Origin of the sequence: Amycolatopsis benzoatilytica AK 16/65 (genome assembly GCF_000383915.1) — a bacterium.
Classification (GTDB): Bacteria; Actinomycetota; Actinomycetes; order Mycobacteriales; family Pseudonocardiaceae; genus Amycolatopsis; species Amycolatopsis benzoatilytica.
Genome location: NZ_KB912942.1, coordinates 3,655,795 through 3,769,726 on the forward strand (window position 1 = coordinate 3,655,795; position 113,932 = coordinate 3,769,726).

The 113,932-nt window shown below is 70.8% G+C and carries 100 protein-coding genes, 1 riboswitch and 1 other annotated feature (2 of these 102 running past the window's edge); of the genes, 40 read left to right on the forward strand and 60 right to left on the reverse strand.

Annotated elements, in window-relative coordinates:
- Window positions 1-787, reverse strand: a sequence feature (16S ribosomal RNA rRNA prediction is too short); it reaches 138 nt to the left of the window's first position.
- A 766-nt stretch (window positions 788-1,553) separates the two neighbouring features.
- The 4 genes from AMYBE_RS0116670 to AMYBE_RS0116685 are packed head-to-tail and all read right to left on the reverse strand — an operon-like array spanning window position 1,554 to window position 5,281.
- A complete protein-coding gene (locus AMYBE_RS0116670) occupies window positions 1,554-3,794 on the reverse strand; it encodes a heavy metal translocating P-type ATPase (protein WP_020660524.1) in 2,241 nt (746 codons plus the stop codon).
- The gene (locus AMYBE_RS0116675) at window positions 3,791-4,687 is read right to left on the reverse strand and encodes a hypothetical protein (protein WP_020660525.1); all 897 of its coding nucleotides are present in this window, start codon (window positions 4,685-4,687) and stop codon (window positions 3,791-3,793) included. Before AMYBE_RS0116675 ends, AMYBE_RS0116670 begins: the two co-directional genes overlap by 4 nt.
- A gap of 49 nt (window positions 4,688-4,736) precedes the next feature.
- Window positions 4,737-4,943: a heavy-metal-associated domain-containing protein gene (locus AMYBE_RS0116680; RefSeq protein ID WP_020660526.1), complete on the reverse strand. Its 207-nt coding sequence runs from the start codon at window positions 4,941-4,943 to the stop codon at window positions 4,737-4,739.
- Between the two features lie 29 nt (window positions 4,944-4,972).
- Window positions 4,973-5,281 (reverse strand): metal-sensitive transcriptional regulator, encoded by a 309-nt coding sequence (locus AMYBE_RS0116685; protein WP_020660527.1) that lies wholly within the window; start codon window positions 5,279-5,281, stop codon window positions 4,973-4,975.
- Window positions 5,282-5,340: 59 nt separating this feature from the next.
- Here AMYBE_RS0116685 and AMYBE_RS0116690 point away from each other — a divergent pair, with 59 nt between their 5' ends.
- Window positions 5,341-5,850, forward strand: coding sequence for a carboxymuconolactone decarboxylase family protein (locus AMYBE_RS0116690; protein ID WP_020660528.1), 510 nt, complete (start codon window positions 5,341-5,343; stop codon window positions 5,848-5,850).
- Between the two features lie 431 nt (window positions 5,851-6,281).
- On the opposite strand, the gene AMYBE_RS0116695 is transcribed toward AMYBE_RS0116690, so the two are convergent.
- The 8 genes from AMYBE_RS0116695 to AMYBE_RS0116730 form a co-directional block, all read right to left on the reverse strand.
- Complete coding sequence (locus tag AMYBE_RS0116695; RefSeq protein WP_034288702.1) at window positions 6,282-7,070, reverse strand: LLM class flavin-dependent oxidoreductase; 789 nt, start codon at window positions 7,068-7,070, stop codon at window positions 6,282-6,284.
- 225 nt (window positions 7,071-7,295) lie between these two features.
- Window positions 7,296-7,985 (reverse strand): LysM peptidoglycan-binding domain-containing protein, encoded by a 690-nt coding sequence (locus AMYBE_RS0116700; protein ID WP_020660530.1) that lies wholly within the window; start codon window positions 7,983-7,985, stop codon window positions 7,296-7,298.
- A gap of 513 nt (window positions 7,986-8,498) precedes the next feature.
- Window positions 8,499-10,505 carry a glycosyltransferase gene (locus AMYBE_RS43675; RefSeq protein WP_020660531.1) on the reverse strand — a complete coding sequence of 669 codons (2,007 nt, stop codon included), beginning with the start codon at window positions 10,503-10,505 and terminating at the stop codon, window positions 8,499-8,501.
- On the reverse strand, window positions 10,502-11,131 hold the full coding sequence (locus AMYBE_RS0116710) for a DUF998 domain-containing protein (RefSeq protein WP_020660532.1): 630 nt from the start codon (window positions 11,129-11,131) through the stop codon (window positions 10,502-10,504). The genes AMYBE_RS43675 and AMYBE_RS0116710 overlap by 4 nt, the downstream gene beginning before the upstream one ends.
- A 55-nt stretch (window positions 11,132-11,186) precedes the next feature.
- Complete coding sequence (locus AMYBE_RS0116715; protein ID WP_020660533.1) at window positions 11,187-12,617, reverse strand: sensor histidine kinase; 1,431 nt, start codon at window positions 12,615-12,617, stop codon at window positions 11,187-11,189.
- Complete coding sequence (locus AMYBE_RS0116720) at window positions 12,614-13,306, reverse strand: response regulator transcription factor (RefSeq protein ID WP_027927729.1); 693 nt, start codon at window positions 13,304-13,306, stop codon at window positions 12,614-12,616. Before AMYBE_RS0116720 ends, AMYBE_RS0116715 begins: the two co-directional genes overlap by 4 nt.
- A 233-nt stretch (window positions 13,307-13,539) precedes the next feature.
- Complete coding sequence (pntB, locus tag AMYBE_RS0116725) at window positions 13,540-14,958, reverse strand: Re/Si-specific NAD(P)(+) transhydrogenase subunit beta (protein ID WP_020660535.1); 1,419 nt, start codon at window positions 14,956-14,958, stop codon at window positions 13,540-13,542.
- 19 nt (window positions 14,959-14,977) lie between these two features.
- A complete protein-coding gene (locus tag AMYBE_RS0116730) occupies window positions 14,978-16,504 on the reverse strand; it encodes a Re/Si-specific NAD(P)(+) transhydrogenase subunit alpha (RefSeq protein WP_020660536.1) in 1,527 nt (508 codons plus the stop codon).
- Between the two features lie 957 nt (window positions 16,505-17,461).
- On the opposite strand from AMYBE_RS0116730, the gene AMYBE_RS0116735 reads away from it, so the two are divergent.
- From AMYBE_RS0116735 to AMYBE_RS41830, 3 genes are all read left to right on the forward strand, one after another.
- On the forward strand, window positions 17,462-17,794 hold the full coding sequence (locus tag AMYBE_RS0116735; RefSeq protein WP_020660537.1) for a VOC family protein: 333 nt from the start codon (window positions 17,462-17,464) through the stop codon (window positions 17,792-17,794).
- A 90-nt stretch (window positions 17,795-17,884) separates the two neighbouring features.
- Entirely contained in the window at window positions 17,885-18,754 is an 870-nt protein-coding gene (locus AMYBE_RS0116740; RefSeq protein ID WP_020660538.1) for an alpha/beta fold hydrolase, read from the forward strand.
- An 85-nt stretch (window positions 18,755-18,839) separates the two neighbouring features.
- On the forward strand, window positions 18,840-19,478 hold the full coding sequence (locus AMYBE_RS41830) for a TetR/AcrR family transcriptional regulator (RefSeq protein ID WP_034287057.1): 639 nt from the start codon (window positions 18,840-18,842) through the stop codon (window positions 19,476-19,478).
- Between the two features lie 7 nt (window positions 19,479-19,485).
- Here the strand turns inward: AMYBE_RS41830 and AMYBE_RS0116750 are convergent, their stop codons facing one another.
- The 3 genes from AMYBE_RS0116750 to AMYBE_RS0116760 are packed head-to-tail and all read right to left on the reverse strand — an operon-like array spanning window position 19,486 to window position 22,414.
- Window positions 19,486-21,096 (reverse strand): class I adenylate-forming enzyme family protein, encoded by a 1,611-nt coding sequence (locus AMYBE_RS0116750; protein WP_020660540.1) that lies wholly within the window; start codon window positions 21,094-21,096, stop codon window positions 19,486-19,488.
- Complete coding sequence (locus AMYBE_RS0116755; RefSeq protein ID WP_020660541.1) at window positions 21,096-21,509, reverse strand: hypothetical protein; 414 nt, start codon at window positions 21,507-21,509, stop codon at window positions 21,096-21,098. Before AMYBE_RS0116755 ends, AMYBE_RS0116750 begins: the two co-directional genes overlap by 1 nt.
- Window positions 21,506-22,414, reverse strand: coding sequence for an SDR family oxidoreductase (locus AMYBE_RS0116760; protein WP_020660542.1), 909 nt, complete (start codon window positions 22,412-22,414; stop codon window positions 21,506-21,508). The genes AMYBE_RS0116755 and AMYBE_RS0116760 overlap by 4 nt, the downstream gene beginning before the upstream one ends.
- A 91-nt stretch (window positions 22,415-22,505) precedes the next feature.
- Between AMYBE_RS0116760 and AMYBE_RS0116765 the strand changes: the two genes are divergently transcribed.
- Window positions 22,506-23,246: an enoyl-CoA hydratase family protein gene (locus tag AMYBE_RS0116765; protein WP_020660543.1), complete on the forward strand. Its 741-nt coding sequence runs from the start codon at window positions 22,506-22,508 to the stop codon at window positions 23,244-23,246.
- A gap of 19 nt (window positions 23,247-23,265) precedes the next feature.
- Entirely contained in the window at window positions 23,266-24,312 is a 1,047-nt protein-coding gene (locus AMYBE_RS0116770) for an NAD(P)H-dependent flavin oxidoreductase (protein ID WP_027927730.1), read from the forward strand.
- A gap of 321 nt (window positions 24,313-24,633) precedes the next feature.
- Here AMYBE_RS0116770 and AMYBE_RS0116775 read toward each other — a convergent pair whose 3' ends face one another.
- From AMYBE_RS0116775 to AMYBE_RS0116785, 3 genes are read right to left on the reverse strand one after another with little or no spacing between them, the layout of a single operon-like run.
- A complete protein-coding gene (locus AMYBE_RS0116775; protein WP_027927731.1) occupies window positions 24,634-25,785 on the reverse strand; it encodes an acetyl-CoA C-acetyltransferase in 1,152 nt (383 codons plus the stop codon).
- A gap of 18 nt (window positions 25,786-25,803) precedes the next feature.
- Window positions 25,804-26,604 carry an SDR family oxidoreductase gene (locus AMYBE_RS0116780; protein WP_020660546.1) on the reverse strand — a complete coding sequence of 267 codons (801 nt, stop codon included), beginning with the start codon at window positions 26,602-26,604 and terminating at the stop codon, window positions 25,804-25,806.
- The gene (locus AMYBE_RS0116785; protein ID WP_020660547.1) at window positions 26,601-27,779 is read right to left on the reverse strand and encodes an acyl-CoA dehydrogenase family protein; all 1,179 of its coding nucleotides are present in this window, start codon (window positions 27,777-27,779) and stop codon (window positions 26,601-26,603) included. Before AMYBE_RS0116785 ends, AMYBE_RS0116780 begins: the two co-directional genes overlap by 4 nt.
- 96 nt (window positions 27,780-27,875) lie before the next feature.
- Between AMYBE_RS0116785 and AMYBE_RS0116790 the strand changes: the two genes are divergently transcribed.
- The 6 genes from AMYBE_RS0116790 to AMYBE_RS0116815 are packed head-to-tail and all read left to right on the forward strand — an operon-like array spanning window position 27,876 to window position 33,556.
- Entirely contained in the window at window positions 27,876-28,748 is an 873-nt protein-coding gene (locus AMYBE_RS0116790) for an enoyl-CoA hydratase (protein ID WP_020660548.1), read from the forward strand.
- A complete protein-coding gene (locus AMYBE_RS0116795; protein ID WP_020660549.1) occupies window positions 28,745-29,893 on the forward strand; it encodes an acyl-CoA dehydrogenase family protein in 1,149 nt (382 codons plus the stop codon). Before AMYBE_RS0116790 ends, AMYBE_RS0116795 begins: the two co-directional genes overlap by 4 nt.
- A gap of 2 nt (window positions 29,894-29,895) precedes the next feature.
- Entirely contained in the window at window positions 29,896-30,849 is a 954-nt protein-coding gene (locus AMYBE_RS0116800; RefSeq protein WP_020660550.1) for an acyl-CoA dehydrogenase family protein, read from the forward strand.
- Window positions 30,849-31,925: an acyl-CoA dehydrogenase family protein gene (locus AMYBE_RS0116805; protein ID WP_020660551.1), complete on the forward strand. Its 1,077-nt coding sequence runs from the start codon at window positions 30,849-30,851 to the stop codon at window positions 31,923-31,925. The genes AMYBE_RS0116800 and AMYBE_RS0116805 overlap by 1 nt, the downstream gene beginning before the upstream one ends.
- Window positions 31,926-32,798, forward strand: coding sequence for a CoA transferase subunit A (locus AMYBE_RS0116810; protein ID WP_020660552.1), 873 nt, complete (start codon window positions 31,926-31,928; stop codon window positions 32,796-32,798).
- Window positions 32,795-33,556, forward strand: a complete 762-nt coding sequence (locus AMYBE_RS0116815) for a CoA-transferase subunit beta (RefSeq protein WP_020660553.1) — start codon at window positions 32,795-32,797, stop codon at window positions 33,554-33,556. Before AMYBE_RS0116810 ends, AMYBE_RS0116815 begins: the two co-directional genes overlap by 4 nt.
- A 5-nt stretch (window positions 33,557-33,561) precedes the next feature.
- Here the strand turns inward: AMYBE_RS0116815 and AMYBE_RS0116820 are convergent, their stop codons facing one another.
- On the reverse strand, window positions 33,562-34,176 hold the full coding sequence (locus AMYBE_RS0116820; protein WP_020660554.1) for a TetR/AcrR family transcriptional regulator: 615 nt from the start codon (window positions 34,174-34,176) through the stop codon (window positions 33,562-33,564).
- Between the two features lie 91 nt (window positions 34,177-34,267).
- On the opposite strand from AMYBE_RS0116820, the gene AMYBE_RS0116825 reads away from it, so the two are divergent.
- A complete protein-coding gene (locus AMYBE_RS0116825; protein ID WP_020660555.1) occupies window positions 34,268-35,809 on the forward strand; it encodes an AMP-binding protein in 1,542 nt (513 codons plus the stop codon).
- 88 nt (window positions 35,810-35,897) lie between these two features.
- Here the strand turns inward: AMYBE_RS0116825 and AMYBE_RS0116830 are convergent, their stop codons facing one another.
- A complete protein-coding gene (locus AMYBE_RS0116830) occupies window positions 35,898-36,668 on the reverse strand; it encodes an SDR family oxidoreductase (RefSeq protein WP_020660556.1) in 771 nt (256 codons plus the stop codon).
- Between the two features lie 68 nt (window positions 36,669-36,736).
- On the opposite strand from AMYBE_RS0116830, the gene AMYBE_RS44915 reads away from it, so the two are divergent.
- On the forward strand, window positions 36,737-36,934 hold the full coding sequence (locus AMYBE_RS44915; RefSeq protein ID WP_154676230.1) for a hypothetical protein: 198 nt from the start codon (window positions 36,737-36,739) through the stop codon (window positions 36,932-36,934).
- Window positions 36,935-36,982: 48 nt separating this feature from the next.
- On the opposite strand, the gene AMYBE_RS0116835 is transcribed toward AMYBE_RS44915, so the two are convergent.
- The 5 genes from AMYBE_RS0116835 to AMYBE_RS0116855 form a co-directional block, all read right to left on the reverse strand.
- Window positions 36,983-38,221 carry an NADH:flavin oxidoreductase gene (locus tag AMYBE_RS0116835; RefSeq protein ID WP_020660557.1) on the reverse strand — a complete coding sequence of 413 codons (1,239 nt, stop codon included), beginning with the start codon at window positions 38,219-38,221 and terminating at the stop codon, window positions 36,983-36,985.
- 90 nt (window positions 38,222-38,311) lie between these two features.
- Window positions 38,312-38,518, reverse strand: coding sequence for a hypothetical protein (locus tag AMYBE_RS46170; RefSeq protein WP_020660558.1), 207 nt, complete (start codon window positions 38,516-38,518; stop codon window positions 38,312-38,314).
- Window positions 38,515-39,138, reverse strand: a complete 624-nt coding sequence (locus tag AMYBE_RS0116845) for a PaaI family thioesterase (RefSeq protein WP_245573209.1) — start codon at window positions 39,136-39,138, stop codon at window positions 38,515-38,517. Before AMYBE_RS0116845 ends, AMYBE_RS46170 begins: the two co-directional genes overlap by 4 nt.
- A gap of 26 nt (window positions 39,139-39,164) precedes the next feature.
- Window positions 39,165-39,938, reverse strand: a complete 774-nt coding sequence (locus AMYBE_RS0116850) for an SDR family oxidoreductase (protein WP_020660560.1) — start codon at window positions 39,936-39,938, stop codon at window positions 39,165-39,167.
- Window positions 39,939-40,049: 111 nt separating this feature from the next.
- Window positions 40,050-40,661, reverse strand: a complete 612-nt coding sequence (locus tag AMYBE_RS0116855) for a TetR/AcrR family transcriptional regulator (RefSeq protein ID WP_020660561.1) — start codon at window positions 40,659-40,661, stop codon at window positions 40,050-40,052.
- A gap of 333 nt (window positions 40,662-40,994) precedes the next feature.
- Here AMYBE_RS0116855 and AMYBE_RS41835 point away from each other — a divergent pair, with 333 nt between their 5' ends.
- Window positions 40,995-41,813 carry an IclR family transcriptional regulator gene (locus tag AMYBE_RS41835; protein ID WP_020660562.1) on the forward strand — a complete coding sequence of 273 codons (819 nt, stop codon included), beginning with the start codon at window positions 40,995-40,997 and terminating at the stop codon, window positions 41,811-41,813.
- Window positions 41,814-42,022: 209 nt separating this feature from the next.
- Here AMYBE_RS41835 and AMYBE_RS0116865 read toward each other — a convergent pair whose 3' ends face one another.
- Window positions 42,023-42,886, reverse strand: a complete 864-nt coding sequence (locus tag AMYBE_RS0116865; protein ID WP_084470047.1) for a GH25 family lysozyme — start codon at window positions 42,884-42,886, stop codon at window positions 42,023-42,025.
- Window positions 42,887-43,099: 213 nt separating this feature from the next.
- Between AMYBE_RS0116865 and AMYBE_RS0116870 the strand changes: the two genes are divergently transcribed.
- The gene (locus AMYBE_RS0116870; RefSeq protein ID WP_020660564.1) at window positions 43,100-44,038 is read left to right on the forward strand and encodes a DUF5829 family protein; all 939 of its coding nucleotides are present in this window, start codon (window positions 43,100-43,102) and stop codon (window positions 44,036-44,038) included.
- 4 nt (window positions 44,039-44,042) lie between these two features.
- Here AMYBE_RS0116870 and AMYBE_RS0116875 read toward each other — a convergent pair whose 3' ends face one another.
- From AMYBE_RS0116875 to benA, 4 genes are read right to left on the reverse strand one after another with little or no spacing between them, the layout of a single operon-like run.
- The gene (locus AMYBE_RS0116875) at window positions 44,043-46,682 is read right to left on the reverse strand and encodes a helix-turn-helix transcriptional regulator (protein ID WP_020660565.1); all 2,640 of its coding nucleotides are present in this window, start codon (window positions 46,680-46,682) and stop codon (window positions 44,043-44,045) included.
- 19 nt (window positions 46,683-46,701) lie between these two features.
- Window positions 46,702-49,203 (reverse strand): benzoate 1,2-dioxygenase electron transfer component BenC, encoded by a 2,502-nt coding sequence (gene benC / locus AMYBE_RS46645; protein WP_020660566.1) that lies wholly within the window; start codon window positions 49,201-49,203, stop codon window positions 46,702-46,704.
- A 12-nt stretch (window positions 49,204-49,215) separates the two neighbouring features.
- Window positions 49,216-49,725: a benzoate 1,2-dioxygenase small subunit gene (gene benB, locus AMYBE_RS0116885; RefSeq protein WP_020660567.1), complete on the reverse strand. Its 510-nt coding sequence runs from the start codon at window positions 49,723-49,725 to the stop codon at window positions 49,216-49,218.
- Window positions 49,722-51,092: a benzoate 1,2-dioxygenase large subunit gene (gene benA, locus AMYBE_RS0116890; protein ID WP_020660568.1), complete on the reverse strand. Its 1,371-nt coding sequence runs from the start codon at window positions 51,090-51,092 to the stop codon at window positions 49,722-49,724. Before benA ends, benB begins: the two co-directional genes overlap by 4 nt.
- Before the next feature lie 229 nt (window positions 51,093-51,321).
- On the opposite strand from benA, the gene AMYBE_RS0116895 reads away from it, so the two are divergent.
- The 4 genes from AMYBE_RS0116895 to catC are packed head-to-tail and all read left to right on the forward strand — an operon-like array spanning window position 51,322 to window position 54,518.
- Window positions 51,322-52,230 (forward strand): LysR substrate-binding domain-containing protein, encoded by a 909-nt coding sequence (locus AMYBE_RS0116895; protein WP_020660569.1) that lies wholly within the window; start codon window positions 51,322-51,324, stop codon window positions 52,228-52,230.
- Window positions 52,227-53,330 (forward strand): mandelate racemase/muconate lactonizing enzyme family protein, encoded by a 1,104-nt coding sequence (locus AMYBE_RS0116900; protein ID WP_020660570.1) that lies wholly within the window; start codon window positions 52,227-52,229, stop codon window positions 53,328-53,330. Before AMYBE_RS0116895 ends, AMYBE_RS0116900 begins: the two co-directional genes overlap by 4 nt.
- A 31-nt stretch (window positions 53,331-53,361) precedes the next feature.
- Window positions 53,362-54,210: a catechol 1,2-dioxygenase gene (gene catA / locus AMYBE_RS0116905; RefSeq protein ID WP_020660571.1), complete on the forward strand. Its 849-nt coding sequence runs from the start codon at window positions 53,362-53,364 to the stop codon at window positions 54,208-54,210.
- 29 nt (window positions 54,211-54,239) lie between these two features.
- The gene (gene catC, locus AMYBE_RS0116910) at window positions 54,240-54,518 is read left to right on the forward strand and encodes a muconolactone Delta-isomerase (protein WP_020660572.1); all 279 of its coding nucleotides are present in this window, start codon (window positions 54,240-54,242) and stop codon (window positions 54,516-54,518) included.
- Between the two features lie 224 nt (window positions 54,519-54,742).
- On the opposite strand, the gene AMYBE_RS0116915 is transcribed toward catC, so the two are convergent.
- From AMYBE_RS0116915 to AMYBE_RS0116940, 6 genes are all read right to left on the reverse strand, one after another.
- On the reverse strand, window positions 54,743-55,363 hold the full coding sequence (locus tag AMYBE_RS0116915) for an ABC transporter ATP-binding protein (protein ID WP_020660573.1): 621 nt from the start codon (window positions 55,361-55,363) through the stop codon (window positions 54,743-54,745).
- On the reverse strand, window positions 55,360-56,031 hold the full coding sequence (locus AMYBE_RS0116920) for an ABC transporter ATP-binding protein (RefSeq protein WP_027927735.1): 672 nt from the start codon (window positions 56,029-56,031) through the stop codon (window positions 55,360-55,362). The genes AMYBE_RS0116915 and AMYBE_RS0116920 overlap by 4 nt, the downstream gene beginning before the upstream one ends.
- Entirely contained in the window at window positions 56,018-58,678 is a 2,661-nt protein-coding gene (locus tag AMYBE_RS0116925; protein ID WP_084470049.1) for an ABC transporter permease family protein, read from the reverse strand. Before AMYBE_RS0116925 ends, AMYBE_RS0116920 begins: the two co-directional genes overlap by 14 nt.
- Window positions 58,679-58,887: 209 nt before the next feature.
- On the reverse strand, window positions 58,888-60,072 hold the full coding sequence (locus AMYBE_RS0116930; RefSeq protein WP_034287064.1) for a CaiB/BaiF CoA transferase family protein: 1,185 nt from the start codon (window positions 60,070-60,072) through the stop codon (window positions 58,888-58,890).
- Between the two features lie 42 nt (window positions 60,073-60,114).
- A complete protein-coding gene (locus tag AMYBE_RS0116935) occupies window positions 60,115-60,873 on the reverse strand; it encodes an NPP1 family protein (RefSeq protein ID WP_020660577.1) in 759 nt (252 codons plus the stop codon).
- 73 nt (window positions 60,874-60,946) lie between these two features.
- Complete coding sequence (locus AMYBE_RS0116940; protein ID WP_020660578.1) at window positions 60,947-62,779, reverse strand: FUSC family protein; 1,833 nt, start codon at window positions 62,777-62,779, stop codon at window positions 60,947-60,949.
- 341 nt (window positions 62,780-63,120) lie between these two features.
- Here AMYBE_RS0116940 and AMYBE_RS0116945 point away from each other — a divergent pair, with 341 nt between their 5' ends.
- Complete coding sequence (locus tag AMYBE_RS0116945; RefSeq protein ID WP_020660579.1) at window positions 63,121-63,588, forward strand: MarR family winged helix-turn-helix transcriptional regulator; 468 nt, start codon at window positions 63,121-63,123, stop codon at window positions 63,586-63,588.
- Between the two features lie 3 nt (window positions 63,589-63,591).
- Here AMYBE_RS0116945 and AMYBE_RS0116950 read toward each other — a convergent pair whose 3' ends face one another.
- Complete coding sequence (locus tag AMYBE_RS0116950; protein ID WP_020660580.1) at window positions 63,592-64,500, reverse strand: hypothetical protein; 909 nt, start codon at window positions 64,498-64,500, stop codon at window positions 63,592-63,594.
- 96 nt (window positions 64,501-64,596) lie between these two features.
- Here AMYBE_RS0116950 and AMYBE_RS0116955 point away from each other — a divergent pair, with 96 nt between their 5' ends.
- The 3 genes from AMYBE_RS0116955 to AMYBE_RS0116965 all read left to right on the forward strand — a co-directional run bounded on the left by AMYBE_RS0116955 (window position 64,597) and on the right by AMYBE_RS0116965 (window position 67,551).
- Entirely contained in the window at window positions 64,597-65,652 is a 1,056-nt protein-coding gene (locus AMYBE_RS0116955) for a zinc-binding metallopeptidase family protein (protein ID WP_020660581.1), read from the forward strand.
- A gap of 11 nt (window positions 65,653-65,663) precedes the next feature.
- Window positions 65,664-66,494: an alpha/beta fold hydrolase gene (locus AMYBE_RS0116960; RefSeq protein ID WP_020660582.1), complete on the forward strand. Its 831-nt coding sequence runs from the start codon at window positions 65,664-65,666 to the stop codon at window positions 66,492-66,494.
- An 82-nt stretch (window positions 66,495-66,576) separates the two neighbouring features.
- A complete protein-coding gene (locus AMYBE_RS0116965; RefSeq protein WP_020660583.1) occupies window positions 66,577-67,551 on the forward strand; it encodes a pirin family protein in 975 nt (324 codons plus the stop codon).
- Window positions 67,552-67,617: 66 nt separating this feature from the next.
- On the opposite strand, the gene AMYBE_RS0116970 is transcribed toward AMYBE_RS0116965, so the two are convergent.
- A complete protein-coding gene (locus AMYBE_RS0116970) occupies window positions 67,618-68,532 on the reverse strand; it encodes a phosphatase PAP2 family protein (RefSeq protein WP_020660584.1) in 915 nt (304 codons plus the stop codon).
- A gap of 111 nt (window positions 68,533-68,643) precedes the next feature.
- Between AMYBE_RS0116970 and AMYBE_RS0116975 the strand changes: the two genes are divergently transcribed.
- Genes AMYBE_RS0116975 through AMYBE_RS0116985 form a run of 3 tightly spaced genes read left to right on the forward strand, consistent with a single transcriptional unit; the run spans window position 68,644 to window position 71,221 of the window.
- Entirely contained in the window at window positions 68,644-69,324 is a 681-nt protein-coding gene (locus tag AMYBE_RS0116975; protein WP_027927736.1) for a response regulator transcription factor, read from the forward strand.
- Window positions 69,321-70,748 carry an ATP-binding protein gene (locus AMYBE_RS0116980; protein WP_020660586.1) on the forward strand — a complete coding sequence of 476 codons (1,428 nt, stop codon included), beginning with the start codon at window positions 69,321-69,323 and terminating at the stop codon, window positions 70,746-70,748. The genes AMYBE_RS0116975 and AMYBE_RS0116980 overlap by 4 nt, the downstream gene beginning before the upstream one ends.
- Window positions 70,745-71,221 carry a hypothetical protein gene (locus tag AMYBE_RS0116985; RefSeq protein ID WP_020660587.1) on the forward strand — a complete coding sequence of 159 codons (477 nt, stop codon included), beginning with the start codon at window positions 70,745-70,747 and terminating at the stop codon, window positions 71,219-71,221. The genes AMYBE_RS0116980 and AMYBE_RS0116985 overlap by 4 nt, the downstream gene beginning before the upstream one ends.
- Before the next feature lie 6 nt (window positions 71,222-71,227).
- Here AMYBE_RS0116985 and AMYBE_RS0116990 read toward each other — a convergent pair whose 3' ends face one another.
- Entirely contained in the window at window positions 71,228-71,818 is a 591-nt protein-coding gene (locus AMYBE_RS0116990; RefSeq protein WP_020660588.1) for a TetR family transcriptional regulator, read from the reverse strand.
- A 55-nt stretch (window positions 71,819-71,873) separates the two neighbouring features.
- Between AMYBE_RS0116990 and AMYBE_RS0116995 the strand changes: the two genes are divergently transcribed.
- Entirely contained in the window at window positions 71,874-73,109 is a 1,236-nt protein-coding gene (locus AMYBE_RS0116995) for an FAD-dependent oxidoreductase (RefSeq protein ID WP_027927738.1), read from the forward strand.
- 46 nt (window positions 73,110-73,155) lie between these two features.
- Here AMYBE_RS0116995 and AMYBE_RS0117000 read toward each other — a convergent pair whose 3' ends face one another.
- A complete protein-coding gene (locus AMYBE_RS0117000) occupies window positions 73,156-73,716 on the reverse strand; it encodes an NADPH-dependent FMN reductase (protein WP_020660590.1) in 561 nt (186 codons plus the stop codon).
- A 94-nt stretch (window positions 73,717-73,810) separates the two neighbouring features.
- Between AMYBE_RS0117000 and soxR the strand changes: the two genes are divergently transcribed.
- A complete protein-coding gene (soxR, locus tag AMYBE_RS0117005) occupies window positions 73,811-74,278 on the forward strand; it encodes a redox-sensitive transcriptional activator SoxR (protein WP_020660591.1) in 468 nt (155 codons plus the stop codon).
- 60 nt (window positions 74,279-74,338) lie between these two features.
- On the opposite strand, the gene AMYBE_RS0117010 is transcribed toward soxR, so the two are convergent.
- Complete coding sequence (locus tag AMYBE_RS0117010; RefSeq protein ID WP_020660592.1) at window positions 74,339-74,845, reverse strand: mycothiol transferase; 507 nt, start codon at window positions 74,843-74,845, stop codon at window positions 74,339-74,341.
- 245 nt (window positions 74,846-75,090) lie between these two features.
- On the opposite strand from AMYBE_RS0117010, the gene AMYBE_RS44925 reads away from it, so the two are divergent.
- Entirely contained in the window at window positions 75,091-75,240 is a 150-nt protein-coding gene (locus tag AMYBE_RS44925) for a hypothetical protein (protein ID WP_020660593.1), read from the forward strand.
- 168 nt (window positions 75,241-75,408) lie between these two features.
- Here the strand turns inward: AMYBE_RS44925 and AMYBE_RS0117020 are convergent, their stop codons facing one another.
- The gene (locus AMYBE_RS0117020; RefSeq protein WP_020660594.1) at window positions 75,409-75,843 is read right to left on the reverse strand and encodes a DUF6314 family protein; all 435 of its coding nucleotides are present in this window, start codon (window positions 75,841-75,843) and stop codon (window positions 75,409-75,411) included.
- Window positions 75,844-76,084: 241 nt separating this feature from the next.
- On the opposite strand from AMYBE_RS0117020, the gene recQ reads away from it, so the two are divergent.
- The gene (gene recQ, locus AMYBE_RS0117025) at window positions 76,085-77,923 is read left to right on the forward strand and encodes a DNA helicase RecQ (protein WP_020660595.1); all 1,839 of its coding nucleotides are present in this window, start codon (window positions 76,085-76,087) and stop codon (window positions 77,921-77,923) included.
- Between the two features lie 154 nt (window positions 77,924-78,077).
- Here recQ and AMYBE_RS0117030 read toward each other — a convergent pair whose 3' ends face one another.
- The gene (locus AMYBE_RS0117030; RefSeq protein ID WP_020660596.1) at window positions 78,078-78,281 is read right to left on the reverse strand and encodes an antitoxin; all 204 of its coding nucleotides are present in this window, start codon (window positions 78,279-78,281) and stop codon (window positions 78,078-78,080) included.
- Window positions 78,282-78,409: 128 nt separating this feature from the next.
- Between AMYBE_RS0117030 and add the strand changes: the two genes are divergently transcribed.
- Entirely contained in the window at window positions 78,410-79,393 is a 984-nt protein-coding gene (gene add / locus AMYBE_RS0117035) for an adenosine deaminase (protein WP_020660597.1), read from the forward strand.
- On the opposite strand, the gene AMYBE_RS0117040 is transcribed toward add, so the two are convergent.
- On the reverse strand, window positions 79,371-80,744 hold the full coding sequence (locus AMYBE_RS0117040) for a vWA domain-containing protein (protein WP_020660598.1): 1,374 nt from the start codon (window positions 80,742-80,744) through the stop codon (window positions 79,371-79,373). The genes add and AMYBE_RS0117040 overlap by 23 nt on opposite strands.
- Window positions 80,741-81,622 (reverse strand): AAA family ATPase, encoded by an 882-nt coding sequence (locus AMYBE_RS0117045; protein WP_020660599.1) that lies wholly within the window; start codon window positions 81,620-81,622, stop codon window positions 80,741-80,743. The genes AMYBE_RS0117040 and AMYBE_RS0117045 overlap by 4 nt, the downstream gene beginning before the upstream one ends.
- Window positions 81,623-81,851: 229 nt before the next feature.
- Here AMYBE_RS0117045 and AMYBE_RS43400 point away from each other — a divergent pair, with 229 nt between their 5' ends.
- The gene (locus AMYBE_RS43400) at window positions 81,852-84,791 is read left to right on the forward strand and encodes a S53 family peptidase (protein ID WP_020660600.1); all 2,940 of its coding nucleotides are present in this window, start codon (window positions 81,852-81,854) and stop codon (window positions 84,789-84,791) included.
- Window positions 84,792-84,851: 60 nt separating this feature from the next.
- Here AMYBE_RS43400 and AMYBE_RS0117055 read toward each other — a convergent pair whose 3' ends face one another.
- Window positions 84,852-85,352 carry a hypothetical protein gene (locus tag AMYBE_RS0117055; protein ID WP_154676231.1) on the reverse strand — a complete coding sequence of 167 codons (501 nt, stop codon included), beginning with the start codon at window positions 85,350-85,352 and terminating at the stop codon, window positions 84,852-84,854.
- A 204-nt stretch (window positions 85,353-85,556) separates the two neighbouring features.
- Between AMYBE_RS0117055 and mgrA the strand changes: the two genes are divergently transcribed.
- Window positions 85,557-86,585, forward strand: coding sequence for an L-glyceraldehyde 3-phosphate reductase (gene mgrA / locus AMYBE_RS0117060; RefSeq protein WP_027927739.1), 1,029 nt, complete (start codon window positions 85,557-85,559; stop codon window positions 86,583-86,585).
- A gap of 274 nt (window positions 86,586-86,859) precedes the next feature.
- Here the strand turns inward: mgrA and AMYBE_RS0117065 are convergent, their stop codons facing one another.
- Entirely contained in the window at window positions 86,860-87,384 is a 525-nt protein-coding gene (locus tag AMYBE_RS0117065) for a PadR family transcriptional regulator (protein WP_020660603.1), read from the reverse strand.
- Between the two features lie 85 nt (window positions 87,385-87,469).
- Here AMYBE_RS0117065 and AMYBE_RS0117070 point away from each other — a divergent pair, with 85 nt between their 5' ends.
- The 4 genes from AMYBE_RS0117070 to AMYBE_RS0117085 all read left to right on the forward strand — a co-directional run bounded on the left by AMYBE_RS0117070 (window position 87,470) and on the right by AMYBE_RS0117085 (window position 92,786).
- A complete protein-coding gene (locus AMYBE_RS0117070; protein WP_020660604.1) occupies window positions 87,470-88,030 on the forward strand; it encodes a hypothetical protein in 561 nt (186 codons plus the stop codon).
- 355 nt (window positions 88,031-88,385) lie between these two features.
- Window positions 88,386-89,585: an ROK family transcriptional regulator gene (locus AMYBE_RS0117075; protein WP_027927740.1), complete on the forward strand. Its 1,200-nt coding sequence runs from the start codon at window positions 88,386-88,388 to the stop codon at window positions 89,583-89,585.
- Between the two features lie 103 nt (window positions 89,586-89,688).
- Window positions 89,689-90,420, forward strand: coding sequence for an HAD family hydrolase (locus AMYBE_RS0117080; RefSeq protein ID WP_020660606.1), 732 nt, complete (start codon window positions 89,689-89,691; stop codon window positions 90,418-90,420).
- On the forward strand, window positions 90,417-92,786 hold the full coding sequence (locus AMYBE_RS0117085) for a glycoside hydrolase family 65 protein (RefSeq protein ID WP_020660607.1): 2,370 nt from the start codon (window positions 90,417-90,419) through the stop codon (window positions 92,784-92,786). Before AMYBE_RS0117080 ends, AMYBE_RS0117085 begins: the two co-directional genes overlap by 4 nt.
- A gap of 50 nt (window positions 92,787-92,836) precedes the next feature.
- Here the strand turns inward: AMYBE_RS0117085 and AMYBE_RS0117090 are convergent, their stop codons facing one another.
- The 5 genes from AMYBE_RS0117090 to AMYBE_RS0117110 form a co-directional block, all read right to left on the reverse strand.
- Complete coding sequence (locus AMYBE_RS0117090) at window positions 92,837-93,016, reverse strand: hypothetical protein (RefSeq protein WP_020660608.1); 180 nt, start codon at window positions 93,014-93,016, stop codon at window positions 92,837-92,839.
- Window positions 93,017-93,109: 93 nt separating this feature from the next.
- Window positions 93,110-93,313, reverse strand: coding sequence for a hypothetical protein (locus tag AMYBE_RS0117095; protein WP_154676232.1), 204 nt, complete (start codon window positions 93,311-93,313; stop codon window positions 93,110-93,112).
- A 41-nt stretch (window positions 93,314-93,354) separates the two neighbouring features.
- A complete protein-coding gene (locus AMYBE_RS0117100; RefSeq protein WP_020660610.1) occupies window positions 93,355-94,317 on the reverse strand; it encodes a Ppx/GppA phosphatase family protein in 963 nt (320 codons plus the stop codon).
- A 244-nt stretch (window positions 94,318-94,561) separates the two neighbouring features.
- On the reverse strand, window positions 94,562-95,602 hold the full coding sequence (locus AMYBE_RS0117105; protein ID WP_020660611.1) for an LLM class F420-dependent oxidoreductase: 1,041 nt from the start codon (window positions 95,600-95,602) through the stop codon (window positions 94,562-94,564).
- 177 nt (window positions 95,603-95,779) lie between these two features.
- Window positions 95,780-99,103 (reverse strand): DUF885 domain-containing protein, encoded by a 3,324-nt coding sequence (locus AMYBE_RS0117110; RefSeq protein ID WP_020660612.1) that lies wholly within the window; start codon window positions 99,101-99,103, stop codon window positions 95,780-95,782.
- A gap of 258 nt (window positions 99,104-99,361) precedes the next feature.
- Here AMYBE_RS0117110 and AMYBE_RS0117115 point away from each other — a divergent pair, with 258 nt between their 5' ends.
- Window positions 99,362-100,639 carry an AsnC family protein gene (locus tag AMYBE_RS0117115; RefSeq protein WP_020660613.1) on the forward strand — a complete coding sequence of 426 codons (1,278 nt, stop codon included), beginning with the start codon at window positions 99,362-99,364 and terminating at the stop codon, window positions 100,637-100,639.
- 93 nt (window positions 100,640-100,732) lie between these two features.
- Here AMYBE_RS0117115 and AMYBE_RS0117120 read toward each other — a convergent pair whose 3' ends face one another.
- From AMYBE_RS0117120 to AMYBE_RS0117155, 8 genes are all read right to left on the reverse strand, one after another.
- Window positions 100,733-101,659 (reverse strand): RluA family pseudouridine synthase, encoded by a 927-nt coding sequence (locus AMYBE_RS0117120; protein ID WP_020660614.1) that lies wholly within the window; start codon window positions 101,657-101,659, stop codon window positions 100,733-100,735.
- On the reverse strand, window positions 101,656-102,288 hold the full coding sequence (gene lspA, locus AMYBE_RS0117125; RefSeq protein ID WP_020660615.1) for a signal peptidase II: 633 nt from the start codon (window positions 102,286-102,288) through the stop codon (window positions 101,656-101,658). The genes AMYBE_RS0117120 and lspA overlap by 4 nt, the downstream gene beginning before the upstream one ends.
- Before the next feature lie 139 nt (window positions 102,289-102,427).
- Complete coding sequence (locus tag AMYBE_RS0117130) at window positions 102,428-103,765, reverse strand: aminotransferase class V-fold PLP-dependent enzyme (RefSeq protein ID WP_020660616.1); 1,338 nt, start codon at window positions 103,763-103,765, stop codon at window positions 102,428-102,430.
- A 40-nt stretch (window positions 103,766-103,805) separates the two neighbouring features.
- Window positions 103,806-103,920, reverse strand: a riboswitch (SAM riboswitch).
- Window positions 103,921-104,017: 97 nt separating this feature from the next.
- On the reverse strand, window positions 104,018-105,496 hold the full coding sequence (locus AMYBE_RS0117135; protein ID WP_027927742.1) for a potassium/proton antiporter: 1,479 nt from the start codon (window positions 105,494-105,496) through the stop codon (window positions 104,018-104,020).
- Window positions 105,497-105,595: 99 nt separating this feature from the next.
- The gene (locus AMYBE_RS0117140) at window positions 105,596-106,291 is read right to left on the reverse strand and encodes an ArsR/SmtB family transcription factor (protein WP_020660618.1); all 696 of its coding nucleotides are present in this window, start codon (window positions 106,289-106,291) and stop codon (window positions 105,596-105,598) included.
- A 47-nt stretch (window positions 106,292-106,338) separates the two neighbouring features.
- The gene (locus AMYBE_RS0117145) at window positions 106,339-107,922 is read right to left on the reverse strand and encodes a penicillin-binding transpeptidase domain-containing protein (RefSeq protein WP_020660619.1); all 1,584 of its coding nucleotides are present in this window, start codon (window positions 107,920-107,922) and stop codon (window positions 106,339-106,341) included.
- Between the two features lie 323 nt (window positions 107,923-108,245).
- Window positions 108,246-111,407 (reverse strand): isoleucine--tRNA ligase, encoded by a 3,162-nt coding sequence (ileS, locus tag AMYBE_RS0117150; RefSeq protein ID WP_020660620.1) that lies wholly within the window; start codon window positions 111,405-111,407, stop codon window positions 108,246-108,248.
- Between the two features lie 774 nt (window positions 111,408-112,181).
- Window positions 112,182-113,525, reverse strand: coding sequence for an MFS transporter (locus AMYBE_RS0117155; RefSeq protein WP_020660621.1), 1,344 nt, complete (start codon window positions 113,523-113,525; stop codon window positions 112,182-112,184).
- Between the two features lie 64 nt (window positions 113,526-113,589).
- Between AMYBE_RS0117155 and AMYBE_RS0117160 the strand changes: the two genes are divergently transcribed.
- Window positions 113,590-113,932, forward strand: the start of a protein-coding gene (locus AMYBE_RS0117160; protein WP_020660622.1) for an ArsR/SmtB family transcription factor. It continues 398 nt past the right edge of the window; only the first 343 of its 741 coding nucleotides appear in the window; it begins with the start codon at window positions 113,590-113,592; the stop codon falls past the right edge of the window.

Genomic DNA, 113,932 nt, shown 5'->3' on the forward strand with positions numbered 1-113,932 from the left:
ACAGCGTGGACTACCAGGGTATCTAATCCTGTTCGCTCCCCACGCTTTCGCTCCTCAGCGTCAGTATCGGCCCAGAGACCCGCCTTCGCCACCGGTGTTCCTCCTGATATCTGCGCATTTCACCGCTACACCAGGAATTCCAGTCTCCCCTGCCGAACTCAAGTCTGCCCGTATCGACCGCACGCTCCACGTTAAGCGTGGAGATTTCACGGCCGACGCGACAAACCGCCTACGAGCTCTTTACGCCCAATAATTCCGGACAACGCTCGCACCCTACGTATTACCGCGGCTGCTGGCACGTAGTTAGCCGGTGCTTCTTATCCAGGTACCGTCACTTGCGCTTCGTCCCTGGCGAAAGAGGTTTACAACCCGAAGGCCGTCATCCCTCACGCGGCGTCGCTGCATCAGGCTTGCGCCCATTGTGCAATATTCCCCACTGCTGCCTCCCGTAGGAGTCTGGGCCGTGTCTCAGTCCCAGTGTGGCCGGTCACCCTCTCAGGCCGGCTACCCGTCGTCGCCTTGGTAGGCCATTACCCCACCAACAAGCTGATAGGCCGCGGGTTCATCCTGCACCGCCGGAACTTTCCACCACCAAAGATGCCTCCAGTGGTCATATCCGGTATTAGACCCAGTTTCCCAGGCTTATCCCAGAGTGCAGGGCAGATTACCCACGTGTTACTCACCCGTTCGCCACTCATCCCCGGCCGAAACCGGTTCAGCGTTCGACTTGCATGTGTTAAGCACGCCGCCAGCGTTCGTCCTGAGCCAGGATCAAACTCTCCAACAATGCTGTAAAGTTCGATCGAGACTATTCTCAACCATATCTTCTCAAAGGAAACCCCGACGAGGGGGTTTCATAAAAAGCTCTACTGGCTTAGTTCACTAGCACACTGTTGAGTTCTCAAGCAACACACCCCGACACCAACCGCCCCCTCAAGGACGACCGACACCGAAGCATCATTCCTAGCAGTTTTTGGTGGGACACCCACTCAATCGCCTTCCCGGCGAGAGCTTGGTTCGTGCCCCGGCGGCCACCCGGTCTCCCTGGCGACTCGGAGAAGATTACACGCCCCGAAACCCCCCTCGAACAGGGGGTCCCTTAAAACCATTTGCGCAGGCCACTACCCGCGAGAACGGCATTCCGGGGTGATCCGAAGCAGTGACTGGCGCCGCTGGAGCGGTTCTTCGAGGCGCTGGAATAGCGCCGATCCGCCGGCCCGGCTCTCCCGGATGGACAGCCAGTCAGGAGCCGCTGCGCTCCAAGCGGACACGGCCGACCCGTCAACAGCCCTGCCCTCCTAGCCAGCACGGACGGCGGCTTCGACACCACAATGCTCCGGCGGGCTCTTCTCTGACCGCTACCCGCGCCGCCGCATTCCACCGCGGACTGTTCCTCCCGCGCGAGGCACGCCACCGCTTCCGCGGCCGCGTACCCCGGGCTCCAGGACGGGAACAGTCCAGCTCCCCGGAGCAAGACTGTGCTGTCTCCGTCGGCGCACAACGAGAGCGGCCCTGCCTCTCCCGAGACAGGACCGCTTTCGCAAGCGACGCCCTCAGCCAACCGCCCGGAACCCGCGCAGCCGAAGGCTGTTGCTCACCACGAACACCGAGCTGAACGCCATGGCCGCGCCCGCGAGCATCGGGTTCAGCAATCCCGCCGCGGCCAGCGGGAGCGCCAACACGTTGTACGCGAACGCCCAGAACAGGTTTCCCTTGATCGTTCGCAACGTGCGCCGCGACAGGCGGATCGCGTCGGCCGCGGCCCGCAGGTCGCCGCGGACCAGGGTCAGATCGGCGGCCTCGATCGCAGCGTCCGTCCCGGTGCCCATGGCCAGGCCGAGGTCGGCCTTCGCCAGCGCCGCGGCGTCGTTCACGCCGTCGCCGACCATGGCCACGACCTTGCCTTCGTCCTGCAGCCGACGCACGACGTCGACCTTGTCCTTCGGCAGCACCTCGGCGATCACCTCGTCGATGCCCACGTCGGCGGCCACCGAGCGGGCCACGGCCTCGTTGTCCCCGGTGAGCAGGATCGGGGTCAGGCCCAGCTCCCGCAGCCGGGCGATCGCCTCGGCGGACGTCGGCTTGACGGTGTCCGCGACGACGAGCAGCGCCTTCGCCTGGCCGTCCCAGCCGACCGCCACCGCGGTCCGGCCCTGTTCCTGAGCTGCGGCGACCGCCGAGACCAGCGAAGCCGGCAAGTGCTGGCTCCACTGTTCCAGCAGCGCGACCCGGCCGACCAGGACGGCGGACCCGGCCACTGCCCCCTGCACGCCAAGACCTTCCACGTTCACGAAGTCCTCGACGGCCGGCAGTTCGCCGACCTTCTCACGGGCGCCACGGGCGATCGCCTTCGCGATCGGGTGTTCCGAAGCGTCCTCCAGCGCACCGGCCAGCCGCAGCACCTCGTCCGCTTCCACGCCGTCCGCGGTGTACACCTCGACCAGCGACATTTGCCCGGTGGTGACGGTGCCGGTCTTGTCCAGCACGACGGTGTCCACGCGCCGCGTCGACTCCAGCACCTCCGGCCCCTTGATCAGGATCCCGAGCTGCGCGCCCCGGCCGGTGCCGACCAGCAGAGCGGTGGGAGTGGCCAGGCCCAGCGCGCACGGGCAAGCGATGATCAGCACCGCGACCGCCGCGGTGAACGCCGCCGACACCGAGTCGCCCGCGCCCAGCCAGAACGCCAGGGTGCCGACCGCCAGCGCGATCACGATCGGCACGAACACCGCCGACACCCGATCCGCCAGCCGCTGGACCTGCGCCTTTCCGGTCTGCGCGTCCTCGACGAGCTTCGCCATCTGGGCCAGCTGAGTGTCCGAGCCGACCCGGGTGGCCCGCACGACGAGGCGCCCGCCCGCGTTGACGGTGGCACCGACCACCGCGTCTCCCGGCCCGACCTCGACCGGGACGCTCTCGCCGGTCAGCATGCTCGCGTCGACCGCCGAGCTGCCGTCCTCGATCACGCCGTCGGTCGCGACCTTCTCGCCCGGCCGGACCACGAACCGGTCGCCGACCTGCAACCGGTCCACCGGAATGCGGTGCTCGCGGCCGTCCCGCAGGACCGCGACGTCCTTCGCGCCCAGTTCCAGCAGCGCCCGCAGCGCCGCGCCGGCCCGGCGCTTCGACCGTGCTTCGAAGTACCGGCCGGCGAGAATGAACGTCGTCACCCCGGCCGCGACTTCGAGGTAGATATTGCCGTCGCCGGCCATCCGCTGCACGGTCAGCTCGAACGCGTGCGTCATGCCCGGCACGCCCGCGGTACCGAACAGCAGCGCGTACAACGACCACAGGAACGCGGCGATGGTCCCCATCGAGATCAGCGTGTCCATGGTGGCCGCGCCGTGCCGCAGATTCGCCCACGCCGCCCGGTGGAACGGCAGCGCGCCCCAGACGATCACCGGCGCGGCGAGGACCAGCGAGATCCACTGCCAGTAGGTGAACTGCAGGGCCGGCACCATCGCGAGCACGATCACAGGTGCCGACAACAGCGCAGAGACGATCAGCCGTTGCCGCAACGGCCGCGTCGCGTCCTCTTCGACCGGGGAAGGCTCATCTTCCCGAACCGAGGGCAGCGCCGCCCCGTAACCGGCCGCCTCGACCTGCTCGACCAGCTGCTGCGGTTCAATGTCGCCGGAGTAGACGACCTTCGCCTTTTCCGTCGCGTAGTTGACGGTGGCGGTGACGCCGTCGAGCTTGTTCAGCTTCCGCTCGATCCGCATCGCGCACGACGCGCAGGTCATCCCGGTGATCGCCAGCTCGACCTCGCCGGACCGGCTCGTCACGTCGGTGGTCATGATCCGTTCCCTCCTGCCTGCACGGTGAATTCGGCGGTGTGCACGGCGTCGCCGTGCCGGAAGTCCAGGAACAACCGGTAGCTGCCGGGCGACGGGACTTCGGCGACGAAGCTCACCGCCGGTCCGGCCGCGGTCTTCCCGTCGCCGGGCGCGCCGTCCGGGTGCACGTGGAGGTAGCCGAGGTCGCCCCCGCGCAGCGCCACCAGGTGCCCGTAGGCGCCCAGGTACGGCTGGAGGTCCGTCACTTCCGCCCCGTCGCGCGTCACCGTCGCGGTCACCTTGGACGCGCGGCCGGGCACCAGATCGCTGGCCAGCGTCACCCGATAACCGTCCACAGTGGACGTCCTGCTCGGCGGGTAGCCGGCCGGGCGGAAGTCGCCCGGTGCGGCCAGGTCGACGCCGAGCGTGGTCCCGGTGCCGCGAGCCGGCGTGAAGTCGGCGAACGCGCGGTAGCTGCCGGCGTCCTTGACCGACAGCGGCACCGTCCAGGCGCCGTCCGGCCCGAGCGTCGGGTGCAGGTGCTGGTAGCCGGCCGTGTCGCGGCGGACCACGATGAAATGCATCTGCTTCTCGTGCTCGACGTCGAACGCGGTCACCGGCGCGCCGTCCTTGACGATCCGGAAGGCGAAGGGCGTGGTCTTTCCCGGCGTGAGCGTCGTGCTGGTGGGCGCGAGGGTGTAACCGCCCCTGGACGACGCCAGCCCGCCGGGCTGGTCGGTGTTCGCGGCCTCCGCGACGGAGCCGCTGTGAGCGTCCCCGTGCCCGGCGCCCTCAGCGCCGTGCACCCCGGCCGGGCCGGAGAAGGGACCGACAGCGGTGCCCACTCCCCAGCCGCCACCGGCGACCAGGGCGAGAGCTACCCCGTAGGCGGAGAGCTTCGCTGCAGTGTTCATGTCCTCATTCCTCACCGCGGGCCAGGCCCGCAGTCCGAAGACCGACTGCTCAGGCAGTCAGCTGGTAACCGGCTTCCTCGACCGCGGCGCGCACGTCCGCGATCGCGATCTCCTCGGCGGCGCGCACGGTCACCTTGCCGGTGGGCAGGTCGACCTCGACGCCGGTGACGCCGGCGACGGCGCCCACCTCCTCGGTGACCGACTGGACGCAGTGGCCGCAGGTCATGCCGGTGACGGTGAAGATCTGCTCGCTCACGGTGTTCTCCTTGCTGAGTATCGGATTCTTCAGGAACGAACGAGCCGCGCGATCGCGTCGCTCGCCTCGCGGATCTTGTCCTCGGCCGTGGTGCCACCCTTGGCGACGGCTTCGGCGACGCAGTGGTTCAGGTGCTCGTCCATCAGCCCGAGCGACACCGCCTCCAGCGCCTTCGTGGCCGCCGACACCTGAGTCAGGATGTCGATGCAGTACTTGTCCTCTTCGACCATCCGCTGCAGCCCGCGGATCTGGCCTTCGATCCGCCGCAGGCGCTTGAGATAGCCCTCTTTTTCTCCGCTGTAGCCGTGGGGTCCGGCTGTTCCGTGCGACTCGCTCATGATCCTATTGATACCCTAGGGGGGTAGGGTAGTCAACACCGAAACCAGGAGGAGTTCCGATGTCCCGCATCCCCCCGCTCGCCCCGGCCGCCGCGCCGGAGAAATCGCGGCAGCTGCTGGAGGGGCTCGCCGGACCGGCCGGCCCAATGGTCTCGGCGATGGCCCACTCCCCCGCGCTGCTGCAGGGGTATCTGGAGCTGTCGCGGGCGATCAAGCGGGTGAAGCTGCCGCGGGCGCTCGGCGAGAAGATCTCGCTGGCGGTGCAGGAATGGCTGGGCTGCGCGCTGTGCCTGGACGCGCACGCCGAGGCCGGCCGGGGCGCTGGACTGTCCGAACTGGACATCGCGCTCGCCCGGCAGGCAACCGCGACCGACGTTCGCGAAGCCGCGCTGATCGGGTACGCGATGCGAGTGCTGGCCGAACCGGCGGCCATTTCGGAGGACGATCTAGCCGGACTCCGGGAGCACGGCTGGTCGGACCGGGTGCTGGCGGACGTCGTCGGCCTGGTGTCGTTGAACCACCTGACCGGCGCGTTCAACCTCGTCGCCGGTCTCGAACCGGCGCGGTAGCGGCCTGGCCGAGCCGGTTCATCGGGCAGCTCGGGCAGATCCGGGCGGCTCGGGCAGATCTGGCGGGGCGCGGCGGTCGCCGGGGCTGGGCTGCTACGAGCGGACCGAGGCGTGATCCGCGAGGGGGCGGGGTATCCGGAGCAGGGCAAAGCCGCGCCGTCGAGGTGTGACCGTTTCTCCAAGTCCGTGAAGGGCCCCTTGAGGGAATCCAAGTCCGGCAAGGGGCCCTTCACGGACCACAACTCCCGCTCCCGCCGCCCGCATGGCCCCGGCCAGCCGGGCCCTTCACGCTGGGCAGACCCGGCGAAACCGCACTCACAGCGCCGCCTTGAGTCCCTGGCATTGGTTCTGAACGCGGGCTACAGATGCTCAAGCAGCACCGGCGCGACGGCGGGTCTGTTTCCCTCACGCCCGCCGCGGCCAGTCACGGCTCACTCGGACAGTGCTGCGATCAGCGGCCCCGGGTCCGGGTGCTCTGCCGTGCACTGCAGCACCACTGACGTCGCACCCGCGTCCGCCAGTTCCGCGATCAGCCCCCGCGCCCGGTCGCCCAGCGCGGGCGCATTCGGCTCGATCTCGGCGAACACGACCACCTGCGGCTCCGCCCGCCCCGCCGCCCGCGCGGCCTCGGCGGCCCGGACGGATTCCGCGGCGACGCACTCCGGCGTCGCCACTAGGGAATCCAGCAACACGCCGTCGCCGACCTCGCCGGCCAGCGCGACCGTTTTCGGTCCGCGGCCGCCGACGATCACCGGCGGGATCTGCTGCGGCGGCCAATCCAGAGCGACCGCGTCGAGCTGCACGTACCGGCCGCTCGTCGTGAGGGTTTGGCCGTGCAGCAGCTGCCGGACGGCGTCGGCGTACTCGCGCAGCAGAGTCATCGGAGAGGCGGCTCGCGCGCCTGCCTGCCCCATCCAGTCGAGCACCCCGTGCCCGAGGGCCGGAAGGAACCGGCCGGGAAACGTCCTCGCCAGCGTGGCGATCTCCATCGCGGCGAGCGCCGGGTTGCGCAGCGGCACCGGCATCAGGCCGATCCCGACCGCGACTCGTTCGCTCCACGCGAGCGCGGCGGCCGCACTGCTGAGGCCGCCTTGCCGGAAGCAGTCTTCCCACAGCCACAGCTCGTCTATCCCAGCTCGGTCGGCCGCGAGGACGGTCTCGCGAAGCTCTTCCGGCGGTGACTGCGGACGGAACACGACACCCACACGTACGTCGGCCATGCGCGCCACGCTAGCGGCGCTGGCCGCGCGCACCTACCGAATTCCCGGCGCGACCGCCTCAGACCCGGGCAGTTGCCAAGCGGGGCAAGGCATCCTCCCGGCTACGACCGGCAATCCCCGGTCGCGGCGCCGACGGCTGGTCTCGCTGCGGCTGTCGAGCGGATGGTCAAACGGCCGGGTCCGCGTCGCCCGGGGGAAAGCGACGCGGACCCGGCCGTCAGCGGGTCACTGGGTGACGAGCTTCTGACCGATCAGGATCAGGTCCGCGTTCGGAACCTGCTGAGCGTTCAGCTGCTGCAGGTGCTTCCAGCCGCCCTGGGTGTGCAGGCTCTCGGCGATCCCGGAGAGCGTGTCGCCGGCGACGACGGTGTACGAGCCGTTCGCGTTGGCCTGCGCGGGAGCCGGCTTCGCGTGCTTCGGGCCCGCCTTGACCTCGGCGCTGACCTTCGGCTGCACCTTCTTCGCCTGGGACTGGAGAGCCGCGCCGGTGTCGGCCGACCCGCCGTTCTGTCCGCCGAAGTTCGCGTACTGGGCCGGGCCGGAGCCGCCGTGGCACTGCCAGGGCGCGGTGCCCTGCTTCGCGTAAATCCGGTCGGCGACGGTCTGCTGCTGCGCCGGGGTCGCCCGGTCCGCGGTCGGCGCGAACTGGCCGCCGCCGTTGGCCAGCCAGGTGTTCGTGACGATCTGGAACAGGCCTGCCGGACGTCCGGCGCGCTGACCGGCTGCGGTGTTGTTGACCGCGGTGGGGTTGCCGCTGCTTTCGCACTTCACGATCCCGGCCTGGCCGGGGAAGGCATTGGCGGTGCCGGCGGCGGCGATGCCGATGCCGCCGATGGTGGCGCCGGCGAGCGCAGCGGACGCACCGGTGCGCTTCAGAACAGTCTTCGTCTTGCTGGGTTTGCTGTGCCGTCCCACAGTAGGTCGGCTCCTTCGCTGTCTCACCGAGACAGCCGGGATCGCACCTGGTGAGGCGGCGAGCGCGGCAGTTTGCGGTGGCTTCGGGCCGCTGATCCTCGGGGTAGATCGCAAGTCACCGCGAAAGCTCGAGAAGATTACGAAATGGAAACAGCAGGTGTACAGAGGTAGTGGGGCGGGTCACGTGTGAGGAGGTTTGGTAGTGGGTACGCGACTATGTGTCATCGTTGATTGATGACAGTTGGTTAGCTTCCGCCTTCCTTTGACCTCGATGTTCCTTCGTGAAGCTCCCCTTTCCGCAACCCCGATGGCGCGCTTTGGCAAATTTCTCACCACCAGGTTTCTGGATTGCTCCTTGGCCGGTGCTGTCGCCGCACCGTTACGAAGCGAGATCCAGACGCTGTTTTCGCGGGGCGTCAAACGGCGGTGCGGGCTTCGGCCCGGGGCGCCGCGGCGGTTCCGTGTCGTGAGGTTCGGGCGTCCGGCAAGGGCGCTGGCCTGCGGTCACCGGCACTACGCCGCTTGGCCGGTCACGCGGGGGCGCGGGAGTGCGCCGGTGGCGGCTTCGTAGAGGTCTTCGTATGCGTCCAGCGTGCGGGCGATTCCGTGGTGGGCAACGGCTTCCTGGCCGGCTCGGCCCATCCGGGCGCGGACGGCGGGGTCGGCGGTCAGCTCCAGCAGCCGCTCCGCCAGCGCCTCGATGTCGCCCGGCGGATAGAGCCAGCCGGTTCGGCCCGAGGCCACCAGATGGGGCAGCGCCATCGCGTCGGCGGCTACGACCGCGAGTCCGGCGGCCATCGCTTCCATCGTGGCCAGGCTTTGCAGCTCGGCGGTGCCCGGCATGCAGAACAGGTGGCTCGTCCGGTACGCCTGGACCAGCTCGGCGTCGGTGACGAAACCGCGGAACGTCACCCGGTCGGCGACGCCCGCTCGCGCCGCCAGCTCTTCCAGGTCCGCCCGGCAGGAGCCGTCTCCGATCAGAGTGGCATGCAGCGAGGGGACTTTCGGCAGGGCCCGGATGAGGTCGTCCACGTTCTTCTCGGCGTCCAGGCGGCCGACGAACAGGACCCGGACGGCGTCGGCGGGCGCAGGTCCGACCGGCGCGTAGTGGCCAAGGTCGATTCCGCACGAAACTACCGCTACCGGGCCGGGGAAACCGTGTTCCTCCAACAGTTGCGCGGCGCGTGGGGTCGGGGTGGTGACGACGCCGGCCCGGCGGAAGACCCGGACGAAGTCGCGCCAGGCCCAGCGGGTCAGCACCGACTCGACCGGCTTCGGCAGCGACACGAAGCCGAGCAGGTTTTCCGGCATGAAGTGGTTCGTCGCGACGGTCGGGATGCCGCGTTCTCCGGCGGCGGACAGCAAACCGCGGCCGACCGAGAAGTGCGACTGGACGTGGACGACGTCCGGGCGGAGTTCGGACAGCAACTCGGCGGCGGTGCGACGGGCGCGGCGCGGGGTGCTGAAGCGGAACGTCTCGTGGAAGGGAGTGCGGTGGGAAGCTGCGTAATGGATCGTGTAGCCGCCATCCTGGCCGGGAATCCCGGCGCGATCGGGCGTGAGGATGTGCACGTCGTGGCCGCGCGCGCTCAGGCCGCGGGCCAGGCGTTCGGCGAAGTGGGCGGCGCCGTTGACGTCCGGCGGGAAAGTGTCGGCGCCGATGACGATACGCAACCGGGACTGCGGCATGGGACGCTCCTGAACTGTGCGAGGTGACGGTTTCGCGTAAGCCAGCACAACGACGCCGATGATCGCGACAGCGGCGAGCCCGGCTTGAACGGCGGCGGCGACGGGCGAGGTGAAAGGTCGCTCGCCGAACAGCAGTGCGCTGGCGAGGATCGCGGTGAACGGGTCCACGACGGTCGTCGCGGCGACGGCTACCGCGGCGGGTCCGCTCGCGTAGGCGCGATGCAGCAGCCAGCCTCCGGTCAGCAGGAGCAGGCCCGCCTCGGCGGCCAGCAGGACGCCTGCCCCAGGGGTTCCGTGCAAAAGGTGCAGGGCGGCGACGCGCATCGTCGCGGCGCCAAGCCCGAAAAGAACTGCCGCGGCGGCGGCCTGGGTCAGGCATTTCGCCTGTCCTCGGACAAACCACGCGACGGCGGCCGCGCCTGCCCCGAGCAGCAGCACCGGCTGGGCGACAGCGAGGCCGGGAACGGCGGCGGAGCCGACCGACGCGGCGGAGAGCAGGACGAATCCGCCGACTCCGGCGCATACCGCGACGGTCGCGGCGACTACCCGGCTGGTGCGATCCGGGTTTCCGAAGCCGACCGTCAGGACCAGGCTGAGAACACCGATCGGCTGGACAATCGCGAGCGGCGCCAGCGAAAGCGCGGTCAGATGCAGGGCACCGCCCAGCACGGCGAGGCTCGTGCCGCCCAGCCACCTCGGGTTGCGCAGGACGGCACCGGCGAAGCGCAAGCCGGTCGCGTCGGCCGTCTGGACCGATCGGTGCTGCAGGCGGACGGCGGCAGCGAAGAAGCAAGCGGCAGCGGCCGCCAGAACGATCGCCAGGAGGGTCATCGGCGAGCCCCTCCGATCGCACGCGCGCCGGTGATCAGGATGACCAGCTCCGCGGTGAGTGCGATGCGTTCGAGCAACCCGGCGGGCAGCGTCGCGGCGAACTGCGCGGCACCGAACCCGGCAGCGGTGATCAGGCCCGCGATCGCACAACCGGTGAGGCGGCGCGTGGTCTTCGCCCAGCCGGGACGGGCGCGCAGCCGTTGTGCCAGCGACGCGCAGGCCAGCGGCAACGCTCCGAAAAGGACCGCGCCGCCGATCCGGTGGACGGTGCCGTGGAATGTCGATTCGCCGACCGTCGCGTTTCCCTGAAAAACCAGCTCGACCACCAACGCGGCGCCCCACAGTCCGAAAAGGACGATCGTGGCGCGGCCGGCGGGCAGGGAAGTGGCCCGGGCAGCCGCGGCGAGCACGACCCCGGCGGCCAGGACCAGAAGGATGGCGAGGGCGAACCAGATCCGGGCGGCCCGGTGCAGTGCGTAGTCGCTGACCGGGTCGCGGTAGGGGTCGACGGTCGGGTCGAAGGCCAGGGACAACGTGCCGATCAGCGAAAGCGCGGCCGTCGTGAGGCCGATCGCCCACCAGGCGAGCCGCTTCGCGGGAGGGGCACTGACAAGGCTTCTGGTCACCGTCTCACGGTGTGCCCGCCGGATGAGAAGCCGATGAGAATTGCCCGGGGTTCGGTTAAGAAGCGTCCGGCGGGGCGGGTTCGGCCGGGCCCCGCCGCGGACCCGCCGCCGGAAACGCCAGCTCGATGCGCGCTCCCCCGCCCTCGGCCGCCCCGGCCCGAACCGTTCCGCCGTGCTGGCCGACCACCTGTTCCACAATCGCCAAGCCCAGCCCGGAACCCGGCTTGGACCGCGCCGCTTCCGCCCGGTAGAACCGCTCGAACACGTGCGGCAGATCGACCTCGGCGATGCCCGGGCCCTGGTCCGACACGACGATCGCCGGAATATCCGGCACCACCTCGGCGGTGACCGTCCCGCCCGGCGGGCTCCACTTCGCGGCGTTGTCGAGCACGTTCAGCACTGCTCGTTCCAGCGCTCCGGCCTGGCCCTTCACCTCGGCACTCGCCAGCGACACGGCGAACTCCACCTGCGGCGACCGGGCCCGCACCCGCTCGGCCGCGGCGGCTAGGACGTCCGCCAGATCGACCCGGTCCACCGGTTCCGGCGCGCGCTCGCCGGTGGACAGGTCGACCAGTTCGCCGACCAAAGTGGTCAGTTCGACCGACTGGACGTCGAGGTCCGCGAGCAGGCGGGTCCGGTCCTCCGGCGGCAGCGCCCGGTCCTGGCCTTCGGCGTGGATCAGCAGTTCGATGTTGTTGCGCAAGCTGGTCAGCGGGGTCCGCAATTCGTGCCCGGCGTCCTGGACCAGCCGCCGCTGTTCGTCACGGGAACGGCGGAGCGCGCCGAGCATTTCGTTGAACGCGTCGGCAAGGCGAGCCAGCTCGTCCTTGCCCGCCACGGCGATTCCGGGGGCCAGCTCCTGAGTTCGGGCGATGTCTTCGGCGGCGAGCGTCAGCGCCGCGACCGGGCGGAGCGCGGTCTTGGCGATCGCGCGTCCGGCGAGCGCGGCAGCGGCGACGCCGACCAGCCCGCCCAGCGTCAGCCAGGCCCCGAGCTTGGCGAGAGTTCTTTCCAGGCCCTCGGAATTGCGCGCGACCAGCACCGCTCCCCCGCCGGTCTTCGGCACGCTGCGCACCCGGTAGCGGTCCCCGTGGATGCGTTCGACGTCGAAGCCGAGCGCCGCGTCACCGCTGGCCACGAGGCGGGCCTGCGGGCCGACCGGGAAAGCCGGTGCGCCCGCGATGCCAGCGCTCGCCCCTGCCGCGTCCACGAACTGGACCGCCACCGCCTCGGTCTGGCCGCTGTCCGCGCCGGGTTTGCCTTGCTGCACCGCGCGCAGGGTGGCGAGCGCGTCCGCGGGGTTCGCGGCCTTCGCGGCGACCTGCGCGTAGGTCTGCAGTTGCGCGTCGAACTGCTGGTAGAGGTTCGCCCGGGTCAGCAACCACGCGGCCGACGAGGTCGCGACCACCGCGACGGCCATGGCGAGCGCGACCATCGCGGCGAGCCGGGTGCGCAGTGAGCGTTCCCGCCATCGCAGCCGTTTCACAGCGGGTCGTCCCGGAGCACGTAGCCGACCCCGCGCACGGTGTGCAGCAGCCGGGGTTCGCCGCCCTCTTCGAGTTTCCGGCGCAGGTAGCTGACGTAGACGTCCAGGCCGTTGGACGAGCTGCCGAAGTCGTAGCCCCACACCTGGTCGAACATCGCCGCCCGGGTCAGCACGATCCGCGGGTGCCGCAGGAACGCCTCCAGCATCGCGAACTCGGTGCGGGTCAGCCGGATCGGCCGGTCGCCGCGGCGGACCTCCCGGGTGTCCGGGTCCAGCACCAGGTCGGAGAACACGAGCGCGGACCCGGCGGGCCGCGGCGGGGAGTCGTACTCGACCCGCCGCAGCAGCGCGCGCACCCGGGCCAGCAGCTCCTGCAGCGAGAAGGGTTTGACCAGGTAGTCGTCGGCGCCCGCGTCGAGACCGGCTACCCGGTCGGTGACGCCGGTGCGCGCGGTCAGCATCAGGATCGGCACGAAGTTGCCCTCGGCGCGCAGGACGCGGCAGGTGTCCAAGCCGTCGAGCACCGGCATCGTCACGTCGAGCACCACGCCGTCCGGCTTCTCGGACCGGATGACTTCGAGGCCCTCGGCCCCGTCGCGGGCGAGCGAGACGGTGTAGCCCTCGAAGCGCAGCGTCCGGGACAGCGAATCCCGGACCGCCTCCTCGTCATCGACCACGACCAGATGCACCGCGGCCTCCTTCCGCCCGACGTCCACTCTCCCTGAAGAAGATGAGAACTCGGTGAGAAGTCGCCCGTTCCGGGTGCTCAGCGGCCGCCGCGACGAGCGTCGTCCGCTGCGCCGGAGAGCGCAGCCCGGCGCGGCGGCGAAGGCGGTTGTCGACGCTTGCGGTGGTTCACGGCCCCGGCCGAGGCAGAGTCCACAATGGACTACTGCCTCGGCCGGCTGGTCGCGCCTGGCGCCTAGAGTGCGGCGAGGATGTCGTTGACGCGGTCTTTCGCGTCGCCGAAGAGCATCGCGGAGTTCTCGCGGAAGAACAGCGGGTTCTGCACGCCCGCGTAGCCCGAGGCCATGGAACGCTTGAACACCACCACGTTCTCCGCTTCCCACACAGTCAGCACCGGCATGCCCGCGATGGGACTGCCCGGGTCCTCGGCCGCGGCCGGGTTGACGGTGTCGTTCGCGCCGATGACCAGGACGACGTCGGTGCTGGCGAAGTCGTCGTTGATCTCGTCCAGCTCCAGCACGATATCGTAGGGCACCTTCGCCTCGGCCAGCAGCACGTTCATGTGCCCCGGGAGGCGCCCGGCGACCGGGTGGATGCCGAACCGGACCTCGATGCCCTTGTCGCGCAGCTTCCGGGTCAGCTCCGCCACCCCGTACTGGGCTTGCGCCACCGCCATCCCGTAGCCCGGGGTGATGATCACTTTGGAGGCTCCGGTAAGGAGTTCCGCCGCGCCCTCGGCGGTGATCTCGCGGTGCTCGCCGTAGTCCTTGTCCCCCGACGGCCCGGCTTCGATCCCGAAACCGCCGGCGATGACGGAGATGAACGACCGGTTCATCGCCTTGCACATGATGTAGGACAGGTACGCACCGGACGAGCCCACCAGCGCCCCGGTGATGATCAGCAGGTCGTTCTCCAGCAGGAACCCCGACGCCGCCGCGGCCCAGCCCGAGTAGCTGTTGAGCATCGACACGACCACCGGCATGTCCCCGCCGCCGATCGAGGCGACCAGGTGCCAGCCCAGCGCGAGCGCGAGCACGGTGACCACGATCAGCAGCCACAGCGCCGGGCTGGCGACGAACCACGCGGTCAGCGCCACGAACAGCACCAGCGCGCCGAGGTTCAGGAAGTTCTTGCCCGGCAGCATGAGCGGCGCGGACTTCATCCGCGCGGACAGCTTGAGGTTCGCCACGATCGACCCGGTGAACGTCACCGCGCCGATGAACACGCCGATGAACACCTCGGCGTGGTGGATGCCGAGGGTGCCGATGCTGCCCAGATGCGCGGCTTCGCCCCCGGCCGGCTCGGATTCCACCTGCAGGTAGCCGTTCCAGCCCACCAGCACGGCGGCGAGGCCGACGAACGAGTGCAGCAGCGCGATCAGCTCGGGCATCCCGGTCATCTCGACCACCGCCGCCCGCCGCAGCCCGATCCCGGCCCCGATCACCATCGCGACGACCATCAGCGCGACCGAGGTCCCGGTGATGTTCCCGGTCACCGCCTGGGCGATGGTCGCGACCAGCGCGACGACCATCCCGGCGATGCCGAAGGAGTTCCCGACCCGCGCGGTCTCGTGCCGGGACAGCCCGGCCAGCGCGAGAATGAACAACAGCCCGGCGACGATGTAGGCGGCCTGGCTGGCAGTGTGCACAGTCATCTGAAGAACGCCTCTCAGGTCAGCTGCGGGAGAACATCGCGAGCATCCGGCGGGTCACCGCGAACCCGCCGAAAACGTTGATCGTCGCCAACAACGTCGCCACCGCCGCCAGCACCACCACGACCGTGCTGCCGCTGACCAGATTCAGCAGGGCGCCCACGACGATGATCCCGGAAATCGCGTTCGTCACCGACATCAACGGCGTGTGCAGCGCGTGGTGCACGTGGCCGATCACGTAATAGCCGATCACGATCGCCAGCGCGAACACCGTCAAATGCGGCAGCAACGCCGCCGGCGCGAGAGCCGCCAGCAGCAGGAACACCGCCGCGATCCCCAGCACCACGCCGAGCCTGCGCCCGGACGACATCGGCTCCTTCGCCGGCTCTTCCTTCTTCGCCGGCGCCGCCGCGGGCTGCGGCGCCGCCGCGGACACCTGCACCGGCGGAGGCGGCCAGGTCAGCTCGCCGCCCTTCACCACCGTGATCGACCGGACCACCACGTCGTCGAAGTCGACCACGAGCCGGCCGTCCTTCTCCGGGGTCATCAGCTTCATCAGGTTCACCAGGTTGGTGCCGTACAGCTGCGACGCCTGCGCCGGAAGACGGCCCGCGAGGTCGGTGTAGCCGAGAATCGTCACGCCGTTGTCCGTCACGATGCGTTCGCCCGCGACGGTTCCCTCGACGTTCCCGCCGTTCGCCGCCGCCATGTCCACGATCACCGAACCGGCCTTCATCGAGGCGACCATCTCCGCGGTGATGATCCGCGGCGCCGGACGCCCCGGGATCAACGCAGTGGTGACGATGATGTCGACGTCCTTGCACTGCTCGGCATACAGCTGCGCCTCGCGCGCCTTGTAGTCGTCGCCCATTTCCTTCGCATACCCCGTCGCGGAAACCTCCGCGCTCGGGTCCTCGATGGACAGATACTCCCCGCCCAGGCTCTTCACCTGGTCAGCGACCTCCGGCCGCGGATCCGTCGCCCGCACGATCGCCCCCAGCGACCCCGCCGCGCCGATCGCCGCCAGCCCGGCCACGCCCGCACCCACCACCAGCACCTTCGCCGGCGCGACCTTCCCCGCCGCCGTCACCTGCCCGGTGAAGAACCGCCCGAACGCGTGCGCCGCCTCCACCACCGCCCGGTACCCGGCGATGTTCGCCATCGAGGACAGCACGTCCAGCGACTGCGCCCGGCTGATCCGCGGCACCGCGTCCATCGCCAACGCCGTGATCGGCCGCTTCGCCAGATCCTCCACCAGCTCCGGATTCAACGCCGGAGCCAGCAGGCTCACCACCGTCGCCCCGGCCTTCACCGCATCGAGCTGCTCGTCGGACGGCGCGTTCACCCCGAACACGACGTCCGCGTCCGCGACAGCACTGATCGTTGCTCCGGCCTCGGCATACGCCTCGTCGAAGAACCCCGAGGCCAGCCCTGCCCCGGGCTCGACAGCCACCTGGTAGCCCAGCCCGCGCAACTTGCCCACCGTCTCCGGCGTGGCCGCGACCCGCGTCTCGCCGGACCGGGCCTCCTTGAGCACCCCGATCAGCATCCCGTCTCCTTCCCCGCTCCGTTCACGGCGGATCCTCGGACCCGCTTCGCCCGCTTCAGGTACAGATGCGGTGGATACTCCCACGCCGATGCCCGTCCAGCAGTCAACCGACCGCGCGGTTCATAACGAGATCGCCACACTGACCGCCCGGCCGCCTACCCTCCCACCGCAGGTCCGCTGCCCGCGCACGGCGCAGAAAGCCGCCACGACCCGCCAGAACCACCGCATCGCCGCCCCGCCGGCCGCGCCCGGAATCCCCACTTTCGTAGCGCCCCTGCCGCCCGGCAGGCACCCCCGTGACCTCCACCACTTGACAGTCCCGGCCGCCGCGGACCCGCTCAGACCGCCCCGGCGGGCACCTTGCTCCGCGGATTCGCCAACACTCCCCATTCCTCGACCACCGCCACCCCCGGCCCGCCCACCCTGCCGCCTCCCCGACAGCCGGACCGACGCGAACAAGCACGTCGCTTTCCCCGTACTCGCTTCCCTTTCGGATCCACCGCCGAAATCGTGATCTTCGTCCGAGCCGAAGTCACCGCGAACGAGGGCCCGCCCGGCTGGAGATCAAACACTGCCGACCCGGCGACCAGATACCGCCCAGTCGGCCCGGCCGGACCATCCACACCAGACCGTCTACAACGGACAGTGTCGAGCACTTTGCCGGAGCCCGCGGTGGCGGCGCGGGCTGAAAAAGGCCGACCCTTGACGGACCCGCTGTCCGTGACCTGGTGTCCGTGATCGGGTGTCCGTGACCGGGTGTCCGTGAGGGGCCCCTTGAGGGACTTAGATTCTCTGAAGGGGCCCTTCACGGACAGCGCAGAAGACATGGTTCGCCTGGACCAGAACCGGATTCGCCGATCGCCAGCGGCCCCGGCCAGACTCAGTGCTTGCATTTTGCTATCACTTATGGTGCACTCAGAGTGCTTGCAGACCACAACCACCACGAAGGGACCGGCCGTGATCCGCCGTTTGCTCGCCCAGTGCACCGTCTCCGATCTCGAGCGCGCCGAGCAGTGGTACGCGAGCCTGTTCGGCCGGGGCCCGGACGCCCGCCCGATGCCCGGCCTCCTCGAATGGCACCTCGGCAAGGATTTCGGCTTGCAGGTCTGGAGCGAACCGGACCGGGCGGGCCGCTCGACCGTCGTCCTGGACGACACCGACCTCGACACCGTCGCCGCACGCGCCGGCGAAATCGGCATCGCCCACGACGGACCGCAACCCGGCGGCGGGGCCCGGGTTCTGCTGCTCGCCGATCCGGACGGCAACCGGGTGGTCTACAGCGGACCGTGAGCCAGGCCGCCCCGGTTGACCGCGTCCTGCCGACCGCCTACCCTCGCGACTAGAGCGATCGCTCTAGTCGCCGGCCGACGAGGAGGTCCGATGCCGCGCGTGCAGCTGTCCGCCGGGCCGATCGACTACGCCGACACCGGCGGTTCCGGTCCGGTTCTGGTGTTCGGGCACGGCTTTCCGATGTCGGGCACGCAATGGCGCAAAGTAGTCCCGTTGCTCGATGGGTACCGATGCCTCCTGCCGACGCTGCCGCTCGGCGCGCACCACAGCCCCATGCACCCCGATGCCGACCTCACGCAGTTCGGCGTCGCCCGGTTGCTCGGCGAGTTCCTGGCCGCGCTCGATCTGCGAGACGCCACCGTCGTGCTCAACGACTGGGGCGGCGGGCAATTCCTGATCGCCGACGGGATGGCGCCAGCCGAACATGTCGAGCGAGTGGGCCGGCTGGCACTCGTCGCATGCGAAGCCTTCGACAACTTCCCGCCGAAACCCGCGCGTCCCGTCGTCCGCCTGCTGCGGCTCCCCGGCGGACCATGGCTGCTCACACAAGCCAGCCGGACCGCCTTCTATCGGCACGCGCGCGCCGCATACGGCGGCATGTGCGAATCCCGGATCCCGGACGAGGTCCTCGACGGCTGGTTCCGTCCGGCCTTGCGGGACAAGGGAATCCGCCGAGACCTGGTCAAGTTCGCCACCGGCACCCCACCGGCGCGGGAACTGCTCCGCTGGGCCGAACGGCTGCGTTCGTTCGAACGACCGGTACTGGTCGTCTGGGCCGGGCAAGACCGGATGATGCCCGCCGGCCACGGACGACGGCTCGCCGACCTGTTCCCGGACGGCCGGCTGGTCGAGATTCCGGACAGCGGCACGCTGATCCCGGAGGACCAGCCGGAGCGCCTCGCCGAGGAACTGACCGCGTTCCTCGCGAGCACCGGAGCCACTCCCGCCCACCGGATCTGAAACACATTCACCTCTGTCCGGCGCCGTCCGCGGGCCGGGCAAAGTACCGTCCCCCGGCCGCGCGAAGTTGGCTACCGTGGGCGACATGGCTGACCAACGCCCGCTCGGCTTGCGCGAACGCAAGAAGCTCAACACGCGCAAGGCGCTGAGCGACGCCGCGGTCGCGCTGATGTACGAGCGCGGCCCGGACACCGTCGTCCGCGAAGACATCGCGGAGCGCGCCGGGGTATCGCTGCGCACCTTCAGCAACTACTTCGCGACGAAATACGACGCAGTCGCCTACCGGCACGGTCACCGGATCCGGCTGAGCGCCGACCTTCTCCGCGCCCGGCCGGCGGACGAGCCATTGTGGACGGCGCTCGCCGAAGCGCTGGCAGAACCGCTGCGCACGGATGCCGCGCCGTACGGGCAACCGCCGTCGGCGCAGCCCAGCACGGTGCGCGCGTGGAACGCGACCGCGGAGATGCGCACCGCGTTGGCTCGCGTGGACACCAGTGCCCTGGTAGCCGCGCTGACCGAGAGAATCGGTGCGACGCCGGGCGATCTCTACCCGCAGCTGATCGCGAACGTCGCGATCAGCGCGATGAACACGGTGCTCGACCGGTTCCTGGACGATTCGCTGGAGAAGCCGGTGCCAGCGACGCTGCGAGAGGTTTTCGACGCGATCGCACAGGGTTTGCCCGCAGGACGGGACAGCGCGGCGGGAGATCCGGCCGCGCGGTGAGGCGGCCCTACTCCCATCGCACCAATCGCCGGACCACCTTGCCGGTCGCGTTGCGCGGCAACGGGTCCCGGGTCAAGAACCACAGCGTCGGCACTTTGTACCGCGCCAACCGGCCCCCGAGGTACTCCCGCAACGCCTGAGCGTCCACGCCGGAACCCGGCCGTACCACCACGGTCGCCGCGACTGCCTGGCCGTAGTCCGCGTCGGGCAAGCCCGCCACCAGACACTCGACGACGTCCGGGTGCGTCAGCAGCTGTTCCTCCACCTCAGCGGGATAGATGTTCTCCGCCCCGCGCAGGATCAGGTCGCTTCGCCGGCTCAGCACCGTCAGCGCGCCGTCCTGGAATCGGCCCAGGTCGCCAGTCCGGAACCAGCCGTCGGCGGTGAACGCGGCGGCGGTCGCGGCGGGGTCGTTGTAGTAACCGAGCATCACTTGCGGGCCACGCAGGTGGATTTCGCCGTCGACGCCTTCCGGGACCGGACGGCCGCCCGGATCACGGATCTCCACTTCCATGTTCGGCACCGGGCGGCCAGCGGTGTCCGGGTCGGCGATGACGTCCGCTGGGGTCGCGAGAGTGGCGGCGGTAGTCGATTCGGTCAGGCCGTAGTTGGTGGTCAGCGAGGCGCCCGCGCCCGGGAGAGCCTTCCGGAGGCTGTCCTTCAGCTCAGCGGTCGACGGTGCGCTGCTCACCGACACGGTCTTGAGCGAGCTGAGGTCGTAGCCGTCCAGATCGGCTTCGACCAGACGCGACAGCATCGTCGGGACAGCGCCCCAGTTCGTGATTTGCTCCGTCTGCACCAGGTCGAGGACTCGCGCCAGGTCGAATTTGCCCAGGTGCAGCACGGCGGTATCGCCGACGGCCAGCCGGACCACGGCCAGGTTGTGCAGCGCGGCGATGTGGAACAACGGCGTCGCGAGCAGGAACCGGCGGTCGCGGTGCGGGAAACCCAGGCCGGCCGCGAGCGCGTCGTTGAACAGGTGGAACCAGACGGCGGCGATCAGATTGCGGTGCGAGTGAGTCGCGCCCTTCGGCCGGCCGCTGGTGCCGCTGGTGAACAGGACGACGGCCGGATCGTCCTCGTCGGCCCGGGCCGGGGTCAGGGCGGCGCCGCGGTGGCGATCGAGCAGGTCTTGGTACTCGGGGCTGCCGAATTCGAGCGTCTTCGCCTCCACCAGCGGCTTTCGGCCGGCATCGACCAGAGTCAGCTTCGGGCCGGTCAAGGCCAGGCCGTGCGAGATCTCCGGTGCCGCCCACATCGAGTTCATGCCGACCGCGATCGCCCCCAACGACACGGTCGCCCAGAAGGCGACTATCCACTCCGGGCAGTTCGCCGCGCACAGCGCGACCCGGTCCCCAGGCCCGACGCCGTATTCCTCCCGCAGCGCGGCGGCGAGTGCGGTGACCCGGTCGTAATGCTGGGCGAAAGTGAGCCGGCTGTCCGCGGTGACCAGGTACTCCCGGTCGCCAAACCTCCGGGACGCTTCCAGCAGCTCGGTCAGCGACCGGTGCCGCCGGGCGAAGACGTTCATCGGCCGGCCGCGCACGGGTTCCCGGCTGATCTCGAATTCCGCGCCCGCGGCGGTCAGCCGCGCGACAACGTCGTCCCGGCCGGTCATCAGCAGCCTCCCGCAGTGGCCGGAGCCGAACCTTCGCTCCGTCGAGGGCTGAGCCGCGGTCGGACCCGATCCGCGTCGCGCTGTCCGGAGAGCTTTCGAGCCGCGGAGTTTCGCTCGGGAAGACCGACGGGCTGGTCGAGGCGGCGTCCGCCGGCAGCCGGACGCAAGCGCGACCAGGTGACGACGCAGCAATCCCATTCGGCGACGACCTCGCAGACTGCCGCGGTGGTGACGTCGAAAGCGGTGCCGAGCGTCAGCGCGAACGACGGCGGCACCAACAGGCGCTCCTTGAACCCTACGTCGAGTTCGTCCGGCCGGGCACCGTCGGCGAGCGCGCAGGGGATCGGGTCCCGGCCGGCGTTGGCCACGGTGCGCTCGCCGAAGCCCTCGCTCTTCCCGTCCCCGGCGCTCACTGCGCTCCGTAGACCGGTTCGGGCGCGGGCGCTTCCTTCAGCAGCTCGCGGACCGCCGGGCCGACCTCTTCAGCGGCCCAACGCCGGTCGAGTTCGCGGGAAGGACCGTGGCTCCAGCCGTTTTCGACGCAGATCCGGCCGCCTTCGACCTCGATGACACGGCCGGTCACCTCCGCGGAGTCCTCGCTCGCCAGCCAGGCGACGATCGGCGACACGTTTCCCGGGTGCATGACGTCGAACCCGGTTTCCGGCGCGGCCATCCGGTCCGCGAACGGCCCTTCGGTCATCCGCGTGCGCGCGGACGGGGCGAGCGCGTTCACGGTGACGCCGTAGCGGCCGAGTTCGGCGGCCCCGACCAGCGTCAGTGCGGCGATGCCGGCCTTGGCGGCGCTGTAGCTGCCCTGTCCGACGCTGCCTTGCAGACCGGCCCCGGAACTGGTGTTGACGATCCGCGCGGCCCGGGTGCGCCCCGCCTTCGCCTCCGCGCGCCAATAGCCGCCGGCGTGGTGCATCAAGGCGAAGTGACCCTTGAGGTGGACCGCGACGACCGCGTCCCATTCCTGTTCGCTGGTGGTCACGATCATCCGGTCGCGCACGAACCCGGCGTTGTTGACCACGATGTCCAGCCCGCCGAACTCGTCGATCGCTTGCCGCACCAGCGCTTCGGCCGCGGCGAAGTCCGCGACGTCGGCGCCGTTGGCCACCGCCTCCCCGCCGAGCTCGCGGATCGCACCGACCACCTCGCCGGCCGGACCGCCGGACATCCCTTCGCCCGCGCCCGACGTGCCGAGGTCGTTCACCACGACCCGCGCGCCCTGGCGGGCGAGTTCCAGCGCGTGCTCCCGGCCCAGTCCGCGGCCGGCTCCGGTCACGATCGCGACCCGGCCTTCCAAGATCCCGCTCACCTTGCCTCCGTTCTGCTCCCGGTCCGGCGGAGGTTCCCCGGAAACCAAGCAAGTGTTAGGCTACCAAGCAATCGCTAGGTTAGGAACGCACGTGACGATTTCCACGCAGCTTCGCGACAACGGCACTTTCGTCGTCACCATGAACTACCCGCCGGTGAACGCCTTGCCGGTCGAGGGATGGTTCCGTCTCGCCGAAACGGTGCAGGCCGCCGGCTCGGACCCGGCGGTGCGAGTCGTCCTGCTCCGCGCCGAGGGCCGCGGCTTCAACGCCGGCGTCGACATCAAGGAAATGCAGCGCACCACCGGGTTCGACGCGCTGGTCGGCGCGAACCGCGGCTGTTTCCTTGCGTTCAAAGCCATTTACGAATGCGCCGTGCCGGTGATCGCCGCGGTGAACGGGTTCTGCCTGGGCGGCGGAGTCGGGCTGGTCGGCAACTGCGACACGATCGTCGCCGACGACGAGGCGTACTTCGGCGTCCCCGAGGTGGACCGCGGCGCGCTCGGCGCGGCCACCCACCTCGCCCGGCTGGTGCCGCAGCACCTGATGCGCACCCTGTACTTCACCAGCCGGACCATCTCGGCGAAAGACCTGGTCCAGCACGGTTCGGTACTGGAAACGGTGCCCCCGGCCAAGTTGCTGGACGCGGCGCTCGCGGTCGCCGCCGAGGTAGCGGCGAAGGACCCGCGGGTGATCCGGGCGGCGAAGGCCGCGCTGAACGGCATCGACCCGATCGACGTCAACCGCAGTTACCGGTACGAGCAGGGCTACACCTTCGAACTCAACCTCACCGGCGCGGCCGACGAGCACCGCGACGCGTTCGTCGGCGACTGACCCGAGGAGAACCTTGTCTCTGCGCACCCCGCTCACCGAACTGACCGGCGTCGCCCACCCGATCGTGCAGACCGGGATGGGCTGGGTGGCCGGCCCCCGGCTGGTGTCCGCGACCGCGAACGCCGGCGCACTCGGCATCCTCGCTTCGGCGACGATGACCTACGCCGAACTCGACGAGGCCATCCAGGAAGTCAAGCAGCGCACGGACAAACCGTTCGGCGTCAACCTGCGCGCGGACGCCGGCGACGCCGCCGAACGCGCCGATCTGCTGATCAAGCACGGGGTCGCAGTGGCGTCGTTCGCGCTGGCCCCGAAGAAGGACCTGATCGCCCGGTTGAAAGACCACGGGCTGGTGGTGATGCCGACCGTCGGCGCGGCGCGGCACGCGGAGAAGGTCGCGGCGTGGGGCGCGGATCTGGTGATGGTGCAAGGCGGAGAGGGCGGCGGGCACACCGGATCGGTCGCGACAACGCTGTTGCTGCCCTCGGTGCTGGACGCGGTGGACATACCGGTCGTCGCGGCCGGCGGGTTCTTCGACGGGCGCGGGCTGGCCGCGGCGCTCGCCTACGGCGCGGCGGGAATCGGGATGGGGACCCGGTTTCTGCTGACCAGCGACAGTGCCGTGCCGGACGCGGTCAAGCAGACTTACCTCGGGTTCGGACTGGACGGGACGGTCGTCACGACCAAAGCGGACGGGATGCCGCATCGGCTGCTGCGGACGCCGTTCATCGAAGGACTGGCGAGGGAAGGCGTCGCGGGGCGACTGGCTCGGACGGTCCGGCGGACGCTCGATTTCAAGAGGCTCAGCGGGCAGTCGTGGCCGGGCCTGGCGGCGGAGGGGGTGCGGATGAAGCGGGGCAGCGATCGGTCTTGGGGGCAGACGGTGCTGGCGGCCAATACGCCGATGCTGCTGAAGGCGGGATTGGTGGAAGGCGATACGTCGGCGGGGATGCTGGCCGCCGGCCAGGTGGTGGGGGCCATCGAAGATCTGCCCAGCTGTGAGGAATTGGTGCGGCGGGTTGTCGACGAAGCGGCGGAGCGGCTGCGGTTCTTGGCCGCGATGTAGTTCAGCCTCGCGCGCCGCGGCCCTGCCGACCGGGTTCGCGGAGGGCCCGTCACAGAACCCAAGTCCGTGAAAGGCCCCTTCACGGAACCCAAGTCCCTTAAGGGGTCCCTCACGGCACCCAAGTCCGTGAAGGGGCCCCTCACCGAACCAAAGTCCCTCAAGGGGTCCCTCACGGCACCCAAGTCCCTCAAGGGGCCCCTCACCGAACCCAAGTCCGTGAAAGGCCCCCTCACCGAACCCAAGTCCCTCAAGGAGCCCCTCACCGAACCCAACTCCCCCAAGGACCCCTTCACGGAATCGGCAAGCGTGCACGGACCTGCCTCACAGCCGCTCCAGGATCGTCACGTTCGCCTGTCCCCCGCCCTCGCACATCACCTGCAGCCCGTAGCGGCCGCCGGTTCGCTCGAGTTCGTGCAGGAGAGTCGTCATCAGCCGCACGCCGGTCGCGCCGATCGGGTGGCCCAGCGCGATGCCGCCGCCGTTCACGTTGACCTTTTCGTGCGGCACGCCGAGTTCCTTCATCCACGCCAGCACCACCGGCGCGAACGCCTCGTTGCACTCGAACAGGTCGATCTCTTCGACGGTCATCCTGGCCTTCTCCAGCGCCCGCCGGGTCGCCGGGATCGGCGCGGTGAGCATCCACACCGGGTCCGCGCCGCACACGCTCAGGTGGTGCACCCTTGCCCTCGGCGTCAGCCCGTGCGTGCGGACTGCCTGTTCCGACGCGATCAGCATCGCGCCGGCGCCGTCGCTGATCTGCGACGCCACCGCCGCGGTGATCGGGCTGCCCTCCTCCAGCGGCTTCAGCCCGGCCATCTTCTCCAGGCTCGTGTCCCGTCGGGGCCCCTCGTCCACCGACAACGAGCCGACCGGGGCGATCTCGCGAGCGAAGAACCCGGCGTCGATCGCGGCCAACGCGCGCTGGTGGCTCCGGAAGGCGAACTCCTCCAGCGATTCCCGCGACAGGCCCCAGTTCTCGGCGATCATCCGCGCCGAACGGAACTGCGACACCTCCTGACCGCCGTACCGCGCGCGCCAGCCGGGCGATTCCGCGAACGGCGTGCTGAATCCGAACTGCTGCCCGACGGTCATCGCGGCCGAGATCGGGATCGCGGACATGTTCTGCACTCCCCCGGCGACCACCAGGTCCGCGGTCCCGGACAGCACGCCCTGCGCGGCGAAATGCACGGCCTGCTGGCTCGACCCGCACTGCCGGTCGACGGTCACGCCCGGCACGTGGTCGGGGTAGCCGGCGACCAGCCACGCCGTCCGCGCGATGTCTCCGGCCTGCGAGCCGATGGTGTCGCAACAGCCGAACACGACGTCGTCGACCGCCCCCGGGTCGATGCCGGTCCGCTGGACGAGCGCGTTGATCGCGTGCGCGCCCAGGTCGGCCGAATGCACGCCGGCCAGCGCGCCGCCGCGCCGGCCGACCGGGGTGCGGACCGCGTCGACCACATATGCCTCAGGCACGGAATCCTCCTGCGAAAGTCACGGATGCTGGCTGCTCACCGAGACGACTTCTCCGGTGAGATAAGACGAATAAGCGCTGGCGAGGAACACCATCACGTTGGCGACCTCCCACGGCTCGGCGGCGCGGCCGAACGCTTCGCGGCCCTTCAACTCGGTGAGCAGCGAGGCGGTGGTCACCTTCTCCAGGAACGGATGCATCGCGAGACTCGGCGACACCGCGTTGACCCGGATCCCGGCCGGAGCCAGGTCCATCGCCGCTGAACGGGTCAGCGCCATCACGCCCGCCTTGGCAGCGGCGTAGTGCGCCTGGCCTTCCTGTGCCCGCCAGCCGATCACCGAAGCGTTGTTGACGATCACGCCTTTCGTGCCGCGCGCGATCATCCGCCGCGAGGCCGCGCGGATGCAGCGGAACGTGCCGGTCAGGGTCACGTCCAGTACCAGCGACCATTGCTCGTCGGTCATCTCGGTGATCGACGCGGTGCCGCCGAGACCGGCGTTGTTCACCATGACCTCGACCCCGCCGAACGGCTCGGCCGCGTCCAGCAATGCCGCGATCTGGTCTTCTTCGGTGACGTCGCAGGCCACTGACACGACTCGGGTCTCGCCGAACTCCTCGCGCAACGACGCAGCTGACGATGCCAGCCGTCGTTCGTGCGTATCGCCGATGACGACCGCCTTCGCACCCTCCTCCAGGCAGCGCCGGGCGGCCGCCGCACCGATGCCCGCGCCCGCCGCAGCGGTCACGACGACCACCCGATCGGCGAGCAGCCCGTGCCCCGGCACGTACTCGGGGGCGGGCTGTTCCGATTTGACGCTCACGGTCGCGGCTCCTTCGGCAGGCCGAGCACCCGCTCGGCGATGATGGTGCGCTGGATCTCGTCCGACCCGCCGTAGATCGTGTCGGCACGGCTGAAGAGGAAAAGCGTCTGCTGGGCGTCCAGGCGGTAAGGGCTGCCGACGGTCAGCGCGCTGGGCCCGCGCACCTGCATCGCCAGCTCGCCCAGCTCGCGGTGCCACCGCGCCCACAGCAGTTTGGAGACCGAGGCTTCCGGCCCCTGCGAGCCCGCCTCGTACGCGCTCAGCGTCCGCAACGCGTGCACCCGCAGCACTTCCAGGCCGACTTCCGCCTGGGCCAGCCGGTCCCGCAGCACCGGGTCGTCGTAGCGGCCGTTGGCTTTCGCGGTGGCGACAACGCCGGCCAGTTCCCGCGCGAACCCGACCTGCTGGCCGATCGTCGACACCCCGCGTTCGAAGCCGAGAGTGGCCATCGCGATCCGCCAGCCGTCCCCGGGGGCGCCCACGACCAGCGATTCCTCGGTGCGCGCACCGTCGAAGAAGACCTCGTTGAACTCGCTGGTGCCGGTCAGCTGCCGGATCGGCCGCACCTCGACGCCCGGCTGGTCCATCGGGATCAGCAGGTACGACAGACCGGCGTGCCGTCGCGAACCGGGTTCGGTGCGCACCACGGCGAAACACCATTGCGCGTGCTGGGCCAGCGACGTCCAGATCTTCTGCCCGTCGATCACCCACTCGCCTTCGCTCACCCGTCCGCGCGTGCGCACGCTGGCCAGGTCCGAGCCGGCCCCGGGTTCCGAGTAGCCCTGGCACCACAGCTCGGTGACACCCACGATCCCCGGCAGGAAGCGCTTCCGCTGCTCGTGCGTGCCGTGAGCGATCAGGGTCGGGCCGAGCAGTTCCTCGCCGAGGTGATTGACCCGCGCCGGAGCGTCCGCCCGCGCGTACTCCTCGTGGAAGATCACCTGCTGCAGCAGGCTCAGCCCGCGGCCGCCGTATTCGACCGGCCAGCCGAGGCAGGTCCAGCCGTGCGCGGCCAGGTGCTGGTTCCACGCCTGCCGCTCCTGCGGCGCCTCGTGCTCCCGGCCCGATCCGCCGAGCCCGCGCAGCGCGGCGAACTCGCCGGTGAGGTGGTCGCGCAGCCAAGCCCGCACCTCGGCGCGGAACTGCTCGTCCTCGGAGGTGCGACGAAGATCCACCCGTCCTCCTGGTTCGGCGATACCCGGCTCCGTCACGCTACCAAACCAAGCACTTGTTTGGTAGCATCGCCGCCGAACCGAGAGCGAGGAGGCACGGTGAGCGGAGACAGCACGGACGAACCGGTCGTGACGTACGAGGTGCGCGGTCCGGTCGCGGTCGTCACGCTGAACCGGCCGCACTACCGCAACGCCCAGAACTCGAAGATGACCTACGCGCTCGACGCGGCCTTCGCGCAGGCGGTCAACGACCCGGCGGTCAAGGCGATCGTGCTGGCGGGCAACGGGAAGCATTTCTGCGCCGGACACGACATCGGCACGCCGGGCCGGGACGTCGACCAGACCTTCGAGCGCAAAGCGGTCCTCTGGTGGGACCACACCGACCGGGCCGGCGTCGATGCGCGGTTCGCCCGCGAGTCCGAGGTCTACCTCGGGATGTGCCGGCGGTGGCGGGAGATCCCGAAGCCGATGATCGCGATGGTGCAGGGCGCGTGCATCGCGGGCGGGCTGATGCTGGCTTGGTCCTGCGATTTCATCGTCGCCTCGGACGACGCGTTCTTCTCCGACCCGGTGGTGCGGATGGGCATTCCGGGTGTCGAGTACTTCGCGCACCCGTGGGTGATGAACCCTCGGGCGGCCAGGGAATTCCTCTTCACCGGCGACCGGTTCGGCGCGGACCGCGCACACGCGCTCGGCATGGTCAACCACGTCGTACCGCGCGCCGAGCTCGAAGAGGCGACGTTCGCGATCGCCGGGCGGATCGCGCAGATGCCGCAGCTGGGCCTCGCGCTGACCAAGAAAGCCGTCAACCAGGCCGAGGACCTGATGGGCATGCGGTCCGGAATGGACTCGGTGTTCGGCCTGCACCACGCCGCGCACGCGCACAACGCCGAGCTGGACGCCGATTCGCTGGCCGGTCTGGACGCGCGATCGATGGCGAAGGCCAACAAAGAAGCCGCGGGCGAGTCGTGATCCCGGAGTTCACCGCCGAGGAGGACGCGTTCCGCGCGGAGGCGCGGGCCTGGCTGAAAGAGCACCGCCCTGGCCCCCTGCCGTCGATGGACACCGCGGACGGCGCCCGCGCGCACCGCGAGTGGGAAGCGGAACTCGCCGAGGGCCGGTGGTCCGTGGTGACCTGGCCGGTCGAATACGGCGGGCGCGACGCCTCGCTGACCGAGTGGGTGCTGTTCGAGGAGGAGTACTACCTCAGCGGCGCGCCGACCCGGATCGCGCAGAACGGCATTTCGCTGCTGGCCCCGATCATCTTCGAGCACGGCACCGACGACCAGCGCCGCCGCCATCTGCCGCCGACCGCGAACGGCACCCGGATCTGGGCGCAAGCCTGGTCCGAACCGGAGGCGGGCAGCGATCTCGCCGGCATCCGCAGCACCGCGGCGCGCGACGACGAGCGCGGCGGCTGGGTCCTCAACGGACAGAAGATCTGGAGTTCCCGCGCGCCGTTCGCGGACTGGGGTTTCGGGTTGTTCCGATCCGACCCGGAGGCGGAACGGCATCGCGGGCTGACCTACTTCCTGTTCCCGCTCGGTTCCGACGGCGTCACCGTCCGGCCGATCGCCCAGCTGGACGGCGACTGCGGCTTCGCCGAAATCTTCTTCGACGACGTCTTCGTCCCGGACCAGGACGTGCTCGGCGGCGTGGGCGACGGCTGGCGCGTCGCGATGAGCACGGCCGGAAACGAACGCGGCCTGTCGCTGCGCTCGCCGGGCCGGTTCCTCGCCGCGGCCGACCGGCTGCTCGGCCTCTGGGCGGAGCGTGGCGCCGAGGCGCCGCAGCTGCGGGACCGGGTGGCCGACGCGTGGATCAAGGCCGAGGCCTACCGGCTCTACACCTGGGACACCGTCGAGCACGTGCGCAACGGCGGCGACGTCGGCGCGGCGGGCAGCGTGAACAAGCTGTTCTGGACCGGGCTCGACCTCGGCATCCAGGAGACCGCGCTCGACCTGCTCGGCGCCGGGCAAGAGCTGGCCGGACGCTGGAGCGACGATTACCTGTTCGCTCTCGGCGGCCCGATCTACGCCGGCACCAACGAAATCCAGCGCAACATCGTCGCGGAACGGCTGCTCGGCCTCCCGCGCGGCGAACGCGGGAAGGGCTGAGCATGAAGTTCCGGCTGTCCGCCGAACAGCGAGCGTTCGCCGAGGCGCTGGACGCGCTGCTCGGCTCGGCAGGCGTGCCCGGCGTGAACCGGTCCTGGGCGGCCGGGCGGTCCGAACCCGGGCTGCTGCTGTGGAAGCAGCTCGCCGAACTCGGCGTCACCGCGCTCGGCGTGCCCGAGGAGCACGGCGGCGTCGGCGGGTCCCCGGTCGATCTGATCGTGGCGTTCGAGCGGCTCGGCTACCACGGGGTGCCCGGCCCGGTCATCGAGTCGATCGCGGCCGCTCCCGCGCTGGTGTCCGACCCCGCGCTGCTGGCGTCGCTTGCGTCCGGGGACGCGGTAGTCACCTTCGCGGCCGCGCCAGCCGCACCGTACGCGCTGGACGCCGATGTCGCGACGGACGTCTTCGTGGTCGGAGATTCCTTGTCCCGGGCGGAAATCGGCCGCAAGCTGACGTCGGTCGATCCCTCGCGGCATCTGTTCGAGGTGACCGCCGGCCCGGCTGGGCAACCGCTCTCGCCCGCAGCGCGAGACCGCGCACTCGACCTCGCCAGCCTGGCCTGCGCCGCGGTGCTGCTCGGCTGCGGCGAGCGGATGCTGGCCGACACGGTGGCGTATTTGGGGCAGCGCAAGCAGTTCGGCCGGGTGATCGGCGAGTACCAGGCGCTCAAGCACGCCGCCGCGGACGTCCGGGTCGCGCTCGATTTCGCGCGGCCGCTCCTGCTCGGCGCCGCGCGCGAACCGAGCCCGCGCGCCGTCTCGGCGGCGAAGGTCTCCGCGTCCGATGCCGCCCAGCTCGCCGCCCGCACCGGCCTGCAGCTGCACGGCGCGATCGGCTACACGCTCGAATGCGACCTGAGCCAGTGGCTGTTGCGAGTCCGCGCGCTCGTGGGCTGCTGGGGCACCCCGGCCGTGCACCGGGCGCGGGTGCTGGAGAGCCTGATGAGGGACCGCTGATGCACTTCGCGTTGTCCGACGAGCAGCGAGAACTCGCAGCCGCCGTCCGCGGCCTAGTCAAGCGTCGTGCCGCGGTCCTGGGCCTGCGCGGCGCGATCGACTCCCCCGCCGGGTACGACACCGAGCTGTGGACCGCGTTGTGCGAACAGATCGGCGTCGCCGCCCTGTCGATACCCGAGGAGTACGGCGGAGCCGGGTTCAGCCTGTTCGAAACGCAAGTCGTGCTGGAGGCGCTTGGCGAGAGCCTGACCCCGACGCCGCTGCTCGGGTCAGGAGTCCTTGCCGCTCAAGCGTTGCTGGCCGCTGACGCGCCGGAGCTGCTGCCGGGGATCGCGGCTGGCGAGGTCGTGGCGCTGGCTTGGGCGGACCGGTCTGGCCGGCACCGCACAGACGGGTCCGAGGTCGTTGCGTCGCAGGCGGACGGCTGGGTGCTCGACGGCGCCGCGACCCTGATCCTGGACGGTGCGCAAGCGGCGCACCTCCTCGTGATCGCGATGCTCGACGGCAGTCCCGCGTTGTTCCAAACCGAGACCATCGCCGAAACGACACCCGCGCTGGACCCGACGCTCCGGTTCGCGCGGGCAGAGTTCCGCGCCACTCCCGCCCGGCTTCTCGCCGCCGACTTCGGCCCGGCGTTGCCCCGGCTGCACGCCATCGCCGCCATCGCCTGCACCGCGCTGCAAGTCGGCGGCGCGCAGTCGTGTTTGGACCGAACGGTCGCGCACCTCAAAGAACGCGAGCAGTTCGGCCGTCCGCTCGGTTCGTTCCAGGCGTTGAAGCACCGGGTCGCCGACCTGCTCGTCCAGGTCGAAACCGCTCGCTCGATCTCCTGGGCGGCCGGGTTCGCGGCGAGCAACGGCGACGATCCCGCCCGGCAAGCCGCGTACGCGAAGTCCTGGTGCGGCGACGCGTTCACCGCGGTCGCCGCCGAAACGGTCCAGCTGCACGGCGGGATCGCGATCACCTGGGAGCACGACGTCCAGCTGTACTTCAAACGAGCACACGCGCTGGCCCAGCTCTTCGGCGACGCGCGGGAGCACCGGGCCCGGCTGGCCACCGAATCGCGGGAGGAATGAATGGGCGGCAAGTCCATGGAGTTGGCAGAGGTCACCGAGCACGTCCGGTCCGGGATGACCGTCGGCGTCGGCGGCTGGGGTTCGCGGCGCAAGCCGATGGCGATGGTGCGCGAGCTGCTGCGCAGCGACGTCGAAGACCTCACGCTGGTCACCTTCGGCGGGCCAGAGGTCGGGCTGCTGTGCGCGGCGGGCAAGGTGCGCCGGGTGATCTACGGGTTCGTCTCGCTGGACACCATCCCGCTCGACCCGCACTTCCGCGCCGCCCGGGAGAACGGGCGGATCGAAGCGACCGAATACGACGAGGGCATGTTCGTGGCCGCACTGCGCGCGGGTGCGAACCGGCTGTCCTTCCTGCCCACCCGGGCCGGGCTGGAGAGCGACGTGATGCTGATGAACCCGCAGCTGCGCACGGTCGCCTCTCCCTACGACGACGAGGTGTACGTCGCGGTCCCCGCGGTGCGGCCGGACATCTCGCTGATCCACCTCAACCGCAGCGACGAACTCGGCAACGGCCAGTTCCTCGGCCCGGACCCGTACTTCGACGACCTGTTCGCGATGGCCTCGGACAAGACGCTGCTGAGCGTCGAGAAGGTGGTGCCGACCGCGGAGCTGACCGCCACCGAACGATCGACCTCATTGCTGGTCAGCCGCATGTTCGTGAACGGGGTGATCGAGGCCCCGCACGGCGCGCACTTCACCTCGTGCGAGCCGGACTACGGCCGCGACGAGGCGTTCCAGCGGCATTACGCGCAGTCCGCGCAGGACGAGCAGTCGTGGCAGCAGTTCCGCGACACTTTCCTGACCGGCGACGAAGGCAGCTACCACGAAGCGGTCCGCGCCTTCCGCCGCGCGACCGAGAAGGAGTCCGCATGAGCGCCCCCGCAACCCGCGCCGAGGTCTGCATCGCCGCGTGCTCCGACGCGTGGCGCGGCTCCGGCGAGGTGCTGGCCCACGCGGTCGGCGCCGTCCCGTCGATCAGTGCCCGGCTGGCGCGGCTCACCCATTCGCCCGAACTGGTGCTGTCGGACGGCGAATGCCATTTCATGGCCGACCCGCCGCCGCTGGGCAAGACCGCCGCGGCGGGCGGCACGGTCGAGTCGTGGGCTCCGTTCTCGCGGATCTTCGACATCCTCAACACCGGAAGACGGCACTCGATGATGGGCGCGAGCCAGATCGACCGGTTCGGCAATCAGAACATCTCGCTGATCGGCGACTGGCGAAAGCCGAAGCGGCAGCTGATCGGGATGCGCGGCGCGCCGGGGAACACCGTCAACCACCGCACCGACTACTGGGTGAGCAAGCATTCGAGCCGGGTGTTCGTGGACAAGGTCGACGTGGTGTCCGGCGTCGGCTACGACCGGGCCCGCGCGCACGCGTCGAGCTCGCTGCGGTTTCACGACCTCGGCGTGGTGGTGACCGACCTGGCGGTGCTGGACTACGCCGAGGACGGCCGGTTGAAGGTGCGTTCGCTGCACCCCGGCGTGAGCGAGGACGACGTCCGGGAGAACACCGGCTTCGACCTCGACTTCAGCGCGGCGGTCGAGTCCCGGCTGCCGGACGAGCGCGAGCTGGAGCTGATCCGCACTGTGCTGGACCCGAAGAACGCCCGCGACCGGGAGGTGCGTTCCTGAACCGGTCAGCCGGCGAGCAAGCCGCCGTACAGCATCGAAAGGTACTGCTGCGCCACCACGTCGTGGCGCAGCTTGCCGCGCGGGTTGTACCAGCGCACCGAGGACCAGACGGTGTCGCGGATGAACCGGTAGACCAGGCTCGTCTCCAGGTCGCCGCGGAACTCGCCGGTCTCCCGGCCGGACTGCAGCACGCCGAGCCACAGCTTCTCGATCTTCAGCGACGTCTTCCCGACGAACTCGAAGTCCGCGAGGCTGCCCACGACAGCCGATTCGTTCTGGTACAGCGCCACCGCGAATGGCCGCTCGTGAATGGTCGCGAACGAGGTGTGCACCAGCGCGTCGAACCGCTCGCGCGGCGTGCCGTCCGTGGCCGCGATCGCGGCGAACGCGGCCAGCAGGTCGTCCATGAACTCCTTGAGGATCTCCCGCAGCATGTCCTCTTTGGACGCGAAATGGTGGTACAGGCTGCCGGACAGAATGCCCGCCTCGTCGGCGATGTCGCGGACGGTGGTCTGCGAGTAGCCCCGGGTCGCGAACAGCTGCGCGGCGATGCCGAGCAGCTCGCCCCGCCGGGTGCCGCCGTGCTTCGCCGTTGTCGCCCGGCCCGTTCGCGGAGTCATCGCATGGATCCCTTCCTGCCCGCTGCTTTCCCCTATTCTACCGAACAAGCACTTGTTCAGTAAGGAGGCTCGCGTGTCCGCACCTCGAACGATGCCCGCGCTGCTGGACGAAGCCGCGCGCCGGTTCGGCTCGGCTCCCGCGGTGGTCGACGGTACTACCCGACTGAGCTGGACCGAGCTGCGGGACCAGGCACGCACAGTCGCCCGTGCGCTGTCCGCGACCGGCGTGCGCCCAGGGGACCGGGTCGCGGTGTGGGCGCCGAACCGGGTCGAGTTCATTCTCTCTTTTCTGGGCGCACAGTGCCTCGGCGCGGCGCTGGTGCCGATCAACACCCGGTACCGCGGCGAGGAGGCCCGGGTGGTGCTTGCCCGGTCCGGCGCTTCGGTACTGGTGCTGTGCAACGGGTTTCTCGGCAGCGACTACCTCGGAATGCTCACCGCGGCCGCCGCCCGAACCGGCGGTCCCGGCGCGGTGCCCGGACTCCCCCGGCTGCACACTGTGGTCGACATCGGCGAGGACGGCGTCGCGACGCCGTGGCAGGAATTCCTCGCTGGCGCCGGCGAGGTTTCCGACGCGGAGGCAGCCGTGGCCCCGGACACCGTCGCCGACATTCTGTACACCTCCGGCACCACCGGCGTCCCCAAGGGCGTGATGAGCACGCACCGGCAGACTATCGGCGTGGCGGAGGTGTGGGCGAAGGGCGCGTCGCTGAGCCCGGCCGACCGGTACGCGATCGTCAACCCGTTCTTCCACTCCTTCGGCTACAAGGCCGGCGTGGTCGCCGCCCTGACCGCGGGCACGACGATCTACCCGGTGATCACTTTCGACCCGGTCGACCTGATGGACCTGATCCAGCGGGAACGCATCACCGTCCTGCCCGGCGCGCCGACGATCTTCACCACGTTGATCAACCATCCGCGACGCACCGAATTCGACCTGTCCTCGCTGCGCTTCGCGATCGCCGGTGCGGCTTCGGTGCCGGAGAACCTGTTCGCCGACATGCTGAACGTCCTCGGCTTCGAGCAGGTCGCCCAGGCGTATGGACTCACCGAATGCGTTGTCGCCACCCAGTCCCGTCCGCACGAGGACCCCGCGCACGTCGCGCACACCACCGGCCCCGCCGTGCCCGGCTTGGAAATCCGGACCGTCGACGGCGAGGGCAAGGACGTGCCGACGGACGCCGACGGCGAGATCCTCATCCGGGGCGAGTTCGTGATGCTCGGGTACTTCGACGACCCCGAGGCGACCTCGGTGGCGATCGACGCCGGCGGCTGGCTGCACACCGGCGACGTCGGGCAGTTGGACGAGCACGGCTGCGTCAAGATCACCGGACGGCTCAAGGACATGTTCACCGTGGGCGGCTTCAACGTGTACCCGGCCGAGGTGGAAAACGTGCTGAGCACGCACCCGGACGTCGTGGAGGCCGCGGTGATCGGCGTGGACGACGAACGGATGGGCTCGGTCGGCCGCGCCTACGTGACGCTGCGGGAGGGGGTCGAGCTGGATTCCCCCGCGCTGCACGACTATTGCCGGGAGCGGCTGGCGAACTTCAAGGTGCCGCGGGAGTTCGTGGCCATCGCCGAACTGCCGCGCAACGCCGCCGGGAAGATCGTGAAGCGGGAGCTCGGCTGACCTCGTGAGCGGCTTCAGGCGAGCCGCTCCAGCGCCATCGCCATCCCCTGCCTGCCCAGTCACGGCGATGAGCAGGGCAAAGTCCCCCTCAGGCGTTCGGAGTGTGCTGGAGGAAGGCGGGCCATTCGCCGCCTCCGTCCACATTGAGCACCGCTCCGCTGACGTGGCTCGCGAGCGGCGACGCGAGCAGCAGACAGGCTTGGCCGACCTCGGCCGGCGAAGCGAACTGTCCACGCGGGATGGTCCGGGCGACCGCGTCCCGCTGCGCCGGATCGCCGTAGTGGTCCTCCGAACCCGGCGTCGCGACCAACCCGCAGCTGACCGCGTTGACCCGGACTTCCGGCGCCCACTCCACCGCCAGACTGGTGGTGAGACTTTCCAGCGCCGCCTTGGCCGCTCCGTACACCGCGGTCCCCGGACTGGGCCGCCGCGCCGAGATCGACGTGACGTTCACCGCCGATGCCCCGGGCGTCTCGCGCAGAATCGGATACGCGGAGTGAAGCACGTACGCCGCGGCCAGGAAGTTGAGGTCGTTGATCTTGCGATGAAACCGCGGCGAGGCCTCGGCGAACGGCGCGAACGGCGCGCCGCCGGCGTTGTTGACCACCACGTCCAGCCGCCCGTGCCGCTCGCCGATCGCCTCCAGCCACTGCTGGACCTGCTCCGGCTCCCGGACGTCGACCTGCGTGAACCGCGCCGCGCGACCGTCCGCCTCGCGCAGTTTCCCGGGCTCCGTGCGTCCGCAGATCTCAACCTTGGCCCCCGCTTCGAGGAACGTCGCCACGATGCCGTCGCCGACTCCGCGCGCTCCGCCGGTGACGAGGACGACGCGACCGGACAGGTCGAAGCTGACGGGCATGCTGCTCCTTCTCGCCGGGAGCGCTTAGCTTACCAAACAAATGCTAGGTTGATTCCGAGGAGTTTTCCATGCCACAGGAAGCAATCCGCCGAGTCAGCGTCGCCACCCGGGGCGCGCTGGGGATGGGCGGGGAGGCCAGCCGCCGCGTGGAGGCGCGCGGGGACCCGGTGGTGCCGAACGACATCGACCCCCGCCGCCGTTTCGGCTCGCCCGCTGCCGAGGACAGCCGACGGCGTGTGCGAACCCACCCGCAACGGGCCTCGTGAGTGCTGATTCCGGCGAGAACCGGGGATCAACACTCACCACGCCCAAGCTCAGCCCACGTACCCCGCGGGCTGGCCCCAATCCGCGCTCCTGGTGGTAGCGCGGTCCACCAGCACACACCGAGTCCCGGTGAAGTTCGTCGGCATGCATTTGTTGCAGTGGATGCACAGCGACGGCGTCCCCGGCTCGGCCGCGATCCGGTTCACCAGGTCCGGCTCGCGCAGCAGCGCCCGGCCCATCGCGACGTACTGGAAGCCTTCCCGCATCGCCAGGTCCATCGAAGCGCGATCGGTGATCCCGCCGAGCAGCACCATCGGCAGGTTCACCGCGGCCCGGATCTGCCGCGCGTCTTCGAGCAGGAACGCGTCCCGGTAAGGGTATTCGCGAATGAACCGCTTTCCCATCGCCTGCACGCCCAGCCTCAGCGGCTGCGGCATCACCGCCGCGAACTCGCGCACTGGCGCGTCGCCCTTGAACAGGTACATCGGGTTCAGCAAGGACGAGCCGGCGGTCATCTCGAGCGCGTCGCAGGTGCCGTCGGCTTCGAGCCACTGGGTCACCGGGATCGCCTCGTCGAGCCAGAAGCCGCCGGGTACGCCGTCGTCCATGTTCATTTTCACGATCACCGCGATCCGGTCGCCGACCGCGGCACGCACCGCGCGCATCGTGTCGCGCGCGAGCCGGGCGCGGTTCTCCGGCGAGCCGCCGTAGTGATCGTCGCGGTGGTTGAGTTTCGGGCTCAGGAACGAGCTGATCAGGTAGTTATGTCCTAAGTGGACCTCGATCGCGTCGAACCCGCATTCGACGGCGCGCACCGCCGCGGCGGCATGGGCGCGTATGACGCGTTCGATGCCGGCGTGATCGATTTCCCGGGCGAAGCCGAGCGTCGCCTTGTGGAAATACCGGCTCGGCGCGAGCGCGGGCAGCCCGTTGCCCTTCGGGTTCGCGACCGGCCCGCCGTGCCCGATCTGCGCCGAGATCGCCGCGCCCTCGGCGTGCACCGCGTCGGTGAGCGCGCGCAGCCCGGGCAGGGCTTCGTCGGACCAGTAGATCTGATGCCGGTCGGTGCGGCCTTCCTTGGCCACCGCGCAATAGGCGACCGTCGTCATCCCGACGCCGCCCTTCGCGTAGCCGACGTGGAAATCGACCAGATCCTGGGTGACCCGGCCGTGATGACTGAGTCCCTCGTAGGTCGCCGCCTTGACAACACGGTTGCGCAACTGCACCGGCCCGAGCCGGGCGGGGGCCAGCGGGTCGGGCGGGTTCTCGGACCGGCTCGTGGAAGTCACCTTGTCACGGTAGGAAGCGGAGGGGCCGGGCCGCTCCGGCGATCTCGGTGACCGGGAAACCGGGCCGGGTGTCGCGAGCGCCGATGACAGTCAGAGCCGCGACCAGCACTCACGACCTGCCCACGGAGCCGCCTCCTCGAGCCGCGCCGCCAGCGACGACAGCAGCCCCGCGGCGGCGGTGCGCGGCAGCGAGCGCAAGGCTTGTTCAGCCGCCCCCGCCAACGCCAGCGCGATTCCGTGGCCGACGCTCTGTCCGGCGCCAGTCACCAATGCCACCCGGCCCGCGGGCGTGTTCATCGGCCTCCTTCGTCCTGCGCAACCGGTCGCGCCGCGCGTTTGGCGACGAAAATCCCGGCTGCGGACACGCAAACCTGACCGCCGGCGAGGATTTCGCCGGTCGTGTGGATTCGACGGCCCTCGCTGGACTGCTGCCGCGCGCGCACCGTCAGCTCCTCGAACAGCGGGGTCGTCCGGTGGTAGCGGACGCTGAGGGTGCCGGTCATCCCGTCCGGCCCGGGGCCCCAGCTGTTGGCCACGCCGAGCGCGTGATCCAGCAACAGCGCGGAAATCCCGCCGTGCACGCAGCCTGGCGGTCCCTGATACGGCAGGCCGAGCGTCACCGTGCCGGTCACCGAGCCGTCCGCCAGGCCGTGCAGGCGCAGCGGCGGCGCGAGTGCGTTTTCCGGACCGGTCACCGGGTCATGCCGCGGCCTCCGGCCCCACATCGCGGCGAATCGTTCCTGCCGGTCCGGAGCGTGCGCTTCGAGCTGGCTGGCGATCCGGTCGAGGTCGCGAGCGATGGCCGTCATCGGCGCGGCGCTGTCCGCACCCGCGTGCAGAAGCGCGTTGACCACCCGGCGGGCCGCCGTGACGGCAGCGTCGATGCCGTCTTCGTCCGGGACGGGCGACAGCGGCACGCCCGGAAGTCCGGCGCAGGTCGTCATCAGTAGTGCGCCGCCGGGCGGAGGGTCGCCTCGGCGCCGCCGTCGACGTAGACGACCTGGCCGGTGATGTGCGTCGTCTCGGCGTCGGCGAAATAGGCCAGGACCCGCGCGACGTCTTCGGCGGCCGCGTAGCCGTGCAGCGGCATCGGGACGGCCTTGTCCATCACGGCTTTCATTCTCGGGTCGGCGAAGAGTCCGGCTGTCATCGGCGTCAAGACCACGGCGGGAGCGACCACGTTGACCGCGATTCCCGCGTCGGCCCAGCCCTCGGCAACGGACGTTCGGCGCGCCCATTGCGCGATCGCGGACTTCGAGGACGGGTAAAGCTGGTGCGCCCGGTTGTCCGCGATCGCCTCGCGGGCGGCGGCCAGCGCGGCTTGCTCGTCGCCGCGCAGGCAAGCGTCGACCACCGCGGCATCGGCGGGCTGAGTGCCGGAGATCGAGCCGACCAGCACGACGCGCGGCGCCTGGGACTTCGCGAGCAGCGGCTGCAGGGCTTCGACGAGAACGGTGCTGCCGAAGTAGTTCACCGCGATCATCGCTTCGCCCGGGTTCGCCGTCCCGGCGCAGGTGATCACCGCGTCGAGGTGCCCGGCGCGCTTGCCGATCTCCTCCGCGGCGGCGGTCCGGCCTTGCGGGGTCGAGAGGTCCGCGTCGAGATCGCTGCCCGCCAGGTCGACGCCGAGGACCTGGTCGCCGCGCTCGGCGAGGAGGCCGCTGAGCGCCGCCCCGATCCCCGAACTCGCTCCGGTTACTACGACGGTGCGCGGCATGCGGGCCTCCTGAGGCGGGGTTCGGGATCGGCCCCGACGCTACGAGGACTCCGCTCGGCGTGGCGGGCTCATCCCGGTCACCGGGAGGAACTGGTCACCGGGAGGAACTGGTCACCGCGCGGGGCGGCCCAGCTCAGCCAGCAGCAACCGGCACGCCAGCACCGTGTCCGCCTCCGCCTCCGCGGCGGTGATGTGCCCGTTCAGCTGCGAGGTCAGCACGCCGTACCAGGTCTGCTCGATCAGCCGGACCAGCCGGCGGTCGTGGTCGCTGGCGTCGGCGACCCCGGCGACGCGCAGGATCAGCTCCGCGAACTCGACCGCCGCGGCCATGTTCGGCGACTCCCCGGCAACCGTCGCGTTGTTCGACTGCAGCATCGCCTGCGCCAGCCGCGGCCGTTCCAGCAGCCGCCGCGCCGCGTCCACCAGCACCCGCGCGACCGCCTCGGCCGGTTCCTGGCCGGGCTCGACCGGGACGCTCATCCTGTCCAGCTGCTCGATCTGGCTGCGCAGCAGCGCGGTGAACAGGATTGTCTTGGACGGAAAGTACCGGTAGAGCGTGGCGATGGCGACGCCGGCGTCGCGGGCGACGTCGAGCATCTGGATCCGGTCGAGGCCGTGCTCGGCTCCGTGGTCCGCGGCCGCGCGCAGGATCCGCCGGTAGCGCTCCTGCTGGGCGGGCGAACTCGGCGTGGCAGGTGCCCGGTTCTCGGCGACTCTCGGCACCGCGGCTCCTCCCCTCGTGATCAGGCCATTCTCGCCCACGATCCTCCCACCGGGCGCCGCCGCTGCCGGTGAACGGGATGACCGCGGTCCGGCGCGGCGCTCCGCGGTGTCCTCCCAGGCGTTCGGGTCTCCCGGCAGCCGGGTCACCACGGGGCTCGCGAGGCCGATGTCCACACCGCCGTGCCTACCGGCCGCCCACCCCGGCACGAGCTGCTTCTCCCGCTGATCGGGAGCTGTGCCGCAGTCGTGACCCGCCGCGTGTTGACGCTGCTCGCGACCGCCGTGTTACCGTCAAACTAGAAATGATTTCATTTCGTCCGCGAGGAGCACAGCATGACGGTTGCCGCGATCGGAACGGGCCCGCTGAGCACGGACGACGCACCGGTCCGCGGCCTGCCGCCGTCGATGGTCGAGCGGATGACGCTGATCCTGGACGCCTTCGACACGCCGAGCACCCGGCTCACCCTCGAACAGGTCGCGCGCACGACCCGACTCCCCCGCTCGACCGCGCACCGCATCCTCGACCAACTGGTGCGGCTGGAGTGGCTGTCGCACTCGGCGTTCGGATACGCGCTCGGCGCCCGGGCGCTGAACCTCGGCGGCACCGGCGGCAACCACCTCGAACTGCGCGAAGCGACCGCGGCCGTCCTGCACGAATTGCAGCTTCGCACCGGGATGGTCGCTCACCTGGCGATCCTCGACGGCTCCGACGTCCGGTATCTGGACAAGGTCGGCGGCCGCTTCGCCGCGACCGTCCCGTCGCGCGTGGGCGGCCGCGCGCCCGCGCAGTGCACCGCGCTCGGCAAGGCGATGCTCGCGTGGCTGCCCGCCGAACAGGTCGAGGACCGGATCATGCCCGTGCTCGGCCGCCAGACCAGCCGGACGATCTGCGATCTGGCGACGCTGCACCGCGAACTCGGCCGCATCCGCGACCGCAACGGACTCGCCTTCGAGCGCGGCGAATGTTTCTCGGACATCTCCTGCGTCGCCGCCGCCATCCGCGGCCCGGAAGGGCCGGAGGCGGCGATCTCGCTGGTCGGCGATGCGCACACCGCGCTGGAGCGGGTCGCGCCGCTGGTCGTGATCGCCGCGCGGCAGGTCACTCAGGAGCTGTACCCGATGCTCCGGCTGCGCGCGGCCGAACCCGCCTGAACCTTGCCGTCCACAAAGGACTTTCAGGCACCGGGACGGCACCGGCCCGGCTCGACCCAGCTGTGCCCGGCGAACGGACGCGATTCCACGACCCGCGAAACTCCTCGCGCCGCCGCGCCGCTGTGCGCCCTGGCCGGGCTGGCGGTCCTCTCCTCGGCACGGCCCCGTGCGGGAGCCCGGTCCGGCTGGGCTCCCGCACGGGCCCGGGTTCAGCCGGTGGCCAGCACCTTCAGCCGGTCGAGACCGGCGCTGAAGTAGTCCTGGTCGAGCGGCGTGGACGTGTACTGCCAGAACGTGTAGAAGCCCCAGTGGTAGGGCAGCGTGCCCGGCGACGACGAGTAGTTCGCGACCCACAGCGGGTTCGTCGAGCTGAAGTCGCCCAGGTTGCCGGTGCACTGGGTCCACCAGCTGTTGGCGGTGTAGATCACCGGCCACCGCGACGTCTTGGCGTGGTACTCGTCGCTGAACGCCTTGATCCACGACACCATCGCGGACTGGCTGAGCCCGTAGCAGGCGGAGTTCGGCCCCCATTCGATGTCGAGCGTGCCGGGCAGCGTCTTGCCGTCCTTCGACCAGCCGCCGCCGTGCGCGACGAAGTAGTCGGCCTGTGCCGCGCCGCCGGAGAGGTCCGGACGGCCGTAGTGGTACGAGCCGCGGATCATGCCGACGTTGTAGGAACCGTTGTACTGCTGGGTGAAGTTCGGGTTCGTGTAGCCGGTTCCCTCGGTCGCCTTCACGTAGGCGAACCGCTTGCCCTGGTTCCAGTAGTTCTGCCAGTCGACGTTGCCCTGGTAGCTGCTCACGTCGATGCCGGACGTGGTAGTCAGCACCGACGCCGGAGCGGCGGCCGGCGCGGCGGGCTGATGCGCCCGGATGGACGCGCCCATCTGGTGGTTGTCCGGCGTCTCGGCCGAGGTGTTCGACGAGCCGGCCGCCCCGGGCGCGGCGGCTGCGGCAGGTGCAGCTGCTGCGCTCGGCGCGGTTGCCACGAACAGCGCGGCAGCCGCGGCGACCACCGCCGCGGTCAGGCGCCTGCGCGCCCTCCCGGCGGGTCCCCAGTGGTGAACGGTCATGAACAGGTCCTTTCTCGTGCCCTCGCGAGCGCGCCACCCGGTCAGGTGACGCGCGGACCTGATTCTGTTACTAAAGGTGAACCACTGTCACTGCTCCAAGTGAACTAATCTCCGGCTGATCAGATACCTGGTAAGACATTCTCAGTAGGCCGTTGCGGTCCTCTTGGACCAAACCGCCACCGTCTGGGCCGGCACGCCTTACTCTGCGGCGGCATGACGAATCGACGAAGAACCCGGACCGTCCTGAAGCTGCTCGCGCTGGTCTTCGCCCTGGTGACGACCGCGGCCGGAACCGCCACCGCAGCGGGAACCGCGACGGCGGCCGGACAATCCGCGCTGCTGCGGTTCAACCACTCCTACGGGGTGCTGGACCGCGAGACCGCCGACGCCATCGAGCATTCGGCCTATCTCCAGGAATTCGCGAACTTCCAGGTCCGGACCACCACCGGCGCCGGCGGCGAGAAATGGACCGGCCGGTACCTGATGGGCCGGGAAACCTACCTGGAACTGTTCGGCGTCGGCGACGTCCCGGGCAAAGACGGCAACCTCGGTTCGGCGGGCCTGGGAGTCTCGGTCGAACGCACCGGCCAGCTGTCCTCGGTGATCGGCCGGCTGCCTGATTTCGGCGTCGCGAACCCGGTCAAGTTCCTGCAGACCCGAGATTTCGGCGACGGCAAACCGGTGCCGTGGTTCGACGCGGTGTTCACCACCGACCAGTACGACACCTTCAGCGCCTGGGGCATGGAGTACCGCCCGGAGTACTTCGCCGACCCGCGCAGCAACACCGGTCCGGCGAGCTGCCCCGGCGACGTCAGCCGCGATCGGTACCTGCCGGACGGCTACCGCGACCATCTGATGCGCGACGTAACCGGCATCCGGCTCGGGATCACCGCGCGCGACCTGGACAGCACGCTGCCGCTGCTGCGCGCCGGGGGCATGGCGGTGCAGACCTTGCCCGGCGGTGCGGTGGCCAGCGACGGCATGACGACGATCCGGTTCGACGCGGTGCCGGTGGACCAGGTCGGTTTGCGGCAGGTGGACCTGGCGCTGAACCGGCCCGCGGGAACCCGGCAGGTGGAGCAGATCGGGCATTCGACACTGGTCGTGGGGCCGGGAGCGCATGCCCGGTGGACCTTCGGCCCTCGCGGCTGAGCAGCTACGCCACGTCGTCCGGTCCCGAACGCAGCACCGCCAGCTCCGTCCGGGACCGGATGCCCAGCTTCGCGTAGATCCGCGTCAAGTGGTACTGCACGGTCTTCACGGACAGAAACAGCTCCGCCGCCACCTCCCGGTTGGACTGTCCACGGGCGACCATCCTCGCCACCGCTTCCTCCTGCGGGGTAAGGCTGTCCGCCCCGGACCGCGGCAAATGCACCCCGCCCGCGCGAAGTTCCCGCTCGCAACGGGCCACATAGGTGGCCGCCCCCATCGACGCGAAGCCGTCTCGGGCGGCGACCAGCTGGGTATCCGCCCGCGCGCGCCGGCCGAGTCGCCGCAAGGTCTGCCCGTAGGCGAAGGCGATCCGCGCCTGGTCGTAGCGCAGCGGCAGCGCGTTGATCAGCTCCACCGCTTCCTCGAACGCCACCGCGGCACCGGCATGATCGTTCCGGGCTCCGAGCAACCGGCCGCGCGCCGCGGCGAGGCGGGCCTGAGCCGACCGGTGATCTCGTTTGACCGCCAGGCGTTCATGCGGTTCCAGGAAAGCATCGGCTTCCTCGGACCGTCCACTGAGGACCAATGCGTGCGCGTACAGATCCTGCCACGGCCAGTGCCCAGGCTCGTCGACCGCCGCGGGCAGGGACGAACGCGTCAACGGATGCAGGGCCCGCAGCACTCCGGCCGAATCCGCCGCGGCCTCGGCGACCTGTGCTCGCGCCAGGAGGCCCGGCACGCGCATGATCTCGTAGTCCTGCGGACCCGACGCGCACGCCAGCAACGCCTCGTCGGCCCGCTCCGGATCGCCCCGCAGCGCGTGCACGGCGGCGGCGGTCCAGTGCAGCAGTGGCGCGGTGAGCACGATCCCGGTGCGGTCGACCAGCACCAGCGCTTCCCGCACCACCCGCAACGCGTCGTCCCACTCCCCGCTGAGGAACAGCGTCCGGGCCAGCCAGGCTTGGGCCCACAGGGAAATCCGTGCCGAACCGCCCAGGTAGCTGGTCGGCACCGCACTTTCCAGGTCGACGCGCGCATCGTCGATGCGGTCGGTGAGCAGGTTCAGCCAGCCGCGTGCCATCACCACGCGTTGCGCCTGCGCGCCGTGCCGGATGCGCTCGGCCAGATGCGTGTAGTCGCGGCGCGCCTGCTTCGCGCGGCCCGACGCGGCGAGTCCCAGGCCGCGAATCGCGGCGGCCTCGATGGCGGCGGGCGTTTCCGGCACGGCCAGTTCCAAGGCTCGGTCCGCCCAGCGGACCAGGTCGTCCGCGGAGTACCGGCACAGCGCGTCGAGCACGTACCGCTGGCAGATCAACGCTGCCGTCTCCGGATCCCGTTCCGCGTTCACGATGTCCCACGCCCGGCTCAGCCGCCCGCCCGCCTCGGCGGCCCGGCCGCGCACCACGGCGAGGTACCCGAGCACCGCGTCCCGCAACGGCGTCTCCCGAACGCTTTCGACTTCCGGGGCGAGCGCCGCGGCGCGGAACACGTCACCGGCCCCGATCAGCGCGTCGACGGCTCGGGTGATGCGGGCTTGCCGCAGCTGCGCGTCCTCGGTCAGCCGGCCAGCGTCGTTGAGCAGCTCCGCGGCGGTGCCCCAAGCCCCGGCTGCCGCGCGTTCGACGGCCAGCGCGTCCAGCCGGTCGGCGACGCTCGCGTCCGGCACCGGGCTCGCCGCGACCAGCAGCCGCAGACTCCGCGCCGGGTCTTCGACCAGTTCGGCAGCCCGGCGCTGGAGCCGCGACCGGCGCGACGGGCCCAGCGACGCCAGCACCGCGGCACGAACCATCGGATCCGGCGGTCCGACTTCGGCGAGCCCCCGCGGCGCGAGTCCGACCAGCCGGACCGCGCAGGCCTCGTCCAGCACGGGCAGCGGGTCGCCGTCCAGCCCGGCCAGCTCGGCCGCCGAACGCACCGCCGCTCCGCCGCCGAGCACCGCCGTCGCGGCGACGAACCGCTCCGCTTCCGGCGACAGCGTCGCGAGCCGTTCCCGAACCGAAGCGGCGACGGCAGCCGGAGCGGGCAGATTGGGATCGAACCGCGCCCAGGTCGTCCGTGGCACCTCGGTCAGCAGCTGCACGACGTCGCGCGGCCGGCCGAGGGTGTGCCGGCACAGCCGCTCGGCCATCGTCGGGTGCAGCGCGATGCCTTGCGCGGACGCGAGTTCGGACACTCCCCCGGCGTCGAGCGGCGGCACGCGGACCTCGTCGTCGGCCATCCGGTTCAGCAGCTCCAGCACGTCGGCGCGGGCACGCGGATCGCCGGTCGCCGCGGTGAGCAGGACAGTCGCTCGCGCCGCCGGATGGTGGCGCAGCAACGACGACAGCGCTCGCACTGAGTCGACATCGGCCCACTGCGCGTCGTCGACGACCAGCAGCGCGCCCGGAGGCAGGTCCGCTGCGATCCGGGCGGCGACCGCAAGCGGGTCGCCCTCTGTGTTTAGGCCAGGGAAGAGCTGCCGCAGGACGGCGTATCCGCTGCCGCTCTCCCAGTCGGCCGCAGTCGCTCGCCGCACCGGACCGGCGAACGCGTCCGCCGCGCGCTGGGCGAGGGTTGTACGCCCGCAGCCGCCCGGACCGGACAGCAACACGGCGCGGCCCGTCTGGGTCAGCAGACGGGCCAGCTCCTGCGCCGGTCCGGTCACGGTCCTCCTTCGGTGCCCCTCAGCCGAGATCGCCCCCGGCGACCGGCAGCACGGTGCCGGTGACGTAGGACGCCTCGTCCGAGGCCAGGAACGCGATCGCCGCGGCCTGTTCGTCCAGGGTGCCGTACCGCTTGAGCAACGACGAATCGACGGTCTGGCCGATGTGCGCCTGGAACCACTCCCGCTCCTGGTCGGTGACCGGGTCCGGGCCGCCGCGCGGGATCCGGCGGGGCGGGGCTTCGGTGCCGCCCGGAGCGGTCGCGACCACCCGGATGCCCGCCTCGGCGTACTCGAACGCCAGCGACGCGGTGAGCGCGTTGACCCCGCCCTTCGCCGCCGAATACGGGATCCGGTGGATGCCCCGGGTGGCCGCCGACGACACGTTCACGATCACCCCGCCGCGCCGCTGCGCCATCGACGGCAGCGCGGCCCGGCAGGAGTACAGCGCGGTCAGCAGCGAACGGCGGATCTCGGCCTCGATCTCGTCCGGGCCGAACTCGGTGAACGGCTTGAACCGCAGCGCGCCGCCGACGTTGTTGACCAGCACGTCGATCCGGCCGAACCGGGCCAGCGCCGCCTCGGCGACCGCCTGCGCCCCGGCGAACGTCTCCAGGTCCGCGACCACCGGCAACGCTTCCGGCAGCTCCCCGGCCAGCTCGCTGACCAGGCCGGACCGGTCGGCGAGCACCAGAGCGCCGCCCTCCGCGGCGATCCGCCGGGCGGTCGCCTCGCCGATCCCCTGCGCGGCTCCGGTGACCACCACGACCTTGCCCGCGAACCGGCCCGGCGAGACGAACTTCGGGCCCGCCGCGCCGCCCATCGCGCGCCGTGTGGTGATCTTGGACCGGTCCGCGTGCCCGGCGATCAGCCGGCGCGCGGTGCCTCGGTCGCCCCGCTCGAAGGCGGAGACGAGGTCCAGGTGGTCCTGGGTGCACCGCGGATGGCACCAGGTCGCGTTGCGCAGCGTCTCGGCCATGTGGCCCTTCACGCCGAGAGCCTGGTACGCCTGCAGCAGGTGCTCGTTTCCGGTGAGAGTGAACAGGTAGTCGTGAAACGCCGCGTTGGTTTCGGTGTAGGCGGCGGCGTCGAGGAATCGGTCACCGTCCACATAGGGCACTGTCGATTCGGCGAGCAGCCGGTACCCGGCGAGCTGGCCCGAGGTCAGCCGTCCGATGGTCAGTTCGACGGCGCCGAGCTCGAGCGCTTGCCGCGCCTCGAAAACCGCGTCCGATTCGTGCACCGACGGATGTTCCTCGCCGATCTCGTATTCGCCCGGGGATTCCTCCGGCGCGGGCAGCATTTCCTGGCCCGCGACCGTTCGCGCGATCCGCGCTTCCTCCGCCGCGGACAGCGCGGCGCCCGCCCGCAGCGGCGGCAATTCCGCGGCCGGGAACAACTCCTGCCCGGCCAGCGCACGGCCCGCGCCGAACTCCGGCTCCGGCTCCGGCGGCGACTCCGGCGCGACCGGAGCCACCACGGTCACCGGAGCCACCGGAGCATCGGGCGTGCGCGCCGGAGCGGCGAGAGCGAACTTCTCGTAATAGAACCCGGTCGGCTCGAACCCGCCCGACGAGAAATGCCCGCGCACAGCTTCGACCATCGGCGGCGGCCCGCACAGATAGACCGCGACGTCGCCGCCGTGCAGGTGCTCGTCCCGGATCAGCGTGGTCACATATCCCTTGTTGGGCGCGGCACTGTCCGGATCGGACACGCAGTAGTCCCAGGTCAGCCCGGGCACCTCGGCCGCGAGTTTCTCCAGCGTCGCGGTCTCCACCAGATCGTCGTCGGTGCTCACCCCGTACACCAGGTGCGCGGGCCGGGCGGTGCCGCGATCGCGCATCGCCCGCACGATGGACAGGATCGGCGCGAGCCCGGTTCCGCCGGCCAGCAACAGCACCGGCCGGTCGGTCTCGCGGAGGAAGAAGCTCCCGTGCGGCCCGCTGAAGGTCAGCTCGTCACCGGGCTTGGCCCGCTCGGTCAGGTACTCCGACATGACCCCGCCGGGCGTGAGCTTCACCAGGAACGTCAGCTGCTCGTCCTCGGGCGCGTTGCTGAACGAGTACGACCGCGTCGCGTCCGAGCCCGGCACGGCGATGTTCACGTACTGCCCGGGCAGGAACGCGAGCCGGTCCCGGTCGCGGATCTCGACGGTCAGCGCGATCGTCGTCGGCGAAAGCCGGTCCAGCGCCGCCACCGTGCCGTGATGCTCGGCGGCCTGAGTCTTCGCGACCGCCGAGGTGCTCGCGATCTGCAGCACCAGATCGGACTTCGGCTTCATGCTGCACGGCAGCACATACCCGCGCGCGGCCTCGTCCGCGCTCAGCGCGTCGTCGAGGTAGTCCCCGCCTTCGTACTCTCCCGATTCGCAGAACGCCTTGCACGTCCCGCACGCCCCGTCGCGGCAATCGAGCGGGATGTTGATCCGCTGCCGGTACGACGCGTCCGCGACGGTCTGCTCCGGCGCGCAGGCGACGAAGCGGGTGACACCGTCCTCAAAGGACAGAGCGATCCGGTGGTTCATGACCGCCTCCGCTCAGAAGTGGTAGATGTCGACGACGTGGTGGATGTAGTCGTTCTTGAGCACCACCGTCTTGCGCCGGATCAGCGGCGCGGCACCGGAAAAATCGACGGTGTAGAACGAAGTCCCGTAATACGGGTCGACCGTGCGGTAGCGGAAGTACATGGTGTGCCAGTTGAACCGCACGTCCACCAGGTCGCCACGGCGCTCGATCAGCTCCACATTGGAAATGTTGTGGCTGGTGCGCGGTTCCGGGATCGACGTCGCGCTGGAGCGCTCGGTGCGGATCCGGAAGACCCGGTCCTCGAGCCCGCCCTTGTTCGGGTAGTAGATCAGCGAAATGTCGCGCTGCGGGTCCTCGGTGAGCAGATCGTCGTCGCCCCAGGACGGCATCCAGTACACGACGTCGTCGGCGTAGCAGGTCAGCCACTTCTCGAACTCGCGGTCGTCCAGGTACCGCGCCTCGCGGTAGAGGAACTGCTCGACGTCCTGCTGGGTGATGGTCTTCTCGGCGGCCGCGGTCATCGGTTCTCTCCTCGGACAGCCTGCTCGCGGTCGATCGCCGCGCGCATGGTTTCCTGCCAATACCCGTGCTGCACCGGGTAAAGCCCCTCGTCCTCGTTCTTCTGCCCGGCCGAGACGACCCCGGTCAGCCCGAGCGACGACGCGACCTCGTCCGGCCCGGTCAGCCAGTGCCGTGCGCCCCGGCTCATGTCGTTCCACGGCGCGGCCGTCGCCCGGAAGGTCAGCTGGCAGGACCGGAACTCCTCCAGGTCGTCCGGCGTCGCCATCCCGGAGGCGTTGAAGAAGTCCTCGTACTGCCGGATCCGCCAGGCCCGGGCCTCGGCGCTCTCGCCCTTCGGCGCGATGCAGTAGATGGTGACCTCGGTCTTGTCCGGCGCGATCGGCCGGAAATGCCGGATCTGCGTGGAGAACTGGTCCATCAGGTACACGTTGGGGTACACGCACAGGTTCCGGGAGCCGCGCACCATGAACTCGCCCTTGGCGGCGCCGTACTTCTCCTTCAGCTCCGCCATCCGCGGCCACAGCGGCCGGTCCTGCGGGTTCCCGGCCCAGGTCCACAGGCACAGGTGCCCGTGCGGGAACGACCAGTACCCGCCGCCGGACTTGCCCCATGCGCCGGCGTCGAGTGTCTTCGTCTCGTTCGCCGACTCGCCGGTGTTGCGCCGGGCCGTGGTGGCGGCGTAGTTCCAGTGCGTGGCGGTGACGTGGTAGCCGTCCGCGCCGTTCTCCGCCTGCACCTTCCAGTTGCCGTCGTAGGTGTAGGTGGACGCGCCGCGCAGCACTTCGAGCCCGCCCGGCGACTGGTCCACGAGCATGTCGATCACCTTCGCGGCGTCGCCGAGGTGCTCGGTCAGCGGCAGCACGTCCGGATTGAGGCTGCCGAACAGGAACCCGCGGTAGGACTCGAAGCGGGCGACCTTCGTCAGGTCGTGCGAGCCGCCGGTGTCGAACGACTCCGGGTAGCCCGCGCCGTCCGGGTCCTTCACTTTCAGCAGTTTGCCGTCGTTGCGGAAGGTCCAGCCGTGGAACGGGCAGGTGAGCGTCGGGCGGTTGTCGCGCTTGCGGCGGCAGATCATCGCGCCGCGGTGCGCGCAGGCGTTGATCAGGCAGTGCAGCTCGCCGGCCTTGTCCCGGGTGATGACGACCGGCTGGCGGCCGATGTTCGTGGTGAAGTAGTCGCCGGGGTCCGGCAGCTGGCTTTCGTGCGCGAGGTAGATCCAGTTGCCCTCGAAGATGTGCTTCATCTCGAGTTCGAAGATCTCCTCGTCGGTGAAGATGCGGCGGTTCGCGCGGTAGACCCCCGCCTCCGGATCGTCCACCACCGCGTCCGCGACCACCGCGGCAGCGTGGTCCAGCGTCTCCGTCATGACTCCTCCAACGGGCCTCTGATCTGCACTGACCGGCCCCCGAGCAGGGCGCTGCCCGAACTGTGGCAGGACGACGGCGAGGGCACACCAGGGCAAGACCCAGTCCTGACCTAGGGTGCAATTAATCGACCGCGTTTATCAATCTGACGAAAACCGCTCCTTGTCTTCACTCAATACCCGAACTTACGGTGAGCGAGACCACTCGAGGAGCCGGTGAGGAGGCAGCCCGATGGAACTGCGCCACCTGCGGTACTTCGCCGCCGTCGCCGAGACCTGCCACTTCGGCCGGGCCGCCGAACGCCTGCACCTCGCCCAGCCCGCGCTCTCGCACGCCATCCGGCAGCTGGAGGACGAGCTGGGCGTCGCGCTGCTCAGCCGCACCACCCGGCAGGTGCAGGTCACCCCGGCCGGCCGGTTCTTCCTCGCCGAAGCCCAGCGCATCCTGGACGCGGTCGAAGCCGGCGCGCGCGGCGCCCGGCGCATCGCGGACGGACGGCGCGGGCTGGCCCGGATCGGCTTCACCGGCACCGCCGCGCTCTCCCATCTGCCGCAGGTCGCCCGCGCGCTGCGGCACCGGCTGCCCGAAGTCGAACTGGAGGTGCATGCCGACCTGCTCACCGGCGAGCAGTGCGAGCGGCTGCGCGACGGCACGCTCGACATCGGCGTGCTGCGGCCGCCGGTCACCGGCGGCGACCTCGACCTGCACCTGATCGAAACCGAGCCGCTGATCCTCGCCGTCCCGGCCGACCACCGGCTGGCGGTCGAACCGGTGGTGTCGATGAGCGACCTGCGTGCCGAAGCGTTCGTCACCTACCCGGCCAGCCATTCCGTCGTCAACGAGGCCGTGCTGCGCAGCTGCCGCGATGCCGGGTTCACCCCGCAGCGCGAGCAAGAAGCGGCCGGCACCGCGGTGCTGCTGGCGCTGGTCGCCGGCGGGCTCGGCGTCGGCGTCGTCCCCGCGTCCGCGCGGGCCCTGCCGCTGGCCGGGGTCGTGTTCCGCGACCTCGCCGGCGCCGCGTCCGTCCAGCTCGCGCTCGCCTGGCACCGCGACCGGCCCCCGGCACTGGTCCCGGCCGTGCTGGACGCGCTGAGCGACCTGTTCCCCGTCGAAGTGCCCGTGTCAGGGAGGACACGATGAAGATCACCCGGGTGGAGGCGATCCCGTTCGCCATCCCCTACCGCAAGCCGCTGCGCTTCGCCTCCGGCGAGGTGCGCACCGCCGAGCACGTGCTGGTCCGCGTGCACACCGACGACGGCGTCGTCGGCGTCGCCGAAGCGCCCCCGCGGCCGTTCACCTACGGCGAGACCCAGGCCGGCATCGTCGCGGTCCTGGAGACGGTGTTCGCGCCGCAAGTGGTCGGGCTGAGCCTGCTGGAGCGCGAGACAGTGCACGCCCGGCTCGGCCGCACCGTCGGCAACCCGGCCGCGAAGTCCGCTTTGGACATGGCGATCTGGGACGCGCTCGGGCAGAGCCTGGACGTGTCGGTGACCGAACTGCTCGGCGGGTACACCGACCGGATGAAGGTCTCGCACATGCTCGGCTTCGACGAACCGGCCGCGATGGTCGCCGAAGCGGAACGGATCCGCGACACCTACGGCATCACCACGTTCAAGGTGAAGGTCGGCCGCCGGCCGGTTTCGCTGGACACCGACGTGGTCCGCGCGCTGCGCACCCGATTCGGCGGCGAGGTCGACCTGTACGTGGACGGCAACCGCGGCTGGACCGCCGCGGAATCCGCCCGGGCGATGAAGGAAATGGCCGACCTCGACCTGCTGTTCGCCGAGGAGCTGTGCCCGGCCGACGACGTGCTCGGCCGCCGCTGGCTGGTGTCGCGTTTGGACATCCCGTTCATCGCCGACGAATCCGCGGTCACCCCGGCGGACGTGACCCGCGAGATCCTGGCCGGCTCGGCCACCGCGATCAGCATCAAGACCGCCCGCACCGGTTTCACCCGCTCGCAGCGCACCCACCACCTCGCGGAGGGACTCGGGCTGGAAGTGGTGATGGGCAACCAGATCGACGGCCAGATCGGTTCACTGTGCACTGTCGCGTTCGGATCGGCCTACGAGCTCACGGCACGCCGCCCTGGCGAGCTGTCCAACTTTCTCGACATGACCGACGACCTGCTCGCCGAACCGCTGCGCATCGCGGACGGCGAACTGGCCATCCGCCCCGGCGCCGGCCTCGGCGCCGCCCTCGACCCCGACAAGCTCCGGCACTACCGCCAGGACGCCTGAGCCGGAAAACCCGATGGATCAAGGAGGATTCATGACCGCCACCCATTCCCCCACCGCCGCCGCGTCCGGAGCCAACGCCACCGAACGGTTCAAGAGCGACAAGCTGGCCGGTGTCGCGGGCACCCCGAAGGAGCGGGTCAGCCTGCTCGCCCGCGAGGTGCTCGACGCCGTGCACGCGACCATCCGCAAGCACAAGGTGACCTACGACGAGTACAACGCGCTGAAGTCGTGGCTGATCAGCGTCGGCGAGGACGGCGAATGGCCGCTGTTCCTCGACGTCTGGGTCGAGCACGTGGTCGAAGAGGTCGCCACCGAGCACCGCAAGGGCAACAAGGGCACCATCGAAGGCCCGTACTACGTGCCCGACGCCCCCGAGCAGGGCGCGAACGGCACCGTCCCGACCCGGGAGAACGAGCCGGGCACCGCGCTCACCTGGACCGGCCAGGTCACCTCGACCGACGGCAGCGCGCTGGGCGGGGCGAAGGTCGAGCTGTGGCACGCGGACGCGGACGGGCTGTACTCGCAGTTCGCACCGGACATCCCGGAGTGGAACCTGCGCGGCACCTTCACCACCGGAGCCGACGGCACGTTCGAGATCCACACCGTGCGGCCCGCGCCGTATCAGATCCCGACCGACGGCGCCTGCGGCAAGCTGATCGCCGCGGCCGGCTGGCACGCGTGGCGTCCGGCGCACCTGCACGTCAAGGTGTCCGCGCCGGGCCACGAACTGCTCACCGCGCAGCTGTACTTCCCGGGCGACCAGCACAACGACGACGACATCGCCTCCGCGGTGAAGCCGGAACTGGTGCTCGACCCGAAGCCGGCCGCCTCCGGCTCCGGCGAGACCGTCGAGTACAGCTTCGTGCTCGACCCGGCGTGACCCGTTCCGCGTGACCTGATCGGAGACCGATGCTTTACCACGTGCGGATGGACGTCCGCCTCCCCGCCGACCTGGACCCTGCTGTCCGCGACGACCTGATCGCCCGCGAGAAGGCCTACAGCCAGCAGCTGCAGCGCAGCGGGAAGTGGCCGCACATCTGGCGGATCGCCGGGGAGTACGCGAACTTCTCGGTGCTGGACGTCGCCTGCCACGACGAGCTGCACGAACTGTTGTCGGCGCTTCCGCTGTTCCCGTACATGGAGATCAAGGTGACCCCGCTGGCACGCCACCCGTCCAAAGTGGACTAAGGGCCGCCGGCCTGCCGTGAAGGGAACATTGAGGGACTCTGAGTTCCTCAATGTTCCCTTCACGGATTTGGGCTAAAAGCTTGTCTCACGTGGTGCGCGCCGAACGGCCCGCTGGTCTGTCCGTGAAGGGCCCCTTGAGGGAATCCAAGTCTCTGAAGGGGCCCTCCACGGACAGACCGGCACACTGGCCGCCCAGGCATCACGACAGCACCACATGACAAGCGCTAAGCCCCGCCGATCGGCACCACCCGGTCCGCGTGCTCGGAGAGCAGCGGATCGTGGGACGCCACCAGCACGGCCGTTCCGCGGTCCGCTGCTCGCCGGAGCGCGGTCAGCACCATCTCGGCGTGCGCCCGGTCCTGGTGCGACGTCGGTTCGTCGGCCAGCAGCACCAGCGGCCCCGAAGCCAGCACTCGCGCCACCGCCGCCCGCTGCTGTTCACCGCGTGAAATCTCGCTCGGCAGCCGATCGGCAAGTTTCGCCAGATCCAGCGTTTCCAGCAGCTTCCGGTGGTCCGGCGGCTCCGCCGCGGTCCGCGCGGCGAACGCCAGGTTCTCCGCCACCGTCAGCTCTTCGAAGAGCGAAATCGACTGCGGCACGAACGCCAGCGCGTGCCACGGCTGTTCCGAGACCGGCAGCTCCGGCATCGGCGGGCGGACCTCGACCGTACCGCTGTCCGGCCGGTCCCAGCCGCCCGCGATCATCAGCAGGGTGCTCTTGCCTGAGCCGGACGGGCCGGTCAGCGCGACCAGTTCGCCCGCCGACAGGTCCAGGCTGGTGTGCCGGAGCACCGGCATCCCGCCGTGCGACCGGCTCACGTCCGAAACGCTCAGCAGCGCGCTCACCGGATCCTCCCGTCCACCAGTTCCGCCGTGTCGTCGGCCGCGGCCATCAGCAGCGGGTCATGCGTCGCGACCACTACCGTCTGACCGGCTTCGGCGAGCGCCCGCAGCGCCTCCGCGACCAGGTGCGCCGACGCCCGGTCCAGCTGCGCGGTCGGCTCGTCCGCCAGCACCGCGGCCGGATCGCCGACCGCGGCGAAGGCCAGCGCGGTCCGCTGCTGCTCGCCGCCGGACAGCTGCCGCGGCCGGTGCCCGGCGCGGTGGTCCAGGCCGAGCCGGTCCAGCAGGTCCGCGCCGACCGGGGCGATGCCGCGCATCCTCGCGGCCAGCTCCAGATGTTCCCGCACGGTCAGGTAGTCCAGCAGGTTGTCGACCGGATTCTGGAACACGTAACCGATCCGCCGCCGCCGGATCGCCCGCCGGGCCCGAGCGGACAACGCGGTGACGTCGGTGCCGCCGACCTCGACGCGGCCCTCGTCCGGCCGTTCCAGGCAGGCCAGCATCCGCAGCAGCGTCGACTTCCCGGACCCGGACGGCCCGACGAGCGCGGTGATCCGGCCGCGCGCCGCGCTGATGGTGACCTCGTGCAGAGCGGTCAGCGAGCGCCCCGCAGTGCGGTAGCTGTGCGTCAAGCCTTCGCCGCGCACCGCGGCAGCGTCAGACTGTGTCACGAAGCACCTCCGAAGGCAGCGCCCGCGCAGCCGCCCGCTGGGCTGCGTAAGTGACGAGGAGCGCGACCGCCGCGGCCGCCAGCAGCAGCCGCCCGCTCGGCCACCAAGGGATCGGCAGCACCGTGTCCGGCGGGGTCTCCGGATCGAGGTCGTAGCCTTGGTAGGTCACCGACACCCCGACCGCGGCGAACCCGAGGCCGAGCGCGAACCCGGCCGCCAGCAAGCCGCCTACCTCGTACGCGAGCGCCCGCCAATGCGCACCGGAACTGATTCCCATCCGGCGCAGCAACACGTACGCGCCGCGCCGCGCTCGCGATCGCGCGTTGAGATAGAGCAGGAGTCCGACTAGCACGACTGCGCCAACCAAAGCGGACACCGCGGTCAAGAACGCGAACGTGTAGGTGATTCCGCCGTACACCCCGTGCGCGGTGACATCGGTGGCGCGGCTGACCGTTCCGGCCGGGACGCCCGCTTTGCCCAGCTCCGGCAGAACTTCCGCCGGATCGCCACGCACCCACAGCTCATGGTGCACGTTCTCGCCGGCGAACTTGGCGAGGATGTCCTTGCGCAGCACCAGTTCCGGGAACCCGGCGCTCTTCCCGGGCAGCTGCGCCACGGTCACCACGGTGAGCGGCAGCTGCTGGCCGGCAAGGCTGAGCGTGGTGTGCTCGGACGCCTCCGGAACTCCGGCGAGGAGACCGACCGCGCCTTCGCCGGACATCCGCGCCAGCAGGTCGGGCAGGGCCGGGCCGCGGAAATCGTCGTCCCAGAAGGCGGCCGAGCCGAACGTCGCCGGATCCGCGCCGACCACGTTGACGGTCTTGCTGCCCAGGAACGCCGAGTCGTACCGGTCCACCAGGGTCGCCTGCCCGGCCAGGCTCGGCGGCACCCGCGCGGGCCCGGTCAGCCGGACCACCACGTCCGAACCGACCACGAGCTGGCCCTCGTCGCCCAGCGTCCGTTCGACCGAACCGGTCACCATGGTGGCGAAGATCGAGAGCGCCACCGGCACCGCGGTCGCGCCGACCAGCACCGCCGCCGCGGACGGGGCGGACGCGAGCCTTCGCCAGGCGAGGAACGCCACCGCGCGTTCCCTTCGCACCGCCCGGATCCGGGGCAAGAACAGCCGTACCAGCCGGGTCGCCAGCATCGCCAGCCCGAGCACCAGCAGCAGCGGCACGACGATCAGCCGCGGCGGGATCCGCGCGACCGAACCGGCCTGGCCGACACCGGCCTGCACGCCGTCGCCGAGCGCGAAATAGCACACCGCCGCGGCGACGAGCGGCAGGATCTCCCACGGCAGGTGCCGGATCCGCGAGGTGCGCGCGTCGAACAGCGCCCGGGTGCGCAGGACGACCGAACCGCCGATGCCGGCCAGCGTGGCGAGGAACGAGACCGCCGCGCCGAGGACGGAGAACCCGAGCGCGCCCGGCGTGACCAGCGGGCTCGGCCCCAGCGCGGACACCAGCCCGCGGGCGGCGAACCAGCCGCCGATGCTGCCCGCCAATGCAATGGATCCCAGCTCCAGCAAGGCTTTCCCGGCCAGCGCCGCCGGGCCCGCGCCGCGCGCGGACAGCACCGCCAGCTCGGCACGGCGGCGTTCCACCCAGAACGAGCCCACCGTGACCGAGATGACCAGCCCGGTCAGCGATCCGGCGACGCCGATCGGCACCACTGTGGCGGCCAGTGACGACACCACCTGGTCCGCCCGGTCGGCGATGCCGCCCAGCGAGGAGCTGAACTCCATCCGGGCGTTCTGCTGAAACAGCGGGCTGGCGGCGGTCCGCGCACGGACCCGGTCCAGTCCGGCGACGACCGCCGGCGCGTCCGCGGTGGTCAGCCCGTCCCGGTCGACCGAGGCCTCCAAGTAGCTGCTCAGGCCGCCGTCCGGCGGGGTGAGCCCGAACAGGTCGGCACGCGACACGAACGCCAGCGGGTAGACCGGCCGTTCGGTCAGCGGGCTGGGCCGGTACAGCGGCTGGAGGTGGCACCAGTACGGCCGGTCCGGCAGTTCGCGCAGGTCCCGGTACACCGCCGCGACCGGAATGGTCCGGACCGGGCCGTCCGGCGGCGCTCCGGTGCGCGGCGCCCAGCCGCCGTGCACCACCACCTGGTCGCCGGCGTGCAGGCCGCGCGCGGCGGCGAACTGGCTGGACAGCCAGATTCCCGGTCCCTTGCCGCCTTCGAGCGTTTGCAGGTGCTGCTGGAAGCCGTCCTGGCTGACCAGCCACAGTGCGGACTGCTCCGGATGCGCGTCACCCGGTTTGACCGGGTCGACCTTCGCGGTGGCGAGGAGCGTGGACTGGACGTCCGACAATCGCGGCACGCCGTGGGCGTACTGCCGGGCAGCGGCGATCCGGGCGTCTTCGAGCGGCTTGCCGACCGGTGTCGGCGGCGCACCCGGCATCGCGGGCGCCGACGAGGTCATCGCCAGCCCGCCGGACCACTGCGCGCCCACCGACCACTGACAGGCGCGGTCCATCTGATCGCTCAACGTCGCATTACCCGCTGAAGACAGGAACAGCGCCACTGCCGCGGCCGGCAGCGCGACGAGTACCGCCGCCGCGATCGCCGCCACCACGACTGCTGGTTGCCGCCATCCAGTTCTCGGCGCCCGCGTCCACGGCGTCGCCCCCCACGCTCGCATCCGGCGAGTCTGCCACGATCCGGCTACCGAGGGGAAAACAATGCCCCGACCGGCCTGCCCACCCGGACGGAACGCGTTCATCAGCGTCCGTGAAGGGCCCCTTGCCGGACTTGGATTCCCTCAAGGGGCCCTTCACGGACGAACTGCGGGCGCGCGGCGAGCGGCGCGAGCAGCGAGCGGCGCGACACCAAGTGTCTACTGTGGACTGATCACGGTGCGAAGGCGATACCGCGCCGCAAGAAGTCCTGCACGTCCACTCCGGCCTCGGCCAGCAACGACCGCGTATGAGAGCCCAGCGCGGGCACGTCCCCCATCCGCGCCTCGACGTCCGCGAACGTGACCGGCGGCAGCAACGCGTCCACCGTGGCATGTTCGGTCTCCACCTTGCGCCACCGGCCCCGGGCCTGCAGCTGCGGATCCGCCACCACGTCCGCCACCTGCTTCACCTGTGCGGCGGGGATTCCCGCCGCCGCGAGCCGCTCGTCCAAGTCCACAGTGGACCATTTGACCGTCTCAGCGGCGACCGCAGAGTCACAGGCCGCCCGGTTCGCCACCCGCAGCACGTTCGTGGCGAACCGCGGATCCTCCGCCAGCCGCGGCGCGTCCAGCACCTCAGTGGCCAACGTCCGCCATCCGCTGTCGTTCTGCACCCCGATCAGCATCTGCCCGTCCCGCGTCGGATACGCGTCATACGGCGCGATCGACGCGTGGCTCAGCCCCATCCGCGCCGGCTGCCGCCCGGAATACATCTGGCTGTAGAGCGCATACCCCATCCACTCCACCGTGGCTTCCAGCATCGACACCTCGATCGTCGCGCCTTCCCCGGTCCGCTCCCGCCGGAGCAGCGCGGCGAGCGCCGCCTGCGCGCAGTACATCCCGGACGCGATGTCCGAGGTTGGAATCCCGGTCTTGACCGGAGTCTCCGGCGTCCCGGTGATGCCGATCAGGCCGGCTTCCGCCTGCACCAGCATGTCGTAGGCTTTCCGCTGCTCGCGCGGGCCGCCGGAGCCGTAGCCGGACAGGTCGATCGCGACCAGCTTCGGATGTCCGGCCCGCAGCGCGGCCGAATCGAGGCCGAGCCGGGCCGCCGCTCCGGGAGCCAGGTTCTGCACGAACACGTCCGCCCGCGCGATCAGCCGGCGCACGACGTCCTGGCCCTCCGCGGTTTTCACATCGACAGCCAGGGATTCCTTGCCCCGGTTCAGCCATACGAAGTGCGCGCCAGTGCCGTGCACGACATGGTCGTACTCGCGGGCGAAGTCGCCGATCACGGTGCGTTCGATTTTGATCACGCGAGCGCCGAGATCGGCCAGGGTGCGGGTGGCCAGCGGAGCGGCGACAGCTTGTTCCAGCGAGACGACGGTGAAGCCGGCCAGCGGCAAGGAGGCGTGCATGGCGTTCACTATCGCCGGGGGCGGCCAGGCAGTCCAGAGGAGTCAGCCGCGCGGATCGAACGGGATCCCAGCCGGCTTCGACCGCTCCAGCAGGTCCTGGTAGCGCCCGTCGCTGATCTTGATCGTCGCCGCGCCGAAGTCGGCACCCATCAGCCGGTCGCGCAGGCCGGTCGAGGGCCAGCCGTCCCAGCCGACCAGCGGCGGATAACGCCAGTCGTGGTAGTGGTTCTCCGGCGGCTCGTCGTGCGCGTCGGCCAGCCGGAAGAAGTGCGTCCCCGGTCCGTCCTTGTGGTAGACGACCTTCGGATGCGACCCGTCGAAGCTGACCTTCGAACGCGGGTAGGTGACCTGCGACGAGTGCTGCGTGGTCGTCACGTATTCGACCTGGCCGGCCGCCTGGTCGATCCACGAGATCACGTGCTCCCAGTCGTGCCGGTGACCGCCCAGCCCGCTGCCCGCGACCGCCTGGTCCTTCTCGAAATAGCTCGCGTAGACCACCGCGCACCAGCCGTGGTTGCACGTCGACCGGGAGTAGGTCTGCGAATTGTCCAGGTCAGACTGGTCGCGGCAGTTGCCGTTGACCGCGCCGGTGGTGTTCAGCCCCGGGGCCAGCGTGCCGTCCGGCCCGATCGCCGGGGTGGCGTAGCAGCCGTCGCCGTCGTAGTCGTAGGCCGGCGAGTAGGACTGCTCGTATCCATTGGCGTTCTGCGGCAGGTTGTGCGGCGGGTCGGCGTAGGCCGCCGGCACCGGAAGCAGCATCGCCGCGCCGACTGCCGCTGTCACGATCGGGAGTTTCCTCATGTCCGGATCGTGACAGCACGAACGCGGATGGTGAAGGGACGCGAGGGAAGCATCCGATGTCCGCACGGGCCGATCAGCCCGCCAGCGCCTCCGCCCCGCGATGCACCCGCAGCAGATCCGCCCGGACGAGATCGGCCAGCAACCGCTCCTCCTCGTCCGCCGGCTCGGGCCGCGGCGGGAGTTCGCCGCTGCCCGCCAAGGCCGCCGCAGCGGCATCCGCGAACGCCGCCATCGTCGGCGACTGCCCGTCCCGCTGCAACAACGCCCCAGCCGACGCCGCCAACCCGCGCAACCCCTGTCCCGCCTCATCCAGTACTGCTCGCTGCCGCGCGGACGGCTCGCCGCTGCCCGGCTCCGGGCTCACCAGATCCTGATGCGTCCGCACCGCCGCCCGGAACCGCAGGCCGATCTCGCGTCGGCTGCCTTCGCCGCGCATCCGGCGGGCCACCGCCGACAGCAGATCGCCGGTCTCCGCGACCGCGTCCGCGAATCGTTGCCCCACCGGCGGTTTCGGCACCCCCGGAACCGCGGCGAAGCCGAACAGCAATCCGATTCCCACCGCCAGCGCGACCAGCAGCAAGTACTCGATCAGCACCGACAGCGCATCCAGGTGCCGGGTCGTCGCGTTCATCCCGACGCTCATCAGCACCATGCACCCGTTGAACACCATCGGCTTCACCTGCAGGAACGGGAAACCGACCAGCAAGGCGACAATTCCCAACGGCAGCAAAGCCCCCGGCGGCAGCAGCCACAACGCGACCGCCAGCACCACCGCGCCGGCCACCGCCCCCGCCGCCCGCTGCCCGGCTTTCGCGAGCGTGTCGCGCCATTCCGGCTGCATCAACGCGAACGTCGTCATCAGGAATGACACGGTCAGCGGGTCGCCGGGCCGGAACGTCGCCACCACCGCCGCGACCGTCATTCCGAGCGCGGCCCGCACCGCGTGCCGCAACTGCGCGGAGCGCCAGGAAAACACGCCTGCGGCCTCCCGCCGCAGCACCTCCCGGACCAGGTGCCGCGGAAAGTCCACTATGGACTCGTCGCGAACCAGCAACGCTTCGCGGACCGCGGACAGCGCGTCCCACGCCTCGTCCAGCAGCGCATCGGTGTCCCCAGGAAGATCAATGTCCGCCGCCGCCCGCACTACCGCCGGCGGCTCGGCGCCCTTCTTCGCCCGGACCGCCTCCGCCAGCACCGCGGCCTGCTCGTCCGCCGCGGCCAGCACGCGCTCGACCGCCGCCGTCTGCTCGCCGTCGAATGCCCGAGTACGGTCGCGCAGCAGTGCGGCTGTCCCGTGATACCGCCCGCCGCCGGCGAGAACCCGCGCCTGCCAAGCCCTCGGCCGGTCCGCGAGCCACAACCGCACCGCCCGCTCCGCGCTGTCTCGGTCCGGCCCGGCGAGCGCGTCGGCGAGTGCCGCACGGCTCGGCTTGCCCGGATCGCCGAGCCCCATCACCAGCCGCAGCACGAACACCACCCCGACCGCCAGCGCCGGCGCGCTGAGGATCTGCAGCGGACTTGCCGTCCCGCTCAGCTGAAAGCCGTACCCGAACACCGAAGCCATGCCGAGTCCCAGCCCGACCGTCACATAGCGCGGCCCGAGCGCGGGCAGCAACGCCGCCGCGAACACGACCAGCGCCAGCAACGCGATCGAGGCCGCCACCGAAACCTCGCCCAGCAACCGGGGGCCGGCCCCGCCCAGCACTACCGCGGGCGCGAACGCGGCGAGCAACCAGAGATCCGGCCGCAGCGGACCGCCGGTCGCCGCGAGGAAACAGAACAACGCCGTCAACCCGGCGAGGATCGCCGTCGCGCCGAGCCCGAGCGCGACGCCGAGCCCCGCCGTCCCGCCGACCACCACCAGGATCGCGACCAGCATCCCGCCGCCGCGCGCAATCGCGTTCATCCCGCCCCTTCGCCCTTCCGCCGCCCCGCTCGATCAGGGTTCACGGCGTCACGGCGTCACAGCCTCCCACGCCGCACCGATCGCCACCGCTCGCCGAGGCCGTGAAGGGCTCCTGAGGGACTCAGATTCCGTCAAGGGGCCCTTCACGGACCGAACCGGGCCCCGCGATGCTCGCCCCCGAGATCAGCACGCTCCTGCTCATGGCTCTCCCCTTTTCGCGCACTCGGCAGACAGAAGTTGCCTACCTTAGGTATCTTTTTCTCGCCCGCCCAGCACTGCTCGGCACGGGACAGAGGGGCGATCCATATACCTAACTTAGGTATCTAATCAAGGAGTGCGCGATGCCGTCCGAGTTTTCCCTGCTCCGGGACCTGCTGCCCCGGCTGAACGAGCTGAGCGGGGCGCTGAACCGGGGACGGCTGGTCGAGCGCGCGATCGACTCCACCGGGCATCCGCTGGACAGGCCGGCGATCAGCGTGCTCGGCGTGCTGCAGCTGGCCGGTCGGCCGATGCGGGTCGGGGAGATCGCGCACCGGATGAAGGTGGTCGGCCCGCACGTCACCCGGCAGGTCAACGGGCTCGAGGAGCGCGGCCTGGTGCGCCGGGTGGCCGACCCGGACGACCAGCGGGCCCGGCTGGTCGAACTGACCGCCGAGGGGAAAGCCGTGACCGAGCGCTATTTCGCGACCGTCGAAAGCTGGCTGGAAGGCGCGATGAGCGCCTGGACGGCCGAAGACCGCCAGGCCCTCGGGACGCTGCTGGGCAGGCTCGCCGAGGACCTGGCGGCCCAGGTGTCCGCTATGGACTGAGAATTACTCCGACAGCCGCAGGAATTCCTGCTGCTCGCGGTCATAGCGCTGGGTCAGGCCGTTGCCGTAGCGGTCCCACCAGTTCTGCGTATGCCCGTTCTGCCGGGTGGTGGTGTCGCCGTAGACCTGCCGGTCGTACTCCAGCCGCGCGTCGTGGAACTGTTGCTGGAACTCCTGCGGCGTAAGGGATTGCAGCTGCTGCGCGGCGGCCGGGTCGAGCGTGCGGGCGCTCCGCACGAGGTCCGCGCCGCCCATGTGGTTCAGAATCGCCCGGACACCGCCCGCGCCGCGCATGTGCGCGCCGGACATGATCGCGGCTTGCGCGCCCGGGTCGCTGAACTCCAGCGCCCCCGCCCGGCGCGCGTTCGCGGTCATCAGCTGCGCCACCACCGCGTGCTCCTCGGCGCTGCCGATGCCGTACTGCCGGCGGGCGGCCATGATCTGGTCGTAGCCGTTGTGCATGTTCTGACGGAAGCCGTACGCCTCCGGCACCCCGCCCTGCTCGCCGGTCGCGCCCTCGGACCGCATGATCGAGTCGACGACCCGTTCGTCCAGCTGGTGCTGCTGCGGAGCCGCGCCGCCCGCTGCCGCGCCACCGCCTCCCGCGCCGCCCCCGCCGTAACCCTGCGCGACCGCGGTGTCGGCGGCCGCGTAGTTCTTCGCCGCGGTGTCCACCTTCCCGTTGAGCTGGTCGATCAGCTTCACGAAGTCGCCCAGCGACGACACCAGTTTCGACTGCAGCAGGGTGTTCGCCGCGGCCACCCCGCTGCCGATGCCCGCGAACGACATGGCGTCGATCACGAGCGTCTCCAAGTCGCGGACCGCCGACAGCGCCGAGGCGCCGAGGCCTTCCACGTTCTTCACGATCGCCGACACCTCGGCCGGCAGCACCCGGTAGGTTCCCGCTGTCATACCAGTGACAATCGCTCATCCGCGGGTCCGCGCACACGGCCGAATTACCCACTTCCGTCGGGGATCGAATCCGGCGCGGCTGGGTACCTGGTGCGCATGGAGTCCGACGAGGACCGGCACGACCGGGCCGACCGCGAGATCGAGCGGCTCGCCGAGCAGCTCTGGGCGCTGACCCGCACCCTGGCCGGCGCCGAACCGCCCAGCCTGGACCGGCTGGCCGCCGCCGGCTTCGACGTTTCCGGCCGCACCGCCCGCCACGGCGCCGGCCGCCCGTGCGTCACGCTGCTGATCCCTTCCGACGGCCGCCCGGAACTCGGCCACAACCTGATCGTCGCCGCCTGCCTCGGCGCCGCCCTCGCCGCCGCCGGCACGAATGAATCCGGCTCGATCGTGGTCACCGACAGTCCCGCCGATGCCGACGCCGTCCTCACCTTCCAGCCCGGCACGCACACCTGGCCCGCCGCACCGATTCCCGCGCGCACCGACCTCCGCGTGACCATGCACGGCACGTCCGGCCCGACGCCCGGAGACAACACCGACGCGCTGGCCGGCCTGCTGCAGGTCTTCACCGCCGCGGGCGCACTCCGAGCCCGCTTGCCGCTGGGCGCGGCGATCCGCGGAATCATCACCCAAGGCGGCGTGTCCACCGACGCCGTCCCGGAAACCGCCGAAGCCCGGTTCGGCCTGCGCGCCCCGGACGGAGCCTCGCTCAGCAGGCTTGTCATGGAAATGACCACCGCCGCCGAAGGCGCGGCGATGGCGACCGGCACCAAGGCCGAGGTCGTGCACATCGGCCCGATGCATGCCCATTTCCAGGACAACTCCGTGCTGTCCGGGCATTTCGCCCGGCATCTCACCGCGTGCGGGCTGCACCCCGAAACGCCCGCGCCCGGACCGGCCGCCGGGCGGCCCGAAGCGGGCGATCTCAGCCACCGCTTCCCGACCGTCCACCCGGCCGTCGCGCTGCTGGACCCGGTGCAGGCCACCGGATCCGTCGCCTTCGCCGAAGCGACCCGCTCCACGCGGGCCCGCACGGTGCTGCTGGCGACCGCGGCCGCGCTGGCCCGGACGGCAACCGACCTTCTCGCCCACCCGGCGCTCGTCCGGCAAGCCTGGGACGAATTCGCCAGCCGGAAGCGAGATCACAGCTAAAGTCCCCCGGCATGGGGACGACAACCGCAGATCTGACGCTCACCGACGGCCGAACACTGCGCGTGCACGACAGTGGCGCCGAAGGCTTCCCGGTGATCTGGCACCACGGCACCCCGCAGTCCGGCCGCCTCCTCGGCCCGGTCGCGGAGGCCGCGACGGCACGCGGATTCCGCGTCGTGTCCTACGGCCGCCCCGGCTACGGCGGATCCACTCCGAATCCCGGCCGCACGGTCGGCTCGGCCGCCGACGACGTCCGGCAGCTGGCCGACGCGCTGGGTCTCTCCCGCTTCGCCACGATGGGCGCCTCCAGCGGCGGCACGCACGCACTGGCCTGCGCCGCGGCGATGCCGGACCGCGTGACCGCAGTGGTGGGCCTGGGCGCGGTGGCTCCGTTCAGCGAGGAATACGACTGGTACGCCGGAATGGCCGACGACAGTTCGCTGCGGGCCGCCCGTGAAGGCCGCGACATCCGTTTGAAGCACGGAGAAAGCCACGAGTTCGACGAGTCCAGCTTCATTGCCGCGGACTGGGCCGCCCTGTCCGGTCCCTGGAGCGCGCTGGGCAGGGACGCCGGTTCCGCCGGAGACGTCACCGCGGAAGCCGAAGACGACCTGGCCCTGACTACCCCCTGGGGCGTCGACCTCGCCGCTGTCAAGGCCCCCGTGCTGCTGGCCCACGGCGCAGCGGACCGCGTGATCCCGGTCAGCCACAGCCATTGGCTCCTGAAGACCCTGCCGAACGCCACCCTCTGGCTGCACCCGAAGGACGGCCACATCTCCGTCCTGAACGCCCTGCCCACCGCCTTCGACTGGCTGCGCAACCTGCCCGCCTCCCGTCTGTGAAGGGCCCCTTCCGGGACTTCGATTCCCTCAAGGCGTCCTTCACGGACGCGGGGCGCCGACCGCGCCGGTTATCGTGAACGCCATGAGCAACGTCGATCCCGACCCAGCGGAACTCACCTGCGGCCCCGCGCCTCAAGCCCCAGGCAAGGTCGAGATCCTCGACGCCCGCTCCGTCCCGCTGGGCGGCCCCCGGGCCATGCCGGTCCGCCGCACGCTCCCCCAGCGCCAGCGCTCGCTCATCGGGGCCTGGTGCTTCGCCGACCACTACGGCCCGGACGACACCGCCGCCACCGGCGGGATGTCGGTCGGCCCGCATCCGCACACCGGCCTTCAGACCGTGAGCTGGCTGTTCACCGGCGAGATCGAGCACCGGGACAGCCTGGGCACGCACGCCCTGGTCCGCCCCGGCGAGCTCAACCTGATGACCGGCGGCCACGGCATCTGCCACGAGGAGGTCTCCACCCCGGAAACCACTGTCCTGCACGGCGTTCAGCTCTGGGTCGCGCTCCCCGACGAACACCGGCACGCCCCCCGCAACTTCCAGCACTACGCCCCGCGCACCGTCACTCGAGACGGTGCCGCCCTCCGCGTCTTCCTCGGCTCGCTGGCCGGCGAAACCTCGCCGGTGGAGACCTTCACCCCGCTCCTCGGCGCGGAGATCGTCCTCGCGCCCGGCGCGTCCGTCTCCCTGCCCGCGGACCCCGCTTTCGAGCACGGCGTCCTGGTCGACACCGGCGAACTGACCTTTGCCGACGCCTCGCTGCAGCGAGCCCAGCTCGGTTACCTGGCGGCCGGCGCGTCCGCGCTGGACCTGCACAACCCCGCCGAATCCCCGGCCCGCGCGGTGCTGCTCGGCGGCCCGCCGTTCGGCGAGGAAATCCTGATGTGGTGGAACTTCGTCGGCCGCACCCACGACGAGATCGTCGAGTACCGCGCAGCCTGGCAAAACGGCTCCGACCAGTTCGGCGGCATCCCGCCCTACCCGGGCGGCCCGGCACGGCTGCCCGCTCCCGCGCTGCCCGCGGTCCGGATCAAACCGCGCCGCAACCCCTCGTGACCGGCGCGCGCACCCCGTCGTGAGCTGCTCAGCCGGTTCTGCCCCGGGTGAACCGCTCACCACCGGCTAGCGCAGCTCGGCGACCCGGTTCCGGGCCCCCGACGGGTCGAAGTTCACTCGCCGCAACGGCCCTGCGGCCAGCAGCACCACCGCCATCGCGCTCAACGCGGCCAGCACCAGCGCCGCCACGAACCGCGCCGGACCGGAGGTGGCCGAAGCCAGCACCGCGTACCCGCCGAGCACCACCGCGACCGGCCCGAGCAGCGCGATTGTCGTCGCGATCGGCGGAATCCGGCTGCCGTCCGGACGCCGGGCCGAGACGACCGCCGCGCCGGTCGACACCACGGCCGCCACCAGCAGGCAGCCGCCCACGGTGTCGGACAGGCGGTGCCAGCTCAGCGCGACGGTCGCCGCGGCCACCCAGGCGACGCCGGGCGCGCCCACGGCGAGCACCCAGGTCCGGAACCGGGCGGGCAGCGCCACGGCCAGCGCCAGCAGGGCGGCGGTGGCCGCGGTCACGTGCCCGCTCGGGAAGCTGTTGTGGTGCGGGACGCCGGTCGCGGACGCGACGTCCGGCCGGTCGAGCAGGTAGATCTTGAACAGCTGCGCGGCCGCTATCGGCAGCAGGAACAGCACCAGCGCGGTCACCGCGAGCGCGAACCTCTTGCGTGCCATCGCGAGCGCCACGACGGCGATGCCGGCCGCGCCGAACACCGCCACCATGTCCAGCTCGGACAGCGGCATCGCCCAGTCCACTGTGGACCGCGTGATCTGCTGCGCGTAGCGGACCACGCCGTCCTCCGCCCGCTGTCCGCCGGGCGTCCGCACGAACAGCAGGTAGGCGACGACGAACGCGCCGGTGAACCCGATCGCGGACGCGATCAGCACCGCGGTGCGCGAGCGCCGCTGCGGGGCGAGCGCGTGCCGGGGCGCGGACCGGGACACGTCGAGCAACTGCGTTTCACGAGTCAGCACTGCCATGCCTACGAGCCTGGCTGCGCGAGTTAGGGATCTCGTCTGAGCCGTGTCATGGTTTCGCTACAAGATCGGCCCGGCTCGCGCGCTCCGGCGGCTTCTCCCAATAATGACGGGGTGGCAGTGGTGTTGGTGGTCGAGGACGACGCGTCCGTGCGCGAAGGAATGGAACTGGCCCTGCGCCGCCAGGGACACACGGTGCACACCGCGGCGTCCGGCGAAGAAGGCGTCCGGCTCCTCCGCGAACGCACGCCCGACCTGGTGGTGCTGGACCTGATGCTGCCCGGCATCGACGGGTTCGAGACTTGCCGCCGGATGCGCGCGCAGGGCCAGGTGCCGATCATCATGCTCACCGCGCGCAGCGACGATTTCGACATCGTCGCCGGCCTGGAGGCGGGTGCCGACGACTACGTCGTCAAGCCGGTCGAACCGCGGGTGCTCGACGCCCGGATCCGCGCGGTCCTGCGCCGCACCGCCGCCGAACCGGACGCCGCCGCGCCCGAACAGCACGGGGACCTGGTGATCGACCGGGCCGGAATGCTGGTGCGCAAACGCGGCGAACCGGTGGCGCTCACCCCGACCGAGCTGAAGCTGCTGCTGGAGATCTCCCGCACGCCGGGCCAGGTGTACAGCCGTCGTCAGCTGCTCGCCACCGTCTGGGGACACGACTACCTCGGCGATTCCCGGCTGGTCGACGCCTGCGTGCAGCGGCTGCGCGCCAAGATCGAGGACGTCCCGGCGCGACCGGACCACGTGCAGACGGTCCGCGGGTTCGGCTACCGGTTCGGCCGCTCGTGAGCGGGCCAGGGACCGCCGGCTGGCTGCGCAGCCGGGTGTCCGGGCTGCGGCTGCGGCTGGTGCTGGCCTTCGCGGCGATGACACTGGTCGGCGCGGGCGCGGCGGCCGGCGCGAGCTACGTGTCGGCGCGCAACACGATCCTGGCCGGCGTGCAGGATCCGGCGATGGTGCAGCTGCGCGAGGATGTCTATACCTATCTGCCGCAGCTCACCTTCCCGCCCGACCAGCGGCAACTCGACAACATGGCGCACTCGCTCAAGGGCCGGACCTCGGTGTCGTTCGGCGCGCTGCACTCCGAAACCGGCCTCTCTCCCGGCGACGTTCCGCCCGGGCTGCGCCAGGCGGTCGACGGCGGGAACGTCATCCAGTTCCAGCGAGTGGTCGACGGCGGCGTGCCGATGCTGTTCGTCGGGATGCCGCTGCTGCGCTACGGTTCCGCCGGGATCGAGCACACCGGCGTCGAGGTCTACAAAACGGTGTCGCTGACCGCCCAGCAGACCGCGATCGACGAACTGGCGAAACGTGCGTGGCTGATGGCCGCTCTCGCGCTGCCGATCGCGGTCGGGCTGGCGTTGCTGGCCGCGCGCCAGGTGCTGCGCCCGGTGCGCGCGCTCAACTCCGCGGCCCGGAAGCTCGGCGACGGTCAGCTGGACGTGCGCCTTCCCACGAAGGGCTCCGACGAGCTGGCCCAGCTGGTCACCACGTTCAACCACACCGCCGCCGAGCTGGAGCGGACAGTAGGTTCGCTGCGTTCGATGGAGGCCGACGCGCGCCGGTTCGTCGCCGACGTCTCGCACGAGCTGCGCACCCCGCTGGCCGCGATGAACGCGGTCACCGACGTGCTCGACGAGGACGCCGACCAGCTGCCTTCGGACACCGCGGTCGCTGCGCGGCTGGTGTCCTCCGAAACCCGCCGGCTGACCCGGCTCGTGCAGGACCTGGTCGAGATCTCCCGCTTCGACGCGGGCCGGGCGGAGCTGCGGGCCGAGGAGGTCGACCTGGCCGAGCTGGTACAGAACAGCCTGACCGCGCGCGGCTGGACCGCCGCCGACGGCATCTCCGCCGACCTGCCGTCCGGCATCGTCGCGTCCGCCGACCCGCGCCGGCTCGATCTGGTGGTCGCCAACCTCGTCGGCAACGCCCTGCGCCACGGCGCGCCGCCGGTGGAAGTGCGGCTGAGCAGCGGCGAGACGGCGGTCACGCTGACCGTCACCGATCACGGTCCGGGCATCCCGGAGGAGGTGCTGCCGCACGTGTTCGACCGGTTCGCCAAGGCGGACACGTCCCGCGCCCGGTCCGAAGGCAGCGGCCTCGGCCTGTCCATCGCGCAGGAAAACGCCCGTCTGCACGGCGGCGCGCTGGAAGCCGAAAACACTGGCGACGGCGCGCGCTTCACGCTCCGGCTGCCCCGGGAGGCCCGATGAAACGGCTGGCCTGCGTCTTGCTGTGCGCGTTCGGTCTCGTCGGGTGCGGCATCCAGCCGACCGCGGTGATCCCGGCCGGCAACGCGCCGATCGGGAACCAGCTGGGCTCGACGCGCCCGCAGATCACCCTCTACTTCCTCATCGGCGGCCAGCTCAGCCCGGTGCGCCGGGCCTGGGCCGCGGAAACCAGCCCGACCACCATCCTGACCGAGCTCTTCGGCGGCCCGTCCCCCGCCGAGGAACAGCAGGGCTTCTACTCGACGCTGCCGCCCGGACGGCACGTCACCGTCGACACCAGCGGCGCGCAGGTGGTGGTGACCGTGGCCGTGTCGATGAAGCAACTCTTCCCGGACGGGGTGCGGCAGGTGGTCTGCACGACAGCGGCCGCGCTGGCCGCGTCCGGACGGAACGCGACCGGCGGGATCACCGTGGTCGCGTCGGACACGAAACTGGAATCTCTGTCCTGCAACTGATTCCGGCTAGCGGGGGACGAACCCGTGCACGACGCGGTCGACCACGGACAGGACGACCTCGGTCGTGTTTCGCCCGCCGGTCTCCTGCCGCAGCGCCGCCTCCAGCGCACCGAACACCGCGCCGGTCAGCGCCGCGGCCTCGACCCGGTCCAGCTGCGGCGCGCACTTCTCGTACAGCAGCTCCGCCCAGCGGTCGCCGACCATCGCGTTGCGCAGCAGGTACCCGGCGCGCAACGCCGGCACCTCGGCGAGGAGCCGCGTCCGCACCTCGGTGAGCGGATGGTCCAGCGGGAAGCTCCACTCGTCCGCGGTGGCCAGCGCGCCGATCGTCCGCGGGACGAGTTCGGCGACCGGTTCTCCGGGCCGCGCGGCCGCGAAGACTTCGTCCAGCACCTGGTCGAAGAGGTGCTGATCAGCGAAAACGACGTCCTCTTTGGCCGCGAAGTAGTTGAAGAACGTCGCTGGCGACACCTGGGCCCTGGCGGCGATCTCGGCGACTGTCGTGCCGTCGAAACCCTGCTCGTCGAACAGCGTCAGCGCTGCCTCGATCAGTGCCTGGCGGGTCCGCCGCTTTTTTTCTTCTCGCAACCCGGTCATGGCGGAAATATTAGCGCTGATCTAAACTTAGAGTGTATCTAAGATTGGAGCCGCGATGGAACGAGCGGGATGCGTCGTCGCCGGGGGAGGCCCGGCCGGGATGATGCTCGGCCTGCTGCTGGCCAGGGCCGGCATCGAGGTCGTGGTACTGGAGAAGCACCGCGACTTCCTCCGGGATTTCCGCGGCGACACCGTGCATCCCTCCACCCTGCGCCTGCTCGACGAGCTCGGTCTGGGCGCACGCTTCGCCCGGCTCTCCCGCTCGTTCCTAAAGCGGATGAAGATGCAGATCGGCGACGAAACCGTGGTGGCGGCCGATTTCGGCCGGCTGCGCGGACCGCACCGGCACCTCGCCATGGTGCCCCAGTCGGAGTTCCTGGGCCTGCTGGCCGAAGCCGGTGCCGCCGAGCCGGCGTTCTCTCTGCGCATGGGCGCGGAACTGACCGGCCTGCGCCGCGAGAACGGCCGCGTCACCGGCGTGCGCTACCGCTCCTGCGGAGGCACCGAGCGCGAAATCGCCGCCCCGCTCACCGTCGGCTGCGACGGCCGATGGTCGGCCGTGCGCCGCGAACTCGGCTTCGCCCTGCGGGAATCGGAAGTCCCGATGGACGTCTGGCAAGTGCGGGTGCCGAAAGCCGAGGAAGGAGAATCCGGAGTGTTCGCCCGCTTCGGCCCGGGCTACGCCTCGGTCACCATGGACCGCGGCGACTACTACCAGACGTCGTACCTCATTCCTCGCGGCTCGGATGCCCGGCTGCGTTCGGCGCCAGTCGCGGAATTCCGCGCCCGGCTGAGCGAACTGTTCGGCTGGTCGCCCGGGCAGCTGGCCGGCATCCGTTCCTGGGACGACGTCAAGCTGCTCGAAGTGACGATGGGCCTGCTGCCGCGCTGGCACCGGCCGGGTGCGGTGTGCATCGGCGACGCCGCCCACCCGATGTCCCCGGTGGGCGGCGTCGGAGTGAACCTGGCCGTGCAAGATGCCGTCGCGACCGCCCGAATCCTGGCCGCGCCCCTGCGGGCCGGGACGCCTTCGCCGTCCCGGTTGGCCGCGATCCGCCGCCGCCGTTGGCTTCCGACTGCGGCGGTGCAGTTCAACCAGCGAAGCGAGCACGAAATGCTGTTGCGTCCGGCACTGGAGGGAACCTTGCAACGGCTTCCCGCGCCGATGCGGGTGTTGCAACGGGTTCCGGCGCTGTCCGGGGTTACCGCGTATCTGGGCGGGGTCGGAATTCGGCCGGAGCACGCGCCGGCTTTCGCGCGACGGTCTGATGTGGACAGTCACCTCGGGTAGCAGCGGCCGGGCGAGGGATTGCGGCCCTCGCCCGCCGGCCTCCCCGCTACCCCGGGTAAGCGCGCACCCCGCGCGCGTCCTGCAACGCCCGGGCCCACCACTCGAGCTGGTCCAGCAACGCCTTCGCCGCTGTCCCGGCCGCCGGGTCGACCGGCTCGCCGTTCTGGTCGAAGCGGCCGTGCGCGCCGTGGAAGCTGACCGTTTCGCGGACGGTGACCGCGTGCAGCTCGGCGAACACCGGGCGGAGGTGCTCGACCGCGCGCAGGCCGCCGGAAATTCCGCCGTAGGACACGAACGCGACCGGCTTGGCGTGCCATTCTCCGTGAAACCAGTCGAGGACGTTCTTGAGCGCGGCCGGGTAGCTGTGGTTGTACTCCGGCGTGATCACGACGAACGCGTCCGCCGCCGCGAGCCGCGCGGCGACCGGTTCGGCTCCGCGGCCGGTCATCGCGAGCGGAAGCGCGACCTCGGCCACGTCGAGGACGTCTGTCTCGAACCCGCCGTGCCGGCCCGTCTCGCGGAGGAACCAGCGCAGCACCGTCGGGGCGAACCGCCCTTCCCGGGCACTGCCGACGAGCACGGCGAGCCGGACGGGAGCTTCGGACACGATGTTCTCCTTTTTCCCGGGGCGGAACCGTTTCCGCCTTCCGGAGGAGAGTTTCGAACTTCAAGCTCCCTTTAAGTCAAGCTATCCTGTCGGCATGGCGAAGACGGAACTGCCCGAACTGACCGTCGGCGAGCTCTCGCGCCGCAGCGGCGTGCCCGCGTCGGCCTTGCGGTTCTACGAGGACGAGAACCTGATCCGGAGCCGGCGCACCGCGGGCAACCAGCGCCGCTACCGCCGGGACACGCTGCGGCGCGTGACGTTCATCCGCATGTCTCAGCGGGTCGGCATGCCGCTCTCCCAGATCCGCGAAGTGATGGGCCTGCTGCCGGACGACCGCACTCCGACCCGCGCCGACTGGGCCCGCATCTCCACCTGCTGGCGCTCGGACCTCGACCACCGCATCCGCCAGCTGGAACAACTCCGCGATCAGCTGAACGATTGCATCGGCTGCGGCTGCATGTCCCTGGCCAAATGCCGGCTGGCCAACCCGAGCGACCAGCTCGGCGCCCAGGGCCCCGGTCCGCAGCGGCTGCCGGACCACCGGGAGGACGGGTACGAGTGACCCGCCGCGGCGCGACCCGCGGGATTGCCGCGCGGGACCAGCTCCGCCGACGGCCGTCCGTCACGCCAACAGCAGCCCCTTCACGTACGCCGCCTGCCCGGCGTGCTGAAGGTCGTCGGACAGCACGCTGACCAGCCGGACGCCCAACGTCACCGCCGGCGTCCACCGTTCGTCGACGACTCGGTCCAGCGCCGCCTCGTCGACCCCCGCGACCCAGGACACGGTGTGCTCGTGCACGGCGTCGTAGTAGCCGGTCAGCAGTTCCGGCGACTCGGTCCGCACTTGCGCGACGTCCTTGCTGCGGTGCCCGTAACCGGTGGCTCCGGCCGGGAACGGCAGGCCGAACCGCCCGTGCCAGTTCTGTGCGGTCCAGGTCTGTTCGACACCCGCGACGTCGGCGACGTGATCGTCCTGGACCCGGGTCAGGTGCCAGATCAGCCAGGCGATCGAGTTGGCGTCCGGGCCCGGGCGAGCGGCCAGCTGCTCCGCGGTCAGCCCGTCGACTGCCTCGTGCACCAGCTCCCGCACCCGGCCGAACCCGTCCACGAGCAGATCGGCCACATTCATCTCCGCGCTCCTCCTCCGGGTCGTCCTGCGCTTGCCTCGATCATGCCCCCGAAGACCGCCCGCTGCCCACCTCGGCGCTTCCGGCCGGCACGACGGGTCCGTTCGTGCCCCTTCCGGACGCGTTTTCGCCGCCAGCCCAACCGCTGCCCACCGTGACCCCGAAGGTCCACTTCGGACTCGTTCGCGACCGGGTAGGCTGGCGGACAAAAGCGGCATCCGCCGCAGACGAAGCGAACGGAGGGACAGTGGCGTTCCCGATGCCCCGGGCGGTGCCCAGCTTCGACAACATCGGCGGCATCGCCATCCCGTCCTGGGCGGGCGCGGTCCTCGCCGCGGCCGCCGCGGTGTCCGCGATCACGGTTTTGCTGGTAGTTCTGCGCAACCGGCGCAAGTAGCGGCCGCCCGGAGCCCGCGCCCGGAGCCGGGCGAGCACCTCCTCACCCGGCCGGCCGACCAGCCCGACGTCCGTGAAGGGAACATTGAGGGAATCTGAGTCCCTCAATGTTCCCTTCACGGACCGGGACCGGCCGGAACCGGGACCAGCGGGCGGGACCGGCTCCAGCTCACCCGCCGGCACGCGTGAACCGGCTGGTGATCACATGGTCCTTGGCCGGCCCGGTCACCACCCATTCCTGCTCCCACCGCCGCTCGTCCACCAGCAAGTACGTGCCCCGGTACCAGTCCGCGCTGCACGGATGATCGGCCGTCCACTCCCCGGTCGTCAGATCCACGTCGTGGAAGAACCCGCCGTGGTCGAAGTGCACCGCGGCGCGGGCACCGCCGGCCGGGCGGTAGTGCAGGGTCCGGACGAACGGCCCGCGGTGCGCTCCGAGCCGCAACTCCCCCGATTCGTGGTACACCAGCACGTCGTCTTCCAGGGTGAACGTCACGCAGCCGGCCGCCGAGCCGAGCGCTTCTCCGTCGACGCCCGCTATATCGCGCGCGAGCCGCCAATCGCCGGAGAAATACCCGTTCAGGTCAGTGATCGGAAAAGCCACGCGTCCATTGTGCGCCCTCGCTCCGAGCGCGAATGGCCCCATCGCGGCCGTCTCGGCACCGTCTGTCACCGCCCGGGAGCGAACGGTCCCGCCGCCCCGGCCGTCGCCAGGCGAAAGGCCGATCACCCTCCGCAATCGGCCCGTTCCGATGCCCGGCCGCGAGCCGGGGCGAGGGGGACACTCGCGCCGCGCCCGGCGGGGCAGGCCCGGCCGGACCGCCCGCCGCCCTAGACTCGGCCCCGTGGCGCACCCCGATCCGGCCGCGCAGGCCACCAGCTCCCCCGCTCTCGAAACGCTGCAGCGCGTGTTCGGCTACGACGCGTTCCGCGGCGACCAGGCGGAGATCGTCGACCAGGTGATCTCCGGCGGCGACGCGCTCGTGCTGATGCCCACCGGCGGCGGGAAATCGCTGTGCTACCAGATCCCGTCGCTCGTGCGGCCGGGCGTCGGCGTGGTGATCTCGCCGCTCATCGCCTTGATGCAGGACCAGGTCGACGCCTTGCGCAACGTCGGCGTGCGCGCCGGATTCCTCAACTCCACCCAGGATTTCGGGCAGCGGCAGGAAGTGGAGGAGGCGTTCCTCTCGGGCGAGCTCGACCTGCTCTATCTCGCTCCGGAGCGGCTGTCGGTGGAATCCACCGTCCGGCTGCTCGACCGGGGCAAGATCGCGCTGTTCGCGATCGACGAAGCGCACTGCGTGTCCCAGTGGGGCCACGACTTCCGGCCGGACTACCTGATGCTGTCGTCGCTGCACGAACGCTGGCCGGACGTGCCGCGGATCGCGCTCACCGCCACCGCGACCGAGGCCACGCACAAGGAGATCTCGCAGCGCCTCGGCCTCGACGGCGCCAAGCATTTCGTCGCGAGCTTCGACCGGCCGAACATCCAGTACCGGATCGTGCCGAAGAACTCGCCGCAGAAACAGCTGCTCGAACTCCTGCGCACGGAGCACCAGGGCGACGCGGGAATCGTCTACTGCCTGTCCCGCGCGTCCGTGGAGAAGACCGCGGAATTCCTCGTGCAGAACGGAATTCCGGCGCTGCCCTACCACGCCGGACTGGACAAGGCGACCCGCGCCGCCAACCAGTCGCGGTTTCTGCGCGAGGACGGCCTCGTCGTGGTCGCCACGATCGCGTTCGGCATGGGCATCGACAAGCCGGACGTCCGGTTCGTGGCGCATCTCGACCTGCCGAAGTCGGTCGAGGGGTACTACCAGGAGACCGGCCGCGCCGGACGCGACGGGCAGCCGTCGACCGCGTGGCTCGCGTACGGGCTGCAAGACGTAGTCCAGCAACGGAAAATGATCGACAACTCCGAGGGCGACGAAGCGCATCGCCGGCTGCAGGCGCAGCATCTCAACGCGATGCTGGCGCTGTGCGAGACCGTCGAGTGCCGCCGGACGCAGGTCCTGGCCTACTTCGGGCAGTCCGCGCCGCCCTGCGGGAACTGCGACACCTGCCTGACGCCGCCGGAGCGATGGGACGGCACCATTCCCGCGCAGAAACTGCTGTCGACCGTCGTCCGGCTCCGCAACGAGCGGCGGCAGAAGTTCGGGGCCGGCCAGATCATCGACATCCTGCTCGGCAAGACGACACCCAAAGTCACCCAGTTCCAGCACGACACGTTGAAGGTGTTCGGGATCGGCACCGAACTGCGGGAACCGGAATGGCGGGCCGTGGTGCGGCAGTTGCTGGCGCGAAGCCTGCTCGCGGTCGAAGGGGATTACGGCTCGCTAGTGCTGACCGAGGGCTCGACCGCGGTGCTCAACGGATCGCAGCAGGTGCTGCTGCGCCGTGAGCCGGAACGAGCGGCTCGCGCCCCGCGGGCGTCGCGCAAGGCTGCCGCGGTCGACCTGCCCGCCGGGGCGGCTCCGGTGTTCGAGCGGCTGCGAGCCTGGCGCGGCGCTACCGCGAAAGAACAAGGCGTTCCCGCGTACGTGATCTTCCATGACGCCACGTTGCGGCAGATCGCCACGCTGATGCCGACCACGTTGGACGCGCTGGGGACGGTCAGCGGGGTCGGGGAGAACAAGCTGGCGAAGTACGGGGAGGGTGTGCTGGCGGCGCTGGCCGAGGGGTGAGGGCTGCGCGCTCGGCTTGGCGTTGCCCGCCGCAGCGATCCGCCGACAGCTTCTCCGAGCAGCGGCGGATCGACTGCCCAGCCGCGGTCTTCGGGCCTCTGCGCTTCAGCAGTTCCAGCAGGCCCTGATCAGGCGGCCGCTGCCCGCCCAGCCGTCACTCCGCCGTCCGGGGCCGGGTCGCCTCCGCAACCTTGCGGACCGCTCCCGAAATCTGCGAGTGGTACCGCCCGCTGGTCTTTTCGTCCACGAAGCGCCCGGCCTTCCCCACCGCCTCGGTGACCTTCTCCGGGTTCTTCCGCACATACGAAACCGCTCCCGCGGCGCCGGCCAGGACGGTGACTCGTTTCAGGAAACCCATCGCGTTGTCCTTCCCCTCGTAACAGCGAACCTGCGGTCACCCGTCCCAACGCGCGCCGCGCTCCCCCGGTTCCCAGCCGGCCCCGAAAGGGCGTCGCGAAACCTCCCGGCGACCGGCATGATGCACTGGTGCGCGATCTGTCCGCCTTGCCCAAAGCCCACCTGCACGTCCACCTCGAGAGCACCATCCGCCCCGCCACTCTCGCCGAACTGGCGGCCGCCAACCGGGTCTCGCTGCCGGCGAGGCAGGACTCGTTCGACGGGTTCCGGGCGTTCGCGGACCGCAATCGGCTCACCCGCTCGTGCCTGCAGACCGCCGAGGACTTCGAGCGCGTCGCGCGGGAGTTCTGCGCCGACGAAGCGGCCCAAGGGACCCGGTACGCGGAGGTCACCTTCACCGCCGCCTCGCACGGCGAGCGGCTCGGCGACCTGGACCTGCCGCTCGAGTCAGTCCTCAAGGGACTGACCGAGGGTGGGAGAGAGCACCGGCTCCAGTGGCGGCTGATCCTCGACCACTCCCGCCGCCGGTCGGTCGAGCGGGCCGCCAAGACGCTCGAGCTGGCGTTGCGGCACAAGGAAGTCATCGCGATCGGGATGGCCGGCGAAGAGCACCATTCGCTGACGCCGTTCGTGCGCGTCTTCGACGCCGCGCGGGAGGCGGGACTGCACCTCGTCCACCACGCGGGCGAGGACGCCGGGCCGGAAAGCATCCGGGAAGCGCTGGAAATCGGCAAAGCCGAGCGGATCGGCCACGGGATCCGCATCCTGGAGGATCCGGACCTCACCCGGCAGGCCGCCGCGAGCGGGGTCGCGCTGGAGGTGTGCCCGTCGTCGAACGTCACGCTCGGGCTGGTTCCCGAGCTGACCCGGCATCCGTTCCCTCAGCTGGAAAGAGCCGGCCTGAAGCTCACCCTCAACACCGACGTCCCGGACGTCACCGGCACCACGCTGACCGACGAGTTCGCGGTGGCCCGGGAGGTTTTCGGGTACGACGACAGCGCACTGGCCGGGTTCGCCGCCAACGCGGTCGCCGCGTCGTTCGCGCCGGCGGAGACGAAAGCCGCGCTGCACCGGGAGATCCAGGCTTGGCTCAAGCCGGCAGCAGCCGGGTGACGAGGACGCCGAGCTGCTGCGCGGTCCGGCATTCGTGCATCTCGACCAGCTCCGCGTAGTCCAGCGCCGCCGAATCGCCGGTGCCCCACAAGGAGGCCCGTTCCGGGTTCAGCCAGTGCACATGCCGCGCGCGGGCGCGGATGGCGCGGACCGCGTCCAGGTTCGGGTCGCCTCCGTTGGTCCGGGCGTCGCCGAGGATCAGCACGGACGTGCGCGGTCCGATGGCATCCAGCCACTTGCCGGTGAACTGCGCCAGGGCGCCGCCGTAATCGCTGTGGCCGTCCCAGCGGACGACCGCGGCCTCGCTGAGCATTCGCGCGCCCAGCTGCTCCGGATCGGCGGCACCGGTATCGACCAGGTGCGTGACCTCGTCGGTGCTGTCCACGAACCCGAACACGCGGATCTTGCTGAACTGGTCCCGCAGCGCCTGCACCAACAGCATGGTGAAGTTCGCGAAACCCGCCACCGAACCGGAAAGATCGCACAGCAGCACGATTTCCGGCCGTCCGGGCCGTCGGTGCCGATACGCCGGGCGCACTGGAACGCCGCCAGTCGACAGCGAGCGGCGCAGGGTGCGGCGCAGGTCTATCTGGCCCCGGGTAGCGCGTTTGCGGCGAGCGGCCAGCCGGGTCGCGAGCTTGCGCGACAGCGGCTGGATCGTCCGGCGCAGTTCGGCCAGCTGGGACCGGCTCGCGAGCAGGAAGTCGACGCGGTCCGCGGCGGGGGCGATGGCGTGCTGCGCGATCCGCGACCGGCCCCGCAGTTCAGCGGCCCGGCGGCGGGCTTCGGTGCGTACTTTTCCGCGGAACCCCTCCACCCGGCGGCGGATTTCGTCGCGGGTGAGGCGATCGGTGAATTCATCCGGCGCGGAAGCGGCGCGCATCGCCGCCAGCACCCGCGCGATCAAGGTCTGCGGCTGCAGTCGTTCCAGCGTCTGGTGCGCGGAGTACCCGCCGCCGGGGCCGCTGCCGACGCCGTACTGGCCGAGCAGGTCCACGGCGAGGCCGGCGAGCTGGTCGAGTGCCTGGTCGTCACCCTCGGCCAGCGCCGCGGCGAGCGCTTCGCGCAGCTCCTCCCGATCTCGCGGCGGGTTTTCCCTGGCCAGCTCGGGTGCGCCGACCCCGGCCGGGAAGTACAGGTCGAAGGTCGCGTCGAAGACCGACCGCTGTCCGCCGCGGCGCACCAGCGCGGCGGCGAGCCCCTCGCGGACCAGCTCGCGGTCGTCCAGGCCGAGCACTTCCAGCGCGGCGGCCGCGTCCGCGGTCTCCCCCGGCCCGGCCGGGATGCCGTGCGCCCGCAGCGCGCGCACGAACTCGGCGAGCCGCCCGGTGAGGCCCGGCGCGGCCGTCACGACGCGTCCAGCACCTGGTCGAGTTTCAGCCCGGCACCGGCCTTCGTGATGTCGTCCTGGTGCTTGAGCACGACGCCGAGGCTGTCGCGCACCACGCGCTCGTCCAGCGTTCCCGCGCCGAGTTCCAGCAGGGTGCGCGCCCAGTCGACGGTTTCCGCCACCGACGGCAGTTTCCGCAGGTCCATCGCGCGCAGCGCGGCGATCACGCGGACCACCGAATCGGCCAGCGCGTCCTCGATGCCCGGCACCTTCAGCCGGACGATCTCGCGTTCCAGGTCTTCGTCGGGGAAGTCGATGTGCAGGAACAGGCACCGCCGCCGCAGCGCCTCGGACAGCTCGCGCGTCGCGTTCGACGTCAGCACCGCGAACGGCTGCTGCGTGGCGGTGATCGTGCCCAGCTCGGGCACGGTCACCTGGAAGTCGCCGAGCACCTCCAGCAGCAGGCCTTCGATCTCGACGTCCGCCTTGTCCGTCTCGTCGATGAGCAGCACGGTCGGCTCGCTGCCGGAAATCGCGGTCAGCAACGGGCGGCGCAGCAGGAATTCCTCGCCGAAGATGTCGGTGCGCGCCTCGTCCCACGTCTCGTCGCGCCCGGCGGTGATCCGCAGCAGCTGCTTCGCGTGGTTCCACTCGTAGAGCGCACGGGCCTCGTCGATGCCCTCATAGCACTGCAACCGCACCAGCCGCGAACCGGTGACCTCGGCGACCGCGGTCGCCAGCGCGGTCTTGCCGACCCCCGCCGGGCCCTCGACCAGCAGCGGCTTGCCCAGCCGATCGGCGAGGAACACCGTGGTCGCGACCGAGACCGATGCCAGGTAGCCGACCTTGGCCAGCTGCGCCGACACATCCTCGACAGAGGTGAAGAACCCGGTGCCCACAGAACCTCCTAAGCGATCGCTCACCCGCACTCTACTGGCCAGTCGCCCGCAACGGGGTGCCGCTGACCGGACATCAGATCTCTCCGTCGATGAAATCCGTAATCTTCCGGTATCTCCGGTATGACGGGAATAGTCATCCGATGTATGGCTTGACAAGGTGATCTTCCGCCAGAAAGCTGAAACCACGCCGCAGAGAGTTCCCATCCCTTTTCCGGAAACGGAGCTGGACTTGCGTTTCGTCATCTCTCTGACGGCTGCCTCGCTGGCGCTCGCCGTCGCTTCCCCGCCCGCCACCGCCCCGACGCCAGCCGCCCAGACGGCCGCGCCACCGGCGGCGAGAACCGCGGATCAGACCTACGGCTTGCCCAGCGGCGACCACGTGCTCGTGCACGACGGCGTACCGCACTTCCTTCCGGCGCCCGGGCACTCGCCGCTGGCGTTCACTTCGAAGGTGAACGGCCAGTACACCGTCGTCCCGGCCGCGCAGCTGAAACACCTGTCCTCTTTGGATGGTTACCGGATCGGCCCGGCGCCGGCCAGCGTCCAGCAGCCGCACTACCCGCAGGGCCTGCTGGACGTGAAGGCCGTCGACCACGCCGGGAAACCAGCAGCCGCGGCGGAGATCCTCGTGGTCAACGCCGACGACCCGGCCCGCGCCACCTGGGACGGGCTGCTCGTCGGCGGCGAAGCGAAGATCCAGATTCCAGCTGGGCATTACGGCGTGGCGGTCGCGGTGTTCAACACCGACGACCACGACCAGCCGACCGACACCGAACTGCTCAGCCAGACCGAAGTCACCGTCCCGGCCACCGGTGCCACCGTCTCGCTCGACGGGCGCAAGGCGAACCGTGCCACCCTGGCCACTCCCCTGCCCAGCGACCCGGGCGCGATAGTCGTCGGCTGGGAACGCGGCAGCACCGCGAAGGTCAATTCGCTGGACATCGGCGCGCTCGGCGCCGTCCCGCTCTACGTCGGCGCCGCCGGCAAAGCGGCTACCGGCAAGTTTTCCTTCTCAGTCAGCGCCCGCTCGGTTTCCCCGGCGAACGCGGCCAAGCCGTACCGCTACTTCTTCGGCCTGCCCAAGACCGACCAGATCCCCGCTTCGCAGGCGTACCGGATAGACGCCGCGAAAATGTCCACAGTGGACATCAACTACCCGACCGACCAGCCGGCCCAGCACCTGATCGGCTGGGACGAGTGGACCATCCCGGACGAGAGCGCGGCCAACCAGCAGCCGCCGGACCTGCCCTACCTCGAATGGAACGCGCCCGCCTCGGACCGGCTGTACACGAACGTCCCGGCCAAGCAGGGCTATCTGGGCCAGCTGCGCCCCGAACTCGGCGACGGCCAGCTCGACGGACAGCTCGCCCGCGCCTTCCAGCCCGCCGCCGGACTGCACACCACGGTGAACTGGCGCACCGGGATCATCGCGCCCGCCCCGCTGACCTACGACGGTTCCTGCTACCTCTGCCGGACCGGCGACACGCTGCAGGAGTCCGGTGCCATGGACGCCGACTACGGCGGCGGCATCGGCCAGTGGAGCGACGGCACCGCCACTCTCGCCGAGGACGGCAAACAGATCTACACCGGCAGCATCCTCGGTGCCGCCTTCGACCAGAAGGCCGCGGCGGGCAAGCACCGCTACGTGTACACAATGGATGGAACACACGACGATTCGCGCACCGCGCTGTCCGACCATTCCGTGATCGCCTGGGGCTTCGACTCGGCGACCACCGCCAAGCCGGCTCCGGTCGGCCTGCTGTGGGCGAGCGCCGAATTCGGCGCGGACAAGCACGATTCCCTCGCCCCCGGCGCGGCCGCGATGACCATCGACTTCCACCGCACCGACGGCGTCGCCAACGTCGCCAAGGCCACCGCACAGGTCTCCTTCGACAGCGGCAAGACCTGGCAGGATACCGCGGTCACCCGGCCGACCTCGCAGCGCGCGCGGGCCGCGTTCACCATCCCGGCCGGTGCCAAGCCCGGTTACCTCTCGGTGCGGTTCCACGGCCAGGACGCTGCCGGTTCCACTGTGGACGAAACTGTCGACAAGGCGGTTTTGGTCAACGCCCCCAACGGGCTCGCCACCAGTGCGACGTCCATTCCGGACGCCCCGGCGGGAACGAAGGAAGCCTGCCCGGCCGCCGCTGCCGGACAGGTCCGCTGCTACGTCCTGAAGCCGGCGCAGTCCAGCGCCGCACCGAAGGGCCTGGCCCGCGCCGACTTCCTGTCCGCGTACAAGCTGCCGGCCACCGGCGGCAACGGCCGCACCGTCGCCATCGTGGACGCCTTCGACGACCCGACCGCCGAAGCCGACCTGGCCGTCTATCGCACGGCCTACGGCCTGCCGGCGTGCACGACCGCCAACGGCTGCTTCAAGAAGGTGAACGGACAGGGCAAGCCGGCTCCGCTGCCGCCGGCTGACGACGGCTGGAGCTCAGAGATCTCCCTCGACCTCGACATGGTTTCCGCGGTCTGCCCGGACTGCAAGATCGAACTGGTCGAAGCCGGCGATGCCAGCACCGGCGCGATGGCGGCCGCGGAGAAGACCGCCACCAGCTCCGGCGCCGTCGCGGTGTCGAACAGCTGGGGCGGCGACGAAACCGGCGCGAACCTGCCCTACACCGCGGCGTTCAGCCATCCCGGCGTCGCGGTCACCGCGTCCACCGGCGACCGCGGCTACCGGCAGGCCAGCTGGCCCGCGACGCTGTCCGGCGTGATCGCCGTCGGCGGCACCTCGCTGACCAAGTCGGCCAGCGGTCGCGGCTGGACCGAGTCCGCTTGGGGCGGCAGTGGCTCGGGCTGTTCGGCCTACACGGCCAAACCGGCGTGGCAAAAGGACCCGCACTGCAGCGGCCGGACGTTCGCGGACATCTCCGCGGTAGCCGACCCGGCGACCGGGGTCGCGGTCTACGACCGGGACGGCTGGGGCACCGCGGGCGGAACCAGCGCGTCGGCACCGCTCATCGCCGCGATGATCGCGCTGGCGGGCAACTCCTCGGCGCTGCCGAGCGCCCAGTACATCTACGCGCACGCCTCGTCGCTCAACGACGTCACCACCGGCAGCAACGCCCGCTGGAACTGCGGCGGCGACTACCTGTGCACCGCCGGCAAGGGCTACGACGCACCGACCGGCCTGGGCACGCCGAACGGCCTCGGCGCGCTGTGACCCGCTGCTGCCCGGGCGATCCTCAAGTCGCCCGGGCGGCGGCCGGCAGCAGCGCAGCCGTCACCGCGGCAAGCTGGGGATGACCTGGTCAATCAATCGTTTCGCGACCGGGCAGGAGTCTTCGTTGCGCACGGACCGGTCGAGGTACCAGATGCGCACCGCCGCAGCGGCGCCGGGGATCTGGACCTGATAACGGCATCCGCCGCCGGCTTTCGTGGTGTCTTTCCGGACTTCGTGCCCGCTCCGGGTGCTCGATTCGCTGTGCCCGCTCCAGTCCTCCGTCTCGCCCAGCTCCAGAGTCGCGGCCAGGTTGCCTCCGGTCAGCTTGCCGGACGGCGGGTTCCACTCGGTGCGGCAGCCGCCGACACCTCCGGTCGCCCCGGCCGGGGCGGATTCCGTCAGCTGGTACTCGCTTCGCTGCGGGTCGATCGGCGTGCCCCGCGCGACAGTCGCCAGCAACGCGCAGGCGTTCGTTTTCGCGAACGTCTCCGCCGGGCCGGCACCGCTGCATCCCGCTGCCGAGACCGCGACGGCCAGCCCGAGCACGAGCCGCTTAGTCATCGCCATGGAACCCTCGCCACGCGTCCTCGTTCGCTGTCGGATAGCTCCCGGCCACCGCCGCGCGGCGCCCGTCGTGCCTCCATGGCGCGCATAGTACGCAGTAAAATGGGATATTGCCCACGAAACCAGGTATTAAGCAGTAAACAGGCATGTCACCCACCCGTGCGCACGGCTCGGCGACGCCTTCCGAGCTAGCATCGCGGCGTGACTTACGTTGCCGCTGATGCCCGATACGACTCGATGTCCTACCGCCGCTGCGGGCGCAGCGGCCTGAAGCTGCCCGCGATCTCGCTGGGGTTGTGGCACAACTTCGGGGACGACCGCCCGCTCTCCGTTCAGCGCGACATCGTGCGCCGGGCGTTCGATCTCGGGATCACCCATTTCGATCTGGCCAACAACTACGGCCCGCCCTACGGCAGCGCCGAGTCGAACTTCGGGCGGATGCTGGCCGGGGACCTCCGGCCGTACCGGGACGAGCTGATCATTTCCACCAAGGCCGGGTACGACATGTGGCCCGGGCCGTACGGGGAATGGGGGTCGCGGAAGTACCTGCTGGCCAGCCTCGACCAGTCGCTGGGCCGGATGGGGCTGGACTACGTCGACATCTTCTACTCGCACCGGTTCGATCCGGAGACGCCGCTGGAGGAGACCGTCGGGGCGCTCGACCGGGCGGTTCGTTCCGGCAAGGCGCTGTACGTCGGCATCTCGTCGTACAACTCCGCCCGCACCGCCGAAGCCGCGCGGCTGCTGCGCGAGCTGGGCACCCCGCTGCTCATCCACCAGCCGTCCTACTCGATGTTCAACCGCTGGACCGAATCGGACGATTTGCTGGGCACCCTGGAACAGGCCGGTGCCGGCTGCATCGCCTTCTCGCCGCTGGCCCAGGGCCTGCTGACCAACCGGTACCTGGACGGTGTCCCGGCGGATTCCCGTGCCGCGCAAGGAAAGTCGCTGGACCCGGGCTCGATCACCGACGAGAAGGTGGGCAAGATCCGCGCGCTGGCCGAGATCGCTGCCCGCCGCGAGCAGACCCTGGCGCAGCTGGCCCTGGCCTGGGCACTGCGCGACCCGCGCATGACGTCCCTGGTGATCGGCGCCAGCAGCGTGCGGCAGCTGGAAGACAACGTCGCCGCCCTGAACAACCTGGACTTCACCGCCGAAGAACTGGCCGAGATCGACCGCTACGCCACCGAAGAGGACATCAACCTCTGGAAGCGTTCCACCGACGCCTGACCCAGTCCGTGAAGGGCCCTTTGCCGGACTCCCATTCCGGCAAAGGGCCCCTCACGGATCCCCATTCCCCCAAGGGACCCTTCACGGACCCCCATTCCCTCAAGGGACCCTTCACGGACCCCCATTCCCTCAAGCGGCCCCTCACGGACCCCTACTCCCTCAGGGGGCCCTTCACGGACCCCCATTCCCTCAAGCGGCCCCTCACGGACCCCCATTCCCTCAAGGGGCCCTTCCCAGCGTTGAACCCGGCTCGGTGTGCCCGCCGGGCCACTGCTCAGCCGCGCTCGGAACGGACCACCTCGGCCGCCCACTCCGCCCACTCCCGCTCCATCGCGGCGTACCTCTTCCCCCACTCCAGCGCCAGCCGCCCGAACACCGACGCGTCGCTGTCGTCCCAGTCCACCGCCTGCTCCACCCGAGCCAGCTCTTCCCCCAGTCCCCGGGCGGACTCGGCGTTGGCCGTCAGAAAGCCCCGAGCCTGCTCCGGTGAAACCTCCCCCAGGAAGTACACCCGCAGCAGCATCTCGTTCCGCCGTGGCGCGACCGGGCGCTCCTCCAGCAGCCAGCTGCGCAGCACCTCCCGCCCCGAGGGCGTGATCGCGTACTCCTTCCGCCCGCGCGGCCCCTCCGCGGCCACCTCGATCAACGAGGACTTCTCCAGCTTCCCCAGCTCTCCGTACAACTGGCTCTGGGTGGCCGTCCACACCAGCCCCATCGCCGACTCGAACCTCTTGAGCAGGTCGTAACCGCTGCCCGGGGATTCGGCCAGCAGCCCGAGCACCGCGTGTCGCAACGTCATGCACTCACTCTACCTTCCAGCATTGACATGTCTAGCTCACACCTTCTAACGTAGACATGTCACTACAGGAATATGAGGGGAACCGATGAACTACCTGAAGAGCTTCCTTCCGTGGATCGCCTTCGCGATCGTCTCGACCTTGACCGAGTGGCGCTGGTCGGCACTGATCGGCCTGGCCCTCGCAGCCAGCGTCCTCCTGCTGGAACGCCGCTGCGGCAAGGCATGGGACACGCTCTTCATCGAAGTCTCCGCCGTTTCCTTCTTCGCATTGCTCGCCATCTGGTCCTTCGCCGACCCGACGTCGCCGGCCAAGGACTATGTCGGCGCGCTCACCGATCTCTGGCTCGCCCTGACCTCGTGGGGCTCGATCGCCGTCAGGCGCCCCTTCACTCTCGGCATCGCGAAGACGATGGTGCCGCCGGAGATCGCCGCGACCGCGGTGTTCCGCAAGGTCAACGTCGTCATCACCGCCGTCTGGGCGGCCAGCTTCACCGTCGCCGGGATGGCCGAAGCCCTGCTGTTCCATTTCGCGCCGCACGCGACCGTCGCGCTCGTCGTGCTGAAGGTGCTCGGCTTCGCCGTCCCGATCTCGTTCACCATCCGGTACCCCCGCGTGGTGCGGGCCCGCGCCCAGCAAACCGCCTGACCCCACGGCCACCATGGACCGGCTAGACGCTCGCGCCCGGCGCACGACGAACCGACCGCCCGCGACCTGTCCGTCACCGGCACGGTGCCGCCCGAACTGACCGGCCGGTCCGGGCCCCCGAATCTCTTCCACCGTGCGCGACCGGCCAGACCGGACCTGTCACCGCGGCCGGGCCTTCGCTTCCAGGCGACCGCGAACCCGCGTGCCGTCCCCGTGTTCCGCTGGCCGAGGACGTATCGTCGGCGCACGACCTCCGCCTGCCCCGGGCCGGAAGAAAAGAAACTTTCCTGCCAAAGCGGGGCGTATCCGGTTACCGTGGCAGGAAGGAAGTCCGAACGGGAAGGAAACTCAGCACGTGGCAGGGGCGGCTACACCACCGGTCGGCACCCCGGCCGGGATGCGCAGGATCAACCAGCGGGCAGTGCTCGATCTGCTGCGCCGCGGCGGTGCCGCGACCCGGCCGCAGGTGGCCAAGGACACCGGGCTGTCGAAGCCGACGGTGAGCCAGGCGCTGCTGGCGCTGGAGGCGGCGGGCCTGGCCAGGGCAACCGGCCACACCTCGACCGGCACCGGCCGCTCGGCGGTGCTCTACGAGGCGGACCCGACCGCCGGTTACGTGCTGGGCCTGGACATCGGCCGCGAGCACATCCGGGTCGCGGTCGCCGATCTCGGCCGCACCGTGGTCGCCCGTCGCGACGTGCGCAACACCGCCCGGTCCGGCAGCGCGCTGATCGCCGCGCTCGGCAGGCTGGCGGACGAAATCGTCGCCGAAGCCGGTCTGACGAAGGACGACATCGTTGTCCGCGTGCTCGGCTCCCCCGGTGTCGCGGACCCGGTGAAACGCTGTTTCCGGCACGCGCCGAACCTGCCCGGCTGGGGCAGGCCGGGTCTGCTCGACGACCTGGAACAGGTGCTCGGGCCGGACCTGGTCGTGGAGAACGACGCGAACCTCACGGCGGTCGGCGAATGGGAAAGCGGGGCCGCCCGCGGCGCGTCGGTGGTCGGCTGCATCACCATCGGCACCGGCGTCGGCATGGGCGTGATGGTGGACGGCCGGGTGTTTCGCGGCGCGACCGGCGCGGCGGGCGAAATCGGCTACCTGCCCTACGGCCGCACCCGGGTCGCCGACGAGCCCGGCGAACCGCCGGCGCGCGGGCACCTGGAGGAAGCGACCGCCGCCCAGTCCGTGGTGCGCGGCGCGCGGGAACTCGGCCTGGGCACCGCGCGGTCGGCACGCGAAGTCTTCCGGCTCGCCCGCGAGGGCGACGAGCTGGCTCAGCGCGTCGTGGCCGAGGAAGCCGACCGGCTGGCCTACACGGTCGCGTCCGTCGCCGCGGTGATCGACCCCGAGCTGATCGTGCTCGGCGGCGGCGTCGGCACCGCGGCGGACTTGCTGCTGGAGCCGATCGACCGGGCGCTGCGCTCGTTCACTCCGCTCACCACCACTGTCGTGCAAGGAGAACTCGGCGACGACGGCGTGCTCACCGGCGCGATCAGCGTCGGGCTGCGGGCCGCCGAACGGCTCGTCTTCGAACGCCGGGTCGGCGCCGCTTGACCAGCCGGGAAGGGAACATTCAGGGACTCGGAGTCCTTGACTGTTCCCTTCCCGGCCAGCCGCGACAGCCGCGAAGGTCGGCGTCAGCAGGTACCTTGCAGGCATGATCGGACTGCCCGACACCATCACCGCCTGCCTGTTCGACCTCGACGGCGTGCTGACCGGGACGGCCGTGCTCCACCGCGAAGCGTGGAAACGGACGTTCGACGAGTTTCTGCGCAGCCGGGACGGCGACGGTTTCCAGGAGTTCACCGACAACGACTACGCGGCCTACGTCGACGGCCGCCCGCGCGCCGACGGCGTGCGGGAATTCCTTCGCTCGCGCGGGATCGAACTGCCCGAGGGCACTCCGGACGACGCCGTCGACGCGCCGACGGTCAACGGCGTCGGCAACCGCAAGAACGAACTGTTGCTGAAGATCATCGACGAGCACGGCGTGGATCCCTATCCGGGATCCGTGCGTTATCTGGAAGAAGCGCGGCGCCGCGGGCTGCGGATCGCCGTGGTGACGTCGTCCGCGAACGGCGCGAAGGTGCTGGACGCGGCGGACCTGTCGCGATTCGTGCAAGCGCGAGTGGACGGTCTGGTGATCCGCCGCGACGGCCTGAAAGGCAAGCCGGCGCCCGATTCGTTCCTCGCCGGAGCGAAGGAACTCGGGGTGGCGCCGGAGCAGGCGGCGGTGTTCGAGGACGCGCAGTCCGGCGTCCAGGCGGGCAAAGCGGGCGGCTTCGGCTACGTCGTCGGCGTCAACCGGCAGAACCAGGCCGCCGAACTGCGCGCGCACGGCGCCGACATCGTGGTCGACGACCTCGCCGAACTGCTGGAGGCCAAGTGACGGAACACGGTTACGAATGCGCGCCGTGGGAGCTGCGCTGGCGCGGGCTGGACGTGGATGCGTTGCAGCGCACCGAATCCGCGTTCGCGGTGTCCAACGGCCACATCGGCCTGCGCGGGACATTGGAGGAGGGTGAGCCGCGCGGGCTGCCCGGCACCTACCTCAACGGGTTCTACGAGCAGCACGAACTGCCCTACGCCGAGGGCGGTTACGGCTACCCGGAGGAAGGCCAGACCGTCGTCAACGTGACCGACGGCAAGATCATCCGGCTGCTGGTCGAGGACGAGCCGCTGGACATGCGCTACGGCATCGCGACCGCGCACGACCGGGTGCTGGACTTCCGCAAAGGCACGCTGCGCCGGGTCACCGAGTGGTCCTCCCCCACCGGACGGCGCGTGCGGGTGACCACCGAACGGCTGGTTTCGTTCACCCAGCGCGCGGTCGCCGCGATCCGGTACGAGGTCGAGCCGCTGGACGAGGACCTGCAGCTGGTCGTGCAGTCGGATCTGCTGGCGAACGAGCCGATCGAGTCCGACACCCGCGACCCGCGAGTGGCCGCCGCGCTGCACGCGCCGCTGGTCGGCGAGTTCAGCCAGGCCTCGGGCTACCAGGCCGTGCTGGTGCACCAGACCCGGATGTCCGGCCTGCGGATCGCCGCCGCGATGGACCACAAGATCGAGGTGGACGACGGGCTGCGCACCCGCATCCACGCCGAGGAGGACCTGGCCCGGCTCACCGCCGCGGTCGACGTGCCGAAGGGCGGCCGGCTGCGGCTGACCAAGTTCCTCGCCTACGGCTGGTCCGCGCAGCGGTCCGCGCCAGCGCTGCGAGCCCAGGTGGAGGCAGCACTCGCCGGCGCCCGCCAGACCGGCTGGAAGGGGCTGGCCGCCGAGCAGCGGCAGTTCCTGGACGACTTCTGGGCCACCTCGGACATCGAAATCGAGGGCGACCCCGAACTGCAGCAGGCAGTCCGGTTCGCGCTGTTTCACCTCCTGCAGGCCGGGGCCCGCGGCGAGACGCGCGCGATCGCCGGCAAGGGCCTCACCGGCCCCGGCTACGACGGGCACGCGTTCTGGGACACCGAAACGTTCGTGCTGCCCGTGCTGACCTACACGATGCCGGACGCCGCCCGCGACGCGCTGGTCTGGCGACACTCCACAATGGACAAAGCGCGCGACCGCGCCACCCAGCTGGGCTTGCACGGCGCGGCTTTCCCGTGGCGGTCGATCACCGGCGCGGAATGCTCGGCGTACTGGCCGGCCGGCACGGCGGCGTTCCACGTGAGCGCCGACATCGCCGACGCAGTGGTGCGCTACGTGAACGCGACCGGCGACGAGCAGTTCGAACGCGCCTGCGGCGCCGAGCTGCTGCTGGAAACCGCGCGGCTGTGGGCGTCGCTCGGGCATTTCGACCACCACGGCCACTTCCGCATCGACGGCGTGACCGGGCCGGACGAGTACTCGGCGGTCGCGGACAACAACGTCTACACGAACCTGATGGCCCGCAAGAACCTGCTGGCCGCGGCGGACGCCTGCGAGCGGCACCCGGAGGTCGCCCGCGAGTTCGGAGCGGACGCCCCGGAGATCGATTCCTGGCGCGCCGCGGCGGAGGCCATGGCGCTGCCCTACGACCAGGAACTGGGCGTGCACCCGCAGTCGGAAGGGTTCCTGCAGCACGCCGAGTGGGATTTCGCCGGCACCGAGGACGACTCCTATCCGCTGCTGCTGAACTACCCGTACTTCGACCTGTACCGCAAACAGGTCGTGAAGCAGGCCGACCTGGTGCTGGCGCTGCACCTGTGCGGGGATTCGTTCAGCCCGGAAGAAAAGGCGCGCGACTTCGCCTACTACGAAGCGCGGACAGTCCGGGATTCGTCGCTGTCGGCCGGCACGCAGGCGGTGATCGCCGCCGAGGTCGGGCACCTGCAACTCGCCTACGACTATCTCGCCGAGGCAGCGCTGACCGACCTGCACGACGTGCACAACAACGTGCGCAACGGCCTGCACATGGCCTCGCTGGCCGGGGCCTGGCAAGCCACCGTGGCCGGCTTCGGCGGTCTGCGCGACCACGGCGGACAACTGTCGTTCGCCCCGCGCCTCGCCGCGGAACTGGGCAGCCTCACGTTCCGCCTGGCATTCCGCGGCACCCGGTTCCAGGTCTCGATCCGCCCCGACGCGGCCACCTACCAGGTGCTCAGCGGGCCGCACCTGGACCTCGTCCACCACGGCGAGCGGTTCACCGTCACCGAGCAGCCGGTGGAGCTGACCATCCCGAAGATCGACCCGGGTCCGGCACCGGTCCAGCCGTTCGGGCGTGCTCCGGCCCGCCGGGACCCGGCGAAGGCGCGGCAGTTCCGCAGCGAATGAACGCGCCGCGGTCGCGCTGAAGACCTCAGCGCGACCGCGGCGCGGACTTCTCAGCAGAGTTCGGCGCGTGCCGACTGGACTTTGAGGCCGGTTCCGAGCACCCGGGTCTCGCTGCAGTACTTCCCGTGTCCTTCGCAGACACCGTCCACCGTCACGGTGCCGGTGACGAAGCCTTCGAAGAAGCGCCCGCCTGCTTGCGGATCCAGACCGGCCACATCTTTGTCGATCACTACTTGGAGCCGGACCAATCCGCCGGTTTTTCACTCATTCAGCGAGTTAACGGACATTCCTGCCGAATGGCCGGGCAAGGTACTCCGGCTCGATCAGGACGTCGGGTCGTCGTCGGTGCCCGGGACCGCGGGAACCTCGTCCGTTCCAGCCGGGCTGAGGTCCTTCCCCGGAATGTTCGCCACCTCGCCGGTCAGCTCGTCCGGATCGGGCAGCTCGGATTTCCGCTTGCCCGGGAACGGTGTCTCGTCCTCGTCCTCGGAGCGGCGGTGCGGATGGAACTCGCTGCGCGGAGTCATGTCTCCGGCATACCGCGTTCTCCGGCCCGGCACCAGCGTCTTCACGCGGCCGGCCGAGACCACTTCTTCCCGGTCGCGTCGGTGAGCTGGTCGAGCAGTGTCAGCAGCAGCCCGTCGCGGGTCGACCACGGGCAGATCGTCATCTTCCCGCCCGCGACGGTCAGCAGCGCCTCCGCCACGATCGCACCGCCGAGCGCCTGCTGGGCGCGCTGGCGGGAGATCCCCGGCAACTGAGCCCGCCGCGCCGACGGCATCGCCGACAGCCGCGGGATCCACTCGCGCACGTCTTCCAAGTGCAGCTCGCGGGTCCTCCCCGGCCGGTCGCCGGCCAGCCGGGCCAGCTGGCGGAGCACCTTCGAGCAGCCGGCCACCCGGTGCTCGGCCAGCTCGTCCTTGACGTCGCCCAGCGCGGCCGCCACTTCTTCCAGCGCGTGATCGCGCAGCGCGCGCACCTGCTTGCTGCGGACCGGCGGCTCGGCGGGCAGCCAGTCGCGGGTCACCGAACGGGCGCCCAGCGGCAGCGAACGCGCGAACGTCGCCTGCTCCCCCGAGCCGGCGGACAGCTCGACCGTCCCGCCGCCGATGTCCAGCGCCAGCAGCGGACCGCCGGCCGCGCCGTACCAGCGGCGCGCGCCCACGTAGGTCAGCTCCGCTTCGCGGCGGCCGGACAGGAAGCGCAGCTCGACACCGGTCTCGCCGGCCACCTCGCGAACCGCCTCCCGAGCGTTCACGGCGTCCCGGATCGACGACGTGGCCAGCGGGAACACGTCCTGCACGCCGTGCTCGCGGGCGACTTCCATCCCGGTGCGGACCGCGGCCGCGACGGCTTTGACGCCGGACCGGCTCAGCCGGCCCTCGTCGTCCAGCTCGCGGTCCAGCCGCAGCCTCGTCTGATGGGTGAGCACCGGGTCCATCGGGGATCCGCCAGGTTCGAGCACGACCAGCCGGGCACTGAACGACCCCACGTCCAGCACCGCGGCCGAGAGCCCTTCGATCTTGCGCACAGCCTGGCCTACCTCGCTTTCGCCCCGCCGACGGATTCGCCACTGAACCCGTTCTTACCCCCAGCCGCGCTCCGCGCTGAGCGGAATTGACGGCATTTCGACGGCGGCATCGACCTGAAGTGCGGCTTCTTCACACTTGGTTGGCCGGTATCTTACCGGATGCGCTCCAGCGGCTATTTCCGCGCTGAGACGCGGGTCACTCCGGACTTCGAAGTCGAGCGGCCGCGCAACGAGCCGCGCGAACTCATCCGAGCAGCTCTTTCAGCTTCGCCACGTTCGCCACCCGGGCCTCGCGGCCGGGCTGCAGCGGATTGACGGCCAGCGTGGTCGCGCCCGCCTCGGCGAACGCCGCCAGCCGCTCCTTGACGTAGCCGGCCGGGCCGACCAGCGAGGTGGCGCGCAGCAGCTCCAGCGGGACCGCCGCGGCGGCCTCTTCCTTCTTTCCGTCCAGGTACAGGTCCTGGATCAGCTTCGCCTCGGCCTCGTAGCCGTAGTTGCAGGCCAGCGTGTTGTAGAAGTTCTTGCCGCGGGCACCCATTCCGCCGATGTAGAGCGCGAACACCGGGCGCACGTAGTCGAGCAGGTGATCCACGTCGTCGCCGATCGCCAGCGGCGGCGCGGCGAACACGTCCAGCTCGCCCAGTTCCGGCGCGCGCTTCGCCTTGCCCTCGGCCAGCGAGGCGCCCCACACGTCGTTCGCCTTCTCCGGGTGGAAGAAGATCGGCTGCCAGCCCTCGGCGACCTCGGCGGCCAGCGCGACGTTCTTCGGGCCCAGCGCGGCGAGCACCACCGGGATCCGCTCGCGCACCGGGTGGTTGATCAGCTTGAGCGGTTTGCCCAGGCCGGTGCCCTGGTCGGCGGGCAGCGGGATGGTGTAGTACTTGCCGTCGTGCACGACCCGCTCGCGCCGCCACACCTGGCGGCAGATCTCGATGATCTCCCGGGTGCGGCCGATCGGCGCGTCGTACTTCACGCCGTGGAAGCCCTCGATGACCTGCGGGCCGGACGCGCCGAGGCCGAGGGTGAACCGGCCGCCGGACACGAAGTCCAGCCCCGCCGCGGTCATCGCGGTGAGGCTCGGCGTGCGGGTGTAGATCTGGAAGATGCCGGACATCAGGCCGACCCGCTCGGTCTTCGCGGCGAGGAAGCCGAGCTGGCTGACCGCGTCGAAGCTGTACGCCTCGGGAACGAAGACGATGTCGAGCCCGACCCGCTCCAGCTCCACGATGTCCGCGACGCTCTCGGCGAACCCGCCTGAGTAGCTGACGCCGGTCCCGATCCTCATCGCTGCCCCATTCCCTGCCGGTCGACTCTGACTAAGCGTTTGCTCATTATGGCGGCGGCCCCGCGACGGCGCTACGGCGTGGGTCACACCGCGGCGCGACTCGGCCGCTGCCCGTGGTCCGCGAAGGGCCCCTTGCCGGAATCTGATTCCCTCAAGGGGCCCGTCACGGACACGCGACTAGCGGGACGCGGACACCTCCGCGATCCACGCGCCGACCACCGTGTCCAGAGTGGACAGCGGAAGGATCCCGTTGCCCAGCACGACGTCGTGGAACGCGCGGATGTCGAACCGGTCGCCGAGCGCCGCCTCCGCCTCGGCGCGGACGCGCTGGATCTCCAGCCGCCCCACCATGTAGCTCAGCGCCTGACCCGGATTCGCGACGTACCGGTCGATCTCCGCCTCGATCTCGATCTTCGCCATCGGCGTGTGCTCGACCAGGTAGTCCACCGCCTGCTGCCGGGTCCAGCCCAGCGCGTGCAGCCCGGTGTCCACCACCAGCCGGCCGGCCCGCATCGAGTCCTGGGTGAGCATCCCGAAGCGGGTGACGTCGTCGGAGTACAGGCCCATCTCGTCGGCCAGCCGCTCCGCGTAGAGGCCCCATCCCTCGATGTAGGCGTTGAACGGCGCGATCCGGCGCAGCAACGGCAGATCGGCGAGCTCCTGCGCGAACGTCAGCTGGAAGTGGTGTCCCGGTACGGCTTCGTGGAACGCGATCGCTTCGCTGGTGTAGCGCGGCCGCGAGCTGGCCTCGTAGGTGTTCGCGTAGTACGTGCCGGGCCGGGAGCCGTCGAACGCCGCCTGCAGGTAGTAGGCGATGGTGCCGCTCGCGGCGTCCGCCTCCGGTACCGGGGCCACCTCGCACTTGGCGTCCGGAACCCGGGAGAACCATTGCGGAGCAACGGTTTCTGCCCGGGCGATGGCGGTACGGGCACCATCCAGCAGCTCCTCGCCGTCGCGCCAGCGCAGCGCGGGGTCGTTGCGCAGCCGCTCGAAGATCTCCGAAAGCTCGCCGGTGCCGAACAGCTTGGCGCCCAGCTCGCGGTATTCCTCCGCCAGCTGCTCGCCAATGCGCAGGCCCGTCTCGTGCAGCTCCGGTGCGGTGCGGTCGGTGGTGGTGTGCGCGCGGATCAGGCCCTGGTACTTCTCCAGCCCGCCCGGCAGGTGCGAGATGCCCGGCTGGCTGTCGGTCTTCGCCACCGGAAGCACCTTCTCGGCGAGGAAGTCCCGGTAGCGCGCGTACGCGGGCCGGACGACCTCGGCGAGCAGCCGGTCGCGTTCCTCGGCGAACCCGGCGACCTCGACCGCCGGCGTCACCCGGAACGGGTCGCCCGCCTCGTTCGCGAGGTACCGCTCGACGTACTCGATCCCGGTGCGCACCAGGAAGTCCGGCGGCGCGAACCCGTCCGCCACGGTCGAGCCCTGCGCGTCGATCACCGCGTCCAGGTAGCCGCCGACCGCGGCCAGCCGGGCGAGATAGTCGCGCGCCCGGTCCTCGTTGTCCGGAACCAGCGCCGGCAGGATGGTGATCAGGTTCAGCGCGGGCGAGCTGAAGCCGTCGCTCACCGCGAACCCGGACAGCCGCGAATCGATCGTGTCGATCGCGCCGCGGGCGTGGGTGAGCACGACCTCGCGGGTGACGACCTCGGACGCGCTGAGCCCGGCCGGGTCGATCGCCTCGGCCCGCTCGGCGAGCGCGGCGTACGCGGCCCGGTCCCGCTCCGCCGCGGCGAGGCTCGGGTCGGCCAGCTTGGTGTGGTCGCCGGGCAGACCGTAGACGGTGCGCTCCAGCGGCTCCCGCTCGAAGTCCAGCTCGATCAGCTCGGCGGCCAGCCCGTTGACGGTGTCGCCGTGGCCGGCCACCCACTCGGTGACCACCGCGTCGAGCACCGACAGCGGCAGCGAACCGCCGGACAGCACCAGGTCGTGGAACTCGCGGATGTCGAACCGGCTGCCGAGGCGCTCTTCGGCCTCCTGGCGCAGCCGCTGGATCTCCAGCCGGCCCACCATGTACGCGAGCGCCTGGCCCGGGTACGCGAGGTAGCGGTCCACCTCGGACTCGATCTCGACCCGCGCCATCGGCGTGTGCTCGACCAGGTAGTCCACCGCCTGCTGCCGGGTCCAGCCCAGCGCGTGCAGCCCGGTGTCCACCACCAGCCGGCCGGCCCGCATCGACTCCAAGGTGAGCATGCCGAGCAGCGCCACGTCGTCGGAGTACAGGCCCATCTCGTCGGCCAGGCGCTCGGTGTAGAGGCCCCAGCCCTCGGCGTATGCGGTGAACCCGCCGATCCGGCGCATCAGCGGCAGGTCGGTGAGGTCGAGCGCGGCGCTGAGCTGGAAGTGGTGGCCCGGGATCGCCTCGTGAAACGCGGTCGCCTCGGCGGTGTGCCGGAACCGCTCGGTCGCCTCGTGCGTGTTCGCGAAGTAGGTGCCCGGCCGGGACCCGTCGACCGCGGGAGGCATGTAGTACGCGGGCGGCCCGCCCGGTGCGGAGTCCGCCGGAACCGGCTCGACCACCCAGGGGTGCTGCGGGATGCGGCCGAACCACTTCGGCGCCTCCGCCTCGGCGCGCGCGATCGCGGTGCGCGCGCCCTCGAGCAGCTCGTCGGCGCTGGTCCAACGGAGCTTCGGGTCGGTGCGCAGGCGCTCGAAGATCTCCGGCAGCTCGCGGGTGCCGAAGACCCGCTCGCCGAGCGCCTGGTACTCCGGGACCTGCCCGGCGATCACCGCGAGGCCGGTTTCGTGCAGGTCCCGCGGGGTGCGGGTGCTGGTGGTGTGCTTGCGGACGAGCCGGGCGTAGATCTCGTCCCCGCCCGGAAGCCAGGAGACGCCGGCCTTGTCGTCGGGGCGGCCGTGCTGGAGGACTTCGGCCTCGAGGAAGTCGCGGTACTCGCGGAAGCCGGGACGCACGACCTCGCGCAACAGCTGGGCACGCCGCTCGGCGAAGTCCTCGTCGGGCGCCTCGTGCCGCGCCAGCGGGTCGCTGTCCGGCTCGGCGAGGTACCGGTCGATCTGCGCGATCGCCCCCTTGACCAAGCGCTCGACCGGCACCCGCCCGGCGGCGATGCCGTCGCGGTGCCGCTGCGCGAACGTGCGCAGATAGCCCGGGATCTCGGCGAGCCGGCCGAGATGCGCTTCCGCGACCGAACCGGCGGCCATCGGCATCATCGGCAGGACGGTCAGCAGCGCGGAGGCGGGCCCGATGAACAGATCGGAGACGGTGAACTCGGCCGCGTGGCTGTCGAACTGGTCGAACACCGCGTCGATCGAACTGAGCAGCACCTCCCGAGTGACCCGGTCGGCGCTGTCCAGCCCTGCTGGGTCGATCTCTTCGGCGCGCGCGCGAAGGCCGGCGAGCACCTCCCGGTACGCGGCCTCGGCAGCCGCCCCCGGATCGCCGAGCCCCGGCGCGTCCGGCCGAATCCCGAGCACAGCGGCGTCGAGCGGCTCATGGTCGAACGACGCCTCTACGAACTCGTCGGCGAGATCGGAAACGACGGACATCGGCAGTGCCCCCAAGGATTGACGTCAGGTGTGCTGCCGACCCTAATCGAGATCGGAGCCGGGCCGGGCGGTGATTCGCCCGGACCGCGAACACGGGCCCGCGCGATCCTCGCCCCCCTGCCCGCACCCGCCGCCGCCCAGTCCCCTTCTCGCCCCGCTGCCGAGACGGTCCGCCCCGCATCCGGTGAACCGGGGCACGCCGGATGCGGGAGTGCGGCCTGGTTCGGCGGGCGAGGCGGTAGCGTTGCCGGAGTGGCCGTGACCGATCCCGCCGACATCCGCCTGCTCGCCGCGCTCGCCGAGCTGGGCAAGGGGGCTGTCCACGAACTCGCGGCGAAGGTCGGGATGGATCCGCGAGAGGTCGCGTACCGGCTGGTCGCGCTGTCCGGCAGCGGGCTGCCGCTGCTCGTCGGCGTCGAGAGCGACCCCAACGGGCTTCGTGCGGCGATCTCCGGAGCGCCCGCGTCCTGGCAGCGTCCGCAGGGCGGGCCTGGGTCCGCGCCGTTCCCGGCAGCCCGGCCCCAAGGCGGCCCCGCAGCCGGACCACAAGGCGGCTCGCCCAGCACCTCGGGGCCGGTCTCGCCCGCGCAAGCCGGGATGAACCCGGGCGTTTCCGGCGCCTACCCGCCCGGCCCCAACGGCATTCCCGCGTCCGGGGCGAGGCCGAACCCCGCCGTCTCCGGCGCGTACCAGCCCGGTCCCAACGGCATTCCCGCCGGGCCGAACCCGGGGGTTTCGGGTGCCTACCCGCCGCCGAACGGACCGGGTCCGATGCCCGGCCCGGGGACGTCCGGCGCCTTCTCGGCAGGACCCAACGGCATTCCGGCCGGGCCAGGGATGTCCGGGTCGTACTCGCCGGGCCAGACCGGGCTGCCGAATCCGGGCCGGTCCGGCGCGTATGCCCCGGCGCAGACCGGCCTGAACCCCGGCGTCTCCGGCTCGTACCCGCCCGGACCGAACGGTATTCCGGCGGCGCAGCCGTACGGAACGCCCGCACCGCCGCCCAACGGCTACAGCGGACCGGCCGCGCATCCGGACCCGGTCCTGAGCACCTGGGGCGTCCCGCAGACCGCGTCGTGGGCGCGCGGCGACGATCCTCGTCCCGCCGCCGGCCCGGCCAAGAAGGGCCGGATCGGCGAGACGATGCAGTCCCAGGGCCTCGAGGGCGAGCAGTTGTCGGTGCAGCTGCTCGAAGTCCAGGACCCGGCCGACTTCCTCTTCGGCGCCGCCGGCTACCGGCTGGAGGACGGCGAGCGAGCTGTCGTCGTGCACACCGAGATCACCAACCGCGGGCCGATCCCGTTCGCGTCGTTGCCGGACAACTACCTCGAGCTGGTCACCGACAGCGGCGACGTCGTCGGCAAGGCCCCGGTTTCGCTCACCTCGCGGCCGCCGCACAAGATCGGCGTCCAGCCGGGCGAAACACTCGGCGGGCACACCGTCTACGTGCTCCCGGACGCGACCCGGGTGGTCGCCGTCCGCTGGAGCCCGCGCCCGGAGCCGGACGAGCGCACCCTGACCTGGTCGGTCGACTAACCCGAAGTTCGTGAAGGGAACATTGGGGGACGCAGAGTCCCTCACTGTTCCCCGCACGCACCGGAACCAGGATCGACCGGGACCGCCGGGCGGCTAGTTTCCGTCCCGGAGGATCTCCAAGGCCCCGGCGAGGTCGGCCGGGTACTCCGCCTCGAACTCGACCCAGCGGCCGTCCGCCGGGTGCGCGAAGCCGAGCGTCCGCGCGTGCAGCCATTGCCGCGAAAGGCCTAGCTTGCGTGCCAGCACCGGGTCCGCCCCGTAGGTCAGGTCCCCGGCACAGGGGTGGCGCAACGCGGAGAAGTGCACGCGGATCTGGTGCGTCCGCCCGGTCTCCAGCTTCACGTGCGCCAGCGACGCCGCCCGGAACGCCTCGACCACCTCGTAGTGCGTGACGCTCGGCCGTCCGCCCGCCACGACCGCGAACTTGTAGTCGTGTCGCGGGTGCCGGTCGATCGGGGCGTCGATGGTGCCGCGCATCGGGTCCGGGTGGCCCTGGACGACGGCGTGATAGCCCTTGTCGACGGTCCGTTCCTTGAACGCCCGCTTCAACACGGTGTACGCGTGCTCGCTCTTCGCCACCACCATCACGCCGGTGGTGCCCGCGTCGAGCCGGTGCACGACGCCCTGGCGCTCGGCCGCGCCGGACGTCGAGATCCGCAGCCCGGCGGCGGCCAGCCCGCCCACCACGGTCGGGCCGGTCCAGCCCGGGCTCGGGTGCACGGCGACGCCGACCGGCTTCGAAATCACCACGATGTCGTCGTCGTCGTGCAGGATCCGCATGCCTTCGACCGGCTCGGCGATGATCTCCGCCGGCCGTTCCGGTTCGGGCAGGGTGACCTCGAGCAGCCCGCCGCCGGTGAGCCGGTCCGATTTGCCCGCCGGACGGCCGTCCAGCAGCACGTCGCCCGCCTCGGCCAGTTCGGCGACCGCGGTGCGGGAGAGACCGAGCATCTTGGCCAGCCCGGCGTCGACCCGCATTCCGTCGAGCCCGTCCGGGACGGGCAGCATCCGGGCGCTCACGCCTTTTCCTTCTTCTTGCGCGTCGAGGTGCCGTCGTAGTCCCGGCCGAGCAGCGACAGGAGCACGATCAGCGCGCCGCCGACGGTGATCCCGCAGTCGGCGATGTTGAAAATCGCGAAGCCCTGCCCGTTCGGCACGAACGCGGAGATGAAGTCCACGACGTGGCCGCGCAGGAATCCGGGTTCGCGGAAGAACCGGTCGGTCAGGTTGCCGAGCGCGCCGGCGAGGACCAGGCCGAGGCCGATCGCCCAGCCGACCGAGCGCAGCCTGCGCGCGATCCACACGATCGCGACCACGACGGCGATCGCGATCAGGGCCAGCACCCAGGTCATGCCGGTGGCCATGGAGAACGCCGCGCCCGCGTTGCGGATCACCTGCAGGTAGATCAGCCCGCCGAGGATCGGCTTCGGCGGCTGGCCCTCCAGGTTCGCCACCACGAGGTTCTTGGTGAGCAGGTCGAGGGCCCAGAGCACCGCCGCGACGGCGAACACCACCCAGACGACCCGTCGTTTCGGCGCCTGCGCTTCAGTCGCTTCGGTCTCGGCCGCGGCAGTGTCGGCCGCCCCCGGCTCGGGCGGGTCCACGGGCGGGGAGACTTCGGATTCGGACGGCGAAGGGTCGGTGCTCACTCCCCCATTGTCCACGTCCGCGCCCGGGCGGGTCGCGGCGGCAGGCAGCACCGGCGGAGCCGGCCTAATCCGGTCGCTCGAACCACGCCGGAGCGGCCGTCATCGACGGCATGACCCGCTCGCCCAACCTGCCGCGTGATCAGGAACAGAACGGGGGCAGCTCGCGCGGGTCTCCCACCGGAGCCCACCGCCCGTCCGCCTTCGCGTACTCCCACCGCGCACCGCGGGCGATGACCTGCCGCAGCGCAAGCACCAGGCGGTCCACATGTTCCTCAGTGCTGCCCAGCCCCAGGCTCACCCGCACCGCCTGCTGCCCGTCGGCACCGGTCTCCCGGATCAGCCGCCGCGTCGCCACGTGTGCGCAGAACGCCCCGTCGCGAACCCCGATCCCGTATTCCGCCGACAGCACCGCCGCCAGCCACCCCGGGTCAAACCCGTCCAGCACGAAACTCACCGTGCCCACCCGGTCCCCCGGAGCATCGAAGAACCGCAGCTCAGCGCATCCGGGAAGGCCGGCCAGCCCCTTGCGCAGCCGCTCCAGCAGCGCGGCTTCGTGCGAGCCCACGGCATCCCAGCTCGCGGCCAGCTCCTCGCAGGCGACCCCCAGCGCATACACGCCGACGGTGTTCGGCGAACCAGCCTCGTGCCGCTCCTCGCCGGTGTTCCACACGACGGCTTCCTCGGTGACCAGCTTCGTCGCACCCCCGCCCGCCAGGTACGGCTGCGCCGCCCGCAACCAGTCGCTGCGTCCGATCAGCGCACCGGCGCCGAACGGCGCGTACAGCTTGTGCCCGGACAACGCGACGTAGTCGACATCCAGTTCCCGCAACGAAATCCGCCGGTGCGGTGCCAGCTGCGCGGCGTCCAGCGCGACTCGCGCACCGTGTTTCCGGGCCACCGCGGCGATCTCGGCGACCGGCAGCAGCTCGCCGGTCACGTTCGACGCGCCCGCGACCACCACCAGCCGGGGCCCTTCCGGGCAGTCCGCCAGCGCTTCGTCCACAACGGACACCGCGGCGAGCCGGGTCCGCGGCAGCTGCACGCGCCGCACGTTCGGGCCGCGCCACGGCAGCAGCGCGGCGTGGTGCTCGCTGTCGAAGACGACGACAGAAGTCTTGCGCGGCAACGCTTTCGCCAGCAGGTTGAACGAGTCGGTGGTGTTGCGGGTGAAGACCACCGAGTCACCGGCGCGGGCGTCGACGAAGCGGCGCAGGATGTCGCGCGTGCGCTCGTACAGCCGGGTGGAGACCTGGGACGCGAACCCGGCGCCCCGGTGCACGCTGGCGTACCAGGGCAGGAACTCCTCGACCGCCGAGCGGACCTTGTCCAGACAGGGCGCGCTGGCCGCGTGGTCGAGGTTGGCGTACCCGATGTCGCCGCCGGTCACCAGCGGCACTCGCAGCGCCGCACCGGCGACCGCGGGAACAGTGGCGGGACCAGCGTAAACAGCAGTGGTCCGGTCGAGTGCGAGAGTCATGACGACGCCTCCTCGGCGTTCCGGGGGACCCCCGGCGAGGGGCCCGCGCTTGCCTGCCGCATGGCGCGACCGGCCTGGTCTTCACCCGGGGCACCCCACCGCGGTAGGAGGGTTGCCGGCCAGCAAGCCGGGGCTTCGCGCTGGCACTCATGACCTGACCCGGACGATAGCGGACTACCCCGGCACTGAGCCAGCCCCTTCCCGTGATCTGAGACGGCGGTCACCCCGTTCATCCACAATGGACACTGGAGATCAGGCGCCGGACTCCCCGCGCCAGCGCGCGAGCCGGCCCGCCCGGTCCACCGCCCGGATGCGCGCTTCGGTGGCGTCGCGGACGTCGGCGGTCGCGACCACCAAGAGCTGATCGCCCACTTGCAGCCGGCTCGTCTTCTGCGGCGTGAACCCGGTGCCCCCGCGGACCACCAGGCTCACCGTCGCGCCGACCGGCAGCCGCAGTTCGGACAGGTACACGCCGTGCAGCTTCGAACCCTTCTGGATGCGCACCTGCAGCAGCTCCGCGCCGAGTTCGTCCAGCGGCGCGGCGTCGACCTCGATCTCCTGCGCCTGTCCCGATTTCGCCAGCCCGAGCACCCGGGCGAGCGGGCTGAGCGTCGCGCCCTGCAGCAAGGTGAGCACGATGACGAGGACGAACACCGCGTCCACCAGCCGGTCCGCGCCGGGAACCCCTTGCGACAGCGGGATCATCGCGAGCACGATCGGCACCGCGCCGCGCAGCCCGGCCCAGGACAGGAATGCTTGGTCCCGCCACGGCAACCGGAACGGCAGCACCGACAGCACCACCGACAGCGGACGCGCGAGCAGCAGCACCACCGCGCCCGCGACCAGGCCCGGCACCAGCGCTTCGAGCAGCCGGCTCGGCGACGCGAAAAGACCGAGCAGCACGAACAGTCCGATCTGCGCGAGCCAGCCGAGCCCTTCGGCGAACGACAGCGTGTCCGACCGGTGCGGCAGTTTCGAGTTGCCCAGCACGAGACCGGCGACGTAGGTGGCCAGCAGACCGGAGGCGTGCGCCAGCTGCCCCGACGAGTAGGCGAGCACGCAGACCGCCACCGTGGCGAGCGGGTACAGGCCGGTCGCCGGAAGAGCGGCGCGGCGCAACGCTTGCGCGCCCAGCCAGCCGAAGGCGACGCCCAGTGCCAGCCCGGTGAGCAGTTCGTAGATCACCAGCAGCGGCAGCGACCAGTCGACCGCTTCCCCGGACGCGAGCACCACCACCGCGATGTAGGCGGGCGCGTCGTTGATGCCGGACTCCAGCTCCAGCGCGCCGACCAGGCGTCTTCCAACGCCGGCCGTGCGCAGCACGGAAAAGACCGCCGCGGCGTCAGTGGACGCGAGAACCGAACCCCACAACAGCGCCATTCGCCAGTCGAGCCCGAGCAGCCAGTGCAGCGCCGCGCCGGTGACCGCGATGCTGATCGCCACGGCCACTGTGGACAGCATGATTCCGGGCCGCAGCGAGGCTTTCACCGAGGACCAGCGCGTGGTGAGCCCGCCTTCGGTGAGGATCAGGACGAGCGCGGCGAGCCCGAGCGCCTGGGTGAGCGCGGGGTTGTCGAACCGGATGCCGAACCCGGCTTCGCCGAGCACGACGCCGATCCCGAGGTACAGCAGCAGCGACGGAAACCCCAGCCGGATGGACACCCGCACGGCGACCACGGAGACCAGCAGGACCAGGCCCCCGACGCCTAACAGCAAGGGAAGTTGGTCCACTCCTCGCCTCCCGTCCCGGCCGCCCGCAGGCGTCCAGAATAGTGAGGCGGCGTCCGGTTCCCGACCGCGCACCACCGGTCGGGGGACCACTGGAGTGTGTTACGACGCTCGCATTGCGCGCAGAGTGGCGAGATCGACTCCCAGCGTCGCGAAAGGCTCCTCCGCGCCGGGCAGGACCCGGACCGCGCGCTGCTGGTCCCGGGTCAGCCAGCCGGCCGTCACCGCCCGCTCCAGCAACGCCGCCGGCGCCACCCCGGCCAGGTGCTCCCTCCGCTCCGTCCAATCCAGACAGTCGCGCAGCATCGGCCGCCGCGGCCGGTCCGGCAGCTCGACGCCGAGGCCGGCGAACGCCGCCCGGCCGGCGTCGGTGAGCGAGAGCCCGTCCGACACGTCGATCAGGCCGCGGCCGATCATCCCGTCTCGCAGCGCCACGCCGAGCGTCCCGGCGAGGTGGTCGTAACAGCTGCGAGCGAACGACAGCCGCTGCACCCGAAGCGACGTCCGCAGCCCGTCCGGGCGCTTGAGCTCCGCATGCTGAGCCAGATGCTCGATCAGCTCCGCCACGCGCGGACTCGCCAGTCGCACGTACGCGTGCCGCCCCTGCTTCGCCCGCGCGACGAATCCGGCGTCCTGCAACCGCGTCACGTGCTCGCTGGCCGTAGACACCGCGATCCGCGCCGCGCCAGCCAGCTCGCCGACCGTCCAGGCGCGGCCGTCGAGCAGCGCGAGGCACATGGTCGCGCGGCTCGGATCGGCCAGCACAGCGGCGACTTCGGCGAGGGCGACGGTTTCCATCCGTCCACGGTAAGGCGCGAACAGTTCGGCCGCGGCCGAAGCGCCGGCTAGCTCAGTCCGCCGAGGAACTGCGCGCCGAGCTGGACGGCCGGCTTCGAATCGTTCGCTCCCTCCAGGAAAATGGCGAACGCGAGGTCGCCGCGGTAGCCGACGAACCAGCCGTGCGCCTCCGCACCGTCCCCGAACTGCGCGGTGCCGGTCTTGCCGAACACGGTGCCGGACCTCGCCAGTCCGGTCGCGGTGCCGCCGGTGACCACTTCGCGCATCATGCCGCGCAGCGCCGACAGCACCGGGCCCGGCGGCGGGAGGTAGCCGGAGTTGACCTTCGTGCCGTCCGCCCACAGCCGCGGCACGACGGTGCGCCCGGACGCCGCGGTCGCCGCCATCACCGCCGCACCCATCGGGCTGACCTGCACCTTTCCCTGGCCGATGCCGTCCTCGACCTGCTCGTCCGCGTTGGCCGCCGGGTCGACCCGGCCCAGCTCGGTGGGCACGCCGTCGATCGCGAAGTCCGCATTGAGCCCGAACTGGCTGGCCGCCTTCGCCAGCCCGTCGGCGGGCAGCTGCGACGCGAGCCGGCCGAACGTGGTGTTGCAGGACTTCGCGAACGCCCTGTGCACGGTGGTGGTGCCGAGGTCGAATCCTTCGTTGGACAGCGTCCGCGTGCCGATCCGGTCGGTCAGCGGACAGGGCACTTCGGAATCCGGCGTGACCAGCCCGGCCTCCAGTGCCGCGGTCGCGGTGACGATCTTGAACGTGGAGCCGGGTGCGTACTGGCCGCTGAGCGCCGCCTTCGGATTGGTTTCGCTGCTGTTCTGCGCCACCGCGAGCACGTCCCCACTAGAGGGTTGGAGGGCGACGATGACCGCCTTGCCCGGATAACCGTCGACCGTGGACTGCGCCGACCGCTGGACCGCGGCGCTGAGCCCGCTGACCGCCGGCTTCTGGTCGCCGTCCGGGTTCCCGAACAGCGTCTCGACGGGTTTGCCGCCGGCGTCGACGCGCTGGACGGCGAACGCTTGAGCGGCCTTGCCGTGCGAAGTGAGCGCCGAACGCAGCAGCGGGAATGCCTTGTCGTCCGCCGGGTGCAGGCCGGCCGGGCCGGACACGATGAGCGGCTTGCCGTCGCGGTCCACCACCGCCGGGACGTCGGAGGAAGCGAGCACCAGCCGCTCGCCGTCGGCCAGCTTCGGATGCAGCACGGCCGGCACCCAGTGGACCAGCCACGTGCCCTGCGACTGGACGAGGCCGAGGCTGCCCGAGTACGTCCAGACGCGGCCGGCGCCGAGATTCCAGTCGTAGGTGTAGCCGGCGGTGGCGTGGCCGCCCTGCGCCGCGCTGACCTGGCCGAGCTTGGCGGTCAGCGTGCTCGGGCGGAGCGTCGACCAGGCGCCGTCCATCGCCGGCCCGGCGGCGCCGGGAGCGTCGGTCAGCTTGCCCGCCTCGACCGAGTCGCGCTTTCCGAAGGCGAGCAGGAAATCGCGCGCCGCCGAGGTCGGGTCAGCCGGGCCCTGCGAAGCTTCTGCGGAAACGTCGGTTCCCGGCGCCGCGGAAGTCGATCCCCCGCCGGTGAGCAGCACGACCGCTGCCACCACGATCGCGACCACAGCCAGCGCGCCACCAATCAGCACGCCTCTTTTTCCGGCAGGACTCACCGTCGTTCCCCCTCGCCCCGCGCGGTCCGCCCGCGCCCCTGGACTCAGCTTGCCCATCGCCGAGCGCGATCGGACGTTACCGGAGGGAATGCGGCTTTTCCGGCGCCGATTCGTGATCGGCACCGGAATGGCGGTACCGGTGGCTGGGGTATAGGGCGTTATACGGAGGTTTTGCGCCGATGCCGCCTCCGGTGAGCAGGTCGGCTCGTGGTGGCCAGGTGTGCGTGAAGGGAACATTGAGGGACTCAGAGTCCCTCAATGTTCCCTTCACGGACTTGCCGCTCAGCGCTGGCTCGGCATCACGCCTTCGCGACTGCCACGCGGACCTTCACGCCCTCGCCGACCGTGCCGTCGAAGCCTTCGGTCACCTCGCCGTACGACACCGACGTCGCCAGCGTCTCCGCCGCCACGAACGTCTCGTGCGTCCGCACCGCCGCGACCACGTCTTCCGGCGCGTCCACGGTCAGCGTCACCCGGTCGCTGACCTCCAGTCCGGCGTCCCGACGGGCCTGCTGCACGACGCGAACCAGGTCGCGCACCACGCCCTCGGCCGCCAGCTCGTCGGTCACCACGGTGTCCAGCACGACCAGCCCGGCGCCGCCCGGCAGTTCCGCCGCCGCGCCGCCGCCGGCCGCGACCAGGCGCCGGTCGTACTCGCCTTCGACCAGTTCGACGCCCGCCGCCACGACCGCGCCGGCCGCGTTCGTCGTCCAGTCGCCGGACTTGACCGCCTTGATCACCTGCTGCACGGTCTTGCCGAGACGCGGCCCGGCCGCCCGCGCGTTCACCGCGACCTCGAACGTGCCGTGCGCGGCGACGTCAGTGGTCAGCTCCACCGACTTCACGTTCACTTCGTCCCGCAGGATGTCGGTGAATTCGCGCAGCGGCTGGACGTCTTCCGCGGCGACCACGAGCTTCGCCAGCGGCAGCCGCACGCGCAGCTTGTTCGCCTTGCGCAGCGCCAGCGCCGACGACGCCACCTGCCGCACCTTGTCCATCGCGGTCACCAGCGCCGCGTCGGCAGGCAGGTCGAGCGCGTTCGGCCAGTCGGTCAGGTGCACCGAACGGCCGCCGGTCAGCCCGCGCCACACCGTCTCGGTGGTGAGCGGCAGCAGCGGCGCGACGACCCGGCAGGTCACCTCCAGCACGGTGTGCAGGGTGTCGATCGCGTCCTGCTCGCCCGCCCAGAACCGGTCGCGCGACCGGCGGACGTACCAGTTCGTGAGGACCTCCAGGAAGTCCCGCACCGTCTGGCAGGCGCCGGCGATGTCGTAGCCGTCCATCGCGGCCTCGACGTCCGTCACCAGCTCATGCGTCTTCGCCAGCACGTACCGGTCCAGCAGGTGCTGGGAATCGGTCCGCCACTGCCCCTGCTTGCCGTCCGCGTTCGCGTACAGGGCCAGGAAGTAGTACGAGTTCCACAGCGGCAGCACGGCCTGGCGCACCGCGTCGCGAATCCCCCGGTCGGTGACGACCAGGTTGCCGCCCCGCAGGATCGGGCTCGCCATCAGATACCAGCGCATCGCGTCGGACCCGTCGCGGTCGAAGACTTCGTTCACGTCCGGGTAGTTCCGCAGCGACTTCGACATCTTCTGGCCGTCGGAGCCGAGCACGATGCCGTGCGAGATGCAGGTGCGAAACGCCGGCCGGTCGAACAGCGCGGTGGCGAGCACGTGCAGCAGGTAGAACCAGCCGCGGGTCTGCCCGATGTACTCGACGATGAAGTCGCTCGGGTAGTGGTGCTCGAACCACTCGCGGTTCTCGAACGGATAGTGCACCTGGGCATACGGCATCGAGCCCGAGTCGAACCACACGTCGAGCACGTCCGGCACCCGGCGCATCACCGACTTGCCGGTCGGGTCGTCCGGGTTCGGCCGGGTCAGCTCGTCGATGTAGGGCCGGTGCAGGTTGTCCAGCCGCACGCCGAAGTCGGCCTCCAGCTCGTCCAGAGAGCCGTAGACGTCGATCCGCGGGTACTCCGGGTCGTCCGAGCGCCAGACCGGGATCGGCGTGCCGAAGTAGCGGTTGCGGGAGATCGACCAGTCGATGGCGTTCTCCAGCCACTTGCCGAACTGGCCGTCCTTGACGTTCTCCGGGTACCAGGTGATCTGCTGGTTCAGCTCGACCATCCGGTCCTTGAACTGCGTCACCGCGACGAACCAGGACGACACCGCGCGGTAGATCAGCGGGTTCCGGCAGCGCCAGCAGTGCGGGTACGAGTGGTCGTAGGTCTCGTGCCGCAGCAGCACCGCGCCCTGGCGCTGCGCGCCGCCGGTGCCGTTCTTGAGGTCCTTGACGATGTTCGGGTTCGCATCGAACACCTGCTGGCCGGCGTAGTCCGGCACGGTGGCGTCGAATTTGCCGTGGTCGTCCACTGGCGTCACCGGGGCGATCCCGGCCGCGTCGGTGACCACCTTGTCCTCGGCGCCGTAGGCGGGCGCGATGTGCACGACGCCGGTGCCGTCCTCGGTGGTGACGTAGTCGGCGGACAGCACGCGGTGCGCGTTCTCCGTGCCCACGAAGTACGGGAACGGCGGCGCGTAACGGGATCCGAGCAGCTGCTCGCCGGTGTAGCGCGCGACGACGGCCGGCTCCTCGCCGAGCTCGCGGGCATACGCGGCCACCCGTGCTTCGGCGAGCAGGTAGCGCTTGCCGTCGCTTTCCACCACGACGTACTGCACCTCGGGATGCACCGCGGTGGCGAGGTTGGACGGCAGCGTCCACGGCGTCGTGGTCCAGATCAGGAGATAGGTGCCGTCGAGCTCGTTGTCGTTGCCCTCCAACCGGAAACCGACCGTGACGGCCGGGTCCTGCCGGTTGCGGTAGACGTCCGCGTCCATGCCCAGCTCGTGGTTGGACAGCGGCGTCGCGTCGCGCCAGCAGTACGGCAGGACCCGGTAGCCCTCGTAGACGAGTCCCTTGTCCCACAACTGTTTGAACGCCCAGAGCACCGACTCCATGTAGGTGACGTCGAGCGTCTTGTAGTCGTTGTCGAAGTCGACCCAGCGCGCCTGGCGGGTGACGTACTCGCGCCACTCGTCGGTGTAGCGCAGCACGGACTCGCGCGAAGCCTCGTTGAACTTCGCGATGCCCATCTCTTCGATCTCGGACGTCTCGGTGATGCCGAGCTGCCGCATCGCTTCGAGTTCCGCGGGCAGGCCGTGGGTGTCCCAGCCGAACCGGCGCTCGACGTGCTTGCCCTTCATCGTCTGGTAGCGCGGGACGATGTCCTTCACGTACCCGGTGAGCAGGTGCCCGTAGTGCGGCAGGCCGTTGGCGAAGGGCGGGCCGTCGTAGAAGACGTACTCGTTGTCGCCGTTCGCACCGGCCGGGCGCTCGTCGATGGAAGCCTGGAAGGTCCGGTCGCTCTCCCAGTACTCGAGGACGCTCTTCTCCAGCTCCGGGAAAGACGGCTGGGACGGGACCGTGGTCTCTCCGCCCGGCGAAGCCTGGGGGTACATCCGGGTGCTCCTCGCGTTCGTCGCTCGTACGGGCGACCGGCGGCCGCCCACACGGGGACGAAACGCTCGCGCGTCACGCGGTACCACCCCGTTTGCCCGGCGCACTGCTCCCGGGCCACTCGTTCGGCGGCTGTCACGGGCCGCACCCGTCCGGTTCTACTGAGGGCTCGCGCCCGGTTCTTCCGGAGGCTCCCCGGTGATGGCCGGATCGACGCCTTGCTGACTCCAGGTTAACCCGTCGCCGCAACCCGCTTTCCGCCTGCCCGGCGCTAGTTGCCCGGACGGGGCGGCGACGCCGGCGGAAACCCCCGCGGGCAACCGGCCCGGTGAGGGCCACTTCGAGGCCGGAACCCAGCTTTCGCAGGAGTCGACCGAACCGATCCGCCGCCCCTGAACCCCGACTGCCGCAACCAGCGTGACCGCCCCAATGCCACATTGGGTGCGTCACAAGCACCCAATGCCACATTGGGTGCATCACAAGCACCCAATGCCACATTGGGTGCATCACAAGCACCCAATGCCACATTGGGTGCATCACAAGCACCCAATGCCACATTGGGTGCGTCACAAGCCCCCAATGTGGCATTGGGGCGCGGGCTGGTCGGGTCACAGCGGACCAGTGCCATCCGGAGGTTGAAGTGCCGCGGGATCTTCGGCGCCTCGACTATCCGGTAGCCCGGCACCTGCTCCGGGCTTTCGCGGGAGGCGACGAAAGCGGTTCGCCTCCCCCGGACCCACCCGTCCGCGCCCCTGTATCGAACGTCGTCCCACGGATCAGCTCACCCGAGCTAGCCGCTTGCCCCGATCCCGCCCGCGCACGGTCACCGCCGCGAGCGCCGCGGCTGCCGCCCACAGGCCCGCCGACACGAACCCCAGCACATGCAACCCGTGCTCGAACGCGCCGCGCACCGCCGGTTCCCCCGCCACCGCACCGAAAACCGCCACGCCGAGCGCGCCGCCGGCCTGTCTCGCGGCATTGTTGACGCCGCCTGCGATCCCCGCCCGTTCCCCTGGCGCGTCCGCCACCGCAGCGGTCACCACCGCCGCCGTCAGCAGGCCCATTCCGACGCTCAGCACGAGCAGCGTCGGCAGCAGCGTGCCGTATCCGGTGCCGGGGCCGATCCGGAGCAGGTTCAGCATCGCCGCCGCGCCGAGCAGCAGCCCGGCCAGGATCTGCGGCCGCGGGCCGAACCGCGCGGTGAGCCTGCCGGTGACCGGGCTGACCAGGACGAGCGGCAAGAACATCGGCAGCAGCGCGATCGCCGCGGCGATCGGGTGCGCGCCGAGGACGTCCTGCAGGTACAGGGTGAACACCAGGACCGAGCCGAGGCCGACGAAGTTCATCGCCGCGGACACCAGGTTCGCGCCCGCGGTCTGCCGGGAACGCAGCAGCGGCAACGGCAGCATCGGTTCCGCCGAACGCGTTTCCACGATCACGAAGGCCGCCGTCGCGACCGCGGCGACCAGCCCGGCCCACGGCGTTTTCGCGATCACCGCGTAGACGCCCGAACCCAGAGCCAGCGCCGCCGTCGCCGCGCCGGGCAGGTCGACGCGGCCCGGCTTGCGGACGTCGCGCGGCACCAGCCGGCGAGTCGCCACCGCCGCCGCGGCGACGATCGGGACGTTCAGCCAAAACACCGGCCGCCACCCCGCCGCCTGGACCAGAAGCCCGCCCAGCAACGGCCCCGACGGCAGCGCCAGCGCCGAAACCCCGGCCCAGACGCCGAGCGCCTTCGCCCGCTCCTCGCGCCCCGGGAACGTACCGGTGAGCACCGCCATCGTGCCGGGAAGCAGCAACGCCGCCCCGACGCCTTGCACCGCACGGCCCGCGACCAGCCAGCCCGCCGACTCGGCGAGCCCGCACCCGGCGGACGCCGCCCCGAACACCCCCAGTCCGGCGAGCACCACCCCGCGGTGCCCGAGGACGTCGCCGAGCGCTCCCCCGGTCAGCAGCAGCGCGGCCAGGACGACGGAGTAGCCGACGACCACCCACTGCAGCTGCGGGAGGGTGGCGTGCAATTCGCCGCCCAGGGTGGGAAGGGCGACGTTGACGACGGTGACGTCGAGCTGCACCAGGAACATCCCGGCGCACATGGTGAACAGGATCGCGGTGCGCATAGGTCCAGCAGACCTCGGGAACGCTTCCGTCGCGGTGGAAGTGTGCGAGGGGCATCCTGGACGGATGGAAGGAGACGCCGACATCGCCCGCACCGCCGCCCTGTTCGCCGATCCGGCGCGGGCCCGGGTGCTGATGGCGCTCGCGGACGGCCGGGCGCTGGCCGCCTCGGTGCTGGCGAGCGAGGCCGGGCTCTCGGCGCAGGGCGTCAGCTCGCATCTGTCCAAACTGCTGGCCGCCGGCTTGGTGACCGCGGAGAAATCCGGCCGCCACCGGTTCTACCGCATCGCCGGGGCCGCCCCGGAACTGCTGGAAGCGCTGGCCCGGCACTCCCCCGCCCGCGCGGTGCGCTCGTTGCGGGAAGGCACGCGAGCGGAAGCCCTGCGCACCGCGCGGCTGTGCTACGACC

What these genes read in the sequence shown, in the direction of transcription:
- AMYBE_RS0116670 (WP_020660524.1), bottom strand. Translation starts at nt 3,794, where the DNA reads ATGACCACCGACGTGACGAGCCGGTCCGGCGAGGTCGAGCTGGCGATC.
- AMYBE_RS0116675 (WP_020660525.1), bottom strand. Translation starts at nt 4,687, where the DNA reads ATGAACACTGCAGCGAAGCTCTCCGCCTACGGGGTAGCTCTCGCCCTG.
- AMYBE_RS0116685 (WP_020660527.1), bottom strand. Translation starts at nt 5,281, where the DNA reads ATGAGCGAGTCGCACGGAACAGCCGGACCCCACGGCTACAGCGGAGAA.
- AMYBE_RS0116690 (WP_020660528.1), top strand. Translation starts at nt 5,341, where the DNA reads ATGTCCCGCATCCCCCCGCTCGCCCCGGCCGCCGCGCCGGAGAAATCG.
- AMYBE_RS0116695 (WP_034288702.1), bottom strand. Translation starts at nt 7,070, where the DNA reads ATGGCCGACGTACGTGTGGGTGTCGTGTTCCGTCCGCAGTCACCGCCG.
- AMYBE_RS43675 (WP_020660531.1), bottom strand. Translation starts at nt 10,505, where the DNA reads ATGACCCTCCTGGCGATCGTTCTGGCGGCCGCTGCCGCTTGCTTCTTC.
- pntB (WP_020660535.1), bottom strand. Translation starts at nt 14,958, where the DNA reads ATGACTGTGCACACTGCCAGCCAGGCCGCCTACATCGTCGCCGGGCTG.
- AMYBE_RS0116730 (WP_020660536.1), bottom strand. Translation starts at nt 16,504, where the DNA reads ATGCTGATCGGGGTGCTCAAGGAGGCCCGGTCCGGCGAGACGCGGGTC.
- AMYBE_RS0116740 (WP_020660538.1), top strand. Translation starts at nt 17,885, where the DNA reads ATGCCGCGCGTGCAGCTGTCCGCCGGGCCGATCGACTACGCCGACACC.
- AMYBE_RS41830 (WP_034287057.1), top strand. Translation starts at nt 18,840, where the DNA reads ATGGCTGACCAACGCCCGCTCGGCTTGCGCGAACGCAAGAAGCTCAAC.
- AMYBE_RS0116750 (WP_020660540.1), bottom strand. Translation starts at nt 21,096, where the DNA reads ATGACCGGCCGGGACGACGTTGTCGCGCGGCTGACCGCCGCGGGCGCG.
- AMYBE_RS0116800 (WP_020660550.1), top strand. Translation starts at nt 29,896, where the DNA reads ATGAAGTTCCGGCTGTCCGCCGAACAGCGAGCGTTCGCCGAGGCGCTG.
- AMYBE_RS0116805 (WP_020660551.1), top strand. Translation starts at nt 30,849, where the DNA reads ATGCACTTCGCGTTGTCCGACGAGCAGCGAGAACTCGCAGCCGCCGTC.
- AMYBE_RS0116810 (WP_020660552.1), top strand. Translation starts at nt 31,926, where the DNA reads ATGGGCGGCAAGTCCATGGAGTTGGCAGAGGTCACCGAGCACGTCCGG.
- AMYBE_RS0116815 (WP_020660553.1), top strand. Translation starts at nt 32,795, where the DNA reads ATGAGCGCCCCCGCAACCCGCGCCGAGGTCTGCATCGCCGCGTGCTCC.
- AMYBE_RS0116820 (WP_020660554.1), bottom strand. Translation starts at nt 34,176, where the DNA reads ATGACTCCGCGAACGGGCCGGGCGACAACGGCGAAGCACGGCGGCACC.
- AMYBE_RS0116825 (WP_020660555.1), top strand. Translation starts at nt 34,268, where the DNA reads ATGCCCGCGCTGCTGGACGAAGCCGCGCGCCGGTTCGGCTCGGCTCCC.
- AMYBE_RS0116830 (WP_020660556.1), bottom strand. Translation starts at nt 36,668, where the DNA reads ATGCCCGTCAGCTTCGACCTGTCCGGTCGCGTCGTCCTCGTCACCGGC.
- AMYBE_RS44915 (WP_154676230.1), top strand. Translation starts at nt 36,737, where the DNA reads ATGCCACAGGAAGCAATCCGCCGAGTCAGCGTCGCCACCCGGGGCGCG.
- AMYBE_RS46170 (WP_020660558.1), bottom strand. Translation starts at nt 38,518, where the DNA reads ATGAACACGCCCGCGGGCCGGGTGGCATTGGTGACTGGCGCCGGACAG.
- AMYBE_RS0116850 (WP_020660560.1), bottom strand. Translation starts at nt 39,938, where the DNA reads ATGCCGCGCACCGTCGTAGTAACCGGAGCGAGTTCGGGGATCGGGGCG.
- AMYBE_RS41835 (WP_020660562.1), top strand. Translation starts at nt 40,995, where the DNA reads ATGACGGTTGCCGCGATCGGAACGGGCCCGCTGAGCACGGACGACGCA.
- AMYBE_RS0116865 (WP_084470047.1), bottom strand. Translation starts at nt 42,886, where the DNA reads ATGACCGTTCACCACTGGGGACCCGCCGGGAGGGCGCGCAGGCGCCTG.
- AMYBE_RS0116870 (WP_020660564.1), top strand. Translation starts at nt 43,100, where the DNA reads ATGACGAATCGACGAAGAACCCGGACCGTCCTGAAGCTGCTCGCGCTG.
- benC (WP_020660566.1), bottom strand. Translation starts at nt 49,203, where the DNA reads ATGAACCACCGGATCGCTCTGTCCTTTGAGGACGGTGTCACCCGCTTC.
- benB (WP_020660567.1), bottom strand. Translation starts at nt 49,725, where the DNA reads ATGACCGCGGCCGCCGAGAAGACCATCACCCAGCAGGACGTCGAGCAG.
- benA (WP_020660568.1), bottom strand. Translation starts at nt 51,092, where the DNA reads ATGACGGAGACGCTGGACCACGCTGCCGCGGTGGTCGCGGACGCGGTG.
- AMYBE_RS0116895 (WP_020660569.1), top strand. Translation starts at nt 51,322, where the DNA reads ATGGAACTGCGCCACCTGCGGTACTTCGCCGCCGTCGCCGAGACCTGC.
- AMYBE_RS0116900 (WP_020660570.1), top strand. Translation starts at nt 52,227, where the DNA reads ATGAAGATCACCCGGGTGGAGGCGATCCCGTTCGCCATCCCCTACCGC.
- catA (WP_020660571.1), top strand. Translation starts at nt 53,362, where the DNA reads ATGACCGCCACCCATTCCCCCACCGCCGCCGCGTCCGGAGCCAACGCC.
- catC (WP_020660572.1), top strand. Translation starts at nt 54,240, where the DNA reads ATGCTTTACCACGTGCGGATGGACGTCCGCCTCCCCGCCGACCTGGAC.
- AMYBE_RS0116925 (WP_084470049.1), bottom strand. Translation starts at nt 58,678, where the DNA reads ATGCGAGCGTGGGGGGCGACGCCGTGGACGCGGGCGCCGAGAACTGGA.
- AMYBE_RS0116930 (WP_034287064.1), bottom strand. Translation starts at nt 60,072, where the DNA reads ATGCACGCCTCCTTGCCGCTGGCCGGCTTCACCGTCGTCTCGCTGGAA.
- AMYBE_RS0116935 (WP_020660577.1), bottom strand. Translation starts at nt 60,873, where the DNA reads ATGAGGAAACTCCCGATCGTGACAGCGGCAGTCGGCGCGGCGATGCTG.
- AMYBE_RS0116940 (WP_020660578.1), bottom strand. Translation starts at nt 62,779, where the DNA reads ATGAACGCGATTGCGCGCGGCGGCGGGATGCTGGTCGCGATCCTGGTG.
- AMYBE_RS0116945 (WP_020660579.1), top strand. Translation starts at nt 63,121, where the DNA reads ATGCCGTCCGAGTTTTCCCTGCTCCGGGACCTGCTGCCCCGGCTGAAC.
- AMYBE_RS0116950 (WP_020660580.1), bottom strand. Translation starts at nt 64,500, where the DNA reads ATGACAGCGGGAACCTACCGGGTGCTGCCGGCCGAGGTGTCGGCGATC.
- AMYBE_RS0116955 (WP_020660581.1), top strand. Translation starts at nt 64,597, where the DNA reads ATGGAGTCCGACGAGGACCGGCACGACCGGGCCGACCGCGAGATCGAG.
- AMYBE_RS0116960 (WP_020660582.1), top strand. Translation starts at nt 65,664, where the DNA reads ATGGGGACGACAACCGCAGATCTGACGCTCACCGACGGCCGAACACTG.
- AMYBE_RS0116965 (WP_020660583.1), top strand. Translation starts at nt 66,577, where the DNA reads ATGAGCAACGTCGATCCCGACCCAGCGGAACTCACCTGCGGCCCCGCG.
- AMYBE_RS0116970 (WP_020660584.1), bottom strand. Translation starts at nt 68,532, where the DNA reads ATGGCAGTGCTGACTCGTGAAACGCAGTTGCTCGACGTGTCCCGGTCC.
- AMYBE_RS0116985 (WP_020660587.1), top strand. Translation starts at nt 70,745, where the DNA reads ATGAAACGGCTGGCCTGCGTCTTGCTGTGCGCGTTCGGTCTCGTCGGG.
- AMYBE_RS0116990 (WP_020660588.1), bottom strand. Translation starts at nt 71,818, where the DNA reads ATGACCGGGTTGCGAGAAGAAAAAAAGCGGCGGACCCGCCAGGCACTG.
- AMYBE_RS0116995 (WP_027927738.1), top strand. Translation starts at nt 71,874, where the DNA reads ATGGAACGAGCGGGATGCGTCGTCGCCGGGGGAGGCCCGGCCGGGATG.
- soxR (WP_020660591.1), top strand. Translation starts at nt 73,811, where the DNA reads ATGGCGAAGACGGAACTGCCCGAACTGACCGTCGGCGAGCTCTCGCGC.
- AMYBE_RS0117010 (WP_020660592.1), bottom strand. Translation starts at nt 74,845, where the DNA reads ATGAATGTGGCCGATCTGCTCGTGGACGGGTTCGGCCGGGTGCGGGAG.
- AMYBE_RS0117030 (WP_020660596.1), bottom strand. Translation starts at nt 78,281, where the DNA reads ATGGGTTTCCTGAAACGAGTCACCGTCCTGGCCGGCGCCGCGGGAGCG.
- AMYBE_RS0117055 (WP_154676231.1), bottom strand. Translation starts at nt 85,352, where the DNA reads ATGACTAAGCGGCTCGTGCTCGGGCTGGCCGTCGCGGTCTCGGCAGCG.
- AMYBE_RS0117065 (WP_020660603.1), bottom strand. Translation starts at nt 87,384, where the DNA reads ATGACGTTGCGACACGCGGTGCTCGGGCTGCTGGCCGAATCCCCGGGC.
- AMYBE_RS0117070 (WP_020660604.1), top strand. Translation starts at nt 87,470, where the DNA reads ATGAACTACCTGAAGAGCTTCCTTCCGTGGATCGCCTTCGCGATCGTC.
- AMYBE_RS0117080 (WP_020660606.1), top strand. Translation starts at nt 89,689, where the DNA reads ATGATCGGACTGCCCGACACCATCACCGCCTGCCTGTTCGACCTCGAC.
- AMYBE_RS0117095 (WP_154676232.1), bottom strand. Translation starts at nt 93,313, where the DNA reads ATGACTCCGCGCAGCGAGTTCCATCCGCACCGCCGCTCCGAGGACGAG.
- AMYBE_RS0117105 (WP_020660611.1), bottom strand. Translation starts at nt 95,602, where the DNA reads ATGAGGATCGGGACCGGCGTCAGCTACTCAGGCGGGTTCGCCGAGAGC.
- AMYBE_RS0117110 (WP_020660612.1), bottom strand. Translation starts at nt 99,103, where the DNA reads ATGTCCGTCGTTTCCGATCTCGCCGACGAGTTCGTAGAGGCGTCGTTC.
- AMYBE_RS0117130 (WP_020660616.1), bottom strand. Translation starts at nt 103,765, where the DNA reads ATGACTCTCGCACTCGACCGGACCACTGCTGTTTACGCTGGTCCCGCC.
- AMYBE_RS0117140 (WP_020660618.1), bottom strand. Translation starts at nt 106,291, where the DNA reads ATGGAAACCGTCGCCCTCGCCGAAGTCGCCGCTGTGCTGGCCGATCCG.
- ileS (WP_020660620.1), bottom strand. Translation starts at nt 111,407, where the DNA reads ATGTACCCCCAGGCTTCGCCGGGCGGAGAGACCACGGTCCCGTCCCAG.
- AMYBE_RS0117155 (WP_020660621.1), bottom strand. Translation starts at nt 113,525, where the DNA reads ATGCGCACCGCGATCCTGTTCACCATGTGCGCCGGGATGTTCCTGGTG.